This window comes from Winogradskyella eckloniae, assembly GCF_013249045.1.
GTDB classification, from domain to species: Bacteria; Bacteroidota; Bacteroidia; order Flavobacteriales; family Flavobacteriaceae; genus Winogradskyella; species Winogradskyella eckloniae.
Genome location: NZ_JABRWP010000001.1, coordinates 1 through 115,343 on the forward strand (window position 1 = coordinate 1; position 115,343 = coordinate 115,343).

The 115,343-nt window shown below is 32.5% G+C and carries 112 protein-coding genes, 1 tRNA gene and 1 pseudogene (1 of these 114 running past the window's edge); 55 read left to right on the forward strand and 59 right to left on the reverse strand.

Translation table 11 applies throughout. From position 1 onward, the window contains the following. Nucleotides 1-310 precede the first annotated feature (310 nt). The 4 genes from HNV08_RS00005 (at nt 311) to HNV08_RS00020 (ending at nt 4,639) form a co-directional block, all read left to right on the forward strand. The gene (locus HNV08_RS00005; RefSeq protein WP_173279068.1) at nt 311-2,314 is read left to right on the forward strand and encodes a hypothetical protein; all 2,004 of its coding nucleotides are present in this window, start codon (nt 311-313) and stop codon (nt 2,312-2,314) included. Nucleotides 2,315-2,644: 330 nt separating this feature from the next. After that, nucleotides 2,645-3,067 (forward strand): hypothetical protein, encoded by a 423-nt coding sequence (locus tag HNV08_RS00010; protein ID WP_173279069.1) that lies wholly within the window; start codon nt 2,645-2,647, stop codon nt 3,065-3,067. A gap of 56 nt (nt 3,068-3,123) precedes the next feature. Further along, the gene (locus HNV08_RS00015) at nt 3,124-4,065 is read left to right on the forward strand and encodes a hypothetical protein (protein ID WP_173279070.1); all 942 of its coding nucleotides are present in this window, start codon (nt 3,124-3,126) and stop codon (nt 4,063-4,065) included. A gap of 223 nt (nt 4,066-4,288) precedes the next feature. Next, nucleotides 4,289-4,639, forward strand: coding sequence for a hypothetical protein (locus tag HNV08_RS00020; protein WP_173279071.1), 351 nt, complete (start codon nt 4,289-4,291; stop codon nt 4,637-4,639). 3 nt (nt 4,640-4,642) lie between these two features. On the opposite strand, the gene HNV08_RS00025 is transcribed toward HNV08_RS00020, so the two are convergent. Then, complete coding sequence (locus HNV08_RS00025) at nt 4,643-5,122, reverse strand: CBS domain-containing protein (protein ID WP_173279072.1); 480 nt, start codon at nt 5,120-5,122, stop codon at nt 4,643-4,645. A 258-nt stretch (nt 5,123-5,380) separates the two neighbouring features. Between HNV08_RS00025 and HNV08_RS00030 the strand changes: the two genes are divergently transcribed. After that, nucleotides 5,381-6,190: a Rossmann-fold NAD(P)-binding domain-containing protein gene (locus HNV08_RS00030; protein WP_173279073.1), complete on the forward strand. Its 810-nt coding sequence runs from the start codon at nt 5,381-5,383 to the stop codon at nt 6,188-6,190. Nucleotides 6,191-6,265: 75 nt separating this feature from the next. Continuing rightward, nucleotides 6,266-6,973: a hypothetical protein gene (locus tag HNV08_RS00035; RefSeq protein ID WP_173279074.1), complete on the forward strand. Its 708-nt coding sequence runs from the start codon at nt 6,266-6,268 to the stop codon at nt 6,971-6,973. A gap of 60 nt (nt 6,974-7,033) precedes the next feature. On the opposite strand, the gene HNV08_RS00040 is transcribed toward HNV08_RS00035, so the two are convergent. Continuing rightward, complete coding sequence (locus tag HNV08_RS00040; protein WP_173279075.1) at nt 7,034-7,561, reverse strand: hypothetical protein; 528 nt, start codon at nt 7,559-7,561, stop codon at nt 7,034-7,036. A 176-nt stretch (nt 7,562-7,737) separates the two neighbouring features. On the opposite strand from HNV08_RS00040, the gene HNV08_RS00045 reads away from it, so the two are divergent. Further along, the gene (locus tag HNV08_RS00045) at nt 7,738-8,691 is read left to right on the forward strand and encodes an NAD-dependent epimerase/dehydratase family protein (protein WP_173279076.1); all 954 of its coding nucleotides are present in this window, start codon (nt 7,738-7,740) and stop codon (nt 8,689-8,691) included. A gap of 115 nt (nt 8,692-8,806) precedes the next feature. On the opposite strand, the gene HNV08_RS00050 is transcribed toward HNV08_RS00045, so the two are convergent. The 3 genes from HNV08_RS00050 to HNV08_RS00060 all read right to left on the reverse strand — a co-directional run bounded on the left by HNV08_RS00050 (nt 8,807) and on the right by HNV08_RS00060 (nt 12,345). Continuing rightward, nucleotides 8,807-8,880, reverse strand: a tRNA-Asn gene (locus tag HNV08_RS00050). A 94-nt stretch (nt 8,881-8,974) separates the two neighbouring features. After that, nucleotides 8,975-10,318, reverse strand: coding sequence for an RIP metalloprotease RseP (rseP, locus tag HNV08_RS00055; RefSeq protein ID WP_173279077.1), 1,344 nt, complete (start codon nt 10,316-10,318; stop codon nt 8,975-8,977). Nucleotides 10,319-10,410: 92 nt separating this feature from the next. Further along, complete coding sequence (locus HNV08_RS00060) at nt 10,411-12,345, reverse strand: M1 family aminopeptidase (RefSeq protein ID WP_173279078.1); 1,935 nt, start codon at nt 12,343-12,345, stop codon at nt 10,411-10,413. A gap of 85 nt (nt 12,346-12,430) precedes the next feature. Between HNV08_RS00060 and HNV08_RS00065 the strand changes: the two genes are divergently transcribed. From HNV08_RS00065 to HNV08_RS00080, 4 genes are all read left to right on the forward strand, one after another. After that, nucleotides 12,431-13,111 (forward strand): SCO family protein, encoded by a 681-nt coding sequence (locus HNV08_RS00065; protein ID WP_173279079.1) that lies wholly within the window; start codon nt 12,431-12,433, stop codon nt 13,109-13,111. A 97-nt stretch (nt 13,112-13,208) separates the two neighbouring features. Continuing rightward, nucleotides 13,209-13,436, forward strand: a complete 228-nt coding sequence (locus tag HNV08_RS00070; protein WP_173279080.1) for a FeoA family protein — start codon at nt 13,209-13,211, stop codon at nt 13,434-13,436. After that, on the forward strand, nt 13,429-15,543 hold the full coding sequence (gene feoB, locus HNV08_RS00075) for a ferrous iron transport protein B (protein WP_173279081.1): 2,115 nt from the start codon (nt 13,429-13,431) through the stop codon (nt 15,541-15,543). Before HNV08_RS00070 ends, feoB begins: the two co-directional genes overlap by 8 nt. A gap of 2 nt (nt 15,544-15,545) precedes the next feature. After that, nucleotides 15,546-15,683, forward strand: a complete 138-nt coding sequence (locus tag HNV08_RS00080; RefSeq protein WP_173279082.1) for a FeoB-associated Cys-rich membrane protein — start codon at nt 15,546-15,548, stop codon at nt 15,681-15,683. Here the strand turns inward: HNV08_RS00080 and HNV08_RS00085 are convergent. The 4 genes from HNV08_RS00085 to HNV08_RS00100 form a co-directional block, all read right to left on the reverse strand. Then, complete coding sequence (locus tag HNV08_RS00085; RefSeq protein WP_173279083.1) at nt 15,680-16,483, reverse strand: hypothetical protein; 804 nt, start codon at nt 16,481-16,483, stop codon at nt 15,680-15,682. The genes HNV08_RS00080 and HNV08_RS00085 overlap by 4 nt on opposite strands. Nucleotides 16,484-16,626: 143 nt before the next feature. Next, nucleotides 16,627-17,907: a sulfatase-like hydrolase/transferase gene (locus HNV08_RS00090; protein ID WP_173279084.1), complete on the reverse strand. Its 1,281-nt coding sequence runs from the start codon at nt 17,905-17,907 to the stop codon at nt 16,627-16,629. A 108-nt stretch (nt 17,908-18,015) separates the two neighbouring features. Continuing rightward, nucleotides 18,016-18,828: a DUF6503 family protein gene (locus tag HNV08_RS00095; RefSeq protein ID WP_173279085.1), complete on the reverse strand. Its 813-nt coding sequence runs from the start codon at nt 18,826-18,828 to the stop codon at nt 18,016-18,018. Between the two features lie 104 nt (nt 18,829-18,932). Further along, entirely contained in the window at nt 18,933-19,595 is a 663-nt protein-coding gene (locus HNV08_RS00100) for a metal-dependent transcriptional regulator (RefSeq protein ID WP_173279086.1), read from the reverse strand. A gap of 93 nt (nt 19,596-19,688) precedes the next feature. Here HNV08_RS00100 and HNV08_RS00105 point away from each other — a divergent pair, with 93 nt between their 5' ends. From HNV08_RS00105 to HNV08_RS00130, 6 genes are all read left to right on the forward strand, one after another. Further along, entirely contained in the window at nt 19,689-21,998 is a 2,310-nt protein-coding gene (locus HNV08_RS00105; protein ID WP_173279087.1) for a TonB-dependent receptor, read from the forward strand. Nucleotides 21,999-22,037: 39 nt separating this feature from the next. Continuing rightward, on the forward strand, nt 22,038-22,949 hold the full coding sequence (locus tag HNV08_RS00110) for a metal ABC transporter solute-binding protein, Zn/Mn family (RefSeq protein WP_173279088.1): 912 nt from the start codon (nt 22,038-22,040) through the stop codon (nt 22,947-22,949). 28 nt (nt 22,950-22,977) lie between these two features. Further along, nucleotides 22,978-23,751, forward strand: a complete 774-nt coding sequence (locus HNV08_RS00115) for a metal ABC transporter ATP-binding protein (RefSeq protein ID WP_317170174.1) — start codon at nt 22,978-22,980, stop codon at nt 23,749-23,751. A 249-nt stretch (nt 23,752-24,000) separates the two neighbouring features. Continuing rightward, nucleotides 24,001-24,393 carry a VOC family protein gene (locus tag HNV08_RS00120; RefSeq protein ID WP_173279089.1) on the forward strand — a complete coding sequence of 131 codons (393 nt, stop codon included), beginning with the start codon at nt 24,001-24,003 and terminating at the stop codon, nt 24,391-24,393. A 47-nt stretch (nt 24,394-24,440) separates the two neighbouring features. Further along, nucleotides 24,441-25,568, forward strand: coding sequence for a metal ABC transporter permease (locus HNV08_RS00125; RefSeq protein WP_173279615.1), 1,128 nt, complete (start codon nt 24,441-24,443; stop codon nt 25,566-25,568). Beyond that, entirely contained in the window at nt 25,561-26,721 is a 1,161-nt protein-coding gene (locus HNV08_RS00130; RefSeq protein WP_173279090.1) for a metal ABC transporter permease, read from the forward strand. Before HNV08_RS00125 ends, HNV08_RS00130 begins: the two co-directional genes overlap by 8 nt. A gap of 242 nt (nt 26,722-26,963) precedes the next feature. Here HNV08_RS00130 and HNV08_RS00135 read toward each other — a convergent pair whose 3' ends face one another. Then, a complete protein-coding gene (locus HNV08_RS00135; protein WP_173279091.1) occupies nt 26,964-27,755 on the reverse strand; it encodes a TerB family tellurite resistance protein in 792 nt (263 codons plus the stop codon). Nucleotides 27,756-27,931: 176 nt separating this feature from the next. On the opposite strand from HNV08_RS00135, the gene HNV08_RS00140 reads away from it, so the two are divergent. The 4 genes from HNV08_RS00140 (at nt 27,932) to HNV08_RS00155 (ending at nt 30,834) form a co-directional block, all read left to right on the forward strand. Beyond that, on the forward strand, nt 27,932-28,342 hold the full coding sequence (locus HNV08_RS00140) for a BrxA/BrxB family bacilliredoxin (RefSeq protein ID WP_173279092.1): 411 nt from the start codon (nt 27,932-27,934) through the stop codon (nt 28,340-28,342). 80 nt (nt 28,343-28,422) lie between these two features. Further along, nucleotides 28,423-29,160, forward strand: coding sequence for a lysophospholipid acyltransferase family protein (locus HNV08_RS00145; RefSeq protein ID WP_173279093.1), 738 nt, complete (start codon nt 28,423-28,425; stop codon nt 29,158-29,160). Nucleotides 29,161-29,181: 21 nt separating this feature from the next. After that, on the forward strand, nt 29,182-30,162 hold the full coding sequence (locus HNV08_RS00150; protein WP_173279094.1) for an acyl-ACP desaturase: 981 nt from the start codon (nt 29,182-29,184) through the stop codon (nt 30,160-30,162). 9 nt (nt 30,163-30,171) lie between these two features. Next, nucleotides 30,172-30,834: an HD domain-containing protein gene (locus HNV08_RS00155; RefSeq protein WP_173279095.1), complete on the forward strand. Its 663-nt coding sequence runs from the start codon at nt 30,172-30,174 to the stop codon at nt 30,832-30,834. A gap of 5 nt (nt 30,835-30,839) precedes the next feature. Here HNV08_RS00155 and HNV08_RS00160 read toward each other — a convergent pair whose 3' ends face one another. Beyond that, on the reverse strand, nt 30,840-31,013 hold the full coding sequence (locus HNV08_RS00160; protein ID WP_173279096.1) for a hypothetical protein: 174 nt from the start codon (nt 31,011-31,013) through the stop codon (nt 30,840-30,842). A gap of 16 nt (nt 31,014-31,029) precedes the next feature. Beyond that, on the reverse strand, nt 31,030-31,908 hold the full coding sequence (locus tag HNV08_RS00165; protein WP_173279097.1) for an AraC family transcriptional regulator: 879 nt from the start codon (nt 31,906-31,908) through the stop codon (nt 31,030-31,032). Between the two features lie 265 nt (nt 31,909-32,173). Between HNV08_RS00165 and HNV08_RS00170 the strand changes: the two genes are divergently transcribed. The 3 genes from HNV08_RS00170 to HNV08_RS00180 all read left to right on the forward strand — a co-directional run bounded on the left by HNV08_RS00170 (nt 32,174) and on the right by HNV08_RS00180 (nt 34,764). Continuing rightward, nucleotides 32,174-32,731, forward strand: a complete 558-nt coding sequence (locus HNV08_RS00170; RefSeq protein ID WP_173279098.1) for a hypothetical protein — start codon at nt 32,174-32,176, stop codon at nt 32,729-32,731. 391 nt (nt 32,732-33,122) lie between these two features. Further along, the gene (locus HNV08_RS00175) at nt 33,123-33,680 is read left to right on the forward strand and encodes a hypothetical protein (protein WP_173279099.1); all 558 of its coding nucleotides are present in this window, start codon (nt 33,123-33,125) and stop codon (nt 33,678-33,680) included. Nucleotides 33,681-34,206: 526 nt separating this feature from the next. Then, nucleotides 34,207-34,764 carry a hypothetical protein gene (locus HNV08_RS00180; protein ID WP_173279100.1) on the forward strand — a complete coding sequence of 186 codons (558 nt, stop codon included), beginning with the start codon at nt 34,207-34,209 and terminating at the stop codon, nt 34,762-34,764. Nucleotides 34,765-34,910: 146 nt separating this feature from the next. Here the strand turns inward: HNV08_RS00180 and HNV08_RS00185 are convergent, their stop codons facing one another. From HNV08_RS00185 to hemH, 5 genes are all read right to left on the reverse strand, one after another. Beyond that, a complete protein-coding gene (locus tag HNV08_RS00185; protein WP_173279101.1) occupies nt 34,911-35,693 on the reverse strand; it encodes an enoyl-CoA hydratase/isomerase family protein in 783 nt (260 codons plus the stop codon). A 13-nt stretch (nt 35,694-35,706) separates the two neighbouring features. Further along, nucleotides 35,707-37,161 (reverse strand): sensor histidine kinase, encoded by a 1,455-nt coding sequence (locus HNV08_RS00190; RefSeq protein WP_173279102.1) that lies wholly within the window; start codon nt 37,159-37,161, stop codon nt 35,707-35,709. A 122-nt stretch (nt 37,162-37,283) separates the two neighbouring features. Next, on the reverse strand, nt 37,284-37,832 hold the full coding sequence (locus HNV08_RS00195) for a CopD family protein (RefSeq protein ID WP_173279103.1): 549 nt from the start codon (nt 37,830-37,832) through the stop codon (nt 37,284-37,286). 50 nt (nt 37,833-37,882) lie between these two features. After that, on the reverse strand, nt 37,883-39,238 hold the full coding sequence (locus HNV08_RS00200; RefSeq protein WP_173279104.1) for an MATE family efflux transporter: 1,356 nt from the start codon (nt 39,236-39,238) through the stop codon (nt 37,883-37,885). Beyond that, a complete protein-coding gene (gene hemH, locus HNV08_RS00205) occupies nt 39,238-40,272 on the reverse strand; it encodes a ferrochelatase (protein ID WP_173279105.1) in 1,035 nt (344 codons plus the stop codon). Before hemH ends, HNV08_RS00200 begins: the two co-directional genes overlap by 1 nt. A 222-nt stretch (nt 40,273-40,494) precedes the next feature. On the opposite strand from hemH, the gene HNV08_RS00210 reads away from it, so the two are divergent. Continuing rightward, the gene (locus tag HNV08_RS00210; RefSeq protein WP_173279106.1) at nt 40,495-44,010 is read left to right on the forward strand and encodes a TraB/GumN family protein; all 3,516 of its coding nucleotides are present in this window, start codon (nt 40,495-40,497) and stop codon (nt 44,008-44,010) included. 92 nt (nt 44,011-44,102) lie between these two features. On the opposite strand, the gene HNV08_RS00215 is transcribed toward HNV08_RS00210, so the two are convergent. Beyond that, nucleotides 44,103-45,002, reverse strand: coding sequence for a helix-turn-helix transcriptional regulator (locus HNV08_RS00215; protein WP_173279107.1), 900 nt, complete (start codon nt 45,000-45,002; stop codon nt 44,103-44,105). Between the two features lie 209 nt (nt 45,003-45,211). Between HNV08_RS00215 and hemA the strand changes: the two genes are divergently transcribed. The 8 genes and pseudogenes from hemA (at nt 45,212) to HNV08_RS00255 (ending at nt 52,903) form a co-directional block, all read left to right on the forward strand. After that, nucleotides 45,212-46,459, forward strand: coding sequence for a glutamyl-tRNA reductase (gene hemA / locus HNV08_RS00220; RefSeq protein WP_173279108.1), 1,248 nt, complete (start codon nt 45,212-45,214; stop codon nt 46,457-46,459). Continuing rightward, nucleotides 46,452-48,032: a hydroxymethylbilane synthase gene (gene hemC / locus HNV08_RS00225; protein WP_173279109.1), complete on the forward strand. Its 1,581-nt coding sequence runs from the start codon at nt 46,452-46,454 to the stop codon at nt 48,030-48,032. The genes hemA and hemC overlap by 8 nt, the downstream gene beginning before the upstream one ends. Nucleotides 48,033-48,150: 118 nt before the next feature. Next, complete coding sequence (gene hemE / locus HNV08_RS00230; protein ID WP_173279110.1) at nt 48,151-49,182, forward strand: uroporphyrinogen decarboxylase; 1,032 nt, start codon at nt 48,151-48,153, stop codon at nt 49,180-49,182. Between the two features lie 173 nt (nt 49,183-49,355). Beyond that, nucleotides 49,356-50,123: an EI24 domain-containing protein gene (locus HNV08_RS00235; protein WP_173279111.1), complete on the forward strand. Its 768-nt coding sequence runs from the start codon at nt 49,356-49,358 to the stop codon at nt 50,121-50,123. After that, entirely contained in the window at nt 50,123-50,683 is a 561-nt protein-coding gene (locus HNV08_RS00240; RefSeq protein ID WP_173279112.1) for a GNAT family N-acetyltransferase, read from the forward strand. Before HNV08_RS00235 ends, HNV08_RS00240 begins: the two co-directional genes overlap by 1 nt. A 197-nt stretch (nt 50,684-50,880) precedes the next feature. Next, a pseudogene (locus tag HNV08_RS16290) lies at nt 50,881-51,234 on the forward strand (transposase); the annotation flags it as partial. A gap of 222 nt (nt 51,235-51,456) precedes the next feature. After that, nucleotides 51,457-52,359: an oxygen-dependent coproporphyrinogen oxidase gene (hemF, locus tag HNV08_RS16295; protein ID WP_173279616.1), complete on the forward strand. Its 903-nt coding sequence runs from the start codon at nt 51,457-51,459 to the stop codon at nt 52,357-52,359. Nucleotides 52,360-52,516: 157 nt separating this feature from the next. After that, complete coding sequence (locus HNV08_RS00255; RefSeq protein WP_173279113.1) at nt 52,517-52,903, forward strand: YchJ family protein; 387 nt, start codon at nt 52,517-52,519, stop codon at nt 52,901-52,903. Between the two features lie 27 nt (nt 52,904-52,930). On the opposite strand, the gene HNV08_RS00260 is transcribed toward HNV08_RS00255, so the two are convergent. After that, complete coding sequence (locus HNV08_RS00260; protein ID WP_173279114.1) at nt 52,931-55,567, reverse strand: DEAD/DEAH box helicase family protein; 2,637 nt, start codon at nt 55,565-55,567, stop codon at nt 52,931-52,933. Nucleotides 55,568-55,696: 129 nt separating this feature from the next. Here HNV08_RS00260 and hemB point away from each other — a divergent pair, with 129 nt between their 5' ends. Then, complete coding sequence (gene hemB / locus HNV08_RS00265; protein ID WP_173279115.1) at nt 55,697-56,686, forward strand: porphobilinogen synthase; 990 nt, start codon at nt 55,697-55,699, stop codon at nt 56,684-56,686. 3 nt (nt 56,687-56,689) lie between these two features. Here the strand turns inward: hemB and HNV08_RS00270 are convergent, their stop codons facing one another. Next, nucleotides 56,690-57,418: a GLPGLI family protein gene (locus HNV08_RS00270; RefSeq protein ID WP_173279116.1), complete on the reverse strand. Its 729-nt coding sequence runs from the start codon at nt 57,416-57,418 to the stop codon at nt 56,690-56,692. A 132-nt stretch (nt 57,419-57,550) separates the two neighbouring features. On the opposite strand from HNV08_RS00270, the gene HNV08_RS00275 reads away from it, so the two are divergent. The 7 genes from HNV08_RS00275 to HNV08_RS00305 are packed head-to-tail and all read left to right on the forward strand — an operon-like array spanning nt 57,551 to nt 63,737. Continuing rightward, nucleotides 57,551-58,669: a CNNM domain-containing protein gene (locus tag HNV08_RS00275; RefSeq protein WP_173279117.1), complete on the forward strand. Its 1,119-nt coding sequence runs from the start codon at nt 57,551-57,553 to the stop codon at nt 58,667-58,669. Further along, on the forward strand, nt 58,669-59,142 hold the full coding sequence (locus HNV08_RS00280) for a methylated-DNA--[protein]-cysteine S-methyltransferase (RefSeq protein WP_173279118.1): 474 nt from the start codon (nt 58,669-58,671) through the stop codon (nt 59,140-59,142). Before HNV08_RS00275 ends, HNV08_RS00280 begins: the two co-directional genes overlap by 1 nt. Further along, the gene (locus tag HNV08_RS00285) at nt 59,142-59,663 is read left to right on the forward strand and encodes a PaaI family thioesterase (protein WP_173279119.1); all 522 of its coding nucleotides are present in this window, start codon (nt 59,142-59,144) and stop codon (nt 59,661-59,663) included. The genes HNV08_RS00280 and HNV08_RS00285 overlap by 1 nt, the downstream gene beginning before the upstream one ends. 13 nt (nt 59,664-59,676) lie before the next feature. Next, on the forward strand, nt 59,677-60,831 hold the full coding sequence (locus HNV08_RS00290) for a serine hydrolase domain-containing protein (RefSeq protein ID WP_173279120.1): 1,155 nt from the start codon (nt 59,677-59,679) through the stop codon (nt 60,829-60,831). Between the two features lie 9 nt (nt 60,832-60,840). Then, entirely contained in the window at nt 60,841-61,317 is a 477-nt protein-coding gene (locus tag HNV08_RS00295; protein WP_173279121.1) for a hypothetical protein, read from the forward strand. Then, nucleotides 61,310-62,023, forward strand: coding sequence for a 3'-5' exonuclease (locus HNV08_RS00300; RefSeq protein WP_173279122.1), 714 nt, complete (start codon nt 61,310-61,312; stop codon nt 62,021-62,023). The genes HNV08_RS00295 and HNV08_RS00300 overlap by 8 nt, the downstream gene beginning before the upstream one ends. Nucleotides 62,024-62,051: 28 nt before the next feature. Continuing rightward, nucleotides 62,052-63,737 (forward strand): ABC transporter ATP-binding protein, encoded by a 1,686-nt coding sequence (locus HNV08_RS00305; RefSeq protein WP_173279123.1) that lies wholly within the window; start codon nt 62,052-62,054, stop codon nt 63,735-63,737. 361 nt (nt 63,738-64,098) lie between these two features. Here HNV08_RS00305 and HNV08_RS00310 read toward each other — a convergent pair whose 3' ends face one another. From HNV08_RS00310 to trhO, 6 genes are all read right to left on the reverse strand, one after another. Beyond that, the gene (locus HNV08_RS00310) at nt 64,099-64,752 is read right to left on the reverse strand and encodes a CoA transferase subunit B (RefSeq protein WP_173279124.1); all 654 of its coding nucleotides are present in this window, start codon (nt 64,750-64,752) and stop codon (nt 64,099-64,101) included. 2 nt (nt 64,753-64,754) lie between these two features. After that, entirely contained in the window at nt 64,755-65,456 is a 702-nt protein-coding gene (locus HNV08_RS00315; RefSeq protein WP_173279125.1) for a CoA transferase subunit A, read from the reverse strand. Nucleotides 65,457-65,549: 93 nt separating this feature from the next. Next, nucleotides 65,550-67,901, reverse strand: a complete 2,352-nt coding sequence (locus HNV08_RS00320; RefSeq protein ID WP_173279126.1) for a penicillin-binding protein 1A — start codon at nt 67,899-67,901, stop codon at nt 65,550-65,552. 5 nt (nt 67,902-67,906) lie between these two features. Further along, a complete protein-coding gene (locus HNV08_RS00325) occupies nt 67,907-68,410 on the reverse strand; it encodes a gliding motility lipoprotein GldH (protein ID WP_173279127.1) in 504 nt (167 codons plus the stop codon). Further along, a complete protein-coding gene (locus HNV08_RS00330; RefSeq protein ID WP_173279128.1) occupies nt 68,394-69,659 on the reverse strand; it encodes a PSP1 domain-containing protein in 1,266 nt (421 codons plus the stop codon). Before HNV08_RS00330 ends, HNV08_RS00325 begins: the two co-directional genes overlap by 17 nt. Nucleotides 69,660-69,787: 128 nt before the next feature. Further along, on the reverse strand, nt 69,788-70,855 hold the full coding sequence (trhO, locus tag HNV08_RS00335; protein WP_173279129.1) for an oxygen-dependent tRNA uridine(34) hydroxylase TrhO: 1,068 nt from the start codon (nt 70,853-70,855) through the stop codon (nt 69,788-69,790). 518 nt (nt 70,856-71,373) lie between these two features. Between trhO and recA the strand changes: the two genes are divergently transcribed. The 4 genes from recA to HNV08_RS00355 all read left to right on the forward strand — a co-directional run bounded on the left by recA (nt 71,374) and on the right by HNV08_RS00355 (nt 75,083). Then, nucleotides 71,374-72,378: a recombinase RecA gene (recA, locus tag HNV08_RS00340; RefSeq protein WP_173279130.1), complete on the forward strand. Its 1,005-nt coding sequence runs from the start codon at nt 71,374-71,376 to the stop codon at nt 72,376-72,378. Nucleotides 72,379-72,477: 99 nt separating this feature from the next. After that, nucleotides 72,478-72,927: a hypothetical protein gene (locus tag HNV08_RS00345; RefSeq protein ID WP_173279131.1), complete on the forward strand. Its 450-nt coding sequence runs from the start codon at nt 72,478-72,480 to the stop codon at nt 72,925-72,927. A gap of 24 nt (nt 72,928-72,951) precedes the next feature. Next, nucleotides 72,952-73,500 carry an RNA polymerase sigma factor gene (locus HNV08_RS00350; protein ID WP_173279132.1) on the forward strand — a complete coding sequence of 183 codons (549 nt, stop codon included), beginning with the start codon at nt 72,952-72,954 and terminating at the stop codon, nt 73,498-73,500. A gap of 2 nt (nt 73,501-73,502) precedes the next feature. Continuing rightward, nucleotides 73,503-75,083 (forward strand): hypothetical protein, encoded by a 1,581-nt coding sequence (locus tag HNV08_RS00355; protein ID WP_173279133.1) that lies wholly within the window; start codon nt 73,503-73,505, stop codon nt 75,081-75,083. Between the two features lie 63 nt (nt 75,084-75,146). On the opposite strand, the gene HNV08_RS00360 is transcribed toward HNV08_RS00355, so the two are convergent. After that, nucleotides 75,147-75,905, reverse strand: a complete 759-nt coding sequence (locus HNV08_RS00360; protein WP_173279134.1) for a lysophospholipid acyltransferase family protein — start codon at nt 75,903-75,905, stop codon at nt 75,147-75,149. 112 nt (nt 75,906-76,017) lie between these two features. Between HNV08_RS00360 and trpS the strand changes: the two genes are divergently transcribed. Beyond that, the gene (trpS, locus tag HNV08_RS00365; protein WP_173279135.1) at nt 76,018-76,986 is read left to right on the forward strand and encodes a tryptophan--tRNA ligase; all 969 of its coding nucleotides are present in this window, start codon (nt 76,018-76,020) and stop codon (nt 76,984-76,986) included. Nucleotides 76,987-77,043: 57 nt separating this feature from the next. On the opposite strand, the gene dprA is transcribed toward trpS, so the two are convergent. Continuing rightward, nucleotides 77,044-78,147: a DNA-processing protein DprA gene (gene dprA / locus HNV08_RS00370; RefSeq protein ID WP_173279136.1), complete on the reverse strand. Its 1,104-nt coding sequence runs from the start codon at nt 78,145-78,147 to the stop codon at nt 77,044-77,046. Nucleotides 78,148-78,235: 88 nt separating this feature from the next. On the opposite strand from dprA, the gene HNV08_RS00375 reads away from it, so the two are divergent. The 3 genes from HNV08_RS00375 (at nt 78,236) to HNV08_RS00385 (ending at nt 80,239) form a co-directional block, all read left to right on the forward strand. After that, a complete protein-coding gene (locus HNV08_RS00375) occupies nt 78,236-78,619 on the forward strand; it encodes a hypothetical protein (RefSeq protein WP_173279137.1) in 384 nt (127 codons plus the stop codon). 89 nt (nt 78,620-78,708) lie between these two features. Next, nucleotides 78,709-79,650, forward strand: coding sequence for an HU domain-containing protein (locus tag HNV08_RS00380; protein WP_173279138.1), 942 nt, complete (start codon nt 78,709-78,711; stop codon nt 79,648-79,650). 79 nt (nt 79,651-79,729) lie between these two features. Beyond that, complete coding sequence (locus HNV08_RS00385; protein WP_173279139.1) at nt 79,730-80,239, forward strand: acyl-CoA thioesterase; 510 nt, start codon at nt 79,730-79,732, stop codon at nt 80,237-80,239. On the opposite strand, the gene HNV08_RS00390 is transcribed toward HNV08_RS00385, so the two are convergent. The 24 genes from HNV08_RS00390 to HNV08_RS00505 form a co-directional block, all read right to left on the reverse strand. After that, nucleotides 80,236-81,489: a murein hydrolase activator EnvC family protein gene (locus tag HNV08_RS00390; RefSeq protein WP_241697148.1), complete on the reverse strand. Its 1,254-nt coding sequence runs from the start codon at nt 81,487-81,489 to the stop codon at nt 80,236-80,238. The genes HNV08_RS00385 and HNV08_RS00390 overlap by 4 nt on opposite strands. Before the next feature lie 27 nt (nt 81,490-81,516). Further along, a complete protein-coding gene (locus HNV08_RS00395; protein WP_173279140.1) occupies nt 81,517-82,311 on the reverse strand; it encodes a DUF4292 domain-containing protein in 795 nt (264 codons plus the stop codon). Between the two features lie 6 nt (nt 82,312-82,317). Further along, a complete protein-coding gene (locus HNV08_RS00400; protein WP_317170177.1) occupies nt 82,318-83,676 on the reverse strand; it encodes a tetratricopeptide repeat protein in 1,359 nt (452 codons plus the stop codon). After that, a complete protein-coding gene (locus HNV08_RS00405; protein ID WP_173279141.1) occupies nt 83,669-83,983 on the reverse strand; it encodes an antibiotic biosynthesis monooxygenase family protein in 315 nt (104 codons plus the stop codon). The genes HNV08_RS00400 and HNV08_RS00405 overlap by 8 nt, the downstream gene beginning before the upstream one ends. 91 nt (nt 83,984-84,074) lie before the next feature. Further along, a complete protein-coding gene (locus tag HNV08_RS00410) occupies nt 84,075-85,094 on the reverse strand; it encodes a sugar phosphate nucleotidyltransferase (protein WP_173279142.1) in 1,020 nt (339 codons plus the stop codon). A 125-nt stretch (nt 85,095-85,219) separates the two neighbouring features. After that, nucleotides 85,220-85,654, reverse strand: coding sequence for a dUTP diphosphatase (dut, locus tag HNV08_RS00415; protein ID WP_173279143.1), 435 nt, complete (start codon nt 85,652-85,654; stop codon nt 85,220-85,222). Nucleotides 85,655-85,656: 2 nt separating this feature from the next. After that, on the reverse strand, nt 85,657-87,120 hold the full coding sequence (locus tag HNV08_RS00420; RefSeq protein ID WP_173279144.1) for an oligosaccharide flippase family protein: 1,464 nt from the start codon (nt 87,118-87,120) through the stop codon (nt 85,657-85,659). Nucleotides 87,121-87,262: 142 nt separating this feature from the next. Beyond that, nucleotides 87,263-88,288: a hypothetical protein gene (locus tag HNV08_RS00425; protein WP_173279145.1), complete on the reverse strand. Its 1,026-nt coding sequence runs from the start codon at nt 88,286-88,288 to the stop codon at nt 87,263-87,265. Between the two features lie 106 nt (nt 88,289-88,394). Continuing rightward, nucleotides 88,395-88,775, reverse strand: coding sequence for a hypothetical protein (locus tag HNV08_RS00430; RefSeq protein ID WP_173279146.1), 381 nt, complete (start codon nt 88,773-88,775; stop codon nt 88,395-88,397). A 178-nt stretch (nt 88,776-88,953) separates the two neighbouring features. Continuing rightward, nucleotides 88,954-89,814 (reverse strand): ATP synthase F1 subunit gamma, encoded by an 861-nt coding sequence (gene atpG / locus HNV08_RS00435; protein ID WP_173279147.1) that lies wholly within the window; start codon nt 89,812-89,814, stop codon nt 88,954-88,956. A gap of 66 nt (nt 89,815-89,880) precedes the next feature. After that, nucleotides 89,881-91,461 (reverse strand): F0F1 ATP synthase subunit alpha, encoded by a 1,581-nt coding sequence (gene atpA / locus HNV08_RS00440; RefSeq protein ID WP_173279148.1) that lies wholly within the window; start codon nt 91,459-91,461, stop codon nt 89,881-89,883. A gap of 57 nt (nt 91,462-91,518) precedes the next feature. Continuing rightward, entirely contained in the window at nt 91,519-92,055 is a 537-nt protein-coding gene (atpH, locus tag HNV08_RS00445; RefSeq protein WP_173279149.1) for an ATP synthase F1 subunit delta, read from the reverse strand. Between the two features lie 6 nt (nt 92,056-92,061). Then, nucleotides 92,062-92,562, reverse strand: a complete 501-nt coding sequence (locus HNV08_RS00450) for a F0F1 ATP synthase subunit B (protein WP_173279150.1) — start codon at nt 92,560-92,562, stop codon at nt 92,062-92,064. Nucleotides 92,563-92,665: 103 nt separating this feature from the next. Then, nucleotides 92,666-92,854, reverse strand: a complete 189-nt coding sequence (atpE, locus tag HNV08_RS00455; protein ID WP_004569351.1) for an ATP synthase F0 subunit C — start codon at nt 92,852-92,854, stop codon at nt 92,666-92,668. A gap of 41 nt (nt 92,855-92,895) precedes the next feature. Further along, nucleotides 92,896-94,017, reverse strand: coding sequence for a F0F1 ATP synthase subunit A (gene atpB / locus HNV08_RS00460; RefSeq protein WP_173279151.1), 1,122 nt, complete (start codon nt 94,015-94,017; stop codon nt 92,896-92,898). Between the two features lie 91 nt (nt 94,018-94,108). Then, nucleotides 94,109-94,501: a DUF6168 family protein gene (locus HNV08_RS00465; RefSeq protein WP_173279152.1), complete on the reverse strand. Its 393-nt coding sequence runs from the start codon at nt 94,499-94,501 to the stop codon at nt 94,109-94,111. Next, nucleotides 94,494-94,715, reverse strand: coding sequence for an AtpZ/AtpI family protein (locus HNV08_RS00470; RefSeq protein ID WP_317170178.1), 222 nt, complete (start codon nt 94,713-94,715; stop codon nt 94,494-94,496). The genes HNV08_RS00465 and HNV08_RS00470 overlap by 8 nt, the downstream gene beginning before the upstream one ends. Next, entirely contained in the window at nt 94,699-95,127 is a 429-nt protein-coding gene (locus HNV08_RS00475) for a bactofilin family protein (RefSeq protein ID WP_173279153.1), read from the reverse strand. Before HNV08_RS00475 ends, HNV08_RS00470 begins: the two co-directional genes overlap by 17 nt. Before the next feature lie 17 nt (nt 95,128-95,144). Further along, nucleotides 95,145-97,772 carry a type IX secretion system periplasmic lipoprotein PorW/SprE gene (gene porW / locus HNV08_RS00480; RefSeq protein WP_173279154.1) on the reverse strand — a complete coding sequence of 876 codons (2,628 nt, stop codon included), beginning with the start codon at nt 97,770-97,772 and terminating at the stop codon, nt 95,145-95,147. Between the two features lie 450 nt (nt 97,773-98,222). Further along, nucleotides 98,223-98,945, reverse strand: coding sequence for an ABC transporter ATP-binding protein (locus tag HNV08_RS00485; RefSeq protein ID WP_173279155.1), 723 nt, complete (start codon nt 98,943-98,945; stop codon nt 98,223-98,225). Between the two features lie 12 nt (nt 98,946-98,957). After that, entirely contained in the window at nt 98,958-100,436 is a 1,479-nt protein-coding gene (locus HNV08_RS00490) for a DUF5687 family protein (protein ID WP_173279156.1), read from the reverse strand. Between the two features lie 51 nt (nt 100,437-100,487). Further along, nucleotides 100,488-101,177, reverse strand: coding sequence for a hypothetical protein (locus HNV08_RS00495; protein ID WP_173279157.1), 690 nt, complete (start codon nt 101,175-101,177; stop codon nt 100,488-100,490). Beyond that, nucleotides 101,174-101,896, reverse strand: coding sequence for a hypothetical protein (locus HNV08_RS00500; protein ID WP_173279158.1), 723 nt, complete (start codon nt 101,894-101,896; stop codon nt 101,174-101,176). The genes HNV08_RS00495 and HNV08_RS00500 overlap by 4 nt, the downstream gene beginning before the upstream one ends. Nucleotides 101,897-101,936: 40 nt before the next feature. Next, nucleotides 101,937-102,269: a PadR family transcriptional regulator gene (locus tag HNV08_RS00505; protein ID WP_157364119.1), complete on the reverse strand. Its 333-nt coding sequence runs from the start codon at nt 102,267-102,269 to the stop codon at nt 101,937-101,939. Nucleotides 102,270-102,406: 137 nt separating this feature from the next. On the opposite strand from HNV08_RS00505, the gene HNV08_RS00510 reads away from it, so the two are divergent. Further along, on the forward strand, nt 102,407-103,465 hold the full coding sequence (locus HNV08_RS00510) for a ferredoxin--NADP reductase (RefSeq protein ID WP_173279159.1): 1,059 nt from the start codon (nt 102,407-102,409) through the stop codon (nt 103,463-103,465). 222 nt (nt 103,466-103,687) lie between these two features. Here the strand turns inward: HNV08_RS00510 and HNV08_RS00515 are convergent, their stop codons facing one another. Together HNV08_RS00515 and HNV08_RS00520 are read right to left on the reverse strand one after the other, a co-directional pair. Continuing rightward, nucleotides 103,688-104,704 (reverse strand): glycosyltransferase family 9 protein, encoded by a 1,017-nt coding sequence (locus tag HNV08_RS00515; protein ID WP_241697150.1) that lies wholly within the window; start codon nt 104,702-104,704, stop codon nt 103,688-103,690. A gap of 86 nt (nt 104,705-104,790) precedes the next feature. Then, nucleotides 104,791-105,399 carry a DUF4254 domain-containing protein gene (locus tag HNV08_RS00520; RefSeq protein WP_173279160.1) on the reverse strand — a complete coding sequence of 203 codons (609 nt, stop codon included), beginning with the start codon at nt 105,397-105,399 and terminating at the stop codon, nt 104,791-104,793. A 72-nt stretch (nt 105,400-105,471) separates the two neighbouring features. On the opposite strand from HNV08_RS00520, the gene upp reads away from it, so the two are divergent. Then, nucleotides 105,472-106,131, forward strand: coding sequence for a uracil phosphoribosyltransferase (gene upp, locus HNV08_RS00525; RefSeq protein ID WP_173279161.1), 660 nt, complete (start codon nt 105,472-105,474; stop codon nt 106,129-106,131). Here the strand turns inward: upp and HNV08_RS00530 are convergent. Beyond that, nucleotides 106,120-107,037, reverse strand: coding sequence for a DUF6427 family protein (locus tag HNV08_RS00530; protein WP_173279162.1), 918 nt, complete (start codon nt 107,035-107,037; stop codon nt 106,120-106,122). The genes upp and HNV08_RS00530 overlap by 12 nt on opposite strands. Nucleotides 107,038-107,107: 70 nt before the next feature. On the opposite strand from HNV08_RS00530, the gene HNV08_RS00535 reads away from it, so the two are divergent. Then, complete coding sequence (locus HNV08_RS00535) at nt 107,108-107,335, forward strand: DUF6341 family protein (protein ID WP_173279163.1); 228 nt, start codon at nt 107,108-107,110, stop codon at nt 107,333-107,335. Between the two features lie 12 nt (nt 107,336-107,347). Here the strand turns inward: HNV08_RS00535 and purD are convergent, their stop codons facing one another. Next, nucleotides 107,348-108,619: a phosphoribosylamine--glycine ligase gene (gene purD, locus HNV08_RS00540; protein WP_173279164.1), complete on the reverse strand. Its 1,272-nt coding sequence runs from the start codon at nt 108,617-108,619 to the stop codon at nt 107,348-107,350. Between the two features lie 72 nt (nt 108,620-108,691). Here purD and HNV08_RS00545 point away from each other — a divergent pair, with 72 nt between their 5' ends. Further along, nucleotides 108,692-110,002, forward strand: coding sequence for a phenylacetate--CoA ligase family protein (locus HNV08_RS00545; RefSeq protein ID WP_173279165.1), 1,311 nt, complete (start codon nt 108,692-108,694; stop codon nt 110,000-110,002). After that, nucleotides 109,986-111,209, forward strand: a complete 1,224-nt coding sequence (locus HNV08_RS00550) for a glycosyltransferase family 4 protein (RefSeq protein WP_241697151.1) — start codon at nt 109,986-109,988, stop codon at nt 111,207-111,209. Before HNV08_RS00545 ends, HNV08_RS00550 begins: the two co-directional genes overlap by 17 nt. Here HNV08_RS00550 and HNV08_RS00555 read toward each other — a convergent pair. The 3 genes from HNV08_RS00555 to HNV08_RS00565 form a co-directional block, all read right to left on the reverse strand. Next, nucleotides 111,206-112,561 (reverse strand): exopolysaccharide biosynthesis polyprenyl glycosylphosphotransferase, encoded by a 1,356-nt coding sequence (locus HNV08_RS00555; protein WP_173279166.1) that lies wholly within the window; start codon nt 112,559-112,561, stop codon nt 111,206-111,208. The two genes, HNV08_RS00550 and HNV08_RS00555, sit on opposite strands and share 4 nt — an antisense overlap. 94 nt (nt 112,562-112,655) lie before the next feature. Beyond that, entirely contained in the window at nt 112,656-113,393 is a 738-nt protein-coding gene (locus HNV08_RS00560) for a WecB/TagA/CpsF family glycosyltransferase (protein ID WP_173279167.1), read from the reverse strand. Next, nucleotides 113,386-114,543 (reverse strand): glycoside hydrolase family protein, encoded by a 1,158-nt coding sequence (locus HNV08_RS00565; protein WP_173279168.1) that lies wholly within the window; start codon nt 114,541-114,543, stop codon nt 113,386-113,388. Before HNV08_RS00565 ends, HNV08_RS00560 begins: the two co-directional genes overlap by 8 nt. A 99-nt stretch (nt 114,544-114,642) precedes the next feature. Between HNV08_RS00565 and HNV08_RS00570 the strand changes: the two genes are divergently transcribed. Next, nucleotides 114,643-115,343 carry the 5' portion of an SGNH/GDSL hydrolase family protein gene (locus HNV08_RS00570; RefSeq protein WP_173279169.1) on the forward strand. It continues 298 nt past the right edge of the window, so 701 of the gene's 999 nt are visible here — the first part of the coding sequence; the start codon lies at nt 114,643-114,645; its stop codon lies off the right edge, out of view.

Below are 115,343 nucleotides of genomic sequence, written 5' to 3' on the forward strand. Positions count from 1 at the left end.
GCGAAGGAAAAGAGAGGGGATTTTCAATGTTGACGAAGTCTTAAGCTTCTACGTGTATTATAACCTTAATCCTCTCTTTTGTCTTTTCTTGTTTATTGTCTAATTTAATGAATTGTAAACTTAAGACATGTATAAATAATAAGGGTTTTAGTGCTAAACCGAAAGTTAATACTTATTTATAAAGTCCTCCAAATTTGAAATTATTGTATTTTCACTCCCTTACTATTCATACACAAAACGTTATAGCCAATTTGTGGGCTTATAATAAAAAGCGGACCATTTAGATTTTTAAAATATTTTATTACTTAGTATGTATAAAAAATTACTCATAAAGACAATATCATTATTTACTTTGTTAACATTTCAAAGTTATGCACAATCCAAAAATCTTCCTCTTTCTGGCTATTATGTTATAGACTCTATAAATCATAATCTTGAAAATACAGATATGATTAGTGATGTAAACCATTCATACTCATACTTAAATATGGATGAAAAAACATTAACAAGCTATGAATTTCCTAAAACAAAAACAGGGTACTTAGACATTGAAAACAAAACATTAAAAAATGATTCTGATGCCTTAAAAGCAGCACTTATTTGGAAAGACAAAAATCATTTTGCTATACACATACAAGATACCATTTTTAAACCTATAAACATCTATGCAGAATTAAAACGAGTTGAAAAAAACGACCCAATAATTGTAAAAATAAATGCAGATATAGAACAAAAGCATCAACAAAGACAATTAAAACATACCGCATTAAAAAAACAATTTCTTAAGCCTATAAATACGCCTTTAGGCTATTTGCATCCTATTCCTGAAACAGACTTTGGCTTATCAAAACCATTAAACGTTTATCAAAACACGTATATAGACCAAAATTTCAATTACCAATTGGTCTATTTAGAAAAAGACAGCCTGATAGAAAAAAATAGCATTGTTTTTTATGGTATTTACAAACATGAAACAAACACAAACTCTTTTGATGGATTAAACCTTGCCATTATAAAATCTGAAAAACCGTTTACATTACATAGTTTTATAAAAAAATTGAACTTAAAGCCTCTAACAATCGTTTTTAAAACCGAAGAAACCTTGCTTTTAAAAAATAATTGGGGTCAGTATATTTTCTTTACAGTTAAAAAGCTAAACAAAAACAGTTATGCTGTAGCAAAGGGTATTTCTACGACGTTTGAGTACTCAAAAAAGCAATTTCAACTTTTTTCTTCCATTGAAAAAGCAGAAGATGTAAAGTCGTTATCCATAAAAAAAATGTTTACAGAGCAACCTTTAACCAAGGTAGATAGTGTTTTTGAAAAAACGACAGATTTAGCACTAAAAAAACAATTTGAGCCCTATCGTTATATAAATGCAACGTTTGTTGATGAAAAATTATACGCAGAACAACTCACACTTCAAAACGCTTATTTAGAATTAAAAAAAGAGTCTATTGCTACTATTATAAAGTCTATTAAAGCAAGCCATAAGGCCTATACTATAATACATCAAGACGAAAATAGTTTCGTTTTTAGGAATAAAAAAGGCCACTACAACGTATTTGTTTTAAAATCATATAATACTTATACCGTTGTGTTTCGTTTAAGCCAAATTAAAGCGTTTTTCTCAGTAAATAAACCTTTACAATCGGCTGTTTATTTCTATAAAAATGCAAAAAACGTAAGGTTAAATGCGTATTCAATTTCTGAAAATTTAACACCCTATTTTAATTATTTTAAAAGCGTTTGGAAGGTTCATAATACAAAAGACAACTTATTTATTGTAAGCAACAAAGAAAAAAAAGAAGCTGTACTTTCTATAACAGGAAATTATGTACTTCCTTTTATATATGATGATATCAACTACTCTCAAGAAAGCAAAGGTTTTTATGTAGAAACTTTTAAAAGGCAAAGAGTTAAGTCTAAACCAGGAGATAGCATACAATTTAATTACATAAAAGAAATCAACAAAAAAAGAGGTTGGGTAAGCGAAGACGGAAAACAAATTATTGAGCCACAATACCACGGCATCGGCAAAATTAATTATACCAATTTTATGCACGTTTATGGTTTTAATGATGAAGAAGGCATTTTAGATATTAGTACAAAACAGTATGTAATTCCGTTTAAAAAACACGACATTAGGCATTATGACCAAGCAAAACACTTTCTTATTTCAGAAAGGTATGACATTCAATATTTAGCCAATTATAAAGGCGATATAAAAGGTCCTTTTGAGAAATTAAAATATAATCATGGTGAATTTATAGGCATTAAAAATGGTAATGAAACTAAGTTATTATTTGATTAATTAGAAATAAAAAGTAGAGAATTTAAAAAATAAGATATGGAGAAATAAATTTATAGTTTTACTATAATAGTCAAAATTGAAATTTAAAAAACGTAGGCATTAAGAGCAATTTAAAGGTAAACTGGCTAAAACAATGGCTATAAGTAATTGCTTATTCTCGCCTACTCATGAAAATCCTTATGGAATTTAAGTTTGGTGTGTACTTGCAAAATTAAGAACTAACCCACACAACTACTCATAGCCGCGACCGCTGGCAATAATGTTGAAAATGCGCAAAGGAATCATAATTTCAGCTTATTTAATTACCTTACCAATATATTTGGACAGAATATGAATTTACCCAAAGACTTGACGAGATTTTTAAAATCAAAATCGGAATTGATTTACGACCACAAAACTGTGGAACCTGACTTTGTCGGAATTATTGACTTTGACAAATTAGAACTCGGAAAAGTATGGATTGAGGGAAATGTTAGTGGAAAATCTTATTATGAAATTCCTGCAATTAATCTGACTGACGAGTGTAAACATTATGACCCTGAATATATCCTACTCTACTTGCCAAATGAAAAACTTTACGGAACTTGGGATTCTGACCATTGGAAACTTTATGTTTTCCCAAATATTAATTGGGCAGACATTGCTGAAAATCCAGCAGAATTTATAAACCAACAGTGGAATCCAAAAAAAGAAATCGGAATTGAATTTGACCCGAAAGCGAATTATAAAATAATAAATGGATGGCCATTTTAACCGAAAATAATAACACTATTAGTAATTTGATAAAGAACCAACTCATATGCATTTTAATGTTAACTTTTTTCATTTCAAGTTGTAAAAATAAACTCGAAAATGAAAATATTTTTCCTGATGTAAAGAATGTGACAGCATTAAAAAACACGGACTTCGTTCCTACATTAGAGAGTTCATTTCAAATAGAGAATAATAACATTTACGCCGCAACAATACCATTAACCTGGAACGAAATTAGAACTGAAATAGGCACAACATTAACGCATTTTTCAAGCAAGCAACTCAAAGAAATTAATAGTACAAAAAGTTACTTAGATGTTTTAAAAGAGAATGCATATGACATCTCAGCAGAAGTTGATGGAACTGAAGTAAATGCAAAAGCTATTTTCCGAAAATCATTACCCTTTGATCAACCACTAACAAAATTTAGCAAGCCTCTAACCTTTGGAAATTCTAAAGTTGAATCTTTTGGGTTTTGGGGAAATTGTGAATTTGCAAAAATAAATTACTATACCAATGAAAATGAGTTCTCCATATCGCTTTTCCCTAAAGACAAGGAACACGAAATTATTTTAATAATGGATAAAAGAAGAGAAAAGAGCTTTAAAAATCATATTCAGAACTATTATCAACGGAAAGAACTACAAAAAAATAAAAGAATACACTTCAATACTAATGACAAGGTAGAAATACCAATATTAGAATTCAATCTTGAAAAATCGTTTGATCACATTATTGATAGCACTTTTAAATCAAATGACACCACTTATACCATGTTAGAAGCATACCAACGTAATGCTTTTATTCTAAACGAAAATGGCGCAGAAGTTGAAAGTGTCGTTGAAGTGGCAGCTGATGCCACCGAAGAATTAACAACACAACATCCTAAGATGATGCTTTTTAATAAGCCCTTTGTAATTTTATTAAAACGGAAGGATGCCAAAAACCCTTACTTTGGGATTTATATTTTTAATGAAGAATTACTAAAAAAAGTATAAAATCACAACCAGTAACCATAGATAAACCATGATTAGACAAGGCTACATACCAAAATTCTTAGGAATACTCTATTCGGTTTTTACTTGCGAGATAAGGTCACTTACCTACACCTCAATTAACGCAATTCAACTACAACAATCCATTAGTTAGTGCTATAAAAAACGGATTCCTAATGTTTTATAATTATAATAATTAGTATCTTGTAGTAACAAAACTAAGATTATGCGCAAAAAATGTCCCGAATGTGGAGATGTAATTATTGGTAGAATTGATAAAAAATACTGCAGTGATGGTTGTAGAAATGCGCAAAACAATCGTCTAAATAAAGATTCTAAAAACCTTGTAAGAAATACCAATAACCGTCTAAGAAAAAATTATAGAATTCTAGAAGCACTCAACCCAAATAAAAAGATGAAATGCTCTAGAGCAAAACTGATTGAAAAAGGTTTCGATTTCAATTACTTCACAAGCATTTACACTACAAAATCAGGTACCGTTTACTATTTTGTTTACGACCAAGGCTACTTACCATTAGAAGGTGAGTATTATGCCTTAGTAAAGCGCGACGACTAAGCGTTACCCTTTAGTGGCACTGTTCCAGTTTTCACCTTTTAACTGTAATGCCGCTTTTAATATATCTTTTTGGCTAATTTGACCAATTAACTTACCATTTTCAACAATAGGAAAACGTCGTCTCTTAGACTGTAAGAACTTATTTGCTGCATCAAAGACATCGAGATTAGCGTCTATAGTTTCAACATTTGTAGCCATGCGTTTTTCAACATTGTCATGATCTAATGGCATATTATAATACCGACTCTCACTTAATTGTTTTAGACAATCACCTTCAGATATTATTCCAACCAATTCTTGGTTACTATTAACTACTGGTCCTCCAGAAATTTTGTTTTTTATTAGTGCCTCAACAACCTCTTGTACAGACTGTTCTGGTCTAAACGTTATGAGATTAGTAGTCATATAGTCTCTCACTTTTAACGCTACTGTCTCTGATGAATTTTGTTGCTTACGAGAACCTTGAAAACTTTTTACTGGCATAACTTTTAATTTTAGAGTGAATACTAAAGTTACTGAAAATTAATTGGTTAACCAAATTCAAACACTTTAGGTATTATATTTTGTACCTTTATTCCTAATATTATTGGGATTAGTGTTTTATAAAAATAGCGCGTTATCCATTACACTATCAAATCATAATGTTTTGATATACAGCATATTTTGTGTTATAAAAAGGCAATCACAATCCAATAATCATTTAAAATTCTATAATCATTATTTTATCTACTATAATTTATCTTGAAAACACAAATAAGCGTCATTGGCTGTGGATGGTTAGGTTTACCATTAGCAAAAAAATTAATTAGCGAAGGCTATTTAGTTCACGGCTCTACAACCTCAGCATCAAAATTAAATACCTTGAGTGACTTTAAGATTAGTCCTTATTTAATCACATTAAATGAAAACGGAATTTCAGGCAATTTTGAAGCGTTCTTAACATCAAGTGAAACCATAATCATTAATATACCACCAGGATTACGTAAACAGCCAAATAAGAATCATGTTGCAGAAATAAAACACTTAATGCTTGCTATTGAACACAGCACCATTAAAAATGTGTTATACATAAGCTCTACCTCAGTGTTTCAAAATGAAATAGGTTGTCCGACCATCTCTGCAGATACCAAACCCAATGCAACTACGAGCAGTGGACGTCAACTTATTGAAATAGAAAACATGTTATTAGAAAATTCAAAGTTCAATACTACCATTTTACGATTTGGTGGCTTAATTGACAACCAAAGACATCCTTCTAAAATGTTATCTGGCAAAACCAATGTTGCTCATCCAGACGCACCTATTAATTTAATCCATAAAACAGATTGCGTAGATATAATCCATAAAATTATAGAACACAAACTTTGGAACACAACCTTATTGGCAGCATATCCTAAACATATTAGCAAAGCAGTGTATTATTCAGAATACTGCAAACAACATAATTTGCCTTTACCTCTATACAATACGACTGAAAAAAGTAAAGGAAAAATTATTGATAGTTCTAAAATGGTACAACTTTTGAATTATACGTTTAAGATAGAACCATAGAAAATCATAGATTTATAAGCTCTTTTCTTATAATTTTTTATAGATTTAGCCCATTATAAAACTAATTTAATACAAATGAAGACAATTATTATTGCATTTCTTATGCTATTTTCTGTAAGCTTAATTGCGCAATCAAATACAGAATTAAAAGCGCACTACGAAGCCTATTATAAACAAATGAAAAAACAAGGCGATGTTCAAGGCATAATAAACGCTATGACGCATTTAGAAGTGATAGAACCATCGGTAGCTCGTAGAGATACTATTGCTTACATTTACCTTTCAGAAGGAAAATATTTGCAAGCATTAAACACTATTGGTGTAGAAAAAAATGAATCCGACTCTGATATTAATGTCGAAGTAAAAGCCTTAGCGCTAAAAAATCTTAACCAGCCAAAAATGGCATTAGAGCATTTTGAAGTTTTATTTATACGTAATCCTAATGTGTATTTGGCTTATGAAATGGCTGATATGAAAATACAAGTGAAAGACTTGGTTGGAGCAAAATTAAATATTGATTATGCTTTAGCAAACGTTAAAGACGAAGACAAGCGTGCCTTTTACGAAAGACAACAACCTTATGAAACTTCAATGAAAGCCGCTTTGTTATATTTAAATGGATTATTAAAGTTTAATGAAAATAATGTAGCTAACACTGATGCTGCACTACAGCTATTTAATGAAGCATTAGCTATAGATCCAAATTTTAATATGGCAAAAATTAGCAGAGAAGCATTGGAAGCTCAAAAAGCAAAACGTGCAGCAACCGAAAAGAAAAATTAAACCATTTTTCTATCGTTTTTATACAAAAGAAGCCGCTCAATGAGCGGCTTCTTTTGTATTCTATTCTGGTTGAATATCATTATACATATCACGTTCTAACTTTTTATTAAGCTGGTAATTAAGATTAGAAAACGCAACAAAAACATCTTTAATTCCTAATAACTTATCTTTTCGAGATATATTATCTAACGTTAAATACTCATTGAGTTTTAACAGCGACGTTTCTATAATTACGTTTCGAGATAAGATCGGGTTCGTATTAAACGTATTGGGCAAACTGGCTTTAAAACCATCTATAAACTTTTGCAACGGCTCTATCTCATCATTAAAAAATGAAAAGTCGCCTTTCTTTAAAAATTCTATTTGCTTTGATAATTCTTGATATGGAGCCCAAGAGCTAACTTCTAGTTCTGCCTCAGGACTTAAAGCATAATCCTTATAGTCAATACTTTCTATTGTTTTTGCCGTAATTTTATTATTTAAATTGTCGTTTTCAATAATGACCTCTTCTGTTGTAATCTTTTTTTCATCACCACAACTTATAATCATAAAACTAATTAGCATAACAACAACATATGAAATTTTCATAAACAATTGTAATTTGAGATTGTAAAGGTAAATAAACAAAGTTATTTAAGATTTAGTATTAACATACCATATTTAAAGATTATAAATTTCTTAACAAAACAGACTTTTTGCTAAAAAAAATAATATTACAGCATATAAATTCTTACTATTTTTGCGAATAAAATAGTTAAGCACAAATGTCTTCAAAAATATTAATCATTGGTGCCTGCGGGCAAATTGGTACAGAACTTACTACCAAACTAAGAGAAATTCATGGTGTAAATAACGTCATTGCAAGTGATATTAATACAAGAAAATTAGACTTGGTTAATGCTGGTCCATTTGTAATTTTAGACGCCAAAAATTTTAATGCCATTAAGGACTGCTGTATAAATAACAACATTGATACGGTTTATCTCATGGCTGCCTTATTAAGCGCTACAGGCGAAAAATACCCAATGGAAGCATGGGACTTAAATATGAACTCGCTTTTTCATGTTCTTAATTTGGCCAAAGGCGGACAAATAAAAAAAGTATTTTGGCCAAGTAGTATTGCCGTTTTCGGTCCAACTACTCCAAGTTTAAATACACCTCAACATACCATATGTGAACCTACAACCGTCTATGGCATTACAAAACAAGTTGGTGAACGTTGGTGCGAATACTATTATAACAAATATGGTGTAGATGTTAGAAGTATTCGCTATCCTGGTATAATTAGCTATAAAGCTATGCCTGGAGGAGGAACCACTGATTATGCTGTTGAAATCTATCACCAAGCAATTAAAGAAGGGAAATACACCAGTTTTTTATCTAAAAACACCAACTTACCAATGATGTTTATGGATGATGCGATTAAAGCTACAACAGATATTATGGCTGCGCCTGCTAAAAATATATCCATTAGATCATCTTATAATCTTGCTGCTATTAGTTTTACGCCAGAAGAGATTGCAAATAGTATTAAAGCTGAAATACCAGAATTTAATATTAGTTATAAACCAGATTTTAGACAAGCCATTGCAGACAGTTGGCCTGCCTCTATAGATGATAGTGTGGCTAGAAACGATTGGAACTGGTCTCACGAATTTGATCTTAAAACCATGACTGCCGAAATGCTAACGCAACTTAGAAAAAAGTACAACGGTTAACTTTTAAAATAGCATTAAAAGCACATTAAATATCCTAGGCATTTGCGCTAGGATATTTTTTTGCATAGTATTATAAAACACAAAAAAGCCACTACTTTCGTAATGGCTTTGTTTGCTCCTCTTCTTAGGCTCGAACTAAGGACCCTCTGATTAACAGTCAGATGCTCTAACCAACTGAGCTAAAGAGGAAGGTTATTTTTCGCGTTAGCGGATGCAAATATAAATTATTTTTTTCATTCTTTCCAAATGAAATAATATTTTTTTAATGTTTTTTAAAAAAATTTTAATCTGTTATCGCCTTAAATATATCATTTCCGTTTGCAAACAACACTAATGCGATTAAAATAAAGAAACCTACCATCTGTGCACGCTCTAAAAACTTTTCACTTGGTTTCTTTCCAGAAATCATTTCGTATAATAAAAACATAACGTGTCCTCCATCTAATGCTGGTATCGGTAGTAAATTTAAAATAGCTAGCATAACAGATAAAAAGGCTGTTAAACCCCAAAAATAAGACCAACTCCATACCGGAGAAAACTGATCGTAAATAGCCTTAAATCCACCTAATCCTTTATAAGCACCTGTACTTGGATTAAAAATAGCTTTTAATTGATCAAAATAATTAGTGATGGTTTTTGTAAACTTACGTCCACCTGCCGCAAAACTTTCTCCAAAGGTGTATTCTTTTCTAAATACATCAAAATATCCTAAGTCTTCAAATCGCGATGCGTTATAACCTGGTCTTATGCCAAATTTACCATCTTCATCTAGCTTTAATTCTTTGCTTATAATAGAATTATCTGCCTTTAGAATTTCTACAGTTACCGTTTGGTTATTTAAATCTTTAGTGAATTCTTCAACTTGATCAAAATACGTTAACGCCTTACCATTTATACTTTTAATAATATCACCTTGTACTAAGCCTTTATTTACATTTAATGAGGTATCTGCCACTTTATCTACCATAAAAGGCATTCTATATTCAAAGTTAAGTTTACTTTTACTTGAAGAGTATTGTCCTAAAAAATCTTCTGGTAAAGTAATAACTTTCTCCTCACCTCCTCTATTAATTGTAATCGTTTCTGCGCTTATTAGATTATATCCTATATCAGAATCGTTTATAATTGGTGTATCGTTAATTGCTAAAACCTTATCTCCTGTTTTAAATCCAATCTCTAATAAAGCAGGATTATTAATCCAATACCCATCTTTTAGACTATCTACTTTAACATCTGCATCACCATAAACAAAAGACATAACGACATAAATTATGTATGCCAATATAAAATTTACTGTAACACCTCCTAACATAATAATTAAGCGTTGCCAAGCCGGTTTAGAACGGAATTCCCACGGCTGTGGTGGTAATGCCATTTGTTCCTTATCCATACTTTCGTCAATCATTCCGGCAATCTTTACGTAGCCTCCAAGAGGTAACCAACCAATACCATACACGGTATCACCTATTTTCTTTTTAAAAAGTGAAAACTTTACATCAAAAAAGAGGTAAAATTTTTCAACTTTAGTTTTAAAAAGTTTTGCAGGTATAAAGTGCCCTAACTCATGTAATACAATAAGCAATGATAAACTGAGTAAAAATTGAGATATTTTTATTATAAATTCCATGTAATTTTTTTCAAAATGCGATGCGCAAAAGTAAGGTATTTATATCAAAAGTTTAATTTATTTAAGCGACATAAATTTTATGTGCTTCGCTACTAATTTTTAATAATACGTTTGTTAATTATATGATCTTCTGTTTGAAACTGAATAAATAGCAATCCAGGAGCTAAGGCTTCTAAATCCATTTGTGCTTTCCAATCGTTTTGAAGTAACAATTGCCCTAAGCTATTGTATATTTTAATGCCTTTTACATCTAAAGATTCTGGTTTTATAAAATTAACAACAGAAGAAGCCGGACTTGGGTACACAGTTATATCCGTATGCAATTCAAAATCTGCTGTGCTTAACGTTGCCGTGTTATTTTTTGAAATAAGATGAACATCTGGATCAACCAACACCTCTTGAACCGTAAAATTTACTGTTTCAATAAATTGTTGATTGTTTATGGTATTGTCTAAAACGACATCTAGGGATTCACCTAAAGTTCCTATTAACCTAATTGGCACACCTGCTTCAAAAAATGAAACAGAACTGTGACTTTGGGATTGCGAAACCGTTAAGCCTAATTGGTTTCCATTTTGTTCCCAATTTACACTGTAACTTGGATACCCTTGATTGTACAACCAATCATCAAAAAATTCATCTAAATTTCCACCTGTCGTAGCTTCCATCACATCAACAAAATCTTGGGTTTTTGCATAATTAAAAGCCAAATCTGGTGTTGCTAAATAATCTTGTAAACCTTGATAAAAATCAACATCTCCAAGCTGTCGTCTTAGCATATGTAAAACCATAGCACCTTTACTATAACTCAATCTACTATTAAAAATACGCTCTACTAGAGTTGTATCTTGATCCGTAAGATAAACCGCTCCTCCTGGTTGAGACGTCACACTATTTACGGTTTGTTGTCTCCAATTTTTAAAATTAGCTTCACCGTCTAAATCTTCTATTACTAATGCCGCCAAATACGTGGCAAATCCTTCGTTTAACCAAATATCTTTCCAACTGCCACAGGTTATTTTGTTACCAAACCATTGATGCGCTAATTCATGTGCAATAAGACCTCGACTAAATCCTCCCATAAAGGAAATGGTGGTATGCTCCATGCCGCCTCCCCAACCAAATTGCGCATGACCATATTTTTCGTCCGCAAAAGGATATTCTTCAAACAAATCTGTAAATATTTCCATGATATCTACTGTGATTTCTGTGCTTGCCTGAGCACTTACCAAACTTTCTGGGTAAACATAATTTACAATATCAAAAGGATTTCCGTTGTTGGGTACTTGATGTGAATACACTTCGTAATTGGTAACCGCAAAGGCTATTAAATATGCTGGAATAAGGTGTTTATGCTTAAATCTTGTCGTTTTCTCAGAATTTTGAATGGCCTGACTTATTTCTACACCATTTGAGGCTACAACATAACTTTCGTTATCAGCATTAAACTCTGGCGTGGTTACATACACATCTACAGAATCTATTTTATCGATTAAATCTTGTTTGCATGGCCACCAACCTTTTGCACCATAAGGCTCTGAAAGGGTCCACATAATAGGATCTCCATTGTGCGTTGTTTGCTCAAACGATCCAAAACCAGAACTAATAGGATTACCAGAATAACTTACCGATAGAGAATCTAAAACACCTAATGCTTGCGTTGTGGGTAAAGTAATGACTAACTCATCATCTGCATTTTGCACAAAACTTAAACTATTTCCACGTTGTAAAACCTGAGATACAACCATATTGTTGGCTAAATCAAATATGACAGAAGTTAAATCGTCTTTAGCTTCAAAATAGGTCGTAACAACACCACTAATTTGAGACACCGAAGGATCTACATTTAACTCTAATCTATGATATTTTACATCATAGTTACCTGTATTAGCATTTTGACTATTTAGCATTTGACTTAACGCTAAATTCGCTTCAGAAGACCGAATTGCATTTAAAGTTTCATGATAATCTTGAGCACTGATTTGAAAAGCAGATATCAATAGTAAACATCCCAAAAATCGTTTCATAACACACATTTTTAACGTTAAAAATAAAGCTTTTATTGAGATTGGGTCGTATTTTTGCCATTCAACTTTCTTTAAAATCGGTTTAATGTCATTTCTTTCATTTTTTAAAGGCTATAAAAACTTTGGAATCTTTTTTTCAATCCTCTGTATTATAATTATTACTATTATATACAACATTCTTAATGTAAAGCAGCCTTTAAATATTTATCAACCTGCTGGTGTAAGTGTTGAATTGGTAGATAGTACCATTCAACATATTGCAAAATATCATAAGATTGCAGATTTTAGCTTAACCAATCAGAATGGTAAAACCATTACACAAGACGATTATAAGGATAAAATCTATGTTGCCGATTTCTTTTTTACAACCTGTCCAACAATTTGCCCAATAATGACAAAAAACATGGCGCAAATACAAAAAGCAATTCTTAACGATGACGAGGTAATGTTGCTATCACATTCCGTTACTCCTAAAATAGATAGTGTTGCACAGTTAAAAAAATATGCCATAGAAAAAGGCGTTATAGACCGAAAATGGAATTTAGTTACTGGAGACAAAAAACAAATCTATAAGCTTGCTAGAAAAAGCTATCTCGCTGTTAAAACAGATGGCAATGGTGATGCCTATGATATGATACATACCGAAAATTTTATGCTCATTGATAAAAAACGTCAAATTAGAGGGTTTTACGATGGTACAAATTCAGAAGAAATAGAGCGCCTTTTAGATGACATTGAAACCTTAAAATATTTTGGAGGTTCTTAAAAAAGGAAAAAGCAATTAAATATTCATTCTACCGCTTTTTACACTAACAATTTTCGCTTATTTTTGCTTCTTTAAAATTATTCTAAATAAGGAAATATTGACGTTAGCAGAATTAAAACGAGGCCAACAAGGTATAATAACCGATGTGTCTTCAAATCATATTCCATTAAAATTACTCGAAATGGGCTGTTTGCCAGGTAACGCTGTAGAACTTTTACAGGTAGCGCCATTTGCAGATCCTATGTACCTCAACATCAATGGAACACATTTAGCAATAAGAAAAGAAACTGCTGTTCACATTTTAATTGAAGCTACAAATGAGTAAGCAGATCAACGTTGCATTAATAGGAAATCCTAATACAGGTAAAACATCTGTTTTTAACGCCTTAACAGGCTTAAATCAGAAAGTAGGTAATTATCCAGGAATCACTGTAGATAAAAAAGAAGGTATCTGCAAATTACCTCGTGGTCTAAAAGCTCACATTATTGATTTACCTGGTACGTATAGCTTAAATGCTTCTTCTTTAGATGAAAATGTAGTGATAGAATTATTACTTAACAAAAACGACAAGGATTATCCAGATGTTGCCGTAGTTGTTAGTGATGTTGAAAATTTAAAAAGAAACTTATTATTATACACACAAATTAAAGATTTACAAATTCCGACAATTTTAGTCATAAACATGTCTGATAGAATGGAATACAAGGGTATATCTTTAGATATTTTGTATTTAGAAGAACAATTAAAAACCAAAATTGCTCTTATTAGCACAAGAAAAAACAAAGGCATAGAGCAATTAAAAGAACTAATTACCAAATACAAAGAGCTTTCAACGGAAGCTTGCTTGGATACTTCAATTATAGATGCATCTTATTTTAATAGTTTAAAAAAAGCGTTTCCAAATCAACTGGTCTATAAATTATGGTTGGTAATCACTCAAGATGTTAATTTTGGTAAAACCGACAGAGCTACCTTTGATAAGGTTGAAGATTTTAAAACAAAATCTAACGCAGATTTAAAACGTCTTCAACAGAAAGAAACCATAAAACGTTATCAATTTATAAACGAAACCTTAAAGAAAGGACAAACGATAGACTTAAAATCTGCCAAGGATTTACGTATTAAATTAGATAGAATTCTAACACATAAAGTTTGGGGCTATGTTATCTTTTTCTTTATTCTGCTTATCATGTTTCAAGCGGTTTATGATTGGGCATCCTATCCAACAGATTTAATTGATGCCGGATTTTCTAATTTAGCTAATTGGGTACAACATACCTTGCCAGAAGGTGCATTTACTAATCTTTTAGCAGAAGGAATCATTGCTGGTATAGGTGGCATTATGGTTTTTATACCACCAATTGCGTTCTTATTTTTATTTATTTCACTGTTAGAAGAAAGTGGCTACATGAGTCGTGTCGTCTTTTTAATGGATAATATTATGAAACGCTTTGGCTTAAGTGGAAAAAGTGTGGTGCCTTTAATTTCTGGAAATGCCTGTGCAATTCCGGCAATTATGGCAGCAAGAAATATAGAAAGCTGGAAAGAACGTTTAATTACCATACTTGTTACACCATTTACAACCTGTTCTGCACGATTACCTGTATATGTTATTATTATTTCATTGGTGATTCCCGAAGGCACATTTTTAGGGTTAAGTTTTCAAGCGCTTACATTAATGAGCCTATATATCATTGGATTCTTAACAGCTGTATTTTCAGCGTACATATTAAATAAGATACTTAAAATTAAAAGCAAATCTTATTTTGTTATAGAAATGCCTAGTTATAAAATTCCATTATTTAAAAATGTACTGCTAACCGTTTTAGAAAAAACCAAAACGTTTGTCTTTGAAGCCGGAAAAATTATCTTAGCGATATCTATTGTTTTATGGTTTTTAGCCTCTTATGGTCCAGGTGAACCATTTAATAATGCAGAAGCTATTGTACAGCAAAAACATCCTAATCTATCTGAAGACCAACAAAACGATCTCATTGCAGAACAAAAATTAGAACATTCTTATATTGGTATTGTAGGAAAAGCTATTGAACCTGCCATACGTCCATTAGGTTATGATTGGAAAATAGGTATTGGTCTCGTTACCTCTTTTGCTGCAAGAGAAGTATTTGTGGGTACTTTAGCCACCATTTATAGTATAGGAAGTGCTAATGATCTTGAAGACGAAGATGAAGCTATGTCTACCATAAAAAACCGAATGTCTGAAGAAGTTTATAGTGATGGCAGCAAAGTCTTTACCTTAGCTTCTGGTATTTCTCTTTTATTGTTTTATGCTTTTGCTATGCAGTGTATGAGCACGTTAGCTATTGTAAAACGAGAAACCAACTCTTGGAAATGGCCAGTTTATCAATTAGTGATAATGAGTGGTTTTGCCTACATTGTAGCATTAATTGCGTTTCAAGTATTAAAGTAAATATGAACCATTTTATTCAGAACATATTAGTTGTTATCGCCTTAGGATTTGCAGTGTTTTTTCTAATTCGAAAGTTTGTATGGACACCTAAGAAAAAGTCATCAAAATCTTGCGGAAATGATAATTGTGGCTGTAGCTAGTCTTTTAGATATTTAATTTTTCGGCTTTTAATTTCAGTTGTTTTTTTCTTCTGGCCGTCAATTTGTATTTTTTTGATTCTTGTCCAATTTCCATTTTCATCATATTTATACGTTATTACATATTTAATATCCGTACTTGATGTTGGCCAATAAAACGCGGTCAAATCTCCATATTCATTTCTTTCTATTTCATAGTCTTTTTTAAACCATTCCGTTTTATTAAGAGCTACTGTACCATCTTCTTTATAAACTGTATAGGTATACCTATTGGTCTTATAATTATATTCTGCAGTAGACAACCCAATTAACTGACCATTAGTATTTAGAGTTTTAATTTCGGTAGGATTGTGATTTTCGTTATAAAGTACTCGCATTGTGTAATTCAATGTACCATCTGAATTGAGCATTTTTAAATCCTTTGTATTTTCTCCATATACAGTTTCGTATTTTGAAGTTGTCCATCCTAAAGTTTTGTATTTAAGCCTTACTGTATTTTTAACAACTCTGTTCAGAGTATCTAAAGAAAATTCTCTTGTTGATTCTAATTCTGAATCTTTATATCGTTTTATCCTAACTATTGAATCTTCTGGAAATGTATAATTTGATTTTTCGATATACGAGAAATCTCCACCAGGATTAACTTTCCTTGTCACAATTATTTCTTTGGCAATACCGTTCTCTAAGAGGTAATCTTTTGGTAAATCAATTCGGCTTATTTCAGTATAAATTGATGTTTGTCCCGAACAATAAATACTAAACAATAGCAAAAATAGTATTTGAAGTAAATGTCCTTTCATCATAATAATTACATTGATTTTTTTTAAAAATTAACGGTATTGCTTAAACACTCAATTTAATAAATACCGAATGAAAAATCTACAAAAACCAGAATTAGCAAACCAGAATTAGCTATAAACAAAATGCCGAGTTTGTTTTCTAATTTTTAGTTTCTAATCCTTAACAATTCCATGTCTAACTCTTCTTTAGATTTTTTTTCAATTGTATTTAGTGACGAATCTAAAATGTTGTTTTTTTCGTAAGGATCATTAATTAGGTTGTACATTTCTTCATTTCCATCTGCAAATACTAATAATTTAAAGGTGCCATTACTAATAGTCCAAGCATCATTTTTTTCATTCTTCATTTCAGAATATTGATACTTTCTAATTGACTTCTCTTCTGTTAAAAGCGACTTAAAGCTTTTACTATCATTTATTCTATCAGTGTCTACGCCTGCTATTTCGGCTATGGTAGCAAACATATCTGTTGTAGTGATTAAATTATTATCGCTTCCTTTTCTTTCAACCCCTTTACCAGACACAAATAATGGCATATTTATACCACCTTGATAAAGACTTCTTTTTACTTGATTTTTTTTATAAGGATCTTGAGTAACTATAGGTTCTATACCGTTATCACCCATAAAAATGATAATGGTATTTTCCCTGTCTTCTTTTGATAATGCATTTAAAAGTTCTCCTATTTGATAATCCATAGCCTCAATAGAAGCCATAAAATATGGTGTAGGATCTACCTCTTTGGTATAAGGTGGTAAATTACCTTGGCTATGCATCTCTAAAGGAGGCAAATGAAAAGGTGTATGTGGCGCATTATAAGCTAACCACATAAACCAAGGTTTTTCTTGTTTGTTAATCCAATTGAACGCTAAATCTGTAAATTTCTTGGTAGTATATTCTGTTGCTACTGTTTGTTTTCCGTTTTCTGATAAAGGCCAGTTGTAATAATCTTTTACAGAACCTTTAAATATACCTGCGTAATAATCGATGCCAAAGGTTTCAGGATTAATAGTTGTATCGTAACCCGAGAGATGCCATTTACCAACTACAGCTGTGGCGTAAGCACTATCCGTGTTTTGGTTAATGTATTTTTGCAATAAAACTTCACTTTCACTCAATTTTTGATTGGCCCAACGCACATCTGTTCGATAACCATATTTACCTGTAATCATGGAAGCTCTAGTTGGTGAACAGGTTGGATATGTCCAGAAATTGTTAAAGCTTAAACCTGTTTCTCTAATAGCATCTATATTTGGTGTATGCGGTTTTATGGTGCCTTCATTATATCCTGCCAACGCTTCTTTTCCCATATCATCTGCTATTATAAACAATATGTTTGGTGCTTTGCTAGATGTTTTTTTATGGTGGTTTGTTTTACAGCTTAAGCATAAGATTGCTATTAAAATGTATAGTGTATTTTTATTCATTAATATCTTTAAAATTGTCAACAAAACATTTCGATTAAACCATAAAGCATTCAATGCTGTTTCTTGATTTCTATGAATATTGTCTAACACGAAGTACAACCCATAATTTTATTTTTCAACAAACCCTTCAGGAATATCAAATGTTGTTGGTGCTGTGGTTACAAATTTAGCACTTCTAATAGTAGCATCACCAATAACTTTTCCTATACCATTGGCACTAGACCACTCATAAAACTCCCAATTATGAGCTACAGGTATACCATCAATCATTTTGTAATTAGAATATCCTATGGCATGCGGATCTGCTTCTGCTGCTTCTGTAGATTTATTCACTGTAACGATATAGGCTACATAGTCCATTAAATGAGTTTGTGGGTCACTGTAAACAATATACCAATCATCTGGCGCATCGCCTGTGTTTGCTTCAAATGTTAGTCGTTGAGAATTGTACGTTTTATTATTAAGTTTTGCAGATTCTACATCAGACCAAATTGTACCTTGATCATCTAATTTATTTGGAAATAATAAAAAATACATCCAAGTATAAGCATCAAAACGGGCTGCTTTTTCATTTTTTAAATCGGCCGAATGAAATACTCTTGCACCATCATAGTATATTGAAGAGCCATCTTTTAATTCAATTTTCCCTTTAGTAGAATTAGTTAGATAGGTCATTTTAGCATCTAAACGTACTTGACCTCCAAAACTAATAACCATATCTACTTCAATGGCATTATGAGCCAAAAATTTATCTTTTTTATAAGCCTTCTCAATAGCTTCTATTGACGATATCGCTTTCTTGGCTTCTGTTTTAACTGTAGGCGTTTCTAATTCTGGTGTTACTTTGTTTTCATTTTTACAACTTGTGGTTAACGCTAAAACCATGAGACACGCAAAACCCAACTTAAAGATAGATGACATATATTTTTTTATTAAAATTGATTCAACTCCAAAACTAGAGCCTATTGATCACAATAAGGTGTTCTATTCTCTATTTTAAGAGAATTTTAAGTTTTATGAGGGATTTAAGACTCTACTTTTTTTAAATAAAGGTTTTTAGCTACATTTTGTGAAACCACAATTGCCGTATCTCCTAATGCGATTTTTACAGAATTATCATAAGGTTCTTTATGTAATACACTTATCACAGTACCCAAAGCAATTTTATTACTATCTAAATACTTTAAGAAACTAGACGAACTATCATCTACACCCACGCATTTATATACGGAACCAACATCTGCTTTTGCCAAAATAATCTTTTCTATATGCTGAAACTTTCCTTCTTTGTCTGGTATGGGATCACCATGCGGATCATGCTTAGGGAATTCTAAAAATGCATCTAATTGATTAATCAGTTTTTCGGATTTAATATGTTCTAAATGCTCTGCGACTTCATGCACCTCATCCCAAGAAAAATTTAGCTTTTCTACAAGAAACACTTCCCATAACCGGTGTTTTCTAATAATACTAACCGCAACTTGCCTACCACGTTCTGTTAATGTTACACCTTGATATTTCTTATAATCTGCATAATTTTTCTCTGATAACTTCTTTACCATATCTGTAACTGAAGATGCCTTAGTTTGCATGGCCTCTGCAATAGCATTTGTGTTCACGGACTCATTTCCATTGCTTCCTAAATGATAAATGGCTTTAATGTAATTCTCTTCTGTAAGTGTAATCATAAATTTCTAGTGTTATACAAATATAAAAAGATATATTTCTTAATTTATTTTTAGACTAGTCTAAATTTTATTTTAAATTTGCACAAAAAAACAATGAACCTCATAAAAGTGTTTCTGTTTCTATTTGGAGCTACACTTTCGGCTCAGACTACATTTACTATTAACGGAAATGTTAGCACTAATGGTAAACCGTTAGCTTATGCTAATATTTATATTAAAAACACAACCAAGGGCACAACCAGTGACTACAATGGCGCATTTACAATTTCTAATTTAGAACCAGGAACCTACACCTTAGTGGCATCGTTCACAGGATATTTAACTCAAAAAAAAACCATTGCTATTATAGATAAAGACATCAGTATTAATTTTAATATCGATGAAGATGATTCCCTAGACGAAGTAATTATTTCAGGAACTTTAAAAGCAGTCTCTAGACTAGAAAGTCCAGTGCCTGTAGAAGTGTATTCAACTACGTTTCTAAAGAAAAACCCAACGCCTAATATTTTTGAAGCCCTACAAAACGTTAATGGTGTACGTCCACAACTCAATTGTAATGTTTGCAACACTGGAGATATTCATATCAATGGTTTAGAAGGGCCTTATACCTTGGTTTTAATTGATGGAATGCCAATAGTAAGCGGCTTATCTACAGTATATGGTTTATCTGGAATACCAAATTCACTCATTGAACAAATTGAAGTGGTTAAAGGACCTGCATCGTCTTTATATGGCAGTGAGGCGGTTGGTGGCCTAATTAACGTTATTACTAAATTACCAGAAAATGCTCCACGTTTCTTTGCTGATGGCTTTGTTTCAGATTGGGGTGAATTAAATTTAGACCTTGGATTTAAAGCTAAAGTAGGAGAAAAAGCAACTGTATTGGTCGGAACTAATTACTTTAAATACGACAATCCAATTGATAATAATGACGATAATTTTACAGATCTAACGCTACAAGATCGTATTTCTATTTTCCAAAAATGGGACTTTAAACGTACTAATAACAGAAAATTCTATTTAGCTGGCCGTTACTTTTATGAAGATCGTTGGGGCGGAGAATTACAATGGAACAAAGGATTTAGAGGTGGAGACCAAGTTTATGGTGAAAGTATTTATACCTCACGATTTGAGATTCTTGGAAATTATCAGTTACCAATAGAAGAAACAGTAAACTTTCAATTCTCGTACTCCGACCACGACCAAAATTCAGTTTATGGCAATACACCATATTTAGCACAACAACGTATTGGGTTTGGACAATTAGTTTGGGATAAAAAGATCAATAATCACGATTTATTATTGGGTACAGCGCTTCGCTATAATTACTATAACGATAATACAACAGCGACTATAGAAGCAGATGAAGTTACAATACCGTCTGTATTTATTCAAGATGAAATTAAATTCAACAAAAAACAAAGTCTCTTATTAGGCATGCGTTATGATTACGACAGCAGACATGGTAATATTTTTACACCAAGACTCGCCTATAAATATAAACCAACCGACAATGACATTATAAGATTAAATGCTGGTACAGGCTTTAGAGTCGTTAATCTATTTACAGAAGATCATGCTGCTTTAACAGGTTCTCGTGATGTCATCATAGAAGAAACCTTAAAACCAGAAGAATCCTACAATGTAACGCTTAACTATCTTAAAAAGTTGTATCTCAAAAGCGGCATGTATTTTACTTTAGATACCTCAGCTTGGTACACTTACTTTACCAATGCTATATTACCAGATTATGATACCAATCCAAATCAAATTATATATGATAATTTAGATGGTTATTCTACATCAAAAGGTTTAAGTTTTAATATAGATACTGTATTAGGAAGCGGCATAAAAGCATCTATAGGCGCAACGTACCAAGAGGTTTCACAAACCGAAAACGGAATACGAACGGAACAAATTTTAACAGAGAACTTTTCTGGTGTGTGGTCATTTAGCTACAAACATTACGGCACAAACCTAACCTTTGATTACACAGGAAATCTCTATGGACCAATGCGATTACCTTTATTAGGTGAATTAGATCCTAGAAATGAATATTCACCGACATGGAGCATACAAAACATACAAATTACCTATGATGGATTGCATAATTTAGAAATTTATGGTGGTGTAAAGAACTTATTAAACTGGACACCAAATAAAGGAAACCCATTTATTATTGCGCGAGCTCACGATCCTTTTGATGAAAACGTTACATACAACGAAACAGGCTCTACACAAACTTATCCTGTACCAAATTCTACTAGAACCATTGAAGTTGAAAACGGAGCCGTTATTCCAACATCCAACAATCCATACGCTTTAACGTTTGACCCAGCTTATGTCTATGGACCAAACCAAGGAATCCGATTATTTTTGGGTTTAAGATATAATTTAAACTAAATCATTGAATTTTATTACTTTCACATTAAATATACAGATATGAAAAAATTAATACTCCTTCTTACTATAACGCTTGTTTTTAATTGCAAAAACGATAACGAAACAAAAATTAATAAAAAGCTAAATGTGGTAACCACAACTACAATGATCACTGATTTAGTGAAAAATATTGGTGGAGATTCTATAAACGTGCAAGGTTTAATGGGCTCTGGTGTAGACCCTCATCTCTACAAAGCTAGCGAAGGCGATGTGACCAAATTAGTAGAAGCCGATGTTATTTTTTATAACGGCCTACATTTAGAAGGCAAACTTGTTGAAGTCTTTGAAAAAATGGCAGGCACAGAAAAAACACCTGTCGCTTTAGCTGATGAACTAAATAAAAAACTATTAATTGGTTCTGAGTATTTTGCTTCTAATTATGATCCGCATGTTTGGTTTAATATTGACTTTTTCAAACAATTCACAGAAAAAGTAACACTTGTGCTAAGTGAAAAAGATCCTAAGAACGCAGATACGTTTAGGGCCAATGAAAAAAGATATTTAGCCGAATTAGATAAACTAAAAGAAGATATTCAAGGTGTTGTGAATGTACTTCCTAAAGAGAGAAGAATTTTAGTAACAGCCCACGATGCCTTCAATTATTTTGGCAATGCTTACGATTTTGAAGTTGTTGGCTTACAAGGCTTATCTACTGCCACAGAAGCTGGTGTACAAGACGTACAAAAATTAGCCGCATTTATTATTGATAAAAATATTAAAGCTATTTTTATAGAAAGCTCAGTCCCAAAAAGTACAATAGAAGCCTTAAAAGCAGCCGTAAATGCAAAAGGACATAAAGTTGAAATTGGTGGAACTCTATATTCCGATGCTCTCGGAACAGCTGGCACAGCAGAGGGAACATATACTGGTATGTATCGCTATAATATTAAAACGATTGTAAGCGCATTATAATAAACGTAAATAATACAGACCGATTAAAGTGAATTCTAAACCCATTGAAAAAAACAATACGACCTCAGCAAAAAAAATTGCTGTAAAAGTTGACGATTTAACTGTAGCTTACAACTACAAGCCAGTACTTTGGGATATCGATTTAGAAATCCCAGAAGGTGTTCTTATGGCAATTGTTGGGCCAAATGGCGCAGGAAAATCTACACTAATTAAATCTATATTGGGCATTTTAAAACCTATCGCAGGAAGTGTTTCTATCTATGATAAACCTTATGAAAAACAAAGACAACTGGTTGCTTATGTTCCACAGAAAGGCAGTGTAGATTGGGACTTCCCAACGACAGCCTTAGATGTTGTTAAGATGGGAACTTATGGGAGTTTAGGTTGGATTAAACGTCCTGGACAAAAAGAAAAAAAAGCCTCGCTTGAAGCGTTAGAAAAAGTTGGCATGTTAGCGTTTAAAAGCCGGCAAATAAGCCAACTTTCGGGAGGACAGCAACAACGTATATTCTTGGCAAGAGCATTAGTCCAAAATGCATCCATCTATTTTATGGACGAACCGTTTCAAGGTGTAGACGCAACCACAGAAATTGCAATTATCAACATATTAAAAGAATTAAGAAAAGCAGGAAAAACAGTAATCGTGGTTCATCATGATTTACAAACTGTGCCAGAATATTTTGATTGGGTAACATTTTTAAATGTAAAGAAAATTGCTACAGGTCCTGTTAAGGATATTTTTAATGATGATAATTTAACGAAGACTTATGGTATTAATTATAAAGTGAGTATTCAGGAGTGAAAAATAGTTAGCAGTATTCAGTAAACAGTTGGCAGTGTTAACTTATACTGATGAAAAAAAGGCTTCATTAAAAAAGTAAAAATTCGAGCCCAAAATTTCGCCATAGTCGGAAAACATCAAAATAAATAATGAACATAATTTAGAAAAAACAGATTGCCACGACTTAAAAAAGTCTCATTCTTAGTCTTCTATTATTAATGTCAGTCTAAGCGCAGTCGAAGACCCTTATTATAAAATTGAATTTTAAATATGAAATACGCATACACTATTTTATACGTAGCAGATGTTGAAAAGACTTTAGCATTCTACAATACTGCATTCGGGTTTCAAAAAAAATTTATGACACCAGAACATGATTATGGCGAATTAGTATCTGGCGAAACAACCATTGCATTTGCTGCTAATGAGCTAGGACAATCTAATTTCAAAAATGGCTTTGAAAAATTAGATTTAAATAAAAAACCTAACGGAATAGAAATGGCATTTACAACAAAACATATTGAAGATGATTTTGCCAGAGCTATAAAAGCTGGCGCCATTCAATACGAACCTATTATAGAAAAACCTTGGGGACAAAAGGTTGGCTATTTAAGGGATATTAACGGATTTCTTATAGAGATTTGCACACCAATAAAGAATTAGTAAAATAAATGCAATTTAAGATTCTGAAATACATTCAGAATTACAAAATGGACATTACAGAATACATAGAATTAGTCTTCACAGACTACACCCTTAGAACCATTACCCTTGGCACAGCAATTTTGGGTGCTGTAACGGGTATGTTGGGAAGCTTTGCCGTGTTGAGAAAACAAAGTTTATTAGGTGATGCCATTTCTCATGCAGCTTTACCTGGCATTGCCATCGCCTTTTTAATTACAGGCACAAAAGACAGTAACACCTTATTAATTGGCGCTTTAATCAGTGGACTTATTGGTACATTTTGGATTAGAGGTATTATTACCAAAACCCATTTAAAGTCAGATACAGCTCTTGGCTTAATTTTATCTTTATTCTTTGGATTTGGTATGTTGCTATTAACCTTTATTCAAAAACAACCTAATGCAAATCAAGCTGGTTTAGACAAATATCTTTTTGGACAAGCGGCAACTTTAGTAGAAAGTGATGTTTGGATGATGGCTATTGTCACAGGACTCTGTTTAATTGTAATGCTTACATTCTGGAAAGAATTTAAAATACTTTTGTTTGATGCTGACTACACCAAAACCCTTGGTTTTAACACCAAAATCATAGACATCCTCATCACATCATTTATAGTTTTGGCTATTGTTTTAGGATTACAAACCGTTGGTGTGGTGTTAATGAGTGCCATGCTTTTAGCACCTGCAGCAGCAGCTAGACAATGGACAAATAGTCTATCCGTTATGGTCTTTTTAGCAGCCATTTTCGGAGCGTTTTCTGGTGTATTTGGAACGGCAATTAGTGCAAGTCAGAATAATTTATCTACAGGACCAGTAATTGTATTAGTTGCGGCTGTTTTTGTGGTGTTCTCATTTATTTTTTCACCGAGTCGTGGTTTACTTTTTAAACAAATTCGGTTTATTAAAAACCGTCGTGATTTAGAACTACATAAAACCCTAACGTTTATGCATCATATTGCAAAAACACACGAAGACATTTCGCATCCTCATGCCATTAAATTACTCAATAATTTTCAAGGTTACACAAAGAATACACTTCGGAAATTAGTAGAAAAAGATTACGTACAGCTAAAAGGAAACATGTGGAGTTTAACCAAAGTTGGTTTTGAAACTGCGGCCAATTTATACACCAAACAAACTACAGAAGATGAGTAGCGCACAAATAGAAATACAACTAATAGCATGTATAGTTGCTATTGCCTGTGCTATTCCTGGAACATTTTTAGTGTTAAGAAAAATGGCTATGATTAGTGATGCTATAAGCCATTCTATTTTACCTGGTATTGTTGTCGGTTTTTTTATTACTCAAGATTTAAATTCGCCACTACTTATTCTTTTGGCAGCACTCACAGGCATAATTACCGTAATATTAGTTGAGTACATTCAAAAAACAGGACTAGTAAAGGAAGATACAGCCATAGGATTAGTATTTCCTGCGTTATTTAGTATCGGTGTCATTATGATCGCTAAAAACGCTAATGATGTTCATTTAGATGTCGATGCTGTGTTATTGGGCGAATTAGCATTTGCTCCTTTTGATCGATTATTAATTGCCGGAACTGACGTTGGACCTAAATCCCTTTGGGTCGTTGGTACGATATTAATCATTACAATCGCGCTTTTAATACTCTTTTTTAAGGAACTAAAAGTGAGTACGTTTGATAAAGGTTTAGCCGCTTCATTAGGCTTTTCTCCTGCCATCATTCATTACGGTTTAATGTCTGTTTCTTCCGTAACAACGGTTGGTGCTTTTGATGCTGTTGGTGCTATCTTGGTAGTTGCTTTGATGATTGCGCCTGCGGCTACGGCTTATTTATTAACCACAGACTTAAAGAGAATGCTTGCTTTAGCTATTGGTTTTGGCATTTTTAGTGCCATTTTTGGCTATTGGGTAGCGCATTGGCTAGATGCTTCTATCGCTGGTTCCATTACAACCATTCTCGGATTGGTGTTTTTATTTGTGTATTTATTTGCACCTTCTAAAGGCATTATCGCTGTGATGTACAGGGAAAAACAACAACAAACCGAAGTCTCTTTACTTACATTTTTATTACACCTAAAAAACCATGACGAGTTAGAAGAGCGACACGTTAACCATCTCAACGAACACATAAATTGGCAAAAAGTACGCGCTAAGACTGTTTTAGATTTAGCTCAAAAAAATAATATGATTCATATTGAAAAAAATATAGTTTCCCTTACCAAAAAAGGCGATGAATTTACATCTAAAGCTATCGATTATATTATTACTAATGAAGATGCCCAAATTGAAGACATGAAAGATGACTTCTTTTTATTTAGAGGGTAACTTTATTTTAAACAAAAAGAAAAAAATAATTAAACCCGAAAGCTTTCATTCTTATTACGACTATTAAACCCTAAATTATAATTAATCAATGGAATTATTTGAATATTTTACAGGCAAGGCAGGCTTAATCTTATTAGCTTTTATTGTCCTTTGCGTTTTTATTTATAACAAATACAAAACACAACGATACTTTAAATATATAGAAAAACAAAGGAAAGGTAAAGACTCACAACGATCTTAAGTTACTTAAACCCACGTTCTTTTTGAATATGCTCATAGGCTTCTTGCACTTGTCTAAACTTAGCTTCCGCACCTTCCTGATGTTCTTTTCCTAAATGACCAACGCGATCTGGATGGTATTTTTTAGCCATAGTTCTATACGCTTTCTTAACCTGGTCATCTGAAACCGATTTATCAATTTCTAGAATTTTGTACGCATTATCACTCGTGTTATAAAACATGGCTTTAATGCTTTCGTAATCTCTATTGCTAATACCTAAATAACCAGTTATGGTATAAATTTGTCTTAATTCATCTTCAGTTACCAATCCGTCTGCTTTGGCTATGCCGAACAAAAAATGTAATAATTGCAAACGCGAAGCATGATCCATCATTTGACGAATTTGTGTACAAACCTGACGCGTAGAAATATTCTGTTTACTAATACGCTTAAACAGCTCAAAAGCCTTATTAGCTCTTTCTTTACCGTACATATTGCTAAACTGCTGACGTACAAAATCTAATTCTCGTTGATCTTGTTTGCCATCTGCTTTAATTACTATTGAAGCCAAAATTAAAAGACTGACTTCAAAATCACCAGATTGTGTTTGCGGTCTAGACGATGTACGTCTTCCAGAAGTAGTGGTTTTTCTATAGGTGCCTCCCTGACTTCCTGTTTGGCCATCTCCTAAAAGTGGTGTACCTCCAATAGTTAAATTATCAACAAAACTACCAATAGCCAATCCTATAATTGCACCAATTGGTCCACCAAAAGACCAACCTAAAGCACCACCAATCCATTTTGCAAAACTCATATTTATTTATTTTTATGAAATTCAAATATACTATTTGTTAGTCTATCTTTTAATGTTTTTGTTACTATTCAAAACTAAAATAGTTCTATTGAGACTACGTACTAAAGACCGTGTAAAGCGCATAAATTTTCATTATCTTTGCACTTCAATTTAAGATTAATTAAAATTAAAAACATATGTATCCAGCAGAATTAGTAAAACCAATGCGTGAAGATTTAACTAGCGTAGGTTTTGAAGAATTACATACATCAGAAGCTGTAGAAGCAGCATTAGCAAAAGAAGGTACAACACTAGTGGTTGTTAATTCTGTTTGTGGTTGTGCGGCAGCAAATGCAAGACCAGGTGCCAAAAGCAGCATTCAGAACGACAAACGACCAGATCATATCTTTACTGTTTTTGCAGGTGTAGACAAAGAAGCAGTAGACGCAGCGCGAGCGCATATGATTCCGTTTCCTCCTAGCTCACCAAGTATGGCTTTATTTAAAAATGGAGAATTGGTGCATATGTTAGAGCGTCACCACATTGAAGGTAGACCTGCAGAATTAATTGCAGAAAATCTAAAAGATGCGTATAACGAGTACTGTTAAGATATTATAACACGATTAAAAAACCACGAAATATTTCGTGGTTTTTTTGTGCATAAAAGACATTAAATTACATTTGTAATATGAGAAAACTAGTAGCTTATCCGCTTTCCGTTTTATTTTATTTATGCTTTGGTTTAACCTTAGTTATATTTCATGGTATACAATGGTTTTCTCACAAAGTCTTTGGTTATAAAGGTCTTAAATTAGCAGTTGATGGCTTGCAATTTGTAATAATGCGATGTCTTAATCTACTAGGCACCAGAATTTCGTTTTACAATGCGTATAACATTAGCACAGACAAACCCTTAATTATAGTGGCGAATCACCAAAGCATGTATGATATCTCACCAATAATGTGGTATCTGCGCAAACACCATGTTAAGTTTGTTTCTAAAAAAGAATTAGGTAAAGGAATTCCTAGTATTTCATATAATTTAAATCATGGTGGATCCGTTTTAATCGATAGAAAAAATCCAAGACAAGCTTTACCTGCAATGATGAAATTTGGAGAATATATTGAGAATACTAAACGAGCAGCTGTCATTTTCCCTGAAGGCACCAGAAGTAAAGATGGTGTACCCAAGCCATTTAAAACCAAAGGACTAGAATTATTGATGAAAAAGGTTCCGTCTGCCCTTATTGTACCTATAACCGTCAATAACTCTTGGAAAATGTTACGTTACGGAAAATTTCCTATGGGAATTGGAAATCATATGACATTTACTGTGCATAAGCCCTTAGAAATTGTTAACTTTACAGATAAGGCTGAATTAATACAACAAGTTGAACACACCATTGTTGAAGCAATAGAACGTTAACCATCAAAAATAACCATCAAGATGTCGTTAAAAAATATAAGATTAGAAGTGATGCAACATCTTGAAAAAGATGTACAATCTCTTATTGAAAAATATTTAATTCCTGTAGAAAAAATTTGGCAACCAACCGATTTCTTACCAGATTCTAAAAAGGATACATTTTTTGAAGAAGTTAAAGAAATAAGAGAATTATCTAAAGAATTACCCTATGATTTTTGGGTCGTATTAGTTGGTGATATGATTACTGAAGAAGCATTACCTACGTACGAATCTTGGCTTATGGATGTAGAAGGTGTAGATCAGGTAGAAAAAAATGGATGGTCTACTTGGGTAAGACATTGGACCGGTGAAGAAAATAGACATGGCGATGTTCTTAATAAATACTTATACTTATCTGGCCGTGTAAATATGCGCGAAGTCGAAAAAACAACCCAGTATTTAATTAATGATGGCTTTGATATTGGTACAGATAGAGATCCTTATAAAAACTTTGTTTATACGAGTTTTCAAGAACTAGCAACTTACATATCACATAACCGTGTGGCCAAAATTGCAAGACAAAAAGGAAATAAACAATTGGCTAAGATGTGTAAAATTATTTCTGGCGACGAAATGCGTCACCACCATGCTTATTCCGAGTTTGTAGAACGCATTTTTGCAGTAGATCCTAATCAAATGATGATGGCTTTTCATGATATGATGAAACGAAAAATAGCCATGCCAGCTCATTTTTTAAGAGAGTCTGGTGAAAGTTTAGGCGCTGCCTTTGAGGAGTTCTCAAATACAGCACAACGTATTGGTGTATACACATCTACTGATTATGTAGATATACTACAAAAACTTTTAGATCGTTGGGATATTGGAAATATGACAGGTTTAAACGAAGAAGCCGAAAAAGCTAGAGATTACTTAATGAAACTTCCTCCTAGAATGTATCGTTTGTCTGAACGTATTAAAATACCTGAGAATTCATTTCAGTTTAAGTGGGTAGATCCTGCATAATTATTTGGCATGACAGTTTCTGAATCACAACTTATTGAAGCAACGATAAATTTCGTAAAATCTGAGCTTAAAAACGCAGAAGGTGGCCACGATTGGTTTCATATTGAACGTGTTTACAAAAACAGTCTGTTAATTGCTAAACAAGAAAAAGTAGATATCACTGTGGTTTCCTTAGCGGCATTGCTTCATGATATTGCTGACTCTAAATTTCATAAAGGTGATGAAACTTTAGGATCAAAAATTGCGAGCACCTTTTTATTAAAACATAATGTTGATAGCGAAATCATTGAACATGTTACTCAAATTATTGATAATATGTCGTTTAAAAACTCTTTTGATTTAAATACTTCTTTTTCATCTAAAGAAATGGAAGTTGTTCAAGATGCTGATCGTTTAGATGCTATAGGTGCCATAGGAATTGCTCGTTGTTTTAATTATGGAGGCTTTAAGGATAGAGCACTTTATAATCCAGAAATAAAGCCTAATCTCAATATGACAAAAGCCGAGTATAAATCGTCTAATGCACCAACGATTAATCATTTTTACGAAAAATTGCTGTTATTAAAAGACCAAATGAATACTAAAACAGGACAACGTATTGCATTAGAGCGCCATAAGTATATGGAAGGCTTTTTAAAACAATTTTATGCAGAATGGAACGGAGAAAAATAACGGTCTTAATTCATTTTAGCCACTTCTAAAGCGGTTAACTTATATTCTATAGCAGCCATTTCTTCACCATAGTGAATAATTTCATCTGCCGTTAAATTTTTATTGGTATTTACAGCATCTAAAATCTCTTGCCCTTTTTTTGTATAATACGCTATGGTACTATTTATTTTATCGTCCATACCTGTAAAAAATAAATTATTGAACCATCATTTTTAGTTCACCTCTATATTTAGAAGCACTTTTTCCTGTAAATTCTTTAAAGAGTTTATTAAAATGTGAAAAATTATTAAATCCACATTCAAAACTTACATCAGCAATGCTCATTTGACTTTCGGATAATAATTTTGTTGCGTGTACTACTCTATATTCGTTTACAAGCTTGGTAAATGTTTTACCTGTTACTTTCTTAAAGTAGCGACAAAACGCAGGAACCGTCATACTTACCTTCTCTGCAATCTCATCTAAACTAATATGCTCTTTGAAATTTTGGTTAACATGCTTAAATACAATATCTATCTTAGCACTATCTTGTGGCTCGGTTTCAAAAGCAAAACCATCTACATTTAATAAGGTATAATCTTCTGACTTAGCTAAACCATGCAATACTTCAAGTAGAATTAGAATTTTTTTAAATCCTTCCTTTTCATTAAGCTTTTCTATTTTAGCACCAAGCTTCTGCTTTGTTTTTACTCCAAAAAGAATTCCTTTTTTAGAACGCTCAAATAAAAGGTTGATTTTTTCCATCTCTGGAATATCAAAAAAATGATTTCCCAAAAACTCTGGTTTAAATTGTACTAAGGTTTCAGATCCATTAATAGTTAAACGGTCTGTAAAACCATTATGCGGTAAATTGGGTCCTATTAATAATAACTGGCTATTGTTAAAATAAGATAAATGGTTTCCTATATGTCTTTTACCTTGACCTTTGTTAACATACACCAATTCTATTTCTGGGTGAAAATGCCAAAATGGTTTATTCTCACCTTTATATACATCCATTTTGTGTCGCCTTACTTTTAAGGAACTACCAAACTCAGGACTAATTTTTTCTAATGTAGGTTTTCTTGCTTTCATAACATATTAATAAGTGCAAATTTAAGTTATATAATTCTTACATTCTATGTAAAATTACCAAAAACATACACAAAATTAACCTTATTACATAATTAACACCCTCGAAAGGTTAATTTTGTATATAAATTTGACAAAATTGATGTTTTCTCCGACGAAATGCTGCTCTAAATTTGCAGTGTTGATTTAATTGAACTGTGACTCATATAATTGTCACTAAACGTAAAAGACAATTTTAATTTCAGTTCTCACTTAAAAACAAAACATTATGAAAACATTATTTAAAAACATTTTAGTATTAGCAGTGATGTTAGGAACATGCACTACTTACGCAAATGCAACCTTAGACAATTCACCAACATTTAACAATGTAAATGAAGGCGATTTAATTTCTGTAACAGACGCAAAAGGGCAAATCGTTTATAACGGTCGCATTAACAACTCAGGTAACATTCAAAATCTTTATGATTTTTCTCAATTAAAAGATGGCGTTTATACAATAGAAGTAAATAAAGATTTTGAAATTAAAATCAATAAGGTTCAGGTTTCAAACAACATCGTTACTTTTTTAGAAACATCTGAGACCACTATTTTTAAACCAGTTTTTAGATCAGAAGATTCTAAACTTATTGTTTCAAAATTAGCGATTGATACTGACGAGATGGAAATAGAATTATATTTTGGAAATGATTTAATCCATACTGAAACAGTAAAAGGAAATGAAATAATAAACCGAGTTTACCAATTAGATAAATCAAGAAAAGGCGAATATACTGCGATCATTAAAGCAAATGGACGTGTATTTGTTGAAGATTTCAAATTATAGATTATTGTTTACACATTAGTTTTATTAGTTGAAAAAGTGGGCCAGAAAGCCCACTTTTTTAATTTTATAAAGTAACAACCCATCACGTTATTCTTCGCTTAACTTTTTTTATTAAAAAGTGTCTATTACTATTTTACTCAACGTCCTTTTTCTTCTTAATTTTTTAATGTAACAAACACTTCATATTGGTCGCCCATTTTACCATGCGACTCAACGTTTTACTTAAAAACAACTGTTGCTTAAATTATCTCAAAAATATACTATTTTAACCTAATAGTTTTACCCAAATAATTATACGGTTAATTTTGTATAAAAATGTACCAAAATTGATGTTTTCTACAAAGCAAACTACCTTTAATTTTGTACCTGTAATCACTTAATACAATTTATTATGAGAACAGTATTTAAAAAATTATTAGTAGTAGCATTAGTGTTTGGAACATTAACAAGCTACGCCAACGAAGTTGTAGATGTTAACACAACTATGAACTACGTAAAAAAAGGAAACCACATTTCTGTATCAGATGCTTTTGGAAAAATCATCTATAGTGGAGAAATTAACTATAACGGAAATCTTACATCACTATATGATTTTACCCAACTACAAAATGGTTTATACGATGTAGAAGTTACCAATGGCTATAAAATAGAAATTAGCACTATTGAAGTAATGAACAATAAGGTTTCTATCGTAGATGTTAACAAAACAGTAATCTTTAAACCTGTTGTTAGAAATGATAATTCTCAATTAATTATTTCTAAACTGGCTTTAGATCATGAAGATATGGAAATAGAACTTTTTTATAAAGGAGAACTAATCCATACAGAAACTGTTTCTGGAGAAACAATTCTAAACCGTGTGTACAAATTAGATGCCACTCTAAAAGGAAATTACACAACTATTATTAAATCTAATAATAGAGTTTTTGTTAAAAACTTTAGAATATAATTCCGTAGTCACTTCACAATTATTATTAACCTATATAAAAGGTAAGCGCAATGCTTACCTTTTTTTATTTATAGATTTTATAAAAGTGTTTATATAAGGTAGTACCTATTTAATAAATACAGCGTCTTTTGCATTCTTAGTTTACTTAACACATATGAAGACTCCCAAACAATTACTTCCCATAATTTGTGTTTTTATGGGATCTATTTATCCTGTTGGTTGTTTTAAATGATAAATACCTACTTATATTGTGACATAACATAGATCATAAATTATCTATGTGTATGTTATTAATGTCATTTATTATCAAAATTGTATAGTCAAAAACCAATATATAATTCTACATCTTTTTTGGGCCATTTTTAAAAGCTATGGAAAATTACCATTAATATATGTTATATTAACCCATAATATAACACCTTTACCTTACATGGTTAATTTAACACACAAATAAGCCAATTTCGATGTTTTCTACACTTCAAATACCCTATATCTTTGTATCAGTATTAACAAATACATTTTTATTATGAAAGCAGTATTTAAAAAAATCGCAATAGTAGCCTTAATGTTAGGAACATTTACAAGCTACGCTAACGAGATTGCAGAAGTAAAGTCTTCTTATTACCGTGTTGAAAAAGGAAATTACATTTCTGTGTCAGATGCTTTTGGTGAAGTAATCTATAGTGCAGAAATCAATAATAATGGTAACTTAATTAAGCTTTTTGATTTTACTCAATTAAAAAATGGTGAGTATAACGTAGAAGTTACTAAAGATTTTGAAATTGAAGTTAACACTATATTAGTAAAAAACAATATTGTTTCCATTTTAGATTCTAACAAAAAAACAATTTTTACACCTGTAGTAAGAAATGAAGAGTCTAGAATATTAGTATCTAAATTAGCCTTAGATGCAGAAAAAATGGAAGTTGAAATTTATTTTGAAGATGAGCTTATTCATACTGAATCAGTTGAAGGAGAAACTATATTAAACCGTGTGTACAAATTAGACGAAACACTTAAAGGGAATTACACAACCGTTATCAGGTCTAACGACAGAGTGTTCGTCAAGAATTTTAGAATATAAATTGTTGTTTATATATTATTAGTTTATTTATTTAGTTAAAAAAGTGGGTGGTAGAGAACCCACTTTTTTTTGTTTAATACTTTCATAGAAAATCTACTAATACACAAAGACAGATATTAGATCTATCATCGTTTTAGCTTAGCATTTTATTTTCCAGGAAAATTTGCTTTACGTTTCTCCAAAAATGCCGTAGTACCTTCTACAAAATCTTCGGTACCAAAACACTTACCAAACTGTTTTATTTCTGTATTGTAACCATCTTTACCATCCTTAAAATTTGCGTTAATTGCTTTGATCGCTTTTGATATCGCAACAGAAGAATTTCGCATAATTTTACCTGCTATTTTCTCCGCAAAAGGCAACAATTCTTCTTGAGCAACTACATGATTAATTAACCCATAATTAAGTGCTTGGTTAGCATCAATCATTCCTGCGGTCATAATCATTTCCATAGCTCTACCTTTACCAATTAATTGCGGTAAGCGCTGTGTCCCTCCATAACCCGGAATTACTCCAAGAGAGGTCTCTGGTAATCCCATTTTTGCATTGGTACTTGCCACTCTAAAATGGCACGCCATAGCTAACTCTAATCCGCCTCCTAATGCAAATCCATTGACAGCACCAATCACTGGCTTACTTAAGTTTTCTATAAAATCAAATAATATTGATTGCCCTAATGCCGCCAATTTCCCACCTTCTTTAACGCTAAAATCAGCAAACTCGCTAATATCAGCTCCAGCGACAAATGCCTTTTCTCCACTACCAGTTATAATCACAACCTTAGTGTTTTTATCATTTTCTGCCACATCAATAGCATCATGTAATTCTTGTATGGTATCTTTATTTAAAGCATTAAGCTTTTTGGGTCTATTAATTGTAATTGTGGTAATACCAGCTGCGAAGTTAGAATGTATGTTTTTATAAGCCATATATTAATTAGTTTTATTCTCTAGGAAAAGTTACAATAAAGGTTGTGCCTTTACCTAACTCTGATGTAAAGGTAATACTTCCATTATAAGTTTCTACAATGTTCTTTACCATAGCTAAACCTAAGCCCATTCCACTCGATTTGGTTGTGAATTTAGGTTCAAATATTTTAGTCTTTGTATCCTCTGCTATACCTGTACCATTGTCTTCTATAGAAATTTTTACATTGTCTTCATCGTTAAGAACACGTACTTCTATTTTCGGGTTTTCAACACGATCCGGAATTGCTTGTATACTATTTTTTACCAAATTGGTAACTACTCTTATTAATTGAGTTCTATCAAACTTTGCAATTATTTCTTCCGTTTCTGGTTTAAATTCTATGTAATGTTCGTTAAAAATATCGAGTGCTAACTTTATAATATTTACAACATTTAAGTTTTCGCTTTTTTGCGCTGGCATTTTAGCAAAGTTCGAAAAAGCCGAAGCTATAGAACTCATCGTATCGATCTGCTCAATCAAAGTATTGCTATATTCGTTTATTTTCTGATGTATATTCTCATCAGTAGGATCAAATTTTCGTTGAAAACTTTGAACCGTTAATCGCATTGGTGTTAAAGGGTTTTTAATTTCGTGAGCCACCTGTTTTGCCATTTCTCGCCAAGCTTGCTCTCTTTCATTGGTAGCCAAAACAACTGCACTAGCTTCTAACTCATCAATCATGCTGTTGTATGAATTCACTAATGCTTCTATTTCTTCACTAGTAGATTCTATCTGTATTTTTTTATTTCGTTTTTCTAAACGTGTTTCATTCATTTTGTCACTTATAGTTTTTAGCGACTTTGTAATAAATTTTGAAATAAAATAAGCAAAGACAATGGCGACAAAAATCAATACTAAATAGGCATAAGCTAAACGCATTAAAAACTCCTTTAGCTCTTTGTTTAAAAAATCATCGTTTTCTAAATAAGGTAAATTTAAAATAGCTAATGTCTTAAACTTCTCATCTGTAATATAAGTGTATGAAGACTGAAATGTTAATCCGGCTTCTTTATTTTTTATAACATATCGATGCTCTAAGGTATTGGCTAAAGTGTTTAAAATCTCTGGTTTTAAACTAATTTCTGTGGTATCGCGCTGTATGGTTCGCTTTGAACTCTTTAACAATTGACCATCTAAATCATACAGATTAATCTGAAGGTTGTGAATGGCATCAATATCAAATATCTCATCTTTAAAAATTAACGGAATATTCTCTGTAGTTACAGGATAAGTAGTCTCTTTTATAACAAAGTCAATACTTTGCCTAATCGCCTTTTCTTTTCGTTCTAGACGTTCTTTATGGTAATCTTTAGCCTCTTCCCTATACTGATATATAGTCACTGCAGCAATTAAAATTGAAGCCACTAATACCAATAGAATCATATTGATATTAATCCGAGCTCTTAAGGAAAGACGTTTTTTATTCATTGAAATAATCTTGAACGCTGAGTTTTATTCTGAACTTTAAGTTTTAAATATAGCAATAATCAATCCAAACAAGTGAAGTCAAAACGCCAATTTAAGAATACTTTAATTTTTAAAACAAACCTTTATGCTTCAGGATTTTTAGACCTTATGTTTTTATAAAGCTTAAAGCCCAACATAATTAAAACACCTAAAACCACTAAACCGATAATTCCATAAACCCAATTGATGGCACTTTTAAGGATGACTAAAAACACAACGGCAAATAAGATAAATGTTGCGCCTTCATTCCAAATACGCATATAACTTGAGGTTATTTTAACCTCATCATTTTGAAGTTGTTTAAAATATTGATGCGTCTTAAAATGATAAATAAACAACAAAAACACAAAAAACAATTTTACATGCATCCAACTTTGTTGCAACCAAAATGGATTTAAAATCATTAACCAAATAGCAAATAGTGTTGCTAATATTGCTGAGGGCCATGTGATAATAAACCACAATCGTTTTGACATTAACTTTAATTGCTTACCCAAAATTTCCTTTTCTGGCGATGGTTTATGAAAGGCTTCTATTTGATAAACAAACAATCTCGGAATATAAAACAAACCAGCAAACCAAGTTATTACAAAGATGAGATGTAAGGATTTTATATAGCCGTAATATTCCATGAGATTAAACAGTAAGTTGAAAAATTATGTAAAATTACAGATTAAAAATTTTACGCTGTTGTTTTTGGGTTAAGATTTAAATTGACTTCGCGATATAAAAAATAGGCGGTAACTAGTGTAGACAATAAATCTGCAATAGGAAATGATAACCAAATACCAAATTCACCCAAATACAAGGGCAATATGTACATGAGTGGAATAAAGAATATGGCCTGTCTCGTTAACGTTAATAACAAAGCTGGCAATGCTTTACCTACAGCCTGAAAATATGCAGCACCTATTAACTGAAGCGCCAAAATAGGCACAGCAGCAAATGTCCATCGCATATTATTTGGTGTTTCTTTGATCACATCCGCATCTGTTGTAAACCATTTTGTAATCACTTCCGGAAAAAACATTAGTGCTATAAACACAATTGTTCCTAAAATGGTTGCATACTTTATGGCAGTAAAAATAACCTCTTTTACACGATCGTACTTTTCTGCTCCAAAATTATAGCCTGCAATTGGTATAAACCCTTGAGTTATCCCAAAAACAGGAAATAAGGCAAACATACTCAACCTTCCTATAATCGCATAAGTCGTTACCGAGGTTTCGCCTCCAAAATTGTAAAGTGCATTATTAACTAATAAAAATGTAACACTAACAACGGCTTGCCGTGCTAAAGTCACAAAGCCTAATGAGCCAATTTCTGACACTATGGCTTTACTAAAGCCAAAATGTGATAGATTAATTTTTAATTCAGAGTGCTTAGATAAAAAATACCATAATATAAATAGAAAAGCCACGATATAAGAGCCTGTTGTTGCCCATGCAGCTCCTGCCATACCGTAGTTGAGAACATTAATAAAAAGATAATCCAAAACTAAATTACCAATAGAAGGAATTAACATGGCATACATCGCAAATTTTGCATTGCCTTCTGCCCTAATAACGTTATTCCCCAACATTACAAATCCCAAAACCGGTACACCATACAGTATAATTTCATAATATACTTTTGCAGGTTCAAAAATATTTCCTTTCCCTCCAAATGCAGGAATTAAGGTGTCTACAAAATACAATCCAAAGACAGCAAAGGTTATTGTAAATATAAACGTAAGAGACAATTGATTTCCAAAAGTTTTAAGTGCTTTTGGTTTATTGTCCGCACCTAAGGCTCGCGATATTATAGAAGATCCACCCACACCAATCGCCATACCTAAAGCAGCAATAAAAAATGACACAGGCAAAACAACATTTATGGCCGCAATGGCAATGGCACCTATCCAGTTACCAACAAAAATGGTATCTACCAAAATATTTAGCGACATCACTAATATACCTATGGCAGCTGGCACAGCTTGTTTTACTAATAATTTACCTATTGGTTTTGTCCCTAAATCTTGGGAAGTTACATGAGACATTAGGCTTCAACATTTTTTGAAGTTGCCCAATTGTTTATCCATTTTACTAATAAATTTACCCATTCTGCATCATCATTTAAGCATGGTACAGTTGTAAATTCCTTACCTCCCATTTCATGAAAAATCTCCTCACCTTCCATGGCAATTTCTTCTAAAGTCTCCAAACAATCACTGACAAAAGCTGGTGTAACAATTGCCATTGTTTTAGTACCTTGTTTTCCCATACGCTCTATTGTTCTGTCTGTATAAGGTAATAACCATGGATCAAAACCTAAACGCGACTGAAAGGATGTAGAAAAACTACCTTCGGTTAATTTTAGTTTTTCACCAACTAAACGAGTCACTTCTAAACATTGATGTCTGTAACAAAACTCATGTGCCTTACTAGGCGTTACACAACAACTCCCATCCATTTTACAATGTGATTTTGTGATATCTCGCTTTCTAATATGTCGTTCTGGTACACCATGATATGAAAACAATACATGCTCATAGGTTTTACCTTCTAAGTGTTTAGCTATGTTATTAGACAATACTTCTATATAATCTGGTCGGTTATAAAATGCTTTTAAGTCAGAAATTTTTAAATCCGGAAAAAACTCTTGCTTCAACTCTTCAGTTAATACCGTTATGGTTTCTGTCGTTGCCATTGCAAATTGAGGATATAATGGCATTAAAAAAACTTCTGTCACACCCTTATCTACTAATTCTTGCAAACCTTTTTTTATGGTCATACTGCCATAACGCATTGCTAAAGCAACCGGATACTCTATATTTTTCTGAATCTTAGCTTGTAAACGTTCAGAAATTACTATTAACGGAGAACCTTCCTCCCACCATATTTTTTGATATGCTGCTGCCGATTGTTTTGGACGCGTATTTAGTATTATTCCTTTCACTAGAGCAGTCCTTGCTGCGTACGGAATATCAATAACACGCTCATCCATTAAAAACTCACCAAGATATTTCTTTACATCCTTTGGGTTTGGGCTTTCTGGAGAACCTAAATTGACTAATAAAATTCCTTTTGACATGCTTGTTTTTTTTCAATAACAAAAATACAATTCTAAAACCAATACTAACTGATGAAAAGTATTGGTTTTATTTATAGTAGTATTCACCAATATTTTAACAAAAATCGTGTTAATAAAATTAAAATAGTCAACCGTAATTACTACTTTTTAACGAGTTTTACTAATTATACATGGCTATTTAAAGTAAATAAATATCTTTACAAGCCTTGACCAAAACATATTATGAAAAAAAATCTATTTATAGCCCTCACATTTTTTACCGTCTTAGCATTCTCACAACAACAATATCAAAGCTTACTCTGGAAAATTTCTGGCAACGGACTAGAAAAACCATCCTACCTGTATGGCACTATGCACGTTAGTAAAAAAGTAGCATTTCGTTTAGATGACGTTTTTTATAAAGCACTTAACGAAAGTGAATGTATAGCTCTAGAGTCTGACCCAACAACATGGCCAGGTTTTAATTACGAAATGATGCTAGACCAAATGGCTGCCTATAACAATTACAGTAATGAAGTTTATACCAACTTATTTAAACTAACACATCCTGAGGAAATGGCTATACGAGGATCTGTAAGAATGGATAATAATGCGGTTAACGCTTATTTGTACAGAAAAAATTATGGGTCAGATAATTTTGAAGAAGAAACCTACTTAGATATGTTTATTTTTCAAGCCGGAAAGAAAAATAATAAAGAAATATATGCCCTAGAAGATTTAGCAGAATCGCGCTATTTAACCACAAAAGCAGCCTATAATGCTAACAAAAAAGAGCTCGACCCTTGGGTACAAAAACTATACGCAAAAGAAAATCCTTATTTAATTCAAGAAAATCTATATCGCGATAGAAACTTAGACCTTTTAGATTCTATTGGTGCTGGTGTAAATACTGAATTCTACAGAGAAAACATGTTATACATTCGTAATAAAAACATGGTTGTATCTCTAATAGACTTAATGCCAACCAAATCTGTATTTGCAGGTGTAGGTGCGGCACATTTACCTGGTGATCAAGGGATGATTAATATGCTACGAAAAAGAGGATATACCGTTACATCGTTAACATCAAAACAGACCGACTATAGTAAAACTGAAAAAACAAAACTAGATAGTTTATTTATTGCTCCTGCACTAAAAAAACACAGTACACCAGACCAATTTTTAAGTATTAATTCTTACGATGAATTACGCGAATTCTCCTATGGTGGACAAAAATATTACTTAGATCCAGATATGACTAATGGTGCTTATTTAACCATGAATAGAATCAGTCGTTTCAGCTATTTACCAAACGAAAAAGAAAACATTACCCTTAAAGATATTGATCATTTATTATATGAAGATATACCAGGAGATATCATAAGAAAAGAAGAACTTACAACGCCTTATCCTGGTATTAGTATCGTAAATAAAACAAAGAAAGGGGAATTTCAGAAATACCATATCTACCAAACGCCATTGGAGATTATTATAATAAAATTTGCCGGACGAAGTGATTTTGTATTAAAACACGAAAGCAAAATCTTTGAATCTATTACATTGAAAACACCTTCAGACCAATCTCAATTATTCGTTTCACCAAATAAGAAATTCCAAGTAGATTTTCCAGAATATTATGTATCTAGTAATGTAAATAATTTTGGTAAAAAACTAATTGAAGGTTATAAAAACAATGCTTTCTATTTTGTTGAAGAAGCCGTTTTAAATGATATTTCTTATATCGAAGAAGATAGTTTTGAAGCAAAATATTTTCATCATGCTTTATATAAAAACTATAAACTCGTGGAAGAAGATGGCGGATTTAAAGCAGGCGATTACAAAACTTATGAATCTAAGGCAATTTTAGATTCTACAGCAAACAAAAGATTGCATCTAAAAACAATAGTAAAAGACGGAAGCTATTATTTATTAGGTTACGTTGGTAGCAATGAAGCCGATAAGACTGCTTTTTTTAAATCCTTTAAATTTAACAAAACAGAGTATTCTGGGTTTAAAAAAGTAATTGATACAACATTGCACTTCTCTATAAATACAAATTCTAAATCACCTAGTCCAAACCCTTATGGATATGGCTATAATAGCAGAAAAAAGGACAAAGATTACGAACAAAAAATAAACGAAACTACGTATTCTACACATGCCAACGAACAAATCTCTATTTCTAGAACAAAATTTCATGACCTGCAAATGTATCATAACATTGATAGTCTATGGGCAGGACTAGAAAAGAAGGTAAATTATGGTTCGTATTATTATGATGAAAACAAAGGTTTTAAAATTTCAAACCGTTCATCTACCTATAAAGATTCTATATACACCAACCGTTTTAGTTATACAGATTCTGCAAGCGCCAAGCAAGTTTTAGTAAAAAACATATTAAAAAAAGGCGTTCTTTTTGAATTAAAAACATTAGTAGATTCCATCAGTGGACCATCAAAATTTGTCACGGAATTTTATGACTCTTTTACACCAATAGATACCCTTATGGGCAAAAGTGTCCTTAAAGACAAAACAAAACAGTTTTTTGAAGCTCTAAGAGCAAAAGACAGTATTATCTTAGAATCTTATGGTTTAATAAAATTTAAAAAACACAATAGTAAAGAGATTGTTTCAGTACTAAAAGATTTTGAGTTCGAAAAAGAACGTTTAGATATTAAATCGCATTTAGTAGGAGAACTTATAAAAATTGATCTCAAAAACAACTTACCTTTTATTAAACAACTGTATTACGATAGTTATTCAGATACGCAAACGCAAACTGCCATACTAAACGGATTGTTTAGTTCTAATAGTAAAGAAAATTATGAGTTAGCCCTAGAATTAATGGAACGCGATTTACCTTTGGGTAGCGTAAGTTCTATGTTTTATAACTATCAAGGAAAAGATTCTTTAGCACTAAAGGCAACGCTATTTCCTAAGGTTTTAGAATACACTACTATTTCAGAATATAAACAACCGCTTTACAATATATTAGCAAGAGCGACAGATAGTGGCTTTATTAAAAGAAAATCTTACAAGAAATACAAAAGCCAACTCATCAATGATGGTAAAATTGAAGTTAAGCGTAACTTAGGAAACTCTGGTTATGGTTATAATTCGTATTCGTATACATTGTCTACTTATGTTAGGCTTATTTTTCCATACAGACATGAGCGCTCAGCACAAGATTTCTTTGAAAAACTCCTTAATGTAGATGACAAAAACGCCTTAGTAAAATATTACGTACTATTAACTAAGGCCAAAGAAAGCATTCCAGAAAAATTAACTGAAAAACTAGTCGATGATGAAGAAAACCAATATTTATTGCTAGAAGAATTAGACGATGCCAAACTATTAAAAACCGTAAAGTCATTTAAAATAAATCAGCAACAATTTGCAAAATCTAAATTGTTAGCCACAGCAAACTTTGAAAAAGAGAAAGACTCCATTCAGTTTCTTTTTAAACGTGATTTCATAACTGATAAAGGCCATAAAAATGCTGTGATGTATTTCTTTAAAGTAGATAAAGATGATGACTATTCTGGTAAAGTTGAGGCCTTGCATTACATCTCGTTTATTAAACCAAAGGACCCAACAGCTTTAGTTGTAAAGTATTATTCTAAATCAGATAGCTACGGAACTATTGTAGACAAAACTAAAGAGCGCGAAGAGCAATATGCTGAGATTATTAATTTAGCTATCTATAAAGATCGTGAACGCGTAACACCAAGTGGGCGAGATAATTTTTATGATTATTAGGAAAAGGGGAAAAGAAGTCAATGATGACATAATTCTAATGCTAATAAAAAACCTAACTTATAAAACTATTCCTAAAAAGTATATTATCACTTCTAACTAGAAGCTGTTATATACTTTTTAGGCGTAGTACCAAACTTCTTCTTAAAAGCGGCTATAAAGTGACTTCCTGTGCTATACCCAACTTTTAAACCAACTTCGTTAACGTTATAATCACCAGATTCTAAAAGCTTGCGAGCCACTTCCATTTTATAATCAAACAGAAAACTAAACACCGAATCGCCATAAATCTGCTTAAAACCTTCTTTTAATTTTTTAAGGCTTAAATCTATGTCATCTGCTAATTCTTGTAAGGTTGGTGGCTCAGCCATGTTGGCAATAATAATGTCTTTTGCTTTTTTAAGTTTGGCTACATTTACCTCATCAACTAAATAAGGACATTGCTCAATATTAGCATCTTCACTTCGGTTAAAAAACAAACTTAATAACTCATAAGCTTTACCTCTAAAATATAACGACCGAATAGAAGTATTTAAATTAAAACTAATCAACTGGTTTAAAACCACAGCCATAGATGGCGATATTTTACCATCTTTGTAATATTTTTTGTCCTTATTGTCATCCGTTAAAAAAGTGACATAATTAGCATCTTCAGAAAAAAGTCCATGAAATTTTTTAATAGAAATTACCAATGATACTAACCAAGAATGTGGTTGTAATTCTAAATGAATAGGTAAATCGCGTTGCGGATTATAAAGCAATAATGAGGTTTCTTCATCTATATTTAAGGTATAATTCCCTTGATTAAACATAAAAGCCGCAGAACCTTTGGTACAAAAATGAAATTGAATATAACTGCTATCAATCTCACGTTCAAGAACTTTAAAGCTGTCTCCATCATTTTTGCTCGTTAATATAAAAAAGCCTTCTTCTATTTTAACCTCATCAAAAGTACCGTTAGCGTTACTTTTAAAAGCTGTTTTTTCTGATTTCATTTTAAAGTTATTTAGATTCGTTCTAAACAAAAGCCTTAAAAACCCTTGATTACACTACAAAAGTATGATATTTATCATGTTTTAATAAAAAACATTCCTAAAAAACCCGAAACGATACTTTAAGTTCTTCTAGCGTTGTTTTTTTTTGAAAATCAAATTTACATTTGCGCTGTTACTTTCCTAAGTCAGGTAAACGAGTAAAGCAACACATGCCAAACAGAAGCAAACATTTTTACGCTATAGGTCTCAGCTATAAAAAAGCTGATGCACGCGTACGTGGTCATTTTAGTTTAAGTGATGATGCAAAACAAAACGTTTTGTCTCAAGCTAAACAGAATAATATAGAAAGTCTAGTCGTTATTTCTACATGCAATAGAACCGAACTTTATGGTTTTGCAGAACACCCTTTTCAACTCATTCAGTTATTATGTGATAATACCAAAGGAACGGTTGAAGAATTTAGAGAAGTAGCCTACGTTCATAAAAACAAAGAGGCCATCAACCACATGTTTCGTGTTGGTTCTGGTTTAGATAGTCAAATTCTTGGCGATTTTGAAATTATTAGCCAACTAAAATTTGGTGCAAAAGCATCTCGTAAAGTCGGTTTATTAAATTCATTTACGGAGCGTTTAGTGAATTCTGTCATTCAAGCCAGTAAACGTATTAAAAATGAAACCGAATTATCTTCTGGTGCAACGTCTGTATCGTTCGCTTCGGTTCAATATATTATGAATAACGTAGATTCAATTTCTGAAAAGAACATTCTACTCTTCGGCACCGGAAAAATAGGAAGAAACACTTGCGAAAACTTAGTAAAACACACTAAGAATTCACATATTACTTTAATAAACAGAACCAAAACTAAAGCGGAAGAAGTTGCTGGTAAATTCAACCTAGTTGTAAAAGATTATGAGAATTTAACCGAAGAACTTAATGTTTCAGATATTGTTATTGTGGCTACAGGCGCACAAAATCCAACGGTTTACAAATCTTTAATTTCTACCGAAAAGCCATTATTAGTTTTAGATTTATCAATTCCTAAAAATGTCAACGACGATATTAGAGACCTTTCTAATGTTACCTTGATACACTTAGATGATTTAGCTAAAATTACAGACGATACTTTAGAAAAACGCAAAGCTTTTATTCCTGCAGCAGAAGCTATTATAGAAGACATTACAGCCGAATTTAATGCATGGTTAGATACCTTAAAATTTGTACCAACCATTCAGGCTATAAAACATAAATTAACAGATTTTAAAAATTCTGAATTTAACACACAACGTAAAAAATTAGCGGACTTCAATGAAGACCAAGCAGAATTGATTACAACTAATTTAATTCAGAAAATCACAAATCAGTTTGCACATCACTTAAGAGAAGACAGTAATTCTTCCGATGAAAGCATTGAACTTATCAAAAAAATATTTCAGTTAGAAACTACCGATAATGTCTAAAATAATTCGCATTGGCACACGCGACAGCCAGCTCGCTTTGTGGCAAGCAAAAACTGTTCAATCACAACTTGAAAGATTAGGACATAAAACCGTTTTGGTTCCCGTAAAATCCACAGGAGATTTAGTATTAGACAAGCCCTTGTACGAACTAGGAATTACAGGTGTTTTTACTAAAACCCTAGATATCGCCATGCTAAATGGTAGTATTGATATCGCTGTGCATTCTTTAAAAGATGTACCTACGATTTTACCAAAAGGTATTGTACAAGCTGCTGTATTAAAACGAGGCAACATCAATGACACTTTGGTTTTTAAAGACAACGAAGAGTTTTTATCTGCTAGAGATGCTGTTATAGCAACCGGAAGTTTAAGACGACGTGCACAATGGCTCAACCGTTACCCAACGCATACAATAGTTGGTTTACGCGGTAATGTTAATTCTAGATTAGAAAAACTTGAAACCAATGAAGATTGGAATGGCGCTATTTTCGCAGCTGCTGGTTTAGGACGATTAGGCATTACACCAGAAAATTCAATTAATTTAGGTTGGATGATACCTGCGCCAGCGCAAGGTGCTGTAATGATTGCAGCCTTAGAAGCCGATGAAGAAACCAGAGCAATCCTTGCAGAAATTAATGACGAAACCACTCAAATTTGTACCACAATTGAACGCGAATTTCTAAACCGTTTAGAAGGTGGATGTACGGCTCCCATTGGAGCAATTTGCTACATCAATAAAGAGGAAGAAATTAATTTTAAAGGGATTCTTTTAAGTAAAGATGGCACCAAAAAAATTGAAGTTACTAAAGTTACTCCTTTAGGCAAACATGAAGACATAGCTGAATTTTGTGCGGATTATATCATAGGAAAAGGTGGTAAAGTTCTAATTGACGAGTTAACCCAAGGCGATAAAATCACCAATATATATTCCACCAAAAAACTAACCAATGACCAAATTGCTAAGTTTCATGATGATGTAGTTGCGCAAAGCAATGATGCTGTAAAAATTAATCCAAACCGATTAAACAAAAGCATCATTCGTAACGAAATTGAAAATGTGATTATAACGAGTCAGAACGCTGTTGAAGCCTTGTTAACTAACTTTTCGGCTGTAGAATTACAGTTCAAAAACATCTATTGTGTAGGTCGAAAAACCAAGCGTATGGTTGAAAAACGCATCGGTAAAGTGAAGCATTACGAACAAAATGCAAAAGCCTTAGCTGAGCATATGGTAGAACTAATGGATGGTACAGAAGCAACCTATTTCTGTAGTAATTTAAGATTAGATACAATTCCAGATATATTATCAGAAAACAATATAAAAGTCAACGAAATTGAAGCCTACGAAACAAAGTTTGATGCAGATAAAGTAGAAGGCGATTTAGATGGTGTAATGTTTTACAGTCCATCTACGGTTCAAAGTTTCTTAAAACAAAACAAAGCAAAAGGTATTGCCTTTTGTATTGGAGAAACAACCGCAACAGAAGCCAGAAAGTATTTTGAGGATGTAAGAGTAGCAAAAGTTCCTTTGGTGGAGCGTGTTGTGGAATTGGTAAATGCGTTTTATGAGTAGCGGTTAGCTTTTGGCCCTTGGCTGTTGGTACCACTGTTGTCATTCCTGCGCAGGCAGGAATCCAAAAAAAATAAAGTAGAATTAAATAGATTCCTGCCTTCGCAGGAATGACAGAAACATGATAAAAAACGATTTATTTCTTAGAGCATTAAAAGGCGAAACTGTAGAACGTCCACCAGTTTGGATGATGCGCCAAGCAGGTAGATATTTACCAGAGTTTATGGAAATCAAAGCGAAATACGATTTCTTTACGCGCTGCCAAACTCCAGAATTAGCAAGTGAAATTACCGTACAACCGATTCGTCGTTACGGAATGGATGCTGCCATTTTGTTTTCTGATATTTTAGTGATTCCTCAAGCAATGAATATTGAGGTACAGATGAAGCCGAACTTTGGACCGTATTTACCAAATCCTGTACGTTCTCAAAAAGATGTGGATAATGTTATTGTTCCTGATGTCAAAGACGCTTTAAACTATGTTTATGAAGCTATAAAAGCGACTAAAGAAAAACTAAACGATGAGATTCCATTAATTGGTTTTGCAGGTTCACCTTGGACCATTTTATGTTATTGTGTGCAAGGACAAGGTTCTAAAAACTTTGATAAAGCCAAAGAGTTTTGTTTTACAAATCCGATTGCTGCACATGGTTTATTGCAAAAGATTACAGATACAACTATTACTTATTTAAAAGAAAAGGTAAAAGCAGGTTGTAATGCGGTTCAAGTATTCGATTCTTGGGGAGGCATGTTGTCGCCTTTAGATTATCAAGAATTTTCTTGGCAATATATTCAACAAATCATTGATGCTTTAAAAGAGGATGCACCAGTTATCGCATTCGGTAAAGGTTGTTGGTTTGCCTTAGATACGATGGCAAAATCTGGCGCTTCAGCTTTAGGTGTCGACTGGACATGCTCTGCAAAAAACGCAAGATATTTAACAGGAGGAAATATAACACTTCAAGGTAATTTTGACCCAACACGTTTATTTTCGCCACCTGCAGAAATCAAAAAGATGGTAACCCAAATGATTAATGATTTCGGAAAAGATAAATACATTGTTAATTTAGGTCATGGTATCTTACCAAACATACCTTTAGAGAATGCTAAGGCATTTATCGATGCTGTAAAAGAATATAAAAGCCCATCCTAGCCTTCCCAATTGGGAAAGAACTCAAACTCGGACGGCTTACTCATTTTAAAAAAGTGCTTAAATATTCCTAACTTTTGAAGTGAACTTTAAAGCATAGCGAGTTTAGTCATCAATTATTGTAACTTGAAGCCTCTTTTTGCGTCTTTTAAGTAATCATCATCAAAAACAATAATATGATAAAGAACATATTAAAAGGTATCCAAGCCTACACCGGAACTTTCGCGCTAATTTCAAAATTGAAACTTTGGAAATACTTCGCAATTCCTATAATTATTAGTGTAGTTACAGCATTTATAATAGGATTATCCGCTTATGGATTGTCAGACAATATTGGTCGTTTTATTGCAAAAATTTGGTTTTGGGATTGGGGAAAAGAAACGTTCACATCCATCTCAACCTTTATTGGTGGCATCGCTGTTATTGCAATTGGCTTAATTCTGTACAAACACATTATCATGGCATTTTCTGCGCCATTTATGAGTCCGGTTTCAGAAAAAATCGAACATCATTTAACAGGAATAAAACCGCACAATCACAGAAACACCACGTTTCAAGAACAACTGTGGAGAGGTATTAGAATAAACATCAGAAATTTAGGAAAGGAATTACTATTTACCATTCCATTATTGATTTTAAAATTTATTCCGATTATTAATATTTTTTCAACAGTTTTATTATTCCTGTTACAAGCATATTACGCGGGTTTTGGTAATATGGATTACACTTTAGAGCGTCATTATAAGTACAGAGAAAGTGTAAAATTTGTCGGCAGACATAAAGGTATTGCTATAGGAAATGGTATTGTTTTTATTCTGTTTTTACTAATTCCTGTAATTGGAGTGATTCTGGTATTACCAATGAGTGTTACAGCCTCTTCGCTTAATACTGTAAAATTAATTGAACAAGAGAAAACACTAAATCAAAATACAGTAGTCGTATAATGATTGTACAATTTAACGGTTTTGAGATTAGCCCAATCCATGGTGGAGACGCTTGGAAAGTTTGTAATTTCTGTGTTGCCAATGAAGACCGATTAAAACGCTATTTCCCCAAAACTTTAGAGCAAAATCTCAACCCAACATTATCTAATTATTTTGTTGAATCAAAAGTGAAAGCCTTTGAAAATAAAGAGGAATTTCTATTCACATTAAAACATTCTGAAACTAGAGCACTTGCCGGATTAATCTATCTCAAAGAACTCAATTGGGAAACCAAACAAGGCGAATTTGCCTATTGTATTGGATACACGTTTGAAGGGAATGGCCTAACCACAAAAGCTATAAAACATCTATCTGAATATGCTTTTAATGATTTAGGCTTAGAAACACTTCAAATCATTGCACATAAAGATAATTTAGCTAGTGTAAATGTAGCTTTAAACAATAATTTTAAGTGGATAAAAACATTGATTAATGAGTTTACACCTGCAGGAGAAAAGCCTTTGGATATGGAACTTTATGAATTAAAATCTAAGACCTTGCAGGTTTTAAAAACCTATTAACAATTATTACAATCCTGCAAGGTTTCTAAAACCTTGTAGGTATAAAAACTAAATCAAATATTTAAATCAAAAGATAGTACGATACACTTGTTATTAATCTACCTGTGAATTCAATGAATAAACAGGTTAAACTAATATCAACACCTACAAGGTTTTAGAAACCTTGCAGGATAGCGAAACTAAAAATTAGACTTAAAATGAAACTAGAGACTTTAGAAAAAGACCTTTATTATCATATATACAATCGCGGAATTAATGGCTGTAATATCTTTAATTCAGATGAAAACAAGCGCTATTTTTTAGAATTAACAGGAAAATATTTAGGAAGCAAAGTAAAAATTTCTGCTTACTGCCTTTTAGATAATCATTTTCATTTCCTAGTTCAAATTAATGCTGAAACAAAGGAAGCAACTCAGGCTTTTTCTAACCTTTTTAATGCGTATTCTAAAGCATTCAACAAACAAAACAATAGAACTGGCAGTCTTTTTGAAAAACATTTTAAACGAAAAATAATAGGTTCAGAAGACTATTATAAAACTGTATTTTGCTACATTCATAGAAACCCATTAAATGATTGGCAAGGTTATAAATTCTCTTCTTATTCTTTCTATCTTCAAGAAAACACACCAGAATATTTTAATTTAGACAAAAATTATAGCTTGGATTTATTTAATGGTTTAAACAACTTAAAATATATCCACACACAATATAAAACAGAAGACCTACAAGGTTTTGAAAACCTTGCAGGTCGTAAACCCGAATACAATAAAGAAGTGAAAAATAAATTCTTCAACTACATCAACCAATTACAAGACAGCATAACCTCTAAACTTGAAGAAGTAGATGGCAAAGCCAAATTCCAAGAAGACCTTTGGGACCGACCTGAAGGTGGTGGCGGAAGAACACGCGTTATTGAAAACGGTAACGTTTTTGAAAAAGGTGGTGTCAATATCTCTGGTGTTCACGGTAAATTACCAGACTCTATGCAAAAATACTTCGGTGTAGAAGATGCCGATTTCTTTGCCTGTGGACTAAGTTTAGTCTTGCATCCTACAAATCCAATGGTACCGACGGTTCATGCGAATTGGCGCTATTTTGAAATGTATGATAAAGATGGAAACATTGTTGACCAATGGTTTGGTGGTGGACAAGATTTAACACCATACTATTTGTTTGAGGACGACGCCAAACACTTTCATCAAACCTGTAAAACGGCTTGCGATAAGCATAATCCGGAATTTTACGCCAAATACAAAGCCCGTTGCGATGAGTATTTTTACAACGCACACCGAAATGAAGGTCGTGGCTTAGGTGGTTTATTCTTTGATTACTGTAAAGTTACCGACCAGATGAGCATGCAAAACTGGTACGACTTCGTCACTGAAGTTGGCGATAGCTTCCTAGAAGCTTATGTTCCTATTGTTGAAAAACGAAAAGATTTAAACTACACCAAAGAACAACGCGACTGGCAAGAAATAAGAAGAGGCCGTTATGTGGAATTTAATTTGGTGCATGATAAAGGCACTTTATTCGGATTAAAAACTAATGGTCGAATTGAAAGTATCCTTATGAGTTTACCACCACATGTACAATGGGTTTACGACCATCATCCGGAAGCCGGAAGCGAAGAAGAAAAACTGATTAAAGTGTTGCAAAATCCAGTGGATTGGGTGTAAAAAGCCCCTTAATCCCCAAAGGGGAAACTGTTATGCCGAATTAGCCTAACTAAGACCTAGCAGGTTTTAAAAACCTAGCAGGTCTAACAACAACAAACACCTGCAAGGTTTCCAAAACCTTGTAGGTATCCATCAAAGACATATTATAAATTCAACCATGAACTGCTACTGCGGAACCAATAAAACTTATCAAGCGTGCTGCGAAGTTTTCCATCTCAATAACGGAAAAACAGAAACTGCAGAACAACTCATGCGTTCTAGATATTCCGCCTTTGTCCTTGCCAATGGTGATTATTTAATGGCAACGCATCATAAATCCACACGACCTACAAAAGAGAAAAAAGCGATTGTAAAATGGGCAAAATCGGTACAATGGATTAAATTAGAAGTTTTAGACACTTCAAAAGGTTCTAAAGACGATGCTGAAGGAACAGTTACCTTTAACGCCTATTTCTTTGAAAATGGAAAAGTGGATGTTATCCATGAGAAATCGGCTTTTGTAAAGGAAGACAATCATTGGTATTACTTAGGATTAAGTAGATAAGCAACCAGACCGCAGGTCTGTAAACTATCATTTCCACACCATAACTTCCTTAGTCACTTCTTTAAAAGCATTATACACATGAAACAATCTTGCTTTTAATAACAGTTTTCTGCCTTCAACACTTCTTGTAAAAACCAGTTTGTTTTTACCTAAATAGTTTGTCCAATGTTTTTGAAACACTAAAGCATTATCCTTTTTATCGCCAAATAATTCCGGAACAGGATAGAAATTTTCAACATCTAGTTGTTTTCTGAAAAAATTGGTCTTTACAATTAAATATCTTGGCGATTCAATTGGTTCTAAAAGCTCAGTCAATGCTTTTGCGAATAGTGAATTTTCAAGCGCATTGGCACCAACCAGATTACAAACCACATCGCCTTTTCCTAATACATAAGAATTCACGCTTATATTTTCTCTACCTGAAGTGATATAACCCAACTCATCTAAAGTATCTAAAATGGCGAATCCCATTTTCCCAATTTTCTTATACAAATAACCATGACGAATATAGAGTTTTAGCGCTTTCCAAAGCTTATAGCCAAACATAGCAACAAACGCAGCAATAAATGCATAGACAAAATACAACACGCCTCGTTGTAAAATAAGATTGAAACTGCCTGCTATAAATTCCACATAAAAAAGCGTGATGGTAACTAACAATTCTACCACAAAAAACCGAAGCACATCAAAATAATAGATTTGCTTTTGGCGTTTATAAGGGCGTTTTCCTTGATGTAAAATCTTAACTTCTTTGGTTAGCTTCGTGCCTTTTCCAATGGCATTATTCCATTTTTCGGTCGTTAATATTCGTTTGGTTGCAACATTTAAGGTTGATTCATTTAAAGCATCAATCTGTTCCACCGGAATCTCATCAGGAATATTTAAACGTTCAAAACCGTTGGAAATAAACGGAATCGTACTGTTGGTTACACCCACAAAAGCTTCAAAGCGTCGTTTTAAAGTATCTACTTCTCTTCCTCCATCTAAATCCGTTGGGTCCACACAGGCCAAATGCCAAATGTTTCCGGTTTTTTTTGGTGCATTGGCATCTTTCCGAATGGCGCGTCCTCGCATTTGATTAGACGATACAAAAGACCCAATGAAAGAAGCCAGAATTAAACTATTAATCGATGGTGCGTCCCAACCTTCGCCTAATAAGGATTTTGTACCAATTAAAACTCTAATATAACCTGCTTCAAAAAGTTGTGTAATAATGCTAACAATAGAATTTTTCGGTTTTCCTTTTGAAGTTACTAAGAGGAAAGATTCATCTATTTGTAAAGGCGAAAATGAAAAATAATCTAAAGATTCAATCGCCTCAAAATGTCTTAAAATAGATTGATGAATAATAACAATACTGCCAGAAAGCACCGCTAATTCTTCAGGTTTATCGCAATAATAACGTACATATTGAAAAATAGGCAGTACACCAATTTTGTCTATACCTTCTATTTCTTCAGTTTTAATATTCAAAAATTCCTTTCGGATATAATCTGTTAGAATTACGCATCTTAAATCGCGTTTTAAGCTTTCGCGTTCTGCCTTTACAATACTGACGATGCTTTTTAGCTTACTCGGACTGTTAGAAAGAGATTTATACAATAAATTTTCACCAATAAAATCGACTGAATTTCGCTCAAAAACATGAAGGCGTCTAAGTCGTTTTTCTAAAGTAGACACATACTTTTCTTGCTCAATTAATTGTTCTCTATCGGAAACTAATAGGTTCTGAAATAAAATACCTAACCAATGTAAATCGAGTTCAGGGAACTGAATCATTTCTTTTTCATCGAACCCTAAAACTTCTAATTTTTGATGGTCAATTTCAAAGCCACAAGCATATAAAAATATGAGAATGGCAGAAAAATATTCGGTATTGGCATAAAGTTCATCTAAGTGCCAATTTGGGTTTTTGTAAAACCGATGGTCAATTAAAAAATCGATAAAGGTTTCGTCCTTTAATAATTCGTCTTTAAAATCTGAAATGTTTCGTCTATAATCAACAATAAAATTAATCTCTAAATCTTCGGGTTTTGAGAAATAGACAAAATCTTGATGTGGACTCAAATCCTTTTCGCGTACCAAATCTGGCACTGCAATTTCATCATCTACTTCGCCACAAAGTGTGAAATATTTAGACACCTCAGCTCTGCTGCTGTCGTAAGGTGGTGTAGCTGTGAGCGCAACAATGTAAAATTCAGTATTGCGTTTTAAGTCCATTAAGCAATTCCACCATGCATTTTTTAAATGATGTGCTTCGTCTAAAACTAAAGTTTCAATTTGGTGTGTTTTGAAGAATTGGTAATAGTCGTTTTTATCTTCAAACGTTTTATAAAAAGCGTGCAAAGATTGGTAGGTCGAAAAGGTAACATCGCTTGGCGATTTAATATCAAATGAAAAGGCTTCAAAATCACAATTCTCGGTAAAAAAGTTTTGTAATCGGTCTTCCCATTGATTTCTAATGGTCAGCGTTGGTGCCAACACCAATGTTTTCTTTCCTAATTTTCTAACTATTTCTAATCCCAGAATGGTTTTCCCAGAACCTGGTGGTGCAATAACATGAAAATGGTTATCTGCAATATGACTATTAAAGTGCTTTAAAAGTTCGGCTTGGTAGCTTCGCCATGGAAAAATAAATTCTAAATCATCTAAGGATTTGAGCACTCTAAAATGGGTTTAAATCGTTAACTTTGTATTTGATAAAAGTAATCATAAAGACCTTAATGACCTAGCAGGTTTAGATACTGAAATAAATTCAGCATAACACCTAGTTGGTCTAAAAAAGCATGGAATATGTTCCCAATTAAAAGACATCGCAGACTAAGAACAAACGAAGCTATTAGAAGTTTGGTTAGAGAAACGTACATTACACCAAACGACTTTTTAGTTCCACTTTTTGTGGTGGAAGGCAAAGGTGTAAAAGACGAAATTGCATCTATGCCCAACTATTTTAGGTACAGTTTAGATTTGCTTGAAAAGGAAGTGAAAGAATTATGGAATTTAGGTTTAAAAGCCGTTTTACTTTTTGTTAAAGTTCCGGATAATTTAAAAGACAACAAAGGCACAGAAGCTTTAAACTCAGACGGATTGATGCAACGCGCTATTAAAACGGTAAAAAATGCTTGTCCGGATATGCTAGTGATGACAGATGTTGCGCTAGACCCATACTCTTCGGTTGGCCACGATGGTATTGTACAAAACGGTATGATAATTAATGATGAATCTGCCGAAGTTTTAGCAAAAATGGCATTAACACACGCCCAAGCAGGTTCTGATTTTGTTGCACCAAGTGATATGAATGATGGCAGAACCTTACAAATTCGTCAATTACTAGAACAAGAAGGTTTTAAAAACACTGGTATTATGGCGTACACCGCAAAATATGCGTCGTCCTTTTATGGCCCTTTTAGAGATGCACTAGATTCTGCACCTGTAGATATGGTAGATGTTCCAAAGGATAAAAAAACGTATCAAATGGATTTTGGTAACCGCATAGAGGCCGTTAGAGAAACCTTGATAGATATTGAAGAAGGTGCCGATATTGTGATGGTAAAACCAGGCCTTTCGTATCTTGATATTTTAAGAGATATTAAAAACGAAGTCGATGTGCCTGTAGCGGTTTATCAAGTGTCTGGTGAATATGCTATGATTAAAGCTGCTGCAGAAAAAGGTTGGTTAAACCACGACCAAGTGATGCTAGAAACCACGATGGCATTTAAGCGTGCTGGTGCCGATATCATTACTTCTTATTTTGCTAAGGATGTGGTGAAGTTGATAAGTTAATTATTAGTCCTTTCCAAAGGGATCACCACAGAACTCTTTAAATTCTTCTTTGGTCATTAAATCGCCTTCCACTGGCTCTATAATATCATCAGCTTCTGGGCTTTTAAAATCTAGCTTAATGGCTTTCCATAAGAAAACAACGTCTTCGATTTCTAAAATTAATCCAGGTAAACCATTAAATCCTTTTGGCCCATGTTTCACTGGTATTTCTGGCGTGTACCACGCTTTTAATATTTTATCATTAAGCTTATCAATGGTAGCTAAATAACAGGTATAACCATCAATAACTTTAGACTCTTCGGTAAGTATCCATTCTTTAGGCTTTTGAATCACTCTTACTGTTGGACCCATTATTTCATTTTGAGTAATAGTAAAATCGCGACTCAGGTCATTAAAGTATACAGAACTACCACCAGCTAATGACCACGAAATATTATGTTTACTTTTAGTGATAATAAGACCATCACTACCGTTGTTCCAACCAGGAATATCAATTTTTGGCTCAACATTATAAATAGAAACGCTATCATTAAATATCAAATATCCCTCAACAGGTTCAGAATCTTGAAACATTTGTAAAGCCATATTTTTCGCTTCTGAGTTTTCCAAATTTTCAAAAGGCTTCTCAATGCTATCTTTAATAACTTCAATTCTGTAGGTTATTTTTCCTTTATTCTGAGCAGTTAAGCTATAGATCCCTAAAAAGCAGATTGTTAAAATAAATTTTTTCATTCTTAAATTTACAAAAAATAACAATACTCAAATATTAAGTATATATTACAACTTAATTATATCTCTAAAATTAGCTAGCAGATAATTAGTATTCATTTTGTAACTTTGCACATCTAAAACTTCAAAATATTAATGGGCTTACTCATTTTTTACGCTGTCATTTCCATCTTCTTTTCATTTCTATGTTCTATTCTAGAAGCTGTACTCCTAAGTATTACGCCAACTTTTCTTAATCTTAAAAAGAAAGAAGGCAAAGCGTATGCTACCGAATTAGAAGAATTAAAAAAAGATGTAGACCGTCCTCTAATTGCAATTCTAACATTAAATACAATTGCGCATACCGTTGGTGCGATTTTGGTTGGTGTACAAGCCGAAGCCGCTTATGCAGATTTATATGGTACTGAAAAGCAAAGTCTATTTGGCTTTGAGTTTACGGAAGACATTATGGTTGGTGTAGTCTCTACTATAATGACCATACTTATATTGGTGGCTTCAGAAATTATCCCAAAAACTATTGGTGCAACATATTGGAAAAAATTAGCAAATTTCACAACCAAAGCACTTAATGTTTTAATATTCCCATTAAAATGGACAGGTATATTATGGCTGTTACAACTCACTACTAAATTAATTGGTGGTAAAGGTCACGGCAGTGTATTAAGCAGAGAGGGCTTTGTTGCCATGGCAGATATTGCGCAAGAAGAAGGTGTTTTTGAAGAAAATGAAAGTAAAGTCATTAAAAACTTGCTCAATTTTAAAGAAGTGAGAGCCAAAGATGTTATGACACCTAGAACCGTTGTAAAAACGGAAAATGAAAAAATGACCATTGAAGAATTTTTTAATGCAAATTCTAACATTCGCTTTTCTCGAATTCCCGTTTACACGAATGACGCAGATAATATTACGGGCTTAGTTTTAAAAGCCGAAGTCTTTAAAGAAATGGCTTTAGGTAATGGTTCAAAATTATTATCAGAAATTAAACGTAGTATCATTATAGTTAATAGAGACTTATCTATACCAACGTTGTTTGAACAATTAATAGAAAGCCGAAACCATTTGGCCTTAGTCGTTGATGAATACGGAACCGTAAGTGGTTTAGTGACTATGGAAGATGTCATTGAAACCTTACTTGGACTCGAAATAATGGACGAAAGTGATAACGTATCTGACTTACAACTCTTAGCGCGTCGAAGCTGGGAAACAAGAGCGAAACGATTGGGTATAATTGATAGCGATAAGCCTACGGAATAATGCAAACATGTTATATTGAAACACCTCTTGGACATGCCAAAATCGTAGGAAACGAAAACGGTATTGTCTCCGTTTCAATAGAAAATACATCTAAAGCATTATCAGATACCATACCAGAAGCACTACTAGATTGTGTGATTCAGTTAAAAGAATACTTCTACGAAAAACGAAAAACTTTTAACCTAAAACTAAACCCAGAAGGCACTACTTTTCAGAAAAAAGTATGGAATGAATTATCTACCATTCCTTATGGCAAAACCATATCGTACTTACAATTATCTAAACAGCTAGGTGATGTAAAGGTTATACGAGCTGCCGCAAATGCCAATGGGAAAAATCCACTTTGGATCATTGTACCTTGCCACAGAGTTATTGGTAGCGATGGTAGTTTAACAGGATATGCTGGTGGATTACATAGAAAACAATGGTTACTTAACCATGAAAATGCCTATAAACAACAATCCTTATTTTAATGTATAAAAAAGGTACAGAATTCCTAAAACGCTTTTTTAAAACGTCTACTATTTACAAATATGGCTTTAATTGGTCGCCAATGTACAGACGCACCACAGCAAAACTCATAACCGTTAGTGACGATTTAAGCTATGTAAAAATTAGACTAAAGCCTAGTTGGAAAAACCGCAATTACGCTGGTTCTATTTTTGGAGGAAGCATGTTATCTGCAACAGATCCCATCTATATGATTCAATTAATTCAGTTACTTGGAGAGGATTATGTTGTTTGGGATAAAGCGGTAGAAGCGCGTTATAAAAAACCCGGAAAATCTACAATCTATGGCGAATTTGTTTTTAAATTAGAGGAAATAAAAGCCATAAAAGCATCTGTTGCAACAAATTTTGAAACAGATATCCATAAAACAATGCATCTTGTTGATGATGAACAAAATATTATTGCTACTTTTAATAAAACACTTTATATCGCTGACAAACAGTTTTATAAAGAAAAACTAGCTAAAAGAAATACTAATACTTAAACACGCGCTCTACATGAAATTCTTAAAAAAGACTTTAAAATTCATAGCTATCTTACTCGCTATAATTGTTGCTGCATTATACATCACAGATACAGACTATTTATTAAAAGCAGTAAGAACAATCTACCTCACAGGTCATTCTACAGCCTATTTAGAAGATTATAAAAAATTCGATAACCAGTCAATTGCAGGAAGTAGTACACCACAACCATGGCCTAATCACAAAAACTATAATACTGTTGAAGCTACAGATGCTCTAAAAAAAGCCCATAACGACTGGAAATCCATTGCTTATGTGATTATAAAAAATGACAGTGTTTGGTTTGAAGAATATTACGACGGTTTTAACGCAAATTCTAAAACCAACTCATTTTCTATGGCCAAGAGTTATGTCTCTGGTTTAATGTTTAAAGCCATACAAGATGGTTATATAAAAAGTATAGACCAACCTGTATGTGATTTTCTACCCGCATTTTGTGATGGTAATGCGGCAAAAATGACCGTTGGCGATTTGTCTAGTATGGCTTCTGGTACCAATTGGGACGAAGCTTATTATTCGCCATTATCTATAACAACGCGCGCTTATTTTGATGATGACTTGGCTAAAGTAATGAATGGTCTAAAAATGGAAAAAGACCCAGGACAAGCCTTTAAATATGCTAGTGGAGACACTCAAATGTTAGCCATGGTTGTAGAAAAAGCAACAGGGAAAAAATTATATACATACCTAGAAGAAAGCTTCTGGAAACCTTTAGGTTCTGAAAACGAAACGCTTTGGCAAGTAGATAGCGAAGATCATGATTTAGTAAAAGCCTATTGTTGTATTGCAAGTAATGCTAAGGATTTTGCCAGATATGGTAAGCTATTTAAAGATCACGGAAAATGGAATGGCAAAACCATATTAGATTCTACATTTGTTGCTAAATCCATAACACCAAGATTTTCTGAAAGCCCAGAATACGGTTATGGTTGGTGGTTAAAAAAACAATTTGGAAAAGACTTTTTTATGATGCGTGGTCATCTCGGACAATATGTTATAGTTCAACCAGAAGACAATATTATAATTGTAAGGTTAGGTCATAAAAAGTCACCAGATGCAGGCGTTGGCGTTTTTACAAATGATATTAGCCTATACATTGAAGAAGCTTATAAGATGATGCGTAAATAAATTTGTACTTTGAACCAATTAATAACAAAAGAGCATCTATTATTTTTAGTAATAGGAGGATTTTCAATACTTCTTACTGCTGAATTAGCCTATTTTGTTGGACAAATAGTGAGCGATTCGCTCATAATTGCTAAACTTAATCCTGTATTTATTATTAGCGTTAAAGCCTTTGTTCGCCTAGTCATTTATATACTTTCTGTCTTCTTAATTTTAAAGTTAATAGTTAAACGAAAACGATTCAATAAAGCGAATCTCAAAACATTAATAATTGGGATAATTGTAACTTATGCAATAGTTCAAGTTTTTCAAATTCTTTATGGCATATATGGCATTTCAAGTTTAGAAAACTATAGTACAGCAGCAATCGATTACTCGAAATATCTTAAGGAAAATTACTTTATTCTAATTATTTCATCAATTGTATATTATTTTCAACTGCTACTTTTTGCTCTTATCATTATAAATTATACCATAAAAGATGATTAGTAAACTCAATTTAGAAAACATACTGTTCTTGGACATAGAAACCGTTCCTGAAATGGAATATTTCTCAGATTTAGACAACACCAAACAAGAGCTTTGGGAAGCAAAATCGCGCTATCAAAGAAAGGATGAGTTTACAGCCGAGGCATTTTATGACAGAGCAGGCATTTGGGCAGAATTTGGGAAAATAGTTTGTATTTCAGTTGGGTATTTTAAACTAGAAGGCGCATCTAGAACCTTTAGAGTAACCTCGTTTTATGGCGATGAAATAAAACTATTAAAGGACTTTAAAAATTTATTAATTACGCATTTTAGCTCAAACAAACATTTATTATGCGCTCATAATGGTAAGGAATTCGATTTTCCATACATCGCAAGGCGAATGATTATTCACAACATAGAATTACCGTATAAACTAAATTTATTTGGCAAGAAACCTTGGGAAGTACCACACTTAGACACTTTAGAACTCTGGAAATTTGGCGATTACAAAACCTATACATCCTTAAAATTATTAACCAATGTATTAGGCATTCCCTCACCTAAAGATGACATAGATGGCAGCGAAGTTTATAATGTTTATTATAAAGACAAAGAAATAGATCGCATTATAATCTATTGCGAAAAAGATACCATTGCTGTAGCCCAAATTTTCTTAAGATTACGAGGAGATGAGTTACTTCACGACAATGAAATAAAACATGTATAATTAATAAAACAAGATTAGAACTTCAGTTATGACAAACTTACTAGAGGTCAATAAATTAAACATATCATTCTATAAAAATAATATTGAAAAACAAATTATTAAAAATATTTCATTTCAATTACAACAGAATGAAATCGTCGCTGTAGTAGGAGAATCTGGTTCTGGTAAGTCTATTTCGTCGCTTGCGCTAATGGGTTTGCTACCTAAACGTATTTCAAAAATTACTTCTGGATCAATTTTATTTGAAGACCATGACTTAGTTGCACTATCTGAAAAAGAATTTCAGTCGGTAAGAGGCAACGAAATAGCTATGATTTTTCAAGAACCTATGAGTTCCTTAAACCCTTCCATGCGATGTGGCAAACAAGTAGAAGAAATCTTAAAACAACACTGTGATTTATCGCGTTTAGAACTAAAAACGGAAGTCTTAAATTTATTTGATAAAGTAAAACTTCCAAATCCAAAACGGATTTATGACGCATATCCTCACGAAATTTCTGGTGGACAAAAACAAAGGGTAATGATTGCTATGGCTATTTCTTGTCAACCTAAATTATTAATTGCTGACGAGCCAACGACAGCTTTAGATGTTACGGTTCAAAAAGATATATTAGAATTGTTAAAAAGCATTCAATCTGATACAAAAATGAGCGTGCTTTTTATTTCTCATGATCTGTCTTTGGTCTCCGAATTAGCAAATCGTGTATTAGTGATGTATAAAGGCGAAATCGTAGAACAAGGAACAACAACTGCTATATTTAACGCGCCAAAACATAATTACACTAAAGCATTAATAGCAGCTAGGCCTTCTACAGACTTTAGGTTAAAACAATTACCTACGATCTCAGATTTTATGACCAATAGTGTAAAAACTTCAATAATATCTGAAGCAGATAGAAAATTAAACCACAAGTCCTTATATCAACAACAGCCACTTTTAGAAATTATAGATGTAGAAAAAACGTACATTACAAATACTGGATGGTTTTCTAAAGATTTAGAATTTAAAGCAGTGAATGGCGTAAGCTTTAAAGTGTATCCAGGTGAAACTATTGGATTGGTTGGTGAGTCTGGCTGTGGAAAATCCACATTAGGAAATGCTATTTTACAATTAGATAAAGCTACTTCTGGACAAATATTATACAAAGGGAACAATATCGTTAACCTAAAACGATCAGAAATGCGAGCCTTACGAAAAGATATTCAAATCATATTTCAAGATCCGTTTGCCTCATTAAATCCTCGTTTAACCATAGGCAATGCCATTATTGAACCTATGCAAGTCCATAAGATAGGAACCTCTAACAAGCAACGAAAAGAAAGCGTATTAGAGCTACTAGAAAAGGTAGGCTTAGACGCTTCTGCTTTTGACAGGTATCCACATGAGTTTTCTGGAGGCCAAAGACAACGTGTAGGAATAGCAAGGACTATTGCTTTAGAACCAAAATTAATAGTGTGTGACGAATCGGTTTCTGCTTTAGATATTTCCGTACAAGCGCAAGTATTAAACTTATTGAATACCTTAAAAACACAATTTGGCTTTACTTATATCTTTATTTCACACGATTTAGCCGTTGTAAAATATATGGCAGATCAATTGCTCGTAATGAATAAAGGAAAAATTGAAGAAATTGGAGACGCAGACCACATTTATGCCTCACCAAAACAAGAGTACACAAAAAAGTTAATTCATGCTATTCCCAAAGGATTATAGCATGAATACTTTTTTGGCTAATTTAAAAACATTTGAGACTAACTTCAAAGTGTCTTCTAAAACTGAAAATTCTTGATCTTCATTTAAATTTTTTTCTGGTAGATTTGATTTTGATTTCATAAGCGGTAATTTATGGTAGATTTAGGGCAAAAAGGTAAATTTCGTTTTATGTTAAAAAATCAGGTTAATTCAGTTTATTTGTTTGGGACTGCAATATGACATATATTTTCAATATATCAGATAAAATACATTATAAATCGATGAAATACATCTTTTTTTAACATTTTAAAGATATATTGAGGAAATTACGCACAAAAAAACCACTAAATCTAGTGGTTTAAATCATCTGTCTAAAATGGTTTTACAATTCCATTTCAGGTATATTGCCATCAACAATTAAGTTACCTTCGGTTGCATTTTGTATGTCTTCAACTGTAACACCTGGAGCACGCTCTAATAGCTTAAATCCATTTTCTGTAACCTCAATTACGGCCATATTTGTAACAATTTTCTTTACACAACCAACACCAGTTAAAGGTAGAGAACATGCATTTAGTAGCTTAGAGGCTCCTGCTCTATTGGTATGCATCATGGCTACAATAATATTTTCAGCGCTAGCTACTAAATCCATAGCTCCACCCATTCCTTTTACCATTTTTCCAGGTATTTTCCAATTGGCTATATCTCCATTTTCCGAAACTTCCATCGCACCTAAAATGGTTAAGTCTACATGTTGTCCTCTAATCATAGAAAAGCTCATAGCTGAATCAAAAAAGGATGCACCTGGTAAGGTTGTTATTGTTTGTTTTCCTGCATTAATGATATCGGCATCTTCTTCACCTTCAAAAGGAAAAGGACCCATTCCTAAAACACCATTTTCGCTTTGAAACTCTACTTCAATATCATCTCTCACAAAATTGGCAACTAAGGTTGGTATACCAATACCTAAATTAACATAGTAGCCATCTTTTACTTCTTTTGCGATACGTTTCGCTATTCCGTTTTTATCTAACATAACTATGCTTTTTGTCTTACTGTTCGTTGTTCTATTCGCTTTTCAAAATGTGCACCTTTAAAGATACGTTGCACAAAAATTCCTGGGATATGAATTTCATTAGGGTCTAATGTACCAACTGGTACTAATTCTTCAACCTCAACTACGGTTATTTTCGCAGCACCACACATATTAGGATTAAAATTACGCGCTGTGCCTTTAAAAATTAAATTTCCGGCAGCATCACCTTTCCATGCTTTTATAAAGGCAAAATCTGCCTTAAATGCATATTCTAACACATACATTTTACCATCAAATTCTCTTGTTTCTTTACCTACTGCGACTTCTGTACCAAAACCTGCTGGTGTATAAATTGCCGGAAAACCTGCTTGTGCGGCTCTACAACGTTCTGCTAAAGTACCTTGTGGAATCAATTCTACATCTAATTCACCTGAGAGCATTTGACGCTCAAATTCGTCGTTTTCACCGACATAAGAAGACACCATTTTTTTAATTTGTTTTTGCTGTAGTAACAAACCCAAACCAAAATCATCTACGCCTGCATTATTAGAAATACAAGTCAGTCCTTTTACGTTTAGTTTTACAAGTTCTGCAATGGCATTTTCGGGAATTCCAGATAGGCCAAAACCACCAAACATAAAGGTCATATTATCAGTAACACCTTGCAGTGCTTCTGAAATATTATCTACTTTTTTGTTAATCATATTATTTAAAAATTTAGCTTTTTAAAAATACGAAACTAAGTAGTTACTTTATAATTTATAAGAGTTAAATGTAGGTGTGACTATTACTTAAAATTAGAAATCAGGATCAAATTCATCACTAGGACTGCCATTGCCTCCTATATCGCCTTCATCTCTAGCTTCACAATTGATATCAATTTTTAAGTTTGAAGGTTTTTCAAATTTACCGTCGGAAACATCTAAAGTTTTATCTGCGTAACACGCTTTCATAAATAATCCCCAAATTGGTAATGCCATTGAAGCGCCTTGACCATAGTGAATAGTTCTAAAGTGAGCTGCTCTATCTTCTGCACCTACCCAAACTCCTGTAACCAAATTTGGCACCATTCCCATAAACCAGCCATCACTTTGATTTTGGGTTGTTCCCGTTTTACCAGCAATTGGGTTTTTTAATTCATACGGATAACCTGTCATTATTGATTTATAAACTCCTGATTTAGCTAAATAACTAGAATTATGTCTTAGACGTTTACCAGAACCTGCTTGTGTAACACCTTCCATAAGATTAATGGTTACATAAGCAACTTCTTCACTTAATACGTCCTTACTTTCTGGTGCAAATTGATATAAAACCGTTCCGTTTTTATCTTCTATTCTAGTAACCATAACGGGTTTGTTATAAACCCCTTTATTGGCAAACGTAGAATAAGCCGCAACCATCTCATAAATACTAATATCTGGTGTTCCTAAAGCGATAGCTGGCACAGGAAGTATTTCTGCTGTTATACCCAATTTTTTTGCCATTTGAACTACAGGTTGTGGTCCAATTTCGTTCATTAAACGTGCTGTAACCGTATTTGTAGAGCTCGCTAGTGCATCTTTTAAAGTTTGTTTGCCAGAATAATTTCCGTCCGAGTTTTTAACCGTCCATGGTTCTGGATTTCCAAATTTATTGGCTTCAATAGTAATCTGTGTTCTAGGAAATGAATCACATGGCGAAAATTGTAACTGATCTATTGCTGTAGCATAAACAAACGGCTTAAACGTAGAACCAACTTGTCTTGCTCCTTGCTTTACCATATCGTATTGAAAGTGCTTATAATTCATACCACCAACCCATGCTTTTACGTGTCCTGTTAAAGGATCCATAGACATCATACCTGGTCGCAAAAAGGATTTATAGTAACGCATAGAATCTATTGGCTTCATAACAGTGTCTACTTCACTTGCCTTACCATTAACCCATTTAAAAACGCGCATTTCTGTTGGCTTCTCAAAGGAAGCTCTAATCTCTTTATCTGATTTACCTTGTTCTTTAAGAACTCTCCATCGTTCACCACGCTTCATACCATCATTCATTAACTTCGTAATCTCAGCTTGATTAAGCTCTCTAAATGGTGGTGTTTTATTGTATTTTGGGGTATTTTGAAAGTCAAACTCAGCTTGTAATCTTGGCATATGCTGAGCAACTGCATCTTCTGCATATTGCTGCATACGCGAATCAATGGTAGTAAACACCTTTAAACCGTCACTATATAAATCATACTTACTGCCATCAGGCTTTCTGTTTTTTTCATCCTTTGCCCAATCTTTCATAAACCCTCTTAGATATTCTCTAAAATATGTAGCAATACCTTCACGATGGTTTTCTGGTGTAAAATCTAAATCTAATTCTGTTTTTTGTAATGAATCTTTTACTTTTTCTGTGATATATTCATACTTAAACATTTGAGCTAAGACAACATTACGTCTATTTTTTACACCCACTGGATTTCTTGAAGGAATAGGATTGTATAATGATGAATTTTTGAACATGCCAACTAACATCGCAGATTCTTTTATTTCTAAGTCTCTAGGTTCTTTATTAAAATAAATATTTGATGCCGAACGAATCCCATCACCATTATTTCCAAAATCATAAATATTAAAATACATGGCAATAATTTCTTCTTTGGTATATTGACGTTCTAAACGTATAGCAATAACCCATTCTTTTATTTTTTGGGTTAAGGCTTCAAATACATTACTAGATCTAACACCTACAAACAATTGCCTAGCAACTTGCTGAGATATTGTACTTGCACCACCACTTCCACCTAAGCTTGTAATTGCTCTTAAGGTACCTCTAGCATCTATACCTGAGTGGTCATAAAATCGTATATCTTCAGTAGCCACCAAAGCATCAACCAAATTTTTTGGTAAATCTTCATAGCCTATTGGCGTTCTGTTATCATCAAAATAAAATTTACCTAGAGTTTCTCCATCTGAAGAAATAATTTCTGTAGCTAAATTAGTTTCTGGGTTTTCTAACTTCGTATGATCTGGCATTTTACCTAAAGCGCCCCAAGATGCTAACAGGAATAATAATACAACAGATGCTATACCACCTAAAAATATAATCCAAAACCAACGAATGTATTTTGTAAAATCTAAAACTTCTGATTTAGTTGTTTTCTTTGTTGCCATACTTACTACTTTTGAGCCTGTTCTACTCTAAAACCAATATCTGTTATTCCTTTTAAATTCTCTACACCATTAACGTCTCCATTATTTCTCATAGCATGTTGTATACTAACTGTATATTCTCCAACTTCTTTAAATGCAAATGGTGTTTTATATCCTCTAAACCAAAGTTTATTTTCTTTTATATCAGTAAACCCTGTTCCCAAAAGCTCTCCATTTGGTGCAGCCATTTTATACTCTAAAGTATCTTTAACAGCTTTTCCGTTTGGATAGTTTAATTCTACTAAAAGAAATAAATTACTAAACGCATAATCATTTGTATTTCTTAGATTAACGTACAAGTTGTAGTTATTTATTGTGTCTGGAGCTTTAAAATTAAAACTTATAATAGCGTCTTTGTTCCATTCATTTGGCACTGATTGATACTCATCAAATACAGCATTTGAGTCGCAACTTGCAATGAATAAACAACTGATTACAACTAAAAATAATGATTTATGCTTTTTTAGCATTGGGTTTATCATTGGTTTTGGCTTTTGGTTTTTGTTTGCGATTTCTATTTTGAGTTTTAGCTTTGTTATTGCGGTTTTTATTTCCGTTACTACTGTTACTTCTACTCTTATTATTACGATTGTTTCTAGTATTTTTACGTTTCTTATTTGATTTTGGACTATCGAAACGTGTTAAACTATCTTGGCCAACCACATTCTCAAACTCATTTTTAGTGTCTTGTATATGCTCAGCCGCGTATTCTTCTAAACTCGCAACCTTTTCTTTTTTCTTATTCTTTTCTATAATTTCATTAGCTTGGTCTGTAGTTATAACATGCCAATTCATCCATTCACCTTCATAAGCATACCACATTAATCCCTTAAAAATATCCGTCTTTTGGCAAACTGCATTTCCTTTTTCTGTATATAGCTTTACATCAGATTTAGGAAACGCTTTTAGTGCATCTAAATAGGCGTCTAATTCATAATTTAGACAACATTTTAACTTACCACACTGACCTGCTAATTTTAAAGGGTTTAACGATAATTGTTGGTAACGAGCAGCAGAAGTGCTTACGGATCTAAAATCAGTTAACCATGTAGAACAACACAATTCTCTACCACAAGAACCAATACCTCCAAGTCGTGCTGCTTCTTGTCTAAAGCCAACTTGTTTCATTTCTATACGTGTTCTAAACTCACGTGCAAAAACTTTAATCAGTTCTCTAAAATCTACACGTTCTTCTGCAGTGTAATAAAATGTGGCTTTACTTCCATCACCCTGAAATTCTATATCTGAGATTTTCATCTTCAGATTTAAATCTATAGCAAACTGGCGCGCTTTCACCTTCATTGGTTCTTCTTTGTCTCTAGCAGCAGACCAAATATCTATATCTTTTTGTGAAGCCTTTCTATATATCTTTAATACATTTTCTGCGTCATCTAGTTTTATTTTTTTGCGCTTCATTTGTACACTAACCAGCTCTCCTGTAAGTGTAACCATACCAATATCGTGACCAGACTTTGCCTGTGTTGCCACAATATCTCCAATGCTTAAAGTAAGGTTTTCAGTATTTTTATAATAGTGTTTTCTTCCGTTTTTAAAACGTACTTCTACACCAATAAACGGTTTTTGTCCGTTTGGAAGCGACATATTTGCTAACCAATCAAAAACAGTGAGTTTATTACAGCTATCTGTGCCGCAAGTCCCATTGTTTTTGCATCCTTTTGGTTGGCCATCTTCTCCAGTTGCACAACTGTTACAAGCCATAAAAATTTTATATATTAAATCTAGAGTCTTTAAAAATCTAGATATAGGATTCGTAAATAATTAATGAGTAAAGATAAAATTATTTATGGACTTCTTAAAGTATACTTATTTAAGATAGAATATTTTAATTATTTTGAATCAAAATTATCAAAAATGTTACGGAGATCTTTTTTAAAAGGCAAATGATCTGCTCGTCCCTTTTTAAAAATATCATTACTGTTACCTTGCCCTTTTCTTAAGGCTTTTTGCTCCTCATATGGCAGTCGGTTTATTTCCATACAGTTTGAAGAACAGCAATTTTCCATTTTTTCTTTACAAGACTCACATTGTATAAACAATAAATGACAGGCTTCGTTAGCACAGTTAGTATGTAAATCTGCTGGCTCACCACACTGATGGCAATTAGCAATAATATCATCTGAAATACGCTCTGAACGACGTTGATCAAACACAAAATTTTTACCAAGAAATTTGTTTTCTAAACCTTCAGCTTCAATTTGCCTCACATAGTTAATGATACCACCTTCTAACTGAAAAACGTTTTTAAAGCCTTTATGTTTGTAATAAGCACTGGCTTTTTCACAACGAATACCACCTGTACAATACATTACAAGTTTCTTGTCTTCTTTATGTTCTCTTAAATCTTCTTCTATTAAATCTAATGATTCTCTAAAGGTATCCACATCTGGCGTAATCGCATTTTTAAAATGCCCTATTTCACTTTCGTAGTGATTTCTCATATCTACCAATACCGTGTTTGGATCCTCAATTAGTTCGTTAAATTTTTCGGCATTAACATGCACACCTTTGTTTGTTACATCAAATGAATCATCGTTTAATCCATCGGCAACAATTTTATGACGCACTTTCACTTTTAACTTTAAAAACGCAAAATTATCATGCTCAACAGCAATATTTAATCGTACATGTTCTAAAAACGAAATGGTATCTAAATGCTGTTTAAAAGCTTCAAAATTTTCAGCTGGCACAGAGAGTTGTGCATTGATTCCTTCTTTTGCCACGTAAATTCTACCTAAGACATCAATGGCATCCCAAGCTAAAAATAAATGGTTTCTAAAAATTTCGGTGTTATTAATTTTGGCGTACTTGTAGAAAGAGATTGTTAAGCGTTCTTTTCCGGCTTGTTCAATGAGTTCTGCTCTTTCTTTGGCACTTAAGTTATTGTACAGTTGCATGCTATACTAATTTTAAGGTTAAAGAATTTATTGAGCCGCAAAGATATCACTTTTAGTGAAATGCCTTTATATTAAACAGAAAAAAGCACCTTGAATACTCAAGATGCTTCTAGATTAACTTTCTAACTTAAAACTTAACTTAACAAGTTAATCTTCATCGGCTTCACAATTGTTGAGGGATACTTACAAAATGAAATATTCATTTGATATGACAACAACTGAAACACCTAATACGTTTCTAATTTCTTTTTTTAGATAAGTTCCTTATAGTTTTATACATAAAACCAACCTAAAAACTTAGAGGTTACTAAACCCTAAAGTGAACTTCAGGGTTTAATTGTAACGCTTTTCATAGCAATTTTTTCCTTTTTCATTTAATAGATGCAAAAAGTGTAAAAGGGTTGCGTATAAAAATCGAAAAAAAATAATTTCTTTTAGAGTTATTATTCATCGAGAAATGAAATAAATAAAATAAGCCGTATTTTTGAAGTCAGATTAATTCAGAAAAAAAAGAACAAATGAGTAGCGAAAAAGATGCAAAATTAAAGGCTTTAAAATTAACCTTAGACAAGTTAGACAAAGCATACGGAAAAGGAACAGTAATGAAAATGAGCGATCAAGCTGTGGTTGATGTTGATGCTATATCATCTGGCTCATTAGGTTTAGATATTGCATTAGGCGTTGGTGGTTACCCAAGAGGCCGTGTCATTGAAATTTATGGTCCAGAATCTTCTGGTAAAACAACCTTAACATTGCATGCCATTGCAGAAGCACAAAAAGCAGGAGGCATTGCTGCATTTATTGATGCAGAGCATGCTTTTGACCGTTTTTACGCTGAAAAGTTAAACGTTGACATCGATAATTTAATAATTTCTCAACCAGATAATGGTGAACAAGCTCTAGAAATTGCAGATAATTTAATTCGTTCTGGTGCTATTGATATTGTTGTTGTAGATTCTGTTGCTGCTTTAACACCAAAAAGTGAAATTGAAGGTGAAATGGGAGATTCTAAAATGGGACTGCATGCACGTTTAATGTCGCAGGCTCTTAGAAAATTAACGGCTTCTATTAGCAAAACTAATTGTACTGTTATTTTTATTAACCAGTTACGAGAAAAAATTGGAGTTATGTTTGGTAACCCAGAAACAACCACTGGTGGTAACGCCTTAAAATTCTATGCTTCTGTACGTTTAGATATTAGACGATCTACACAAATAAAAGATAGCAATGGTAATGTAATGGGTAACAAAACGCGTGTTAAAGTGGTTAAAAACAAAGTGGCTCCACCTTTTAGACTTGCAGAATTCGATATTATGTATGGCGCAGGTGTCTCTAAAGTAGGAGAAATTTTAGATTTAGCTGTAGAACATGATATTGTAAAAAAGAGCGGTTCTTGGTTTAGTTATGGCGACACAAAACTTGGTCAAGGAAGAGACGCTGTTAAGCTTTTAATACAAGACAATCCAGATTTAATGGATGAGTTAGAAGATAAAGTTAGAGCCTTCATTAATGAGTCTAACTAATTTAAAAACTAAAAAAATCCTGAAAACTCAGGATTTTTTTAGTTTTAGACGCAACCATTTTGCTTTTTTTACATCTATATATAAATTTGAGGATTTAGTATGAAAAAAATTGCCCTATTATTTATATTTATACTTACTATGACTTCTTGTAGTCTAGATGATAGTGTTAGCGAGAATTTTTATTTAGAAGTTTTACCTATTGAGAGTGTTGACATACCTGAATATTTTGTTCAAGGAGAAAGTTATGAAATCTTTGTTTCATACACTAAACCAAATTCTTGCTATTATTTTAATGACTTTATTTATGAAATAGATGGTCACGAAAGAACAGTTGGTATAGTAAACACCGTATACATAAATAATACAGCCGTTTGTGGAGGTCAACCAGAACAAGTTACGGTAAGTTTTGATTTTTTAGTCAATGGATCTGAAACATATATATTTAAGTTTTACCAAGGTGAAGATGAAAATGGTGAAGACCAATATTATTTAGTAGAAGTTCCCGTTATGGATGGAAGACAGTTTTCTCTTCAAACAGCAAAAGACTAATTATTAACTAAACCCTCGACTCATGTGAGTTTAAATCTACTCATAAAAAATTGTATTAATCAAAATGCTGAAGCTCAAAGCCAATTATACAAGCAATTTGCAAGTAAATTATTTTCGCTTTGTCTTAAGTATTCAAAAAACTATGCAGAAGCAGAAGATAATTTGCATGATGCATTTATAACTATTTTCAGTAAAATAGATCAATACAATAATAAAGGGTCTTTTGAAGGTTGGTTAAAACGTATAGTGATAAACACATCATTACAACGTTATAGAGAAAATGTTGGAGTTTATGATATTATTAATGAAGGAAATATAGAAGATGTATCAGTAGATATTAATGAAGGTGACGTTAGTATTGAATATTTATTAAAAATAATTCAAGAATTACCAGATCGATATAGATTGGTATTTAATTTGTATGTATTAGATGGATATTCGCATGTTGAAATAAGTGAGTTAATTAATATTTCTACCGGAACCTCAAAATCTAACTTAGCGAGAGCAAGAATGATTTTAAAAGATAAAATTGAAGCCTATAACGCGTCTACCCCAAATTCGCAGAGCATATAAAAATGAAAGAGAATAAAAACATAGATCGCCTTTTTCAAGAAAAGTTTAAAGACTTTGAAATAGCACCTGACGATGCCGTATGGAATCGTATAAGTGATAGCCTTCCTAAGAAAAAGAAGAAAAGAAGAGTTGTTGCACTTTGGTGGCAAATTGGTGGTATAGCAGCGGCTATTGCTTTATTATTAACTGTTGGTATTTCCGTATTTAATTCTGATGACAATAACTCAGATCAATTCCCTGTTGTTAATACGGATCAAAACGATACTAATCCTAATTCTGAAAACTCTAATAACACTATAAAAACAGAACAAGATAAGTTAAAGGTTAACTCTACAACCATCGCTAACTCAAATTCTGAATTAGAAGAGACTCCTAATACAACAAACGCTATTAATCACCATAAGGCGACTGAAAACCAAAAAGCAAGCACAATTGCAGAACATTCAAATTCAAAATCTAACAATGTTGTAAATACTTCTAAGACCAAAGCTTCGTCTCTTGCTGCTCAAAAGCGTAATAAATTAGCAGGAAGCACAATTACTAAAGACAATACAGACAAGGTCGCTAGCCAAACGACTTCAAGTTCTATTATAAAGACAGAAAACAAAATACAACTCAAATCTGAAACAGAACGCAAATCTGCAATCAAAACAGCAATTTCCAATTCTGAAAATGTTGTTTACGAAAAGCATTCTTCAGAAAACCAAAATTCGGAATCTACAACTTCAGTCACAAATAAGACAGAGAATAACGACTCAGAGCATTCAATAGATATAGATAAGACTATTGAAAAAGAATCTATTGTAGATGCAATTGCAGAAAACAATGAAAGCATTAATGAAGAAGAAAAAGAAAATGAACCAAGCAGGTGGAGCGTTGCACCTAATGTTGCGCCTGTTTATTTTAATTCTTTTGGTAAAGGTTCTTCAATAGATATGCAGTTTAATGATAACGCTAAAAGCAGTGATATTAATATGAGTTATGGTATTGCTGGTAGCTATTCTATTTCAAAAAAATTAAAAATTAGAGCTGGTATTAATCGTGTTAACTTAAACCAATCAACTTCAGATGTATATGCCTTTACAGGAGCAGAAACTGCTGCTAGAGGTATAGAGGCAGAATATAAGAACATCACTTTTAACTCTAACGAAAATCATGTCTCGTTAATGAGTACTACAATGATGAACAGATCATCTATTCCAGAAGTTTTTAATACCAAAACTGCGGGTGAGATTGATCAAAAATTTGGATTTATTGAAGTTCCTGTTGAACTCGAATACAATGTACTAGATAAAAAGTTTGGCGTTAATTTAATTGGTGGATTTAGTACCTTTATTTTAAATAATAACGAAATTTATGCAGATGTTAATGGAACCACAACATTAATTGGAGAAGCAAACAATATTAACACTACTAGTTTTAGTGCCAATTTTGGTTTAGGTATGGACTATAATGTCTCTAAACAATGGCACATTAACTTAGAACCGACTTTTAAATACCAAATTAACACCTTTAGTAATACCACAGGTAATTTTAAACCTTACTTTATTGGTTTATATACTGGTTTAAGTTATAAATTTTAGGTTATTGCAATGCTACCAATGGTAGATTAAAAAAAGCTATGATGAATGCAATGATTTTAAAAGCTACTCCTGGTTAGAGTAGCTTTTTTTTGTGTTCAAAACAAGCGCTTTTAAAATGAGCTCTCTTGTTTTTTCATTCAATACCTTAGTGTTTTCATTTGTTAAGCCAACTGTAGGAATAAATTTATGAATCTTAGCACGCATTTTTCCAGGACTACCACTAAAAAACGTATAAGAAAAACGCTTTTTGTTATCGTAAAATGTGATAGGCACAATAGGAATTTGATGATTTATAGCTAATCTAAAAGCGCCATCTTTAAAAGCATCTAACAAAATATGTTCTTCAGGTACACCACCCTCAGGAAAGATACAAATACTTACACCTTGCTTTAAACGTCGTTGTGCTCTCAAAAATACAGCTTGCCTACTTTTAGCACTACTGCGATCTACTAAAATACATGTACGTTTATAAAAAAAACCGAATAATGGAATTTTTGCCAACTCTTGTTTACCAACAAATACAAAAGGGTTTTTTACTGCTACCAACATTAACATAATGTCTGCCATAGATGTATGATTGGCCACAAACATATAACTCTTCTTTGGATTTGGAGTTTCTGCTTTTTCTATCTTATAAACAAAACCCATCCCTATTAATATAAACTTAGACCAAAGACGAGCCAACTTAAAAAATAGCGGATACCATTGTTCCCTTAAAATAGAAATAATTAATATAGGAAACATTACAATAATAGGAATAGCTACTAAAATGTAGAACCAAATCCTATATAAAACCCAAAATGGATATTTAAAAACTGCCATAGCACCAAAACTAGTTAATTATTTTAAACGGCTTCTTATAGTTACGCTAAAAAATTTACCTTTGTTTTTTATTTATCAATTTAAAAAGGTACCTGTTTTCGCAGGTAATATTATGGCAAGAATTTTAACAGGTGTACAAAGTACAGGAACGCCACATTTAGGAAATATATTAGGCGCAATTTTACCAGCAATTGAGATGGCAAACGACGCTAAAAACGATTCGTTTCTCTTTATTGCTAATTTACATACATTAACACAAATAAAAAATGCTGAAGAATTAAGATCTCACACATATTCTGTAGCAGCCACTTGGTTAGCCTGTGGATTAGATATAGAAAAAACAGTATTTTACAGACAAAGTGATATTCCACAAGTTACAGAATTATCCTGGTATTTAAGCTGTTTTTTTCCTTATCAGCGTTTAACTTTAGCTCATGGCTTTAAAGATAAAGCCGATCGTTTAGAAGATGTAAATTCTGGGCTATTTACCTACCCAATGTTAATGGCAGCAGATATACTATTGTATGATGCCGAAATTATTCCGGTAGGTAAAGACCAATTGCAACATATAGAAATGACACGCGATGTCGCTTCTCGTTTTCATGCAAAAATGGGAGAAGCCTTTGTATTACCTAAAGGTAAGGTACAAGAAAATAGCATGTTAATTCCTGGTACTGATGGTGAAAAAATGAGTAAAAGTAGAGGGAACTTTATCAATATATTTTTACCAGAAAAACAACTTCGAAAAAAAATAATGTCTATTGAAACAGACAGCACACCTTTAGAAGACCCAAAAGATTGGGCGACATGCAACTGTTTTGCTATCTATAGCTTATTAGCATCTGAAGAACAAATTACAGAAATGAAAGCCAATTACGAGGGTGGAAATTATGGATATGGCCATGCTAAACAAGCATTATACGAATTGGTATTAAAGCGTTTTAGCGAAATAAGAGAACGATACGCTTATTATATGGATAATCTTGACCAAATTGATGCTGCGTTGGCTAAAGGCGCTGAAAAAGCTAAAATAGTAGCTGATGATGTTTTAGAACGCGTTAGAGCTAAGGTTGGGTATTAAACAAGCATGTTTTTAGCGGTTATTTAGAATAAATAATACAATTAAATGTGACCTTTTCTAAATAGCTTCAAACAACTTTCCTGGAAGCGGTCTTACCACACCTTTCAATTCCATATTCAATAAAATGCCAGCAATTTTATACGTTGGCATTTCGCATTTAATAGCAATAACGTCTAACAATTCTTTGTTGTTTTCTTTTAAAAAATTGTAAATAATTTTCTCATCAGGTTCTAGTGCTACAAACAACTGATGTTGCACAGCGGGTTTTTCCTTTGGTTCTAACTCCCAATTTAACATATAAGGCACATCTAAAGGATGCGATAATAAATGTGCTTTTTGAAATTTTATCAAATTATTACAACCTATACTCTGGCTGTCTGTAGTTCTTCCTGGTACAGCAAACACTTCTCTATTATACGAATTAGCGATGTCTGCTGTAACCAAACTACCACCTTTTTCTGCAGATTCTATAACAATAGTGGCTTCACTGAGACCTGCAATTATTCTATTTCGTTTTAAAAAATTATTGCGATCAAAAGGGTCTGAACTCCAAAAGTCGGTATAAAATCCGCCATGATTCTCAATATCTGCTACATATTTTTTATGCACTTTAGGATAGATCTGATTTAATCCATGAGCTAAACAGCCAATGGTTTGTAAATTATGTTTAACAGCCGCTTTCTGAGCCGTAATATCGGTTCCATAAGCAAAACCAGAAACAATAATAGGGTTAAACTGTGATAGCGTCTCTACCAACTTTTCACAAAATGCTATTCCGCTAGTTGTTATTTTTCGGGTGCCAACAATACTAATTATTCGTTGTTGTTTAATATTAATGTTTCCGGATTGAAACAAAATTATAGGGCCATCGAGACAATGCTTTAAGCGTTCGGGATATGTTTCTTCTGTAAAATAATGCGTAACAATGTTATGGTCTTTTATAAATCGAAGTTCATTTTCTGCTTCTACTAAATGCGTTTTATCAAAAAGTCCTTGAATGGTAACGCTACCTATTCCATCAATTTTTAAAAGTTTAGATTTTTTTTCTTTTAATACAGCTTCTGCAGAACCACAATGATTTATTAATTTTTTTGCAGTCGTCGCTCCAATCTTAGGTACGTGTTGTAATGCTAACGCATATATAAGTTGTTGTTCTGTCATTTAAAAGAATACTTTTGCTACTAATTTAACATAACTATTAAAACAAAACTGTAAGTTTTTCTTATTTTTACTTGATAAATAGCAACTTATGAAAATTCATTTTAGTTTTATCTTAATTATTTTGTTTGCTTTTTCTGTTTCAGCACAAACATCAAAAGTTAATCGTATTGACGATGCTATTACAATTAAGCCTAGATTAAATTTAATAGATTTAAGTGATGCGTCGTTATCAATGAATAATCTCCAAAATTTCAAAGATTTTCAATTTTCGCAAAATATTGAAACACCAACTGAAGAATTTAATATGCGTATATCTTATATTGATATTAAAAGAAACGGTGTGTTGGTATTTTCATCTAAGGACTTAAAAAAGAGCTTTTTTCAAGACTTTAACTTGTCTTACAATCGTTCTCAATTAAAACGATTACTGCCTCGTCTTCCGGATATTTCAGATTTTACACCTTGTTTTTAGATCCTAAAAAAGCAAAAAAATGTTGCAGTGTTAATAACTCTATACTTGATTTTTTTTATAGAAGTTAAAAAAAATTAACTTTGCTCCACATGCATTTAGAAAATTACATTAGCGACTTATTATACAGATACGATTGTGTGACTATTCCTGAGTTTGGAGCGTTTTTAACACAACGTGTATCAGCAAAATTACACGAAACTACGCATTCGTTTTATCCTCCTAAAAAGGCTTTGTCTTTTAACGAGCAACTACAACAAAACGATGGGTTGTTGGCTAATTATATAGCTGAAGTTGAAAAAATCCCATACCTAACGGCTTTAAATAAAATTTCTAATCAGGTTAAATCTTTTAAGTCATTTTTGGGTGAAGGAGAAATTGTTCAACTAAAAAATATTGGAGATTTAAGTTTAAATGCAGATGGAAAAATTCAGTTTAATCCATCTAGCCAAATTAACTACCTTACGGATGCTTTTGGTTTATCACATTTTACCTCTATTGATATTGATAGAGAGATTTATTTAGCAAATGTTGAAGAGATTGAGGTAAATTCTCCTATTGTTTTACATCCAGAAAAGCGATCTAATAGAAATTGGATGAAATATGCAGCCGCTGCTGTTCTATTATTGGGACTTGGTGGTTTTAGTGCTATGACGTACTATAATAATACCTCAATAGAAAACCACAATCAGTTGGCACAAGAACAAGCTAATGAGGAACTAGACGCAAAAGTACAAGAAGCAACTTTTGTAATTAGTAATCCATTACCTGCAGCCACTTTATCTATAGAAAAACAACAAGGGAATTACCATATTGTAGCTGGTGCTTTTAGAGTTGAAGCTAATTCTCTAAAAAAGGTAAACCAACTTAGAGCAAAAGGCTATAAAGCACGTGCTATTGGTACAAATAGATATGGATTGCATGAGGTGGTTTATGCAAGTTTTATTTCTAGAGAGGAAGCACAACGCGAATTATATAAAATTCGTAAAGCGCACAACCGTGATGCTTGGTTATTGATAAAAAAATTACAGTAACCTTTTCTTTTTTTTAATTCAGAATCTTTACTCTGCAATATAAAATCAATCTATATTTGCACAAATTCTTAATATCCTTATGCAATCTAGAACTGCGTCTCAATCTAAAACTATTGTAACCGATTTAGTGTTACCAAGTGAAACCAACCCAATCAATAATTTATTTGGTGGCGAATTATTAGCTCGTATGGATAGAGCTGCTAGTATTTCTGCTAGAAGACACTCTAGACGTATTGTTGTTACAGCTTCTGTAAATCATGTCGCATTTAATAGATCTGTGCCCTTAGGAAGTGTTGTAATGATTGAAGCCAAAGTTTCTAGAGCGTTTTCATCATCGATGGAAGTTTATATGGACGTTTGGATAGAAGACAGAGAGTCTGGCGAATGCGTTAAAGCCAATGAAGCTATTTATACGTTTGTTGCTGTAGATGAAACCGGAAGACCTGTAAAAGTACCAGAATTGATACCTGAAACAGAATTAGAAAAGCAACGTTTTGATGCCGCTTTGCGTCGTAAACAATTGAGCTTATTATTGGCAGGAAAAATGAAACCAGATGATGCTACTGAACTTAAAGCACTTTTTGATTAATACTTAGCTAACCAAGGTTCTGGATTAAGAACTTGATCGTTTTTATATATTCTGAAACCTAAAAGTGATTCGCCAGATAATTTGTTAGCGAAAACTTTACCTATTACTTGCCCAGTTTTTATTTTATCGCCTTTCTTAACCTTAACTTCAGAAAGGTTCATATAAACCGTTAAATAACTACCATGTCTTACGAAAATTGCAGGATTACCTCGTTTCATCACGTGGATTTGAGCAACCACACCATTAAAAACAGCTTTTACATCAGAGTTAGCGTCCGTTGCAATGTAAATACTTTTATAATTTTGAGTAATAGAGTTATCTGTTAATGAGCGTCTTTTTCCAAATTTCCCCTTAATAACGCCTCTAGAAACTGGCCAACCTAATCGTCCTCTATTAGATTCAAAATTTGCAGATAGTTTTTTTGCTTCTGGTGTTTCTACAAACTTACCTTTGGCCGATGTTTTACCCGTTTTCTTATTTGCAGCAGCAATGGTTTCTTTTATTAATCGATCAATCTCTTTATCTAATTGTGCCGCTTCTTGCTTTTTCTTTTTAATCTGGGCTGTAAATTTTCCCATTTCAGATTTAATAGAGGTCATTAACTCTTCTCGCTGTTTTAATTCGCCTTCTAATTCACGTTTAGCAACTCGGTTTTCTTCAATTAGTTTTTGCTTGTCTTCTTTCTGCTTATTTAATTGAACATTTAATACCTCTAATTCTTTAGTTTTAGCCTTTATGGCAACACCTTGTTCCTTTTGATAATTAGAATACTGTTTTATGTATTGTAAGCGTTTGTAGGCTTGCTGAAAGTTGCTAGACGACAATAAAAACATCACTTTACTTTGCTCAGACTTACTTTTATAAGATTTTACAACCATGGCAGCATAATCATCTTTAAGCTCTTTTAGCTGCGTTTTTAAACTAGCAATTTCATTTTGATTGCTATTGATCTCTCGCGTCAATAAATTAGCTTGTTCGTTAGTTATTCTTATTAAATTTTTACGAACGCTTACTTTATAGTTGATGTCTTCAATGAGTGTAATTGCAGATTTCTGCTCTTTCTTTTTACTATATAATAATGCATTTATCAGCTTTATTTCTTTTAGTTTTTGCTGACGTTGTGCCTCCAGTTCTTTTTGCTTATTACTTTGCGCAAAACCTATTGCTGTAGAAAATAAAAACCCTAACATAAAAACGATATATGTTAGTTTTTTAATTGTCATATTTCTATGCGATTTCTCGTTGATCATGTTTTTATCTGTCTAGATGACAAACCATTATTTTATTACTATTTCTTTATAACCTGAAGGGATTTTAAATGGAAAACGCACTTCATCGTTCAAAGATACGGATTTAAACGCCATAGCAACGGCAACTTCATTACTATCATCAACGGCAACAATTCTAATGTTTTTAGGAATGATTTCTTCATCTATTTCTTGATATGAAGCGTAATCTACTTGTAGCATTCGTTTTTTTAATGGTTGTTGCAGTTGTAAACTATCCATTTTAAAGTGCGATGGGTTTAATAAATAAAACAAATCCATAAGTGCACTTTGATCTTTAGGACTTACTGCGTAAGAATTTCCACTTAAAGCAACCTGATGTGGTTGTTCTTTAAGGTCAAAAATAGCCTGACCTAATAAGATATTCTGTACTTTCATAAAATCTAATTCAATACCAACAACATCACTTAATAGTTTGTAATCGCCATCAAAATATTCATTATCTATTTTATTATAAAATCTTACTTTATCTGGTGTGATCATCATACGAGCCAAACCCAAAACAGATTCGCTTAACCAAATTACTTTATCTTTTTCTATACGCAGTGTAAAACCTGCACCTTGCGTTTTATCGTTCTGCGTTATGTCTATTTTTACTCTAGCCTTTAGCGTATTAAACGCAGTGCTATTTTTTTCGTGTTGCTTAATGACTTGTTTTACAGAAAGCTTATCACTGGCTTTACCTGAGGCAATTACGTTTTTTGTAGAATTACAACTCAACGTAAATAGAATGAGTAAAATACCAACACTCACCTTTGCTTTTTTATATATTTGGGTTAACTCCATTGCTAATTATAGTTTAAGGGCTTTTGCCTTTTTAGCAAACGTTTCTGATTTACTAATATTATTCAATGCCTTGTGGGCAATACTTAATTCTGAATAAAAATCGGCTTCCATATTTGGGTTATCAATTAAAAACTCTAATCCCATTTCTAAGTTATCAATTGCTTTTTTAGAATAACCTAATTTATTATTTGCCACACCAACTACTAAATACAAAATGGGTTGTGCTGGATATAATTCTAATGCTTGTTCTCCGCCATTTACAGCGCTTGTGTAGTCTTCAATATCTATTTGTAGTAGTAATACGTCTTTTATAAGTTTAAAGTCGTCTGGTGTTTGTTTTAAGGCTTCTTTAAAATTAGTGAGTGCTTTTATCTTGTCACCTGCTTTAAGATAATAATAGCCTAAGTCACTATGCGTTTGTGCATCTTTATTGTCGTCTACTAATGATGTTATATCTATTAAATGCGATTCGTATTCTGGGTTCCTTCCTACAAATGCCACAAAATCTTTAAGCACTTTTGCTTTTGCATCTGCATTGATCTCTGGGCTTGTTAAAACCGTTTTAACAGAACCTATAGCATCTTCTACCTTTCCATCTTGCAAATAAAACTTATACAAAGCCAAATGCACAAATTTAGAGTCTGGCTTTGTTTTTAATAAATTTTCTGCCGCTTTATAGGCATTTTTTCGATCACCTGTTTGGCTATATCTATAAATAAGTTTTAAGTGATTATCCTCATTGTTAGGGTTATTAGCAATGCGTTGTTCCAAGTTTTCTATTCTGTCATCTGCATTACCTGTGATGCTGTAAATATCATTGCGCATAGCATCTCTAGATTCACTCAGCCCAAATTCTGCATCTAACTCATCTAAAATATCTAATGCTTGCTTATATTTTTCTTCTCTAACATAGAGTGCTGCCAGGTCTTCTTTGTAATCTGGATGGTATTTTACCAGCTGTTTAATAGTCTTTAGAGCATTTTTAATATCTTCTTGTTGAAAATATACATCGTAGAGCTCATCTAAAAACCAAACATTATCAGGCTGCATTTCTATTGCTTTTTTTAGATGGTCTTCTGCGGCTCCAAAATTTTTGAGTTTGTTGTAGTTTTTACCTAACTCAAAATAAATAACCGGTTTTTTACTATCGAGATTTAAACATTTATGAAGTGCTTCCACAGCTTTATCATAATTTTCGATGCCTTTCTGTTTTAAGGCTTCAAAGAAATGTTCTTGAAATTCATCTTCATAATTTCCTAAATCGTCATCTGGTCTTTTATTAAAATCAACTTGAGCATAGCTTGCCTGTGGAACGCCTAACATTCCGAAGATAAAAATCAATAATAAGATATAATTCTTATTCACTTTGTTGTTTTTTAAGCAGGTCTTCTATCATTTCAAACGTCTCTAAGACTTCAAATTTTTCGCATGAGGCTCTCATTTTTTCTCTAAAACGATTAGCTTCTTTAGGTAAATTTCCACCTGCATTATCAAACGTTTCTTTATCTGGCCACTGTGCGTATGCAAAATAACTTAAGGCATCTTTTTTGTGTAATCTAGAGCCTAAACTGCCTTCGTTTTTGTATATCAATTCTGTTAAACCTTTCCAAGCTTCAATAAAATCTTCTTCCTGATTGGGTTTTATTTTAATAGTATACAAAATGATATACATCCTTGCTAGATTTTAATTATAAGATGTCTTTCAAAAGTTGTTCCAAAGATTACTCAACTAAAAAAGAGATTCCTGCTTACGCAGCAATGCATTACTCCATAATTGTATAATCTCCTATACTAATCTTAGTAAACTCGCCATTGTACTTAACGTAATTACCGATCATAGCTTCATCTAAATTAGCATTTTTGATTTTGCTTTGGTTTTGTATTAAGCTATTTTTAACGGTTGAATTTTCTATAACACAATCTTTACCTATAGACACATGTGGTCCAACGGTTGTGTTTTTCAAAATGGTTCCTTTACCAATATAACAAGGCTCAATTATTGTTGCGTTTTCTAAAACGACAGAATCGTCAATTAATTGCTCTTCGTTGTCTGCTGTTAAAAAGCCTAACATTTTGGCATTAGTTTCTAAGGTAACGGCTTTGTTTCCACAGTCCATCCACTCATCAACGGTTCCGGTTTTAAATACTTTCCCATCTGCCATCATACGTTTAATACCATCATTAATTTGGTATTCGCCACCATTCATTATGTTTTCGTCTAAGATTTCTTGTAATTTTTCTTTTAAAACGGCAACATCTTTAAAGTAATAAATACCAATTACGGCCTGATCACTAACAAAAGATTCTGGCTTTTCTACAAGCTCAACAATATTTTGATCGTCATTTAATTTTACTACACCATACGCTTCTGGGTTTTCTACACATTTAGTCCAAATCACACTATCTGCAGATGGATCTAGATCAAATTCTGCTCTAATTAAAGTATCTGCATACGCAATTACTGCTGGTCCTGAAAGAGATGGTTTTGCACTCATTATCGCATGACCTGTACCTAAAGGTTGGTCTTGTCTATAAATAGATGCTTTTGCGCCTAAGCCTTCTGCCAATTCTTTTAGACTACTTACAACCTCTTCTCCAAAAAACGCTGGATCTCCTAAAACGAACGCAATTTCTTCTATAGGTTGCTTTAATACTTTTGCAATATCTTTAACTAAACGATGCACTATTGGTTGACCTGCAACCGGAATTAAAGGTTTAGGTACTGTTAAACTATGTGGTCTAAGACGAGAGCCTCGACCTGCCATTGGTACTATTATTTTCATAATTATGCCTGCGAAAGCAGGTATCTTTTAGGTTATACTTATATTTTTTATTCTAACTTAATATTACTAACAAGAGTCAAAATATCACTTTTATAACTCTTTTTATTCGATTTGTAGCCTTGTAATTATTTTACACCTGTACTTCCAAAACCACCTTCTCCTCTATCCGTTTCAGATAATTCTAAAACATCTACCCATTCTGCACGTTCGTGTTTTGCAATAACTAATTGTGCAATACGCTCACCATTATTAATTTCAAAATCTTCGTTAGACAGGTTTACTAATATTACACCGATTTCGCCTCTGTAATCTGCATCTATTGTTCCTGGTGCATTAAGGACTGTAATTCCTTTTTTTGCGGCTAATCCACTTCTTGGTCTTACCTGCGCTTCTGTACCAATTGGTAATTCTATAAATAACCCTGTACCAACAATTGTTCTTTCTAAAGGTTTTAAAATTCTAGATTCTGTTAAGCTTGCACGTAAATCCATACCAGCGGAAGCTATGGTTTCATAATGCGGTAAATCGTGTCTGGATTTATTTATTACTTTTATTTTCATGTTTACTTTTGTCTGTTCAATACTTGTTTTAACTCTTTCTTTTCAAGCATAATAACTAAGCCCAAAAATACAATTAACATTGCAATTCCTATCAAATAATTTTCGCGATAGTTATAAAAAAATGTAAATGAGAATACGATAGAGGTCACAAGGTATAGACTTATTTTCTTGAGATTATATGGGATTGGATAGTATTTTCGTCCAAAATAAAACGATAATAGCATCATAATAGCGTACGCGGAAACGGTTGCAATGGCAGAACCTTTAAATCCTATTTTAGGAATTAAAACAAAATTTAACACCAAGGTTACTAAAGCTCCAAATATTGAAATATAAGCACCAAACTTAGTACGATCTGTAATTTTATACCATACTGAAAGGTTGTGGTAAATGCCTAAACAAAAATTAGCTAAAAGTATAAAAGGTACAATCCACATGGCGTCGTAATAAGCTTCACTTAAAATAATATAAGGCTTTAAAAGATCAGCAAATACAACTACTACTAAAAGAATCACCGAACCAAACGCAATAAAGTATTCTAAAATCTTAGCATAGTTTTTTTGTGGATTTTCAGTCTTAGAATGACTAAAAAAATAAGGCTCAATACCTAAACGAAAAGCGGTTGCAAACAAGGTCATAAATAAAGCGAGCTTGTAACAGGCTGAATACATCCCAATTTGTTGGTCTGCAATATCATCTGGTAAAAGATATTCTAATAAAATACGATCAAAGGTTTCGTTCACAGAATATGCAATACCTGCGATGAGTACAGGTAATGCATAACGCATCATTTTTTTCCATAAAACGGCGTCGAATTTTAATTTAATTTTAGCGTAAAATGGCGCTAATGCTAACAACGTTAATCCGCTTGCTATAACATTAGAAATAAATATATAGCTAATTTCATACGATTCTACATAAATATTATTGAAAATCGTATTCCCTTTTGCAAGGTCTTTTAAATATAATAAGAGGAATATATTAAGCCCTAAATTAACTGCGACATTACAAATCTTAATTATAGCATATCGCATAGGTTGCGCAGTGGCTCTTAACCAAGAAAACGGTATTATTACTAAAGCGTCTAACAGTAAAATAACAAATACTAAATTTAGATACTTTAGGTCTATATTAATGAGTGTTGAGATCTGAGTTCTAAATAAAAAGGCGATTCCAATAAGTGCAAATGAGCTAAATATTAATGTTATTGCCGAGGTACTTATTACCTTTTCTTGGTCTTCTTCTTTATTAAAAAACCTAAAAAAAGCGGTTTCCATGCCATAGGCCAATAAGACATTAAAAAGTACAAAATAGGCAAATATAAATGATACTCTACCGTATTCTTCTACAGATAATACGTCTGGATTGGTATAAAGTGGTACCAGAATAAAACCTAACATCCTTGGCAAAACCGTTGCTAAGCCATAAATGAAAGTTTGTTTAAAAAGTGATTTAAATCCGCTCAAGAGTATTATTATCAGTAAGACTCAAAAGTATTAAATTAATGCATTTTAAACCCAACCCGTAAGAATTAATATCAAAGTATCTTTATTTGACCGTTCTATGCAACACTGATCTAAATAGATAGCATGTATTGAAATCTTAAAATCACAATTGAACAAGGACATTTCGTTTAAACTTTATGCCGTTTAAAAATGTTCTCATGAGTATAGATTTTATAGAGGTAACAGAGGATGCTCTCTTTTGCCGTTCATAGATTTTGGGCGGACCATTTTCGTAATAAACACCTCTTTTTTCATTTAAATCTGATACTTTAACATACTTAACTTCGCCATTTTCTACAAAACTAATAGCACATTCATTATCTTCTAATGTAAACGGAAAGTCTGGGTCTTTTTCTGCTTTTTTAAAGGTATAATATGGTGATTTATTTTTTAAAACTGCTGTATATCTCCCAGAGTCTTCTACCAGTTTTGCTTTTAAATTTCTAAAATATACACTATCAATTTTGATATGATCCCCTTTATTTACAATAGGAACAAATACATTCATACCTGTACCGCCAATTTTAATGCCAGCATACCATTCTTGAAAAGATATGGTCTTTACTTTAAAGGCTGTTGACTCTTGAAAAGTAGCTACAGATGCTAAATGTGAACCCTCACCAGAAACAATCATTGCTTCTCGTCTTCTTTGATACGCTAAAGGCGGCCCATCTTCATATTGAATACGTTCCTTTTCTAAAACGTTAGCAACCTTATGAAACTTTGTTTTACCGTTTTCAATATACCTAATGACGCATTCATTTTCTTGTAAAGTAAATGGATACTCTTCTGATGTGTCTAAATTTTCAAATGTATGATTTGGCGAGTTGTTTTTTAGTACAGCTGTATACCTACCGTAATTTCTAACAAGTTGACCTTTTAAATTATTGAAATAAATACTGTCTATTACAACGTTTTCTGCCTTATCTTCTATAGGTACAAAAACATTAATACCTGAGTTTTCTTCTTCAGTTATTGTATTCCATTCTTGATAATAAATAGGTTTAACCTTAAAAGATAATGGTTCTGCTGCTTGTTTAGAGTTCACTCGTGAACTTGCACACTGAAAATTAGTAGATAAAACAACTGTTACTGCTAAGGTAAATATTACCCTCTTGAGATGTTTCATTTTTTAATAGCTTAAAGATTTGGATGTGCAATATATAAATAAATCCATTAAAGGCAATATAAATCCGATAAACGGTAATATTTTGTAAGAAGTAATGTAAAAAATGTTAATTTTTAGTAGGAGAACTGGGATAATTTATAGTTTGACGCTTCATAACACCAAAAACCTTATGATAAAAAAGGCCTTTTCTGTTCTTAATTTTGTAGCTAATTACACATTCATCGACACTACTATCAAAGGAATAAAAGTTAGATGTTTTTGTTCTAATTTTATGATTATCAGAATGTAAGTTTGCTACATATAAGAGGCTGTCAACTGGGCTATTTTTTAATTTTAATACGTTTTCTCTAAAAAGTACACTGTCTAAAATGATAGTATTTTCATTTAAGCGTACGTATAAATTTATGCCACTTTTACCAGATGCTATGCCTGAGTTCCAAGGTTTATAATAAGCCTCTTTTATAGTCGTAGATGGTATATCTGTCAATTTTGATACTGAAGTGCATTTCATTAGACATAAAGCCACTAGAAGCACAAAACAAATGCCTATTGTTGTTTTCATAAGAATCGTAAAATAACCAATGTTGTTGAAACAAAAAAACCTAACTCTAGTGAGTTAGGTTTTTAATATTTTAAAATTAGATGGCTGCTTTTGCAGGTACTACTTAATTATTTAAAGCTTCAGCTCCACCAACAATTTCTAATATTTCGTTTGTAATAGCTGCTTGACGCGCTTTGTTGTATGTTAACTTTAATTGATCTCTTAATTCTGTAGCATTATCAGTGGCTTTGTGCATTGCCGTCATACGTGCGCCATGCTCAGAAGCAAAAGAATCTCTAATGCCTTTATATAGCTGTGTTTTTAAAGATTTAGGAATCAATTCTTCTACAATCTCTAGCTTAGAAGGTTCAAAAACGTAATCTAAATTTACACTATCATCACTTTCCACAGGTACAATTGGTAAAAACTGTTCTGTCATTACGATTTGCGTCGCAGCATTCTTAAAGTGATTATAAACGATTTCAATTTTATCAAAAGCACCAGAAACGAACTTGTCCATAAGCATTTCTGCAATATCAGCGACATTATCAAACGTTAAATCATCAAATAATTCACTTTTATCTGCTATTACTTTATCCGTTTTTTTAAAGGCATCATTTGCTTTTTTACCAATTGCTAGGTAAGATACCTCTTGGTTAGCATAAGTATCATTAGTAAGTCTTGTAACTTCCTTAATGATGTTAGAATTAAATGCACCAGCCAATCCTCTGTTAGACGTTACGGCAACGATAAGTACATTTTTTACTTCGCGTTGCTCAGAATATTTACTTCCAGAATCTTCATCTAAAGTAGCACTTAAGCTTTGTAGTAATTCTGTTAACTTATTAGAATAAGGACGCATTGCTGTAATAGCATCTTGAGCCTTCTTCAACTTTGCAGCAGATACCATTTTCATAGCACTTGTAATCTGCATCGTAGAAGATACTGATGATATTCTATTTCTAATTTCCTTTAAATTCGCCATCGTATTAGTGTAAAGTATTTAGTACAAATCTATTAATGCTTTTCAATAATGCCTTTGTACTTATTACTAGTTTCTATATTTACCTGAAAGGTCTTTCGCTACACTTGTTAAGGTATCAATAACTTCATCAGTTAATTTACCTGCTTTAAGTGTATCTAAAGTATCTCTATGCTTTGCATTTAAGAACTCTAAATAATCACGTTCAAATTCTTTTACTTTTTCTACAGGAACATCTTTTAATAAGTTCTTAGAACCAGCATATATAATAGCCACTTGATCTTCTACTTTAAAAGGATCATTTTGTGCTTGCTTTAAGATTTCAACGTTACGCTTACCTTTATTAATTACATTTAAAGTAACCGCATCTAAATCTGAACCAAACTTAGCAAACGCTTCTAATTCACGGAACTGCGCTTGATCTAGCTTTAATGTACCAGATACTTTCTTCATTGATTTAATTTGAGCGTTACCTCCAACACGAGATACAGAAATACCTACGTTAATCGCTGGACGTACACCTGAGTTAAATAAATCACCATCTAAGAAAATCTGACCATCCGTAATAGAAATTACGTTTGTTGGGATATATGCCGAAACGTCACCTGCTTGTGTTTCAATAATTGGTAAAGCAGTTAAAGAACCTCCACCTTTTACTAATGGCTTTAATACCTCTGGTAAATCGTTCATTTCTTTTGCAATAGCATCATCATTAATAACCTTTGCAGAACGCTCTAATAGTCTAGAGTGTAAGTAAAATACATCACCAGGATAAGCCTCACGTCCTGGAGGACGTCTTAATAATAAAGATACCTCACGGTAAGCAACGGCTTGTTTTGATAAATCATCAAAAACAATTAAAGCTGGTCTACCAGTATCTCTAAAATATTCTCCAATAGAAGCACCTGTAAATGGCGCATAAACTTGCATTGCAGCAGGATCTGATGCATTTGCAGCTACTATGGTAGTATAAGCTAAAGCTCCTTTTTCTTCTAAGGTTTTAGCAATTAAAGCTACTGTTGAAGCTTTTTGACCTACAGCAACATATATACAATATACAGGCTCACCTGCATCGTAAAATTCTTTTTGATTTAAGATCGCATCAATACAAACGGCTGTTTTACCAGTTTGACGGTCACCAATTACCAACTCACGTTGACCTCTACCTACAGGAATCATAGCATCGATCGCCTTAATACCAGTTTGTAATGGCTCTGTTACTGGCTCTCTGTAAATAACACCTGGTGCTTTACGCTCTAAAGGCATTTCATAAGTGTCGCCAGCTATTGGTCCTTTACCATCAATTGGGTTACCTAAAGTATCTACCACACGGCCAACAATACCTTCACCTACTTTTACTGAGGCAATACGCTCTGTTCGTTTAACCGTAGAACCTTCTTTAACGCCTACTGAAGTACCTAAAAGTACAATACCTACATTATCTTCCTCAAGGTTAAGTACAATTCCTTCTGCACCACCTTCGAATTCTACTAATTCACCATATTGTGCGTTAGCTAATCCGTAAGCACGTACAATACCATCACCTACAGTTAATACTGTTCCTACTTCGTCTAATGAAGCACCTGCTTCAAAACCTGAAAGTTGTTGTTTTAAGATTGCTGATATTTCAGCTGGTTTTACTTCTGCCATCTTTATTTAGATATTAGACGTTAGATCTTAGACGTTAGACGCCTACTCTAACGTTTTTTAATTTAGTGTAAATTCTCTTTTTAATTTATTGAGTTTGTTTGAAATACTAGCATTATACTGAATATCTCCAACTCTTAATATGAAACCACCTAAAATGCTTTCATCAATTATATTTTCTACTTCTGTCTCTTTGCCTGTCAGTTCCTTTACTTTTGCGATCACTTTTGTTTTTAGATCATCTGTCAATGGTACAGCCGTTGTAACTGATGCTATTTGACTTCCTCTTAACTGATCGAATAACTGAGTATAACTTTCCGCAACATCACTTAATAATGCTAATCGCTTATTCGCAATTAAAGTATCTATTAAATTTGATGTAGAAACATTAGCATCTTTAAAAACAGACGTTAATACTGCCTTTTTATCTGAGGATCTTACTACAGGACTTTGAAGCATCTGGTTTAAATCCTTATTTTCCGCAATAGCGTTAGCGATAGTCTTCATATCGCCATTTACTACATCTGCAGAATTTTGATCTGTTGCTATACTTAAAACCGCTTTTGCGTATCTAATGGCTGCTCTTGATCCTGACATGTCTTACTAGTTTAAAGTTGCTTCACCTAACATAGACTCAACTAATTTTAGTTGCTCTTCTTTGTTAGATAATTCGTTACGAACTACTTTTTCTGCAATTTCTATAGACAAGCCAGAAACATGATTTTTTAATTCTGCCATAGCAGACTTCTTTTCGCTTTCAATAGCAGCTTGAGCCTGAGCAATCATAGTGTTTGCCGTTTCTTGAGCTTCTGTCTTAGCGTCTTCAATCATTTTATTTTTTAAATCTCTAGCTTCTTTAAGCATTGTCTCACGTTCTGCACGCGCTTCTTTTAATAACTTTTCGTTATCTGCTTGTAGATTTTGCATTTCTAACTTTGCATTTTCTGCAGCATCTAATGCATTTTGAATACCGTCTTCTCTTGATTGTAATGCATCAAGAATAGGTTTCCATGCAAATTTTCTCATTAATACGATTAATATTAATAAGATAATGGCTTGCATAAAAAATAAGCCTGGCGAAAAATCTTGTAATAACTGATCCATGAAAACTATAAATTAGTTGTTATTTGTTTTTGTTTAATTTTAAAAACAGGTCCTGCAACCAACCGTTACAGGATTCTGTTTTTGTTTTGTCAAGGAAATAGTCTTATTTCCCTAAGATTAATGCACCGAAAGCTAAACCTTCTAATAAGGCACCAATGATGATCATCGCAGTTTGAATTTTTCCTGCTGCTTCTGGTTGTCTAGCAATACCTTCCATTGCTTTTCCACCAATTTGACCTAATCCGATTCCTCCTCCGATTACGATTAATCCTGCTCCAATTAAATTGTACATAGTAATTTGATTTTTATAAATATTAATTAAACAAATTCATTTTAATGATGGTCATGTTCTGCAACAGCCATACCGATAAATAACGATGATAACATCGTAAAAATAAACGCTTGTAAAAACGCTACTAAAAGCTCTATTACCATTATAAATAATGATAACACCAATGACATTCCTGTAGATGTTACTGGCCCAAATGCCTCTTTCATTGTAATCATTAAAGCAATTAAACTCATCACTACAAAGTGACCTGCTGTAATATTAGCAAATAAACGTACTAACAATGAAAACGGCTTAATAACGATAAAACCTACAAGTTCTATAACCGCTAAAATTGGTCTTAATAAATAAGGAACTCCTGGCATCCATAATGTGTGTGCCCAAAAATCTTTGCTTCCGCTAACCATATAAATAATCATGGTAAAAATAGCTAAACATGCTGTTACTGCGATCTGACCTGTAACATTAAAACCTAATGGTGTTAATCCTAATAAATTTAATATCCAGATGAAGAAAAACACAGTTAATAAAAAGCCCATAAATTTGCGGTACTTTTTCTCTCCAATGTTTGGTTTTGCTATCTCGTCTCTAACATAAATTACTAATGGCTCTAAAACTCTAGAAAAACCTGTAGGAATAGATTTCCCTTTTTTAAATCCTCTCGCTAAAGCACCAAAACCTAAAAGCATTAACAAACCAGTTAACAACATACCAAACACCGATTTTGTGATAGAAAAATCGATAACCTTGTGTGCATTAGTTGCATGATGATCAGCATCAAAATTAACTGATGTAGCTCCTTGATCTAATTCGTAAATCTTGCTGTGTATTTTTACTAACTTAGTATCGCCTTTATCTACAATGACGTGTCCAGCATCATCGTGATGAAATGCCGAAGACATAAATGTTTTTAATCCATTGCTTGTCCAAACAATAACGGGTAACGAAAAACTATAATGTCTTCCAGATTCGTTATGTGTATAAAAATGAAAATCGTGAGAATCCTTTAAGTGATGAGAAATATAATCTTTAATCTCATCTACTGTATCTACCTTATTACCAGAAACAACAGGGTCTTTTGTGCTGGTATCAGCCATTGCAACAGCGTTTGCAAAAAGAAATGCTATAAGGACGAAAAATTTAAAAGTTTGTTTAGCTACCTTCATTGTTAAAAAAATCAAAAAAAACCGCGTTTTTTAAATTCCGTGCAAAAGTACGCAATTTATTAACACTACAATATGTTTTTATAGTTATTATTTATACCACGTTTTTTGTAATGATTTTTACGACAAAATACACTTCTAGTACTAAGTATAAAAGAAATGGAATTAAAATACACAACCGTTCTGGTGTATTTAGAGTTTCTAAACTAAAAACGGAACTTTTAAATGCGGCATAAAACAATATGCCTTTAATAAAAAATGTTGGTAAATACACAAAACCTAGTTTGGTTTTTATACTATCTATTAGTGATAAAAGTTGAAGCTGAGCACATATTAAAAAGGAGGCTATGGCTAAAAATAGATTTATATCCCAAAGATTAAACCTTAATAATACATCTAGATCGTTATAGAGATACTCTTGAGAAAATGAAATTATAAAAAATAATAATGCAAAGGATATTATGTAAACCAATACTGTTTTAATCATCTTCTTTTGAAATTTTTATAACCTGAGAAATCACAAGATACATTGAGGCAAAGACAGCAAATAATGAAATCGATGTTTCCCAAAACGCTTTGTTATATTTAGCATCTAACCATTCACCTAAATAGTTGCCAAGAAAAATTGTACCTCCCATTTGAAAAGCAATAGACGTAAACCTTAAAAACTTACTAACGCCCTTTTTATTTGCTTTGGGCACTTTGAGAAAGTTGTGGTTTGCTTGGTTCGTTAGATAGCGACTTTACTGTACCTTTCATGCTACATGTGGCATTAAACGTAGCACCTGGCTCAACAGCTAATTTAGTGATGTGAACTTCACCTTCAATATGTGCCGTAGATTTTAATGATAAGGTACCAGATAAAATAAGTTTACCAGAAAATTTTCCTTCAAAATCTGCATTTTCACCTTGTAGTGTACCTTTAATATATCCTGATTTTCCTACAACTACTTTACCAGAAGTTTTTACATTACCTTCTACGGTTCCATCTATTCTAAATGGTCCTTGACTAGCGATATCGCCTACAATTTTGGTGCCTTGTGCTATTATATTCTGTTGTGTAGTTGCTTCCATTGTTGAGTGTTTTGGTTTTTTGTTGTCTGAAGAAAACATGTTGATTTGGTTTTAAATTACTGCAATTTTAAATATGCATTTAAGTTTTTATGTCTTTGAATTATAGCATAGTTCGGTGACGAAATTGCAAAGAACGGTCTCGTTATTTTAGGTTTAATAGGTCGACCTCTTTTGTCCTTTTCTTCCGTTTTAAGTAATTCAGCAAATCCCTTTCCTCCACCTATACTTTTTAATCCATGAACAACAACAAAGGTAGTGTTTTCATCATAAACGTCCTTTGATGTCTTAAGTTCAAAGTATTTAACTTTAGCGACTTCTTCGTCTAATATCTTAATAAAGGCATCAATATCTTCACCTTGATTGTTTTCAAACTGAAATATTACATTAAATTTATCAGCGTCATCATCTGCTATAAATTCCTTTTTTTCTAATATAGGAAACGCGTTTTCTATAATATCTAGTGCTTTTTTACCTTCTTGTGAATTTCCATAGGTTAAAGCAATATAATTGATACCTTCTTTATAGGCGTCAAAGCCATAAAGTCTTCCTTTGGCAGATGCCTTTAAAATTTCAAATTTAGGCACAAAATCATCACCTTCTAATCGTTTAATCTGTGTTTCTGCTTCTTCAATAACTGCTGCATATTCTTCGTCATTAAACTGCTGGTAAAGTCTAGTGTATATGGCTTCTGGGCTATTTTCGTCTTTAGATAACTCAGATTGCGGATTTAGTAATATTTCCGCATAGCGCGAATCTGGATAGTCATTAATTATTACCGCTTTCATCGCCTCTGCTTTACTATGTAATCCTAGCTCTGAATAAATACGGTATAAATTGTATTTTGAAGGTAGAATGAGTCGATCTTCTGGATTATTATCTAAGAGGTTTTCAAGTTTATTTTTTGCTAAAATAAGTTCCTTAAATTTTTCTTTATATATAATACCTAATTGATAATAGGCGAAATTTCGTTCTTTAGCAATACTATCTATTTCAGTTTGTTCTGTTGGCAAGGATGCTAAGTAATTTTCGGGATTAAATCTAACATCCTCAACCTTTTCAACAGATAAACTATCGTTTTTTACTGTAGATGCTAAATTAGCGCGCTCACTAGAATGTCTCCAATTATCTTGTAGTTTGCGATCACCCCAAATCTTTAAAAATTCAGATTTTCCGTAGGCAACCGTAGAGGTATTGTAAAAATAAAAACTGCTATTTCCCTGACCTAAGGTTCTTGACTGCGTTGCGCCACTAATACCTGGAGGACTCCCTGGACTTCTTAAATTTTGTTGGTTTCTTATTGCGTTGTTTGTCGTTGAATTGGCTTGATTTTTTTGCTTTTTTAAAGCCTCTTCTTGTTCCTTTTTCTCTTCTAAGGCTTTTAATCTTTGACTTTCTGCATACTGCGTATAAATTGCTAATTGCTCTGATTTTGGCAAACTAACCATTCTTAGAATACTATCGTTAGTTTGTGCTATACCTTCATAATAGATAACATCATCAAGGTTTTCGCGTTTCTTTTTAATAATTCTAAAGGGTTTGGTATTTACAACCATAGCAGTTAAAGTAGAATCATAATAAGCACCTGCTGTTTTATAACTATTATTGTCAAAATACATATTACCTAAGGTTTCGTAACTAAGCGACCTAAGGTATTGGTCTGAGGTTGTTTTTCTAAGCGACTTGTTATAATAAACCTCAGCAAGACTATCGTTTAATCTATTTCGATGATGCTCTGCAATACGATAATATATTTTATCTAAAAAGGGTCTATTCTCTCTGTTTTCTTCTAAATCTGTAAGATATTCTTGAAATTCTTCTACATTCACATTTGCATCATCCATATTATAAGACTTTTCAAGATGTGCATTAATATAAAATGAACGCGGTATTTGACGATGCATGTCTATGATAGCATCAAATTCTAAATTGGCGCTATCTTTTTTACCAAATTCATTAAAGAGTTGACCTCTAATAAAATGGTAGCGTGCTTTGTCTCTTTTAATTTTAGTGTGTTCTGCTGCTATGGCTAACTGAGCCATTGCACTATCTTTAGATTTTGTGTTAAGATAAGCCTGAGCCAAAGCGGCTGAAGCATCTGCTAAATCTTGTCCTTCTATAACGCCTTTTTCTTCCTGTAATAATCGTTTTAGTTTTTCTATAGCACCTGCATCGTTATCTAAACGCATATTGGTTTTTTCGCGCCAAATTTTAACCTGATTTATTTTATCGCTTGTAGGATATTTATTTAGAATATTATTAAACGCTGCCATTGCTGGTACAAATCGCTGATCGTAATAACGTGCTTGACCCAAAAGCAAGTATGCTTCGTCTATTTGAGGGTTTTTTTCTTTTCCTCCAATATTCATTCCGTGTACTTGGATGGCTTTGATGGCTTTTTCTTCAGCACGTTCAAAGTCTGCATTTTTGGTCTGGCCAGGAAGAAAAATATCTTCGGACACAGCCATTCTTTCTATTGGTAGAAGCTCCCAGAAATTCTCAGTGAATTCATTGTTTACACCATCAATACCACGTTGTAAGGCAATGTTACCATTGTAAAGCACATTGTATTTTGTGGCTGTAGAATGAAATTTTCTATTTAAGAATTTATCTTTTTTACGTGAACAGCTTTGAGCAATTAACACAACACAAGATAGGAGTAATATATATTTGTAATAGGTTTTCAAACGTTGGTTCTATTTAATTTGATACCAATTTAACATTAAATTACTGCCTATAATTCGTTTCTTTTTCGCCCAAATTTCAATAGAAAATAAAACCGTAGCTATGGCTATGCTTGGATTTTATATTTTATTTGAACAAAAAATAATTCAAATTAATAATACAACAATTCAATATTAAATTGGTATTATAGATAACTGAAAAACACACGGTTTAGTGTGCTACGTGGTAAAAATACGTATCTTTTTGAATTTGGGGCTGAATTTTAGAAGATATTAGATTGCTTTATAGCTTAAGGATTTTATTGAAAACATAAAATTCACGCGAAGGCAGAGAGACGCAAAGGCTCACTGTTACTTAAAAAATAGAATTGTAATTATGAAAAAGCACAACGTACAATACTCGCAAGTTGTGCATATATCAGTTTTCCCCTTCGGGGAATTAAAGGGGCTTTTTTATTCCTCCTCCTGAGAAACCACTGCTCCACTAGCAAAATGCGCTTCTAACTCTTTTAAGGTTGCAGGATTGGTTTCTAAATCTTTTACCACATTTCCTTTTTCTAGTACAACGATTCTCTCGCATACATCTGTAACATGCATTAAATCGTGGCTAGAGACTAAAACCGTTACACCTTGTTTTTCGGCTAAATCTTTTATAATTTGTTTTAGTCTTATTTGGGTTGTTGGATCCAAGTTTGCAAAAGGTTCATCTAAGATAATGACTTCAGGATTTCCAATAAGCGCAGCTACAATTCCGGCTTTCTTCTGGTTTCCTTTGCTTAAATCTCTAAGATATTTTTTCTTTCCTATAATTTCTCCGTTAAAGAAATCTTCAAACTGAGCTGTTAAACTATCAACATCGGCTTTGTTTTGTCCTCTTAATTCTCCAATGAAATAGAAGTATTCTTCTGGTGTTAAGTAACCGATTAAGAAACTTTCATCTATAAACGATGATGTAAAAGGTTTCCAGTCTTCGCTTTGATCTACAACAACATCATTACTTGTAATGTTTCCTGTGGTAGGTTTTATTAAATCTAGTAATAGGCTGAAATAGGTTGTTTTTCCCGCACCATTATTTCCAACTAAACCAAAACTTTGGCCTTTAGGAATGGTTAATTCTTCAATATTAAGAACGGTTGTTCCGTTATATGTTTTTGAAAGGTATTTTGTATGTATCATGGTTGTGTTGTATTAATTATCTTGACTAAACGCGTTAATCATTTTGTATTTTGAATCTAGATATTTCTGTGTAATAGACTTCATTAATTTTTTATGAAAAACGATGCCTACCAATCCTAAAACGATAAGCAAAGCTACTGCAGCTGCAAAACCTACTAACCAATTTACTAGGCCAAACATTACCATTGGCACCAACATTAACGGAATACCAATAAGCCATTGTACAGCGCCTGTACCTTGGTAATTAAAAGCGGCTTTTTTATCTAATTCTATTTTTTTTCGGTTGAAGGATCCTCCCCAAAGTATCACGTGTGTATTCACACCAATATTATAAATAGCTGCAGCGAAATGTGCTATTAAAATTTTATAACCAAAATACACATAAGGAATGCCGAGTACAAAAAGCAACACTACACTAATGACCATTAAAATGAATTTTGAACGTAAATATTGCTCGTATTTAATATTCTGACTCATTAGCAGTTTGTAATACCCACTATCCCAAGCCGGAATGAATTGTCCGAAATTGATAAGAAAGAATCCTGTTGAAAAAATCCCGATAAAAGCAGACATAAAAGTCATTTCTCTATACATGGGTTGCGGATAAAAGAATAAACCGTACAAAACACCAATTAACAATAAAAATGCCATGGATTTGGTACGCTTATTTCTCCAGATGAGTTTTAAATCTAGCTTCATAAATGGCGCAACATCTCCAAAACGTTCTGTCCAAGATAAATCTGCTGCATTAACTTCCGCAACTTTAGATTTTAAAGAACTATCTAAGAAAAGTTTACTTCTTAAAATTTTAAAGTTATAAGCATAACAAGCGGCTAAAATCGCTATTGGAACCAATATTAGAATAGGATTATTCGCTATGCCTAAAAGTGCATCTCCTACTAACGAAGTCATTGGTAATACACCAAAATAATTTAAACCAAATAAAACACCAACTACGGTAATAATTGGTAAAAATGATAATTCCTTTTCTGAAGAAAATGCCTCAATAATAAAGTTTAAAAAATTTGAAATCAGCACCAAAATTATCATGGCAAATAGCCATGTTACTATCATAGAGGTGGCATAACCATCCATAATGAGCATAATACTAAATGGTATTATAGCAAACAAAGGCAACAAATTAAAAAAGGAAGCCACCGATTTTCCTAAAACATAATTAACAACGGTTGACCGTTTAATAGGTAGCGTTAATAAAGGCTTTACGCTCATTACAGGTAACTTTTGTAAAAAAAAGCGCATCATTAAGTCGCCAATAATCCAGAAGAATACATAGCCATTAGCTATTACAAATGGGTCTTGGTCAGGAAAGGTTTTCTTTAAAATTAGAAGAAGTCCGAAGCCTAAGCCTAAAAACATTACAATAAAATAAAGCGCAAAAAACACCATTAAAATATTGATAGCCATGTTTTTTTGCCAATAAGACGAACGGAAATATTGTTTCCATTCTAGATTGAGAAAGTGTTTTATCATAATGTAATGATGGGTTGGTTTATGTAGTAAGTATTAAAAACTAAGAATTTGTTACAAACTAAATTCTGGATAGGTTTCATTTAGTAGTTTTTCGGCTTTGTTTGGGATGATTTGGAAGCTGATATAGTTTATTAAAACTAATGCTGTAAATCCCAAGGAAAAGAGTGTTAAGAATAAAGTGCTCATTTCAAACTTTTCTGGAATTATAAATACATTATACAATTGCGAAAGAAAAATCAATGACGTACCTCCTGCCTGTTTAAAAATCATTTCTTCTAAGAGCCATTTTTTATTAGATATTTCTTTCCGTTTTCTAAATTGCCTATTCAATTGTATACTTTTATACATAGCCCATGCTGTAATAATAGCATACATAACTATAGAAAAAACGTTAGTGTGACCTATTGAAAACATAACATAAAACACCACAAACAAAGCTATGGTTCCAATAATTTGTGGAAGTTCAAACCATTTTCTAAGCTCTGCCCACAAATACTTTCTATAGCGCTTATTCATCGCCTTTTGTTTTTGCTCAATGGCATTCATAAAACCAAAAATGCCAAATTTTTTGAAGGCTATATTTTTGGCGTCTTCAAAACTGAGTTTTGGTTGGTCTTGCCATTGCGTTTCAATATCATTGGCTAAATGATCTACGAGTTCGGTTTGCAAGTCGTAATGCTCTACAAAATGTTGTCTAGTAAAGGCATAGAGGTCTTGTATTTGGGATTCGGTTAGTTTCATGATATTAAAAGCTTGTAACGTTCATTATAAGTATTATAAATCTTAATAAAATTATTTACACTATGCCTACTGAATACAAATAGTAAAGCGAATAAACAGAACAAAATATAATATGGCTTAACCTCAGCATTTTCAAAATTCCAATTAAAAAGCATAATTAACCAATACGGAAGTTGAGTTAATAATAGTGATGACGCAACTGCAGACTGAATATTTAATGATTTAGATTTAAACTTTTTTAAACCTCCATAAAACAATTTAGTGAACTCAGAAATAAAAATTCCAGACATAATCGCAAAGAGTCCAGCTTTGATGCTATATTGATAAGCTACAAAAGTTACTATTGCTAGTAACAGTAATTCAACAAAAAACCTAATCGAAGTAATAAAAGGTACAAATGTTTTCCAATATGCCTTTCGATGCTTTCTTCCTATCTCTTTTTGCTTATTTCTTATAAACTTCTTAAATCCAGCATTGCTCTGATACAGTCCTTTTTCAAAAATCTTATCTTTTGAAACTCCAAATTCAATAAATTGGTTGCCAAAACTTCTATGAACATCTAGTAAAGCTTCATTAAACGAAATACCATCGTTAGTCATTTTATCTTCAACCGCAGAAACAATGTGGTCTAGTAATTCTATACGCACATCCCAAAACTTAACCTCATTTTTAATGAGGTAGTTGTCTATAAATTGTATTTCTTGTTTTGTTAGATTCATTATTTAATAATCAAATTTAGACCTGCTAGGTCAACCATGATTAAGCCAGTTTTGGATTTACCAAAGCTTGCATAGTTTTAATGTACTCCGCTAATTCTTCAAGCTTAGTAACGGTTTCTTTAGTTCCGGTTTCTGTTAACTTGTAATATTTGCGCAAACGGTTATCTACTTTTGCGACTTCAACATCTAATAAACCTTCAGCTTCTAACTTGTGTAACGCAGGATATAAGGCACCTTCTGTAATCTTAAGTTCACCTTTGGTTAATGCCTTTACTTTTTGGGTAATCTCGTAACCATACATTTTATCGTGCTCATTTAAAAGCTTTAAAATAATGGTATTTAAACTCCCTTTATATAATTTTGAATTGCTCATTGTACTACAAATATATACATAATTCTCTTATGTATAAGAAACTTAGGTATGTGTTTTGTAAAATTTTAGACCTGCTAGGTTTTAAAAACCTGCTAGGTCTGTAAGAGTTTGTTTATCTTTGCAAAAAATTATTTTTAATGTCACAATTTCATTCACTCACTATACAATCAGTTGATAAAGTAACAGACAATTCGGTTGCCATTACCTTTGATATTCCTGATACTCTTAAAGATACATTCAGCTTTAAAGCCGGACAATATATTACCTTAAAGACCACTATAAATGGCGAAGATATTAGAAGAGATTACTCTATCTGTGCATCTCAAAATAGTGGAAATGTAACCGTTGCTGTTAAAGCGGTTGAAAACGGAACGTTTTCTAACTATGCCAACACAATTCTTAAAGCTGGCGATATTTTAGAGGTTGCAGAACCTAATGGTCGTTTTGTGTTTGAAGCAAATGCGGCTAAAACCAGAACTATTGCTGCTTTTGCTGCTGGTAGCGGAATTACACCTGTACTTAGTATCGCAAAAACGCTCTTAGAAGAAGAACCATTTAGTAATTTTATATTGGTTTACGGTAACAAAACATTGACTGATGCGATGTTTATTGACCAATTATTACAGATGAAACAACAGTACGATAATCGTTTTCATGCGCACTTTATTTACAGTCAAGCGCAAGAAGAAGATGCCTTATTTGGACGTATTGAAAAAAGCACTGTTAACCTCATTGTAAAAAACAAATACAAAGGTGTTACCATAGAAAATTTCTACCTCTGTGGACCAGAACAAATGATTCATACGGTTAAAGATGTTTTAATTGAAAATGGTGTAAAAGAAAAAGCCATTAAGTTTGAATTATTTACTGCACCTATTGAAACGGAAGCTGAAGTGGCTACAGATTTACCTTCTGGCGAAACTAAAATTAAAGTGGTGGTTGATGAAGAAGAATTTGAATTCAACATGTCTCAAAAGTCAACCATTCTTGATGCCGCATTAAAACAAGATATTGATGCACCATATTCTTGTCAAGGTGGAATTTGCAGTAGTTGTATTGCCAAAGTAACTGAAGGTACAGCAGAAATGCGTCAGAATAATATTTTAACGGATGGCGAAGTTGCAGAAGGTTTAATATTAACCTGCCAAGCGCATCCTACATCTGCTACTATTGCTGTGGATTTTGATGATGTTTAAAATAGCCTTCCCTAACCCTTCCAAAGGAAGGGAACTAGCTACTTATGTAAAAAGAAACTGCAACCTTTTATGTTTTGAAACATAAAAGGTCTTCTTGTGTTAGCTAGATTCTCGATACAAAATTCTAAAAAAAGAATTTCACTCGAACTGACGTTACGTTAGTTGTTTGACCTTAAATCTTTTATTTTGATTTAGAAGAATAAAAACGTGTAACGGGACGTTTTATATAACGGCTATAATTTTTGAAAGGATTGCTTCTTCAGGAACACTACTTGCTGCATTCTCGTAACCTTCAGGGAACTTATTTCCGTAGATTGATGTTGGGATTAGTGGGAATTGTTGTATGTCTGCCGTAAGTGCAAAATCTACAGGTTGATTAAAAGGTGCAAAACCAGCAAAAGGATGCGTTACGCCCCAAATGGTTATAACCTTTTTACCTAACATTGCTGCCATGTGTGCATTTCCAGAATCCATAGCTAACATAAGGTCTACATTTGAAATGAGACTGAGTTCTTCTTCTAAATTTAATTTTCCCGCTACAGAAACGACGTTATTGAATTTGGTTTCAAATTGATTTAAAATGCCCACTTCCTTTTGTCCTCCACCAAATAAAATGATATTGCTATTTTTAGACAGTTCGCTAATCACATTTTCCATTTGATTTAATGGATACATTTTACTTTCATGTGCTGCAAATGGTGCAATACCAATTGTTTTTAAGTCCTTATTTGATATAAACGATTTTAAATTTTCAGATAAAGATTTAGGCTCAGGAAATTTAGGTTGCGATAAATCTACAGAATAACCCAAAGCTTCAAAAACCTCAACATAACGTTGATGTGTGGTTTTTAATTGTTCAAACTTTTTCCCAGACACCAACGCTTTTTTCTCAGCTCTACCTTTATCTAATTGCACCACTTTTTTTCCGAAGAAAAAGAACTTTAAAATTTTACTTCGTAATACATTGTGCAAGTCTGCAACAGCATCAAAGTTTAAAGCTTTTAGTGTTTTAGATAATTTATAAAGTCCTAAAACACCTTTATGCTTGCCTTTTAAATCGGCTTCAAACACCGTAACATTTTCTAAATCTTGAAAGAAAGGTTTAAAAAATGCCCTAGTAACGACTGTTATTTTTAGTTCGGGATGTTGTGCTGTTAATGCACGCAACACAGGTACTGTCATGGCTACGTCTCCCATTGCAGAAAACCTTAGAACTAATATGTGGTTTGGTTTTGGCATTTAAATAATTAGACAGACCTGCTAGGTTCTGGAAACCTGCTAGGTCTTATCATCTTAAACACCACCTGACAGGTTTATTTGGAAAATTATTTTTGTCCTCTTAAAACAGGGTTAAGTTCATCATCATTATACATTTTCATTTGCTTATACACCTTCATGTACTTATCGCCATTAGAAATGTCTTCTAATAAATCATCTATCGCAGTACTTAAATCTACGCGTTGCTCTAATAAAACGTCTAATTTCTTTTGGCAAGCTGCTTTATGGGCATCAGTGGCATCTTCTCTTACGGTTTCGAGATGCATGTGGTATATTTTAAGCGCTAAAATTGATAGTCTATCTATAGCCCAAGCCGGACTTTCAGAATTTATTTTAGCATCAGATTTTACAGTAACGTCTTTGTATTTATCTAAAAAATAACTGTCTATAAATTCTACTGTATCTGTTCTATCTTGGTTAGAAGCATCAATCATACGCTTTAACTTTAACGCAGCAACAGGATCAATGTTTGGATCTCTAATAATATCTTCATAAGCCCATTGTACAGTATCTATCCAACATTTTCTGTATAATAAATGTGCTATTAAATCTTCGTCTTTATTGTATTTATTTGTAAAAGACTGATCTACGGTGTTTAAAACTTTGTACGTTTTTATAACCTCTTGAAATATAGTATTTGCTTTTTCTGAAAACATAATGAAATCGATTTAATTACTGCAAATATAGTTGGAATTATTAACTTTAGCGACAGAACCAAATTCCATATTATGCAAATTCATAACCTTTCTAAAACACCTTCTATTTTAAATACTTTTATGTCTGAATTAAGAGATAAAACGGTTCAAAAAGATAGCATGCGCTTTAGGCGAAATATAGAACGTATAGGCGAAATAATGGGTTATGAATTAAGTAAATCACTTCAGTACGAAACTCACAATATTGAAACGCCACTTGGTGTATCTAAGACCGTTTTGCATAAAAAAGACATTGTATTGTGCTCAATTTTGAGAGCTGGTGTTCCGTTACACAATGGTTTATTGAATTATTTTGATGCGGCAGAAAACGCATTTATTTCGGCGTATAGACAACACAAACACAATCCTGATAGTTTTGAAATAATTGTAGAGTATTTGGCCTGCCCAAGCTTAGAAGGCAAAACCTTAATTTTAGCAGATCCGATGTTAGCAACAGGTCAATCTATGGTCGCCACTTTTGAAGCCCTAAAACCCTTTGGTACACCAAAAGACATTCATTTAGTAAGTATTATTGGTGCGCAAGATGGTGTAGATTTCATATCACATGCTTTTGGCTCTGAGGTAAAACTTTGGATTGCTGCCATCGATGAAAACCTTAACGAAAAGGGTTATATAATTCCTGGATTAGGTGATGCAGGCGATTTAGCCTTTGGTAATAAATTACAACAATAAACTAATAATTGGTGTAACAATAAAAAGTGTAATAAACACTTCTTTAAACCAACGCTCTGAGATTACTTCTAAATAATTTGCCATTATGATAGAAAACGGAGCAAACAAAAACAGATATTCACTTCCATTTTTTATTGGCGCAATAATACCAACTAAAATAGCAATAATAGAAAACCAAGCTATTATAAAATAGGAAGGCCTTATTTTTTTATTCTTGTCAGGAATTCTACGGAAAAAGTAAAATAATGTCCACACCACTGAACTAAATAAAATAGTTAATTTTAAAATGTTCTCCTTACTGTTGTAAGACGTAAAATCTATACTTGCCTGACGCGCAAAATCTTGAGGCTTAAAATACTCATCATAGCAAATAATATTGTAAATTAACAATAGAATCAGTGCTGTTACCACTCCTGTAAAGGGAACAACTACATTTTTAAAGTCGTTAAACGAGTAATAAATTAAGGCAACTATTACCACAGCAAAAAACAAAATAGACCAAAAATAGAAAAATGAAGCAAGGGTTATCCAAAATGCAGCATCAAATAATTTCTTCTTTATATTTAATTTAGAATGTAAACTTACAAGTCGTCTTAAAGCAAATAGAATGAACAAATTGGCTATTAATATATCTAAATGGCTCATGGCTTGCGGAAACATCCCAAATAATAAACCAAAGGTTAGAATAGCATAACTATTTCGCTCAGTTAAATTGTTTTTAGCAACAATAAAATCAACAAGAAAGACTAAAAACAAGGTAATTACCCATTTAAAAAGCATAACTAATGCTGTATTTAAATCCGATAGTAGTAAGGTGTAATTTGATAAAATAAAAAGGAGAGTTACATAAACAGCAACGAATATGAAGTTTATAGGCTTAGATTTACTAAAAACACTTGTAATCATTAACAGTTTTTGTATTTTTGCATTTCAATTCCAATTCAGCATATTAGAATTGGTGTAAATTTATAAAGTTATGACTGATTTCTTTAATGGAATAGCGGATTTATTTGTGAACGTGTTATTTGCACCATTCGATGCGCTAAGAGCCTTAGAACTTGAAAGTTGGTTTACGGCCAACATATTCTCATGGATATTTATGACTATTGGCTTTGTTGCATTTGTGTATTGGATGCTAGAACTTAAAAAATACAATGATAATGGTGAGGAAGATAAAAGTATATCTTCTCATTCTTATCTTTAAGATTGTATTAATTTACAAATCAAAACCAATATCCTTACGATAATTCATCTTATCAAAGTGTAAATGTTTTATACTTTGGTAAGATTTTTTTATGGCATCTTGGTAAGTGTTTCCGTAAGATGTTATTGCCATTACTCGACCACCAGAGGTTACGACCTTACCATCTTGTGATTTTGCACCAGCATGAAACGCAATAGAATCTGTAACTTTTTCGATGCCTGTAATTTCTTTACCTTTCTCGTATGCTTCAGGATAGCCTCCAGAAACAAGCATTATTGTTGTTGCGGCACGCTCATCGATATCTATATTAATTTGAGATAACGTTTGGTTAGCCATCGCTTCAAAAACATCTACCAAATCTGTTTTTAATCTAGGTAAAACCACTTCTGTTTCTGGGTCACCCATTCTTACATTATATTCTATTACTTTAGGCGCATCACCGACTTTAATTAAACCAATAAAAATGAAGCCAACGTATGGCAAATTGTCTTTCTTTAAGCCTTCGACCGTTGGGATTACAATTTGATTTTCTATTTTATCTAAAAACGCTTTTGTTGCAAATGGTACTGGTGAAACAGCACCCATTCCTCCAGTATTTAAACCAGTATCACCTTCTCCAATGCGTTTGTAATCTTTTGCTGTTGGTAAAATTTTATAATCTTTACCGTCAGTTAAGACAAAGCAACTTAATTCTATTCCATCTAAAAATTCTTCGATAACGACCTTTGTACTTGCATCGCCAAATTTAGCATCCACAAGCATACTCTTGAGTTCTGCTTTAGCTTCTTTTAGGTCATTAAGAATTAACACGCCTTTACCTGCAGCTAAGCCATCAGCTTTTAATACATATGGTGGTTTTAGCGTTTCTAAAAATTTATAACCTTCTTCTACATTGTGTTTTGTAAAACTTTCATAGGCTGCTGTTGGGATATTATGGCGAACCATAAATTCTTTAGCGAACTCTTTACTCCCTTCTAATTCTGCCGCAGCTTTTTGAGGCCCAATTACAGATATATGCTTTAAGGCTTCATCTTGTAAAAAGAAATCATGAACACCTTGCACCAAAGGATCTTCTGGACCAACGACTACTAAATCAATTTTATGTTCCAAAACGGCAGATTTAATGGCTTCAAAATCGGTAACACCAATCGTTAAGTTAGTTGCTATTTCTTTGGTTCCTGAGTTTCCAGGTGCCACAAAAAGTGCCTTACAACGGTCGCTTTGTGCTAATTTCCATGCAAATGTGTGTTCTCTTCCTCCAGAACCAAGTACTAAAATATTCATAATTATAAATTGTTAGGACAAAAATAATTGGTTTTGAGTTTAAAAAACAGCTAGTTTTGAAAAAAAACTTAAATGCTTTCTTATAATTCATTTTTAAATAAAATTATCCTTCCTATTGGTGATGTTTTTTTTGGTGGATCGTATACCAAATTTCTTAATGAATGGGCTGAGTACGATAAAAAAACAGAAAGCGAATTAATACAATTACAACATACACGATTAAAGTCTATTTTAGAACATGCCTCTACACATGTGCCTTTTTATAAAAATCAAACTCATTGTGAATTAGATAAGTTTCCTATTTTAACTAAAGATGTACTACGAGAATCTGTTAAAGATTTAGTTTCAAATAAACACCAAATTTCAAATCTATTGGAGAATCATAGTAGTGGCAGTACAGGCGTTCAGTCTTTTACCTATATGACCAAATCACATCAATTCTACCTCAGAGCTTTACAAACACATTGGTGGACATGGAGTGGATATAACATTGGAGATCGTCTATTACAATTTGGTATTTCTCAAAAACGATCCTTTACAAAACGCTTAAAGGATCTATTTTATAGATGTGATTACGTAAAGGCCTTTGGGCTTTCTGAAGAAGAATTATACGCTATTTCTTTAAGATCTTCTCAACGTAAAAATTTATATATTGCTGGTTATCCATCGGTTATTAATGAATTAGCAAAATCTTCTTTAGCACTAAAACCAAGAAACATTAAAGGTATTATTTGTTTTGGAGACAAACTTTTTAGTCATCATATAAATAATATCTCTATGGCTTTTGGGCAAAATACAAAGGTATTAGATACGTATGGCTGTGCCGAAGGATTACTTATGGCTTGTAAAAAAGATTTACCATATTACTACATAATGTCGCCTCACGTTTTTATTGAGATTGTTGATGATAACGGAAAGGCTGTTAGCGACGGCGAAATGGGAAATGTACTTGTTACCTGTCTTACCAATTATGCAATGCCCTTAATTAGGTATAAATTAGGTGATTTAGCAATTAAACTTCCAAAAGAAGAATATCCAAAGAACAGAGAATTACATTATCCTTTGCTTAAAAAAATTATTGGACGAGAAACAGATGTTGTTAAAACAAAGAAAGGTGTTAGTATAAATGTGCATAGTTTTACTGGCATTTTTGAATATTATCAAGACATTAAACAGTTTAAAATTATTCAAAATGATTTAGAGAACATAGAGGTAGAATACATTCTAGATACCAAACACAATTCTACAACATCAGCATTAAATGAAATAAAACGTAAGTTTTATCTACTCACAGATAATAGTATCAATATTTCATTTAGGCAAGTTGAAGTTATTAAACCTTCAAAGTCTGGTAAACCACAAATTATTGAGTCTAATTTATAAGAACCGATTCGGTAAAACCTATATTAATGTAAATGATAAAATATTTGTGAAGCAATTAATGATAATAACGAGTTATTTTCCTCCTGAGATTGGTGCAGCCTCTAATCGCATCTATCATTTAGCAGAAGGTTTAACAACGACCTATGATGTTACTGTAGTTACACCTCTGCCTAACTATCCGACTGGAAAAATATTTAAAGACTACAAAGGCACATTTAGTTCTAAAACAAAAGAGAATGGCATAAATATTAACCGCTTATGGATATACGCTTCTGTTTCTAAGAATAAGTTTTTGCGCTTATTAGCGATGCTTTCTTATAGCTTTAGTTTGATTTGGTTTTTCATGTGGCATAAAATACCTAATAAAGTGATTGTACAATCGCCTCCTCTTTTGGTGTCTTTTACCTGTATGTTCTTTTTAAGGTCTAAAAAAAGAAAACTCATTCTTAATGTTAGTGATTTGTGGCCAAGCGCAGGATTAGAATTAGGCGCATTAAAAGAAGGTTTTGCTTATAGTATGCTAAAAAAGCTTGAAGCTTTTAATTACAAAAAAGCAGATGTGATCTTAGGACAAAGCAATGAAATACTTGCACATGTAAAGTCTATTTCCTTAAAACCGCAGTTGCTTTTGTATAGAAATTTTCCAGAAATTACATATCCTAATTTAAATGAAAAGACGTTGTCAAATGGAAAAATAAAATTGGTTTATGCAGGTCTTTTAGGTGTTGCACAAGGTCTTTATAAATTATGCAATGAAATTGATTATAAATCTATTGAGTTTCACATCTATGGTTCTGGAGCAGAAGAAGAGGCTATTAAAACTTTAATTGAGACTAAAAAAGAGCTCCCTCTTTATTTTCATGGCAGAGTAAAAAGAGAAGATTTGCATAACGTGCTTTTAAACTATGATTTAACGATTATACCGTTGTTAAATAGAATTTATGGCTCAGTACCTTCAAAAATATTTGAATATGCTAAATTAGGCTTACCTATGCTTTATTTTGGAGGTGGTGAAGGCGAAGACCTCATCATAAACCATAAATTGGGTTGGATTGCAAAAGAGAGCGACTATGAGGACTTAAATTCTGTATTAAATTCTATAACTAAGGAAGAATTAAACCTTGATCTCAATACAGCAATACAAAATACGGCCAGAATTCATTTTGACTTTAAACAGCAACTTGAAACATTAAAAAATGTAATCTAATATGCCTTATCATCACCTTTAATGGCATTAACGAAGGTTTGAAAAATTATTTTAATATCTAAAAGAACGGACCAGTTTTCTATATAAAAAATATCAAATTTAACTCTACCAATAATATCTTTATCGGTTTCTACTTCACCTCTAAAACCACTTGTTTGCGCTAAGCCTGTGATTCCGGGTTTCACAAAATGCCTAACCATAAATTTGTCAATCTTTTTAGCATACATATTAGTATGACTTACCATGTGTGGTCTTGGGCCAACTACAGACATATCACCAAAAAGCACATTAAAAAATTGCGGGAGTTCATCAATACTTGTCTTTCTAATAAATTTACCAACCTTAGTTACGCGCTCATCACCTCTTGTAGCCTGATATAAATGTGCATCCTTGTTTGGCATCATAGATCTAAATTTATAGCAATCAAATTCTTTATAATTAAATCCGTTACGTGATTGTTTAAAGAACACAGGACCTCTAGATTCTAATTTTATAAAAATAGCTAAAAGTGGTGTTAACCAAGATAATACAAAAATTATTACGAAACTCGAGAATATAATGTCAAAACTCCTTTTAATAAATGTATTTACCGAGTCTTCTAAAGGAATATTTCTAAGGGTTAAAATTGGTATATAATCATAATACTCGTATTGTAATTTTTTGGCGTAGATTTCTTTACTATCTGGTATAAATTTTAAAATCTTAAGGTTGTTATCTGCAAAATCTACTGTATCCGCGATTTGAGCATTGGTTAGCTCTGAAATAGAACAATAAATTTCGTCAATGTTTTGATCTAATACGTACTGAAAACAATCTTGTAAAGAATATTCATTATTCTTAAAATTGAACGTTTTTTTGTGTGAGTACCCGTATTCCGGGTTCTTGTTAAAAAATTTATCTAGGGCTATTGTTTTTTTGTTGAGTCCAAAAATCACAGTTGTCCTATAATTTCCACCAAATGAAGTTCTGTATTTCTGCAACAAGTAATAAATAGCGAACTTAAAAATAGTAATAAATAAAAAACAAAAAAGCGCGTATTTTACGATTGGTCTTGGGTAGATATTTAACTCATGGTACAAACCAGAAAACGCAAAAACAATTAATAAGTAAAGTATAAACTGTTTTACAATTAACGATAAAATATTAATAGGTCTTGTGTATCTATAAACCTCATAAAAGTTTGAGTAAATTGAAAGAAAAACCCATCCTACAGATATAAACACGGTAAATATTACTGGGTCTTTATCTTTAAGTAAATATAAAATGGCTATAACATTTATAGTTGACAAATCAATTATATATGAAATAGGACGTAAATAACCCGAATATCTTCCTTGCTTAAATAAACTCAATTTATATCTTTAAACCATAAAGGTAATTAGAATGAATTATAACTAAAATAAAAACGAATTTTAATTAATTTTAAAAGGGATTACCTTATATAATTTATTTCATTAATTTTTCTTTAAGAACTAGGTAAATAAATTTTGAATTGCCAAACAAATAACGCTTCCACATGCGCCTAGGTTCTTGAATAAATCTATAAAACCATTCTAGACCAAATTTTTGCATCCATAGAGGTGCTCTACTAACTTTGCCAGCAACAACATCAAAACTACCACCAACACCCATAATGAAGTTGACATTTTTTAAATGTTTTTTATTATCGTAAAGGAAATTTTCTTTGGTTGGAGAACTTATAGCCACAAACAATATATCTGCACCACTTTCTGAAATTTGGGTTGCAATAATAGACTCTTCTTTTTTGCTAAAATAGCCATTTCTGTAACCTGCAATTATTGAATTGGAATATTGTTCAGCATATTTTTTAGTAACAGACTTTACAATATCCTCTTGAGCTCCGAGAAAGAAAATTTTGTATTTTTTATTAAAAGCCATTTCAACCAGTTTTTCCATTAAATCAATACCTGCTACACGCTCTTTTAATGGTTTATTTAAAAAATGGGATGCCCATACAACGGCTTGTCCATCAGCATTGATTAAATCACTGTCATTAACACTTTGACGTAACTGTAAATCATTTTGCATTGCCACTATCTTACCTGCATTTACAACAACGTGATGAATTTGTTCATTGTTTTTAATTGCAGCTTCAATACAGCATAAAGTTTCGGCCATAGAAATATTGTCTATTTCCGTATTTAAAAACTTTTGTCTATTCATTATCTAAATTGTAAAAACTCAAAGCATAAAACATCCAGCCTTGTGCCCAACGAATATATGGAATTCTAGAAGAAATTAGTTTTCTCTTTTGATAAATAAAATAACCTTCTTTTGTTTGCATATTATCAATTGTCCAATTTAAAACTCTGTCCACAACCGTCTTGTTATCACTTAGTCTATTACATTTATGTAACGTAACGATTAATTGGGCAGGAGCATGAATATCAATCGGGTAGGTCTTGTCATTATAATACTTGCTCATCCCTTCTTCAGTAAAAAAAGTATTTAAATAATAGGACATTCCTATTTCTATATTTGCATTAAATGATTCATCTCCTGATATATTTTGATATATTCTTAAACATTCTAAATTATAACCCGTATGAAAATTATCAACCCATTGATGAAACGGCAAAGTACCATATGCCCAAGAGCCATTTTTACTTTGTCTCTTACAAACATAATTAACAACAGATTTGGCAGTCGTTAATAAGTTTGCCTCGCTAGTATACTTATATACAAGACATAGAAGTTTTGCCCCTAATAAGCCTGCATTGTATACTTGAGTTTTGTCTAATGGTGAATAAGAAAATGTAAAATCTCCATCCTTGTCATAAGATCTATTTAAATCGTTTAAAACGAATTTAGAAGCACTAATGGCAACATTTAAATAATTCTCATTCTTAGTGATTTCATATGCTTCAATTAAGGCGTCAGCAATAAATGTAGTCGCAACAACAGTTGGTGTGTATTTTGGCTGAAAGAATGCTCTAGCCTGCCAATCAAAGTTGTAGCCCCAACAATAATTTGAATAATCTTTAGTTCTTAATTTTAAAATTTCTTTCGCTAAAAACTCTATTTTTTCTAAGTAATTATTACTTGGTATTTTTTTATATAAATTGCAATAGCCTATTAAAAAAAGCCCTAAACCTTTAGGATTGTACTCCTTTTTTATACCGAACAATGGTCTTAGGTTAATTGGGTTTCGTTTAAACAATTGAATCCACGCTAATCTAAACAAACGTGAGTTCCCTAGAGGTGTTTTTTGAATTACCCAGCTATTTAAACCATCATACGGATCCCAACCTTTAAACCCTTCTACTTCGCAATAGTCTTTTAATATATCAAAGCTTTTTTTACTATTTAGCACCTTTTAAGTTTATTTATTCGCAAAAATATTAATATTATCTTTATTATTGACTTTATTCATATTTTCGGGTAAGTTTGTATGGTTTAAATAAAATCTTCTATGAAAAAAGCAGTGAAATATATCCTTTTTTTAATATTCGTTTTTGTAGTAAATTCAGGTTGTAAAGAAAACTCCCATGCAATAAATATTGATAAAGATCACTACAATGTAAATAACATTAAATCTGTTTTTGATTTAGGAAATTATAATATAAAATACAAAAAAAACAAAATAATTTTCAGCAAAGAACATGGTAATATTTCAAGTCCGGTTCAATACAATAATCTTAAAAATGAATTCAATTTTAATAATATTTATAGTTTCAAGGATTCATTAGAAAACACCTATTTTTTTAGATTTGGATGGGTTTCATTTAAGGAAAATCAAAGTGTTTTTTCTAATATAGAATGGATTGGTAAAGCACCTCAAGAATTTGAGGATTTTAAAAAGATTAATTTTAAAATCGTTGATATTGACTTTATTCAATTTGGCACTACATCATTATGCACCATTGGTGATAGTCAAACTTGGTGGTCTAACTCTCAAAATTTAAGAAAATACATTAATGATACTAATGAAAACTTAATTTTTGTAGGTAGTAATACTGATATCTTTGGTTATGGACATGAGGGTGAGGGTGGAAATAATTCTAGTGACCTATTAAATCGAATTGACAACATACCTAGCGCTGATTTTTATACGTTATTAATCGGTACTAATGATTGGAAAAATAATATTGAAACTACTTTTACAAATATTAT

Bases quoted from the DNA above. Each gene is read 5' to 3' on its own strand.
- HNV08_RS00005 (WP_173279068.1), top strand. From the start codon at position 311: ATGTATAAAAAATTACTCATAAAGACAATATCATTATTTACTTTGTTA.
- HNV08_RS00010 (WP_173279069.1), top strand. From the start codon at position 2,645: ATGAATTTACCCAAAGACTTGACGAGATTTTTAAAATCAAAATCGGAA.
- HNV08_RS00015 (WP_173279070.1), top strand. From the start codon at position 3,124: ATGTTAACTTTTTTCATTTCAAGTTGTAAAAATAAACTCGAAAATGAA.
- HNV08_RS00020 (WP_173279071.1), top strand. From the start codon at position 4,289: ATGCGCAAAAAATGTCCCGAATGTGGAGATGTAATTATTGGTAGAATT.
- HNV08_RS00025 (WP_173279072.1), bottom strand. From the start codon at position 5,122: ATGCCAGTAAAAAGTTTTCAAGGTTCTCGTAAGCAACAAAATTCATCA.
- HNV08_RS00035 (WP_173279074.1), top strand. From the start codon at position 6,266: ATGAAGACAATTATTATTGCATTTCTTATGCTATTTTCTGTAAGCTTA.
- HNV08_RS00040 (WP_173279075.1), bottom strand. From the start codon at position 7,561: ATGAAAATTTCATATGTTGTTGTTATGCTAATTAGTTTTATGATTATA.
- HNV08_RS00045 (WP_173279076.1), top strand. From the start codon at position 7,738: ATGTCTTCAAAAATATTAATCATTGGTGCCTGCGGGCAAATTGGTACA.
- rseP (WP_173279077.1), bottom strand. From the start codon at position 10,318: ATGGAATTTATAATAAAAATATCTCAATTTTTACTCAGTTTATCATTG.
- HNV08_RS00060 (WP_173279078.1), bottom strand. From the start codon at position 12,345: ATGAAACGATTTTTGGGATGTTTACTATTGATATCTGCTTTTCAAATC.
- HNV08_RS00065 (WP_173279079.1), top strand. From the start codon at position 12,431: ATGTCATTTCTTTCATTTTTTAAAGGCTATAAAAACTTTGGAATCTTT.
- feoB (WP_173279081.1), top strand. From the start codon at position 13,429: ATGAGTAAGCAGATCAACGTTGCATTAATAGGAAATCCTAATACAGGT.
- HNV08_RS00080 (WP_173279082.1), top strand. From the start codon at position 15,546: ATGAACCATTTTATTCAGAACATATTAGTTGTTATCGCCTTAGGATTT.
- HNV08_RS00085 (WP_173279083.1), bottom strand. From the start codon at position 16,483: ATGATGAAAGGACATTTACTTCAAATACTATTTTTGCTATTGTTTAGT.
- HNV08_RS00090 (WP_173279084.1), bottom strand. From the start codon at position 17,907: ATGAATAAAAATACACTATACATTTTAATAGCAATCTTATGCTTAAGC.
- HNV08_RS00095 (WP_173279085.1), bottom strand. From the start codon at position 18,828: ATGTCATCTATCTTTAAGTTGGGTTTTGCGTGTCTCATGGTTTTAGCG.
- HNV08_RS00100 (WP_173279086.1), bottom strand. From the start codon at position 19,595: ATGATTACACTTACAGAAGAGAATTACATTAAAGCCATTTATCATTTA.
- HNV08_RS00105 (WP_173279087.1), top strand. From the start codon at position 19,689: ATGAACCTCATAAAAGTGTTTCTGTTTCTATTTGGAGCTACACTTTCG.
- HNV08_RS00110 (WP_173279088.1), top strand. From the start codon at position 22,038: ATGAAAAAATTAATACTCCTTCTTACTATAACGCTTGTTTTTAATTGC.
- HNV08_RS00120 (WP_173279089.1), top strand. From the start codon at position 24,001: ATGAAATACGCATACACTATTTTATACGTAGCAGATGTTGAAAAGACT.
- HNV08_RS00125 (WP_173279615.1), top strand. From the start codon at position 24,441: ATGGACATTACAGAATACATAGAATTAGTCTTCACAGACTACACCCTT.
- HNV08_RS00130 (WP_173279090.1), top strand. From the start codon at position 25,561: ATGAGTAGCGCACAAATAGAAATACAACTAATAGCATGTATAGTTGCT.
- HNV08_RS00135 (WP_173279091.1), bottom strand. From the start codon at position 27,755: ATGAGTTTTGCAAAATGGATTGGTGGTGCTTTAGGTTGGTCTTTTGGT.
- HNV08_RS00140 (WP_173279092.1), top strand. From the start codon at position 27,932: ATGTATCCAGCAGAATTAGTAAAACCAATGCGTGAAGATTTAACTAGC.
- HNV08_RS00145 (WP_173279093.1), top strand. From the start codon at position 28,423: ATGAGAAAACTAGTAGCTTATCCGCTTTCCGTTTTATTTTATTTATGC.
- HNV08_RS00150 (WP_173279094.1), top strand. From the start codon at position 29,182: ATGTCGTTAAAAAATATAAGATTAGAAGTGATGCAACATCTTGAAAAA.
- HNV08_RS00155 (WP_173279095.1), top strand. From the start codon at position 30,172: ATGACAGTTTCTGAATCACAACTTATTGAAGCAACGATAAATTTCGTA.
- HNV08_RS00160 (WP_173279096.1), bottom strand. From the start codon at position 31,013: ATGGACGATAAAATAAATAGTACCATAGCGTATTATACAAAAAAAGGG.
- HNV08_RS00165 (WP_173279097.1), bottom strand. From the start codon at position 31,908: ATGAAAGCAAGAAAACCTACATTAGAAAAAATTAGTCCTGAGTTTGGT.
- HNV08_RS00170 (WP_173279098.1), top strand. From the start codon at position 32,174: ATGAAAACATTATTTAAAAACATTTTAGTATTAGCAGTGATGTTAGGA.
- HNV08_RS00175 (WP_173279099.1), top strand. From the start codon at position 33,123: ATGAGAACAGTATTTAAAAAATTATTAGTAGTAGCATTAGTGTTTGGA.
- HNV08_RS00180 (WP_173279100.1), top strand. From the start codon at position 34,207: ATGAAAGCAGTATTTAAAAAAATCGCAATAGTAGCCTTAATGTTAGGA.
- HNV08_RS00185 (WP_173279101.1), bottom strand. From the start codon at position 35,693: ATGGCTTATAAAAACATACATTCTAACTTCGCAGCTGGTATTACCACA.
- HNV08_RS00190 (WP_173279102.1), bottom strand. From the start codon at position 37,161: ATGAATAAAAAACGTCTTTCCTTAAGAGCTCGGATTAATATCAATATG.
- HNV08_RS00195 (WP_173279103.1), bottom strand. From the start codon at position 37,832: ATGGAATATTACGGCTATATAAAATCCTTACATCTCATCTTTGTAATA.
- HNV08_RS00200 (WP_173279104.1), bottom strand. From the start codon at position 39,238: ATGTCTCATGTAACTTCCCAAGATTTAGGGACAAAACCAATAGGTAAA.
- hemH (WP_173279105.1), bottom strand. From the start codon at position 40,272: ATGTCAAAAGGAATTTTATTAGTCAATTTAGGTTCTCCAGAAAGCCCA.
- HNV08_RS00210 (WP_173279106.1), top strand. From the start codon at position 40,495: ATGAAAAAAAATCTATTTATAGCCCTCACATTTTTTACCGTCTTAGCA.
- HNV08_RS00215 (WP_173279107.1), bottom strand. From the start codon at position 45,002: ATGAAATCAGAAAAAACAGCTTTTAAAAGTAACGCTAACGGTACTTTT.
- hemA (WP_173279108.1), top strand. From the start codon at position 45,212: ATGCCAAACAGAAGCAAACATTTTTACGCTATAGGTCTCAGCTATAAA.
- hemC (WP_173279109.1), top strand. From the start codon at position 46,452: ATGTCTAAAATAATTCGCATTGGCACACGCGACAGCCAGCTCGCTTTG.
- hemE (WP_173279110.1), top strand. From the start codon at position 48,151: ATGATAAAAAACGATTTATTTCTTAGAGCATTAAAAGGCGAAACTGTA.
- HNV08_RS00235 (WP_173279111.1), top strand. From the start codon at position 49,356: ATGATAAAGAACATATTAAAAGGTATCCAAGCCTACACCGGAACTTTC.
- HNV08_RS00240 (WP_173279112.1), top strand. From the start codon at position 50,123: ATGATTGTACAATTTAACGGTTTTGAGATTAGCCCAATCCATGGTGGA.
- HNV08_RS00255 (WP_173279113.1), top strand. From the start codon at position 52,517: ATGAACTGCTACTGCGGAACCAATAAAACTTATCAAGCGTGCTGCGAA.
- hemB (WP_173279115.1), top strand. From the start codon at position 55,697: ATGTTCCCAATTAAAAGACATCGCAGACTAAGAACAAACGAAGCTATT.
- HNV08_RS00270 (WP_173279116.1), bottom strand. From the start codon at position 57,418: ATGAAAAAATTTATTTTAACAATCTGCTTTTTAGGGATCTATAGCTTA.
- HNV08_RS00275 (WP_173279117.1), top strand. From the start codon at position 57,551: ATGGGCTTACTCATTTTTTACGCTGTCATTTCCATCTTCTTTTCATTT.
- HNV08_RS00280 (WP_173279118.1), top strand. From the start codon at position 58,669: ATGCAAACATGTTATATTGAAACACCTCTTGGACATGCCAAAATCGTA.
- HNV08_RS00285 (WP_173279119.1), top strand. From the start codon at position 59,142: ATGTATAAAAAAGGTACAGAATTCCTAAAACGCTTTTTTAAAACGTCT.
- HNV08_RS00290 (WP_173279120.1), top strand. From the start codon at position 59,677: ATGAAATTCTTAAAAAAGACTTTAAAATTCATAGCTATCTTACTCGCT.
- HNV08_RS00300 (WP_173279122.1), top strand. From the start codon at position 61,310: ATGATTAGTAAACTCAATTTAGAAAACATACTGTTCTTGGACATAGAA.
- HNV08_RS00305 (WP_173279123.1), top strand. From the start codon at position 62,052: ATGACAAACTTACTAGAGGTCAATAAATTAAACATATCATTCTATAAA.
- HNV08_RS00310 (WP_173279124.1), bottom strand. From the start codon at position 64,752: ATGTTAGATAAAAACGGAATAGCGAAACGTATCGCAAAAGAAGTAAAA.
- HNV08_RS00315 (WP_173279125.1), bottom strand. From the start codon at position 65,456: ATGATTAACAAAAAAGTAGATAATATTTCAGAAGCACTGCAAGGTGTT.
- HNV08_RS00320 (WP_173279126.1), bottom strand. From the start codon at position 67,901: ATGGCAACAAAGAAAACAACTAAATCAGAAGTTTTAGATTTTACAAAA.
- HNV08_RS00325 (WP_173279127.1), bottom strand. From the start codon at position 68,410: ATGCTAAAAAAGCATAAATCATTATTTTTAGTTGTAATCAGTTGTTTA.
- HNV08_RS00330 (WP_173279128.1), bottom strand. From the start codon at position 69,659: ATGGCTTGTAACAGTTGTGCAACTGGAGAAGATGGCCAACCAAAAGGA.
- trhO (WP_173279129.1), bottom strand. From the start codon at position 70,855: ATGCAACTGTACAATAACTTAAGTGCCAAAGAAAGAGCAGAACTCATT.
- recA (WP_173279130.1), top strand. From the start codon at position 71,374: ATGAGTAGCGAAAAAGATGCAAAATTAAAGGCTTTAAAATTAACCTTA.
- HNV08_RS00345 (WP_173279131.1), top strand. From the start codon at position 72,478: ATGAAAAAAATTGCCCTATTATTTATATTTATACTTACTATGACTTCT.
- HNV08_RS00355 (WP_173279133.1), top strand. From the start codon at position 73,503: ATGAAAGAGAATAAAAACATAGATCGCCTTTTTCAAGAAAAGTTTAAA.
- HNV08_RS00360 (WP_173279134.1), bottom strand. From the start codon at position 75,905: ATGGCAGTTTTTAAATATCCATTTTGGGTTTTATATAGGATTTGGTTC.
- trpS (WP_173279135.1), top strand. From the start codon at position 76,018: ATGGCAAGAATTTTAACAGGTGTACAAAGTACAGGAACGCCACATTTA.
- dprA (WP_173279136.1), bottom strand. From the start codon at position 78,147: ATGACAGAACAACAACTTATATATGCGTTAGCATTACAACACGTACCT.
- HNV08_RS00375 (WP_173279137.1), top strand. From the start codon at position 78,236: ATGAAAATTCATTTTAGTTTTATCTTAATTATTTTGTTTGCTTTTTCT.
- HNV08_RS00380 (WP_173279138.1), top strand. From the start codon at position 78,709: ATGCATTTAGAAAATTACATTAGCGACTTATTATACAGATACGATTGT.
- HNV08_RS00385 (WP_173279139.1), top strand. From the start codon at position 79,730: ATGCAATCTAGAACTGCGTCTCAATCTAAAACTATTGTAACCGATTTA.
- HNV08_RS00390 (WP_241697148.1), bottom strand. From the start codon at position 81,489: ATGATCAACGAGAAATCGCATAGAAATATGACAATTAAAAAACTAACA.
- HNV08_RS00395 (WP_173279140.1), bottom strand. From the start codon at position 82,311: ATGGAGTTAACCCAAATATATAAAAAAGCAAAGGTGAGTGTTGGTATT.
- HNV08_RS00405 (WP_173279141.1), bottom strand. From the start codon at position 83,983: ATGTATATCATTTTGTATACTATTAAAATAAAACCCAATCAGGAAGAA.
- HNV08_RS00410 (WP_173279142.1), bottom strand. From the start codon at position 85,094: ATGAAAATAATAGTACCAATGGCAGGTCGAGGCTCTCGTCTTAGACCA.
- dut (WP_173279143.1), bottom strand. From the start codon at position 85,654: ATGAAAATAAAAGTAATAAATAAATCCAGACACGATTTACCGCATTAT.
- HNV08_RS00425 (WP_173279145.1), bottom strand. From the start codon at position 88,288: ATGAAACATCTCAAGAGGGTAATATTTACCTTAGCAGTAACAGTTGTT.
- atpG (WP_173279147.1), bottom strand. From the start codon at position 89,814: ATGGCGAATTTAAAGGAAATTAGAAATAGAATATCATCAGTATCTTCT.
- atpA (WP_173279148.1), bottom strand. From the start codon at position 91,461: ATGGCAGAAGTAAAACCAGCTGAAATATCAGCAATCTTAAAACAACAA.
- atpH (WP_173279149.1), bottom strand. From the start codon at position 92,055: ATGTCAGGATCAAGAGCAGCCATTAGATACGCAAAAGCGGTTTTAAGT.
- HNV08_RS00450 (WP_173279150.1), bottom strand. From the start codon at position 92,562: ATGGATCAGTTATTACAAGATTTTTCGCCAGGCTTATTTTTTATGCAA.
- atpE (WP_004569351.1), bottom strand. From the start codon at position 92,854: ATGTACAATTTAATTGGAGCAGGATTAATCGTAATCGGAGGAGGAATC.
- atpB (WP_173279151.1), bottom strand. From the start codon at position 94,017: ATGAAGGTAGCTAAACAAACTTTTAAATTTTTCGTCCTTATAGCATTT.
- HNV08_RS00465 (WP_173279152.1), bottom strand. From the start codon at position 94,501: ATGATTAAAACAGTATTGGTTTACATAATATCCTTTGCATTATTATTT.
- HNV08_RS00475 (WP_173279153.1), bottom strand. From the start codon at position 95,127: ATGTTTTCTTCAGACAACAAAAAACCAAAACACTCAACAATGGAAGCA.
- HNV08_RS00485 (WP_173279155.1), bottom strand. From the start codon at position 98,945: ATGATACATACAAAATACCTTTCAAAAACATATAACGGAACAACCGTT.
- HNV08_RS00490 (WP_173279156.1), bottom strand. From the start codon at position 100,436: ATGATAAAACACTTTCTCAATCTAGAATGGAAACAATATTTCCGTTCG.
- HNV08_RS00495 (WP_173279157.1), bottom strand. From the start codon at position 101,177: ATGAAACTAACCGAATCCCAAATACAAGACCTCTATGCCTTTACTAGA.
- HNV08_RS00500 (WP_173279158.1), bottom strand. From the start codon at position 101,896: ATGAATCTAACAAAACAAGAAATACAATTTATAGACAACTACCTCATT.
- HNV08_RS00505 (WP_157364119.1), bottom strand. From the start codon at position 102,269: ATGAGCAATTCAAAATTATATAAAGGGAGTTTAAATACCATTATTTTA.
- HNV08_RS00510 (WP_173279159.1), top strand. From the start codon at position 102,407: ATGTCACAATTTCATTCACTCACTATACAATCAGTTGATAAAGTAACA.
- HNV08_RS00515 (WP_241697150.1), bottom strand. From the start codon at position 104,704: ATGCCAAAACCAAACCACATATTAGTTCTAAGGTTTTCTGCAATGGGA.
- HNV08_RS00520 (WP_173279160.1), bottom strand. From the start codon at position 105,399: ATGTTTTCAGAAAAAGCAAATACTATATTTCAAGAGGTTATAAAAACG.
- upp (WP_173279161.1), top strand. From the start codon at position 105,472: ATGCAAATTCATAACCTTTCTAAAACACCTTCTATTTTAAATACTTTT.
- HNV08_RS00530 (WP_173279162.1), bottom strand. From the start codon at position 107,037: ATGATTACAAGTGTTTTTAGTAAATCTAAGCCTATAAACTTCATATTC.
- HNV08_RS00535 (WP_173279163.1), top strand. From the start codon at position 107,108: ATGACTGATTTCTTTAATGGAATAGCGGATTTATTTGTGAACGTGTTA.
- purD (WP_173279164.1), bottom strand. From the start codon at position 108,619: ATGAATATTTTAGTACTTGGTTCTGGAGGAAGAGAACACACATTTGCA.
- HNV08_RS00545 (WP_173279165.1), top strand. From the start codon at position 108,692: ATGCTTTCTTATAATTCATTTTTAAATAAAATTATCCTTCCTATTGGT.
- HNV08_RS00560 (WP_173279167.1), bottom strand. From the start codon at position 113,393: ATGAATAGACAAAAGTTTTTAAATACGGAAATAGACAATATTTCTATG.